The organism is Leisingera sp. ABD4_442 (genome assembly GCF_056160905.1).
This window is the reverse complement of record NZ_JBSWYB010000007.1, coordinates 1-112,861: the sequence shown is the minus strand read 5'-3', so window position 1 is coordinate 112,861 and position 112,861 is coordinate 1. Positions and strand designations below refer to the sequence as shown.

Annotated in this window: 103 protein-coding genes (1 of these 103 cut by a window edge); 49 read left to right on the top strand and 54 right to left on the bottom strand. The window is 63.4% G+C overall.

The features are described from left to right. The 3 genes in view from proX to ACXAHG_RS08255 are tightly spaced (at most 53 nt apart) and all read right to left on the bottom strand, a layout consistent with a single transcriptional unit that may run on beyond the window. Positions 1-804, bottom strand: the 5' portion of a protein-coding gene (gene proX, locus ACXAHG_RS08265) for a glycine betaine/L-proline ABC transporter substrate-binding protein ProX (protein WP_475056771.1). Its footprint begins 186 nt before the window's first position; 804 of the gene's 990 nt are visible here — the first part of the coding sequence; it begins with the start codon at positions 802-804; the stop codon falls past the left edge of the window. 53 nt (positions 805-857) lie between these two features. Beyond that, complete coding sequence (locus ACXAHG_RS08260; protein ID WP_475056770.1) at positions 858-1,793, bottom strand: ABC transporter permease; 936 nt, start codon at positions 1,791-1,793, stop codon at positions 858-860. 12 nt (positions 1,794-1,805) lie between these two features. Then, positions 1,806-2,888, bottom strand: a complete 1,083-nt coding sequence (locus ACXAHG_RS08255; RefSeq protein ID WP_475056769.1) for a quaternary amine ABC transporter ATP-binding protein — start codon at positions 2,886-2,888, stop codon at positions 1,806-1,808. A 159-nt stretch (positions 2,889-3,047) separates the two neighbouring features. Between ACXAHG_RS08255 and ACXAHG_RS08250 the strand changes: the two genes are divergently transcribed. The 4 genes from ACXAHG_RS08250 to ACXAHG_RS08235 are packed head-to-tail and all read left to right on the top strand — an operon-like array spanning position 3,048 to position 7,515. Next, positions 3,048-3,758 carry a GntR family transcriptional regulator gene (locus ACXAHG_RS08250; protein ID WP_475039051.1) on the top strand — a complete coding sequence of 237 codons (711 nt, stop codon included), beginning with the start codon at positions 3,048-3,050 and terminating at the stop codon, positions 3,756-3,758. 8 nt (positions 3,759-3,766) lie between these two features. Continuing rightward, positions 3,767-4,678 (top strand): dihydrodipicolinate synthase family protein, encoded by a 912-nt coding sequence (locus ACXAHG_RS08245; RefSeq protein WP_475056768.1) that lies wholly within the window; start codon positions 3,767-3,769, stop codon positions 4,676-4,678. A 3-nt stretch (positions 4,679-4,681) separates the two neighbouring features. Beyond that, positions 4,682-6,178 (top strand): aldehyde dehydrogenase, encoded by a 1,497-nt coding sequence (locus ACXAHG_RS08240; protein WP_475056766.1) that lies wholly within the window; start codon positions 4,682-4,684, stop codon positions 6,176-6,178. Further along, a complete protein-coding gene (locus tag ACXAHG_RS08235) occupies positions 6,175-7,515 on the top strand; it encodes an NAD(P)/FAD-dependent oxidoreductase (protein WP_475056765.1) in 1,341 nt (446 codons plus the stop codon). The genes ACXAHG_RS08240 and ACXAHG_RS08235 overlap by 4 nt, the downstream gene beginning before the upstream one ends. 97 nt (positions 7,516-7,612) lie before the next feature. Here ACXAHG_RS08235 and ACXAHG_RS08230 read toward each other — a convergent pair whose 3' ends face one another. The 5 genes from ACXAHG_RS08230 to ACXAHG_RS08210 form a co-directional block, all read right to left on the bottom strand. Next, positions 7,613-8,347: an SDR family NAD(P)-dependent oxidoreductase gene (locus tag ACXAHG_RS08230; protein WP_475039056.1), complete on the bottom strand. Its 735-nt coding sequence runs from the start codon at positions 8,345-8,347 to the stop codon at positions 7,613-7,615. Then, complete coding sequence (locus tag ACXAHG_RS08225; RefSeq protein ID WP_475039057.1) at positions 8,344-9,078, bottom strand: SDR family NAD(P)-dependent oxidoreductase; 735 nt, start codon at positions 9,076-9,078, stop codon at positions 8,344-8,346. Before ACXAHG_RS08225 ends, ACXAHG_RS08230 begins: the two co-directional genes overlap by 4 nt. A gap of 14 nt (positions 9,079-9,092) precedes the next feature. Further along, positions 9,093-10,196: a mandelate racemase/muconate lactonizing enzyme family protein gene (locus ACXAHG_RS08220; protein WP_475056764.1), complete on the bottom strand. Its 1,104-nt coding sequence runs from the start codon at positions 10,194-10,196 to the stop codon at positions 9,093-9,095. Positions 10,197-10,233: 37 nt separating this feature from the next. Further along, on the bottom strand, positions 10,234-10,785 hold the full coding sequence (locus ACXAHG_RS08215; protein ID WP_475056762.1) for a TetR/AcrR family transcriptional regulator: 552 nt from the start codon (positions 10,783-10,785) through the stop codon (positions 10,234-10,236). A gap of 123 nt (positions 10,786-10,908) precedes the next feature. Continuing rightward, positions 10,909-12,465 (bottom strand): trimethylamine methyltransferase family protein, encoded by a 1,557-nt coding sequence (locus ACXAHG_RS08210; protein WP_475056761.1) that lies wholly within the window; start codon positions 12,463-12,465, stop codon positions 10,909-10,911. 480 nt (positions 12,466-12,945) lie between these two features. Here ACXAHG_RS08210 and repA point away from each other — a divergent pair, with 480 nt between their 5' ends. The 3 genes from repA to repC all read left to right on the top strand — a co-directional run bounded on the left by repA (position 12,946) and on the right by repC (position 16,419). Further along, positions 12,946-14,121, top strand: coding sequence for a plasmid partitioning protein RepA (gene repA / locus ACXAHG_RS08205; protein WP_475039063.1), 1,176 nt, complete (start codon positions 12,946-12,948; stop codon positions 14,119-14,121). Beyond that, positions 14,121-15,095 (top strand): plasmid partitioning protein RepB, encoded by a 975-nt coding sequence (gene repB, locus ACXAHG_RS08200; RefSeq protein ID WP_475039064.1) that lies wholly within the window; start codon positions 14,121-14,123, stop codon positions 15,093-15,095. The genes repA and repB overlap by 1 nt, the downstream gene beginning before the upstream one ends. A gap of 181 nt (positions 15,096-15,276) precedes the next feature. Further along, positions 15,277-16,419 (top strand): plasmid replication protein RepC, encoded by a 1,143-nt coding sequence (gene repC / locus ACXAHG_RS08195; protein ID WP_475056760.1) that lies wholly within the window; start codon positions 15,277-15,279, stop codon positions 16,417-16,419. A gap of 31 nt (positions 16,420-16,450) precedes the next feature. Here the strand turns inward: repC and ACXAHG_RS08190 are convergent, their stop codons facing one another. Then, complete coding sequence (locus ACXAHG_RS08190) at positions 16,451-16,744, bottom strand: hypothetical protein (protein WP_475039067.1); 294 nt, start codon at positions 16,742-16,744, stop codon at positions 16,451-16,453. Positions 16,745-17,529: 785 nt separating this feature from the next. On the opposite strand from ACXAHG_RS08190, the gene hutI reads away from it, so the two are divergent. Genes hutI through hutU form a run of 4 tightly spaced genes read left to right on the top strand, consistent with a single transcriptional unit; the run spans position 17,530 to position 22,677 of the window. Continuing rightward, complete coding sequence (gene hutI / locus ACXAHG_RS08185) at positions 17,530-18,696, top strand: imidazolonepropionase (protein WP_475039290.1); 1,167 nt, start codon at positions 17,530-17,532, stop codon at positions 18,694-18,696. Next, positions 18,693-20,216: a histidine ammonia-lyase gene (gene hutH / locus ACXAHG_RS08180; protein WP_475056759.1), complete on the top strand. Its 1,524-nt coding sequence runs from the start codon at positions 18,693-18,695 to the stop codon at positions 20,214-20,216. Before hutI ends, hutH begins: the two co-directional genes overlap by 4 nt. After that, positions 20,213-20,998 carry an N-formylglutamate deformylase gene (gene hutG, locus ACXAHG_RS08175; RefSeq protein ID WP_475056757.1) on the top strand — a complete coding sequence of 262 codons (786 nt, stop codon included), beginning with the start codon at positions 20,213-20,215 and terminating at the stop codon, positions 20,996-20,998. Before hutH ends, hutG begins: the two co-directional genes overlap by 4 nt. Next, positions 20,995-22,677, top strand: coding sequence for a urocanate hydratase (hutU, locus tag ACXAHG_RS08170; protein WP_475056756.1), 1,683 nt, complete (start codon positions 20,995-20,997; stop codon positions 22,675-22,677). Before hutG ends, hutU begins: the two co-directional genes overlap by 4 nt. 57 nt (positions 22,678-22,734) lie before the next feature. On the opposite strand, the gene ACXAHG_RS08165 is transcribed toward hutU, so the two are convergent. The 6 genes from ACXAHG_RS08165 to ugpB all read right to left on the bottom strand — a co-directional run bounded on the left by ACXAHG_RS08165 (position 22,735) and on the right by ugpB (position 28,733). Then, on the bottom strand, positions 22,735-23,604 hold the full coding sequence (locus ACXAHG_RS08165; RefSeq protein ID WP_475056755.1) for an HAD-IIA family hydrolase: 870 nt from the start codon (positions 23,602-23,604) through the stop codon (positions 22,735-22,737). A gap of 1 nt (position 23,605) precedes the next feature. Further along, positions 23,606-24,556 carry a glycerophosphodiester phosphodiesterase family protein gene (locus tag ACXAHG_RS08160; protein ID WP_475056753.1) on the bottom strand — a complete coding sequence of 317 codons (951 nt, stop codon included), beginning with the start codon at positions 24,554-24,556 and terminating at the stop codon, positions 23,606-23,608. Then, positions 24,556-25,611: a sn-glycerol-3-phosphate import ATP-binding protein UgpC gene (locus ACXAHG_RS08155; RefSeq protein WP_475056752.1), complete on the bottom strand. Its 1,056-nt coding sequence runs from the start codon at positions 25,609-25,611 to the stop codon at positions 24,556-24,558. Before ACXAHG_RS08155 ends, ACXAHG_RS08160 begins: the two co-directional genes overlap by 1 nt. 11 nt (positions 25,612-25,622) lie before the next feature. Further along, complete coding sequence (ugpE, locus tag ACXAHG_RS08150) at positions 25,623-26,474, bottom strand: sn-glycerol-3-phosphate ABC transporter permease UgpE (protein ID WP_475056751.1); 852 nt, start codon at positions 26,472-26,474, stop codon at positions 25,623-25,625. After that, complete coding sequence (gene ugpA / locus ACXAHG_RS08145) at positions 26,474-27,355, bottom strand: sn-glycerol-3-phosphate ABC transporter permease UgpA (protein WP_475056749.1); 882 nt, start codon at positions 27,353-27,355, stop codon at positions 26,474-26,476. The genes ugpE and ugpA overlap by 1 nt, the downstream gene beginning before the upstream one ends. A 70-nt stretch (positions 27,356-27,425) precedes the next feature. Then, positions 27,426-28,733 (bottom strand): sn-glycerol-3-phosphate ABC transporter substrate-binding protein UgpB, encoded by a 1,308-nt coding sequence (gene ugpB, locus ACXAHG_RS08140; protein ID WP_475056747.1) that lies wholly within the window; start codon positions 28,731-28,733, stop codon positions 27,426-27,428. A 139-nt stretch (positions 28,734-28,872) separates the two neighbouring features. On the opposite strand from ugpB, the gene ACXAHG_RS08135 reads away from it, so the two are divergent. Then, on the top strand, positions 28,873-29,772 hold the full coding sequence (locus ACXAHG_RS08135; protein WP_475056745.1) for a LysR substrate-binding domain-containing protein: 900 nt from the start codon (positions 28,873-28,875) through the stop codon (positions 29,770-29,772). A 9-nt stretch (positions 29,773-29,781) separates the two neighbouring features. Here the strand turns inward: ACXAHG_RS08135 and ACXAHG_RS08130 are convergent, their stop codons facing one another. Continuing rightward, on the bottom strand, positions 29,782-30,363 hold the full coding sequence (locus ACXAHG_RS08130) for a carboxymuconolactone decarboxylase family protein (protein ID WP_475056743.1): 582 nt from the start codon (positions 30,361-30,363) through the stop codon (positions 29,782-29,784). A 120-nt stretch (positions 30,364-30,483) separates the two neighbouring features. Between ACXAHG_RS08130 and ACXAHG_RS08125 the strand changes: the two genes are divergently transcribed. Next, complete coding sequence (locus ACXAHG_RS08125; protein WP_475056742.1) at positions 30,484-31,614, top strand: hypothetical protein; 1,131 nt, start codon at positions 30,484-30,486, stop codon at positions 31,612-31,614. 74 nt (positions 31,615-31,688) lie between these two features. Here the strand turns inward: ACXAHG_RS08125 and ACXAHG_RS08120 are convergent, their stop codons facing one another. Genes ACXAHG_RS08120 through ACXAHG_RS08105 form a run of 4 tightly spaced genes read right to left on the bottom strand, consistent with a single transcriptional unit; the run spans position 31,689 to position 34,641 of the window. Next, positions 31,689-32,738, bottom strand: a complete 1,050-nt coding sequence (locus tag ACXAHG_RS08120) for an aromatic ring-hydroxylating dioxygenase subunit alpha (protein WP_475056741.1) — start codon at positions 32,736-32,738, stop codon at positions 31,689-31,691. Further along, positions 32,735-33,079 (bottom strand): carboxymuconolactone decarboxylase family protein, encoded by a 345-nt coding sequence (locus tag ACXAHG_RS08115; RefSeq protein ID WP_475039082.1) that lies wholly within the window; start codon positions 33,077-33,079, stop codon positions 32,735-32,737. Before ACXAHG_RS08115 ends, ACXAHG_RS08120 begins: the two co-directional genes overlap by 4 nt. 10 nt (positions 33,080-33,089) lie before the next feature. Beyond that, complete coding sequence (locus ACXAHG_RS08110) at positions 33,090-33,851, bottom strand: amino acid ABC transporter permease (RefSeq protein ID WP_475036135.1); 762 nt, start codon at positions 33,849-33,851, stop codon at positions 33,090-33,092. 16 nt (positions 33,852-33,867) lie between these two features. Then, positions 33,868-34,641, bottom strand: coding sequence for an amino acid ABC transporter ATP-binding protein (locus tag ACXAHG_RS08105; protein ID WP_475056739.1), 774 nt, complete (start codon positions 34,639-34,641; stop codon positions 33,868-33,870). Between the two features lie 115 nt (positions 34,642-34,756). On the opposite strand from ACXAHG_RS08105, the gene ACXAHG_RS08100 reads away from it, so the two are divergent. Next, complete coding sequence (locus tag ACXAHG_RS08100; RefSeq protein ID WP_475039085.1) at positions 34,757-35,527, top strand: transporter substrate-binding domain-containing protein; 771 nt, start codon at positions 34,757-34,759, stop codon at positions 35,525-35,527. 30 nt (positions 35,528-35,557) lie between these two features. Here ACXAHG_RS08100 and ACXAHG_RS08095 read toward each other — a convergent pair whose 3' ends face one another. Then, a complete protein-coding gene (locus ACXAHG_RS08095) occupies positions 35,558-36,166 on the bottom strand; it encodes a helix-turn-helix domain-containing protein (protein ID WP_475039086.1) in 609 nt (202 codons plus the stop codon). A 66-nt stretch (positions 36,167-36,232) separates the two neighbouring features. Between ACXAHG_RS08095 and ACXAHG_RS08090 the strand changes: the two genes are divergently transcribed. Beyond that, positions 36,233-36,976 carry a creatininase family protein gene (locus tag ACXAHG_RS08090; RefSeq protein WP_475056737.1) on the top strand — a complete coding sequence of 248 codons (744 nt, stop codon included), beginning with the start codon at positions 36,233-36,235 and terminating at the stop codon, positions 36,974-36,976. A 65-nt stretch (positions 36,977-37,041) separates the two neighbouring features. Here the strand turns inward: ACXAHG_RS08090 and ACXAHG_RS08085 are convergent, their stop codons facing one another. Further along, positions 37,042-37,728, bottom strand: coding sequence for a GntR family transcriptional regulator (locus ACXAHG_RS08085; RefSeq protein ID WP_475039089.1), 687 nt, complete (start codon positions 37,726-37,728; stop codon positions 37,042-37,044). Between the two features lie 108 nt (positions 37,729-37,836). Here ACXAHG_RS08085 and ACXAHG_RS08080 point away from each other — a divergent pair, with 108 nt between their 5' ends. The 16 genes from ACXAHG_RS08080 to ACXAHG_RS08005 all read left to right on the top strand — a co-directional run bounded on the left by ACXAHG_RS08080 (position 37,837) and on the right by ACXAHG_RS08005 (position 55,484). Then, entirely contained in the window at positions 37,837-38,439 is a 603-nt protein-coding gene (locus tag ACXAHG_RS08080; protein ID WP_475039090.1) for an amino acid synthesis family protein, read from the top strand. Then, positions 38,411-39,214 (top strand): alpha/beta fold hydrolase, encoded by an 804-nt coding sequence (locus tag ACXAHG_RS08075; RefSeq protein WP_475039091.1) that lies wholly within the window; start codon positions 38,411-38,413, stop codon positions 39,212-39,214. The genes ACXAHG_RS08080 and ACXAHG_RS08075 overlap by 29 nt, the downstream gene beginning before the upstream one ends. Beyond that, entirely contained in the window at positions 39,211-40,137 is a 927-nt protein-coding gene (locus ACXAHG_RS08070) for a flavin reductase (RefSeq protein ID WP_475039093.1), read from the top strand. The genes ACXAHG_RS08075 and ACXAHG_RS08070 overlap by 4 nt, the downstream gene beginning before the upstream one ends. After that, complete coding sequence (locus ACXAHG_RS08065) at positions 40,134-41,171, top strand: LLM class flavin-dependent oxidoreductase (protein ID WP_475056736.1); 1,038 nt, start codon at positions 40,134-40,136, stop codon at positions 41,169-41,171. Before ACXAHG_RS08070 ends, ACXAHG_RS08065 begins: the two co-directional genes overlap by 4 nt. Before the next feature lie 12 nt (positions 41,172-41,183). Then, the gene (locus ACXAHG_RS08060; RefSeq protein ID WP_475056734.1) at positions 41,184-42,647 is read left to right on the top strand and encodes an aldehyde dehydrogenase; all 1,464 of its coding nucleotides are present in this window, start codon (positions 41,184-41,186) and stop codon (positions 42,645-42,647) included. Positions 42,648-42,896: 249 nt separating this feature from the next. Continuing rightward, positions 42,897-44,171, top strand: a complete 1,275-nt coding sequence (locus tag ACXAHG_RS08055; protein WP_475056732.1) for a flavin-containing monooxygenase — start codon at positions 42,897-42,899, stop codon at positions 44,169-44,171. A gap of 135 nt (positions 44,172-44,306) precedes the next feature. Beyond that, positions 44,307-44,723, top strand: a complete 417-nt coding sequence (locus ACXAHG_RS08050; RefSeq protein WP_475039098.1) for a RidA family protein — start codon at positions 44,307-44,309, stop codon at positions 44,721-44,723. Between the two features lie 107 nt (positions 44,724-44,830). Beyond that, a complete protein-coding gene (locus ACXAHG_RS08045) occupies positions 44,831-45,505 on the top strand; it encodes a DUF1028 domain-containing protein (protein WP_475056730.1) in 675 nt (224 codons plus the stop codon). Between the two features lie 14 nt (positions 45,506-45,519). Beyond that, positions 45,520-47,016 carry an aldehyde dehydrogenase gene (locus tag ACXAHG_RS08040; protein ID WP_475056729.1) on the top strand — a complete coding sequence of 499 codons (1,497 nt, stop codon included), beginning with the start codon at positions 45,520-45,522 and terminating at the stop codon, positions 47,014-47,016. 33 nt (positions 47,017-47,049) lie between these two features. Next, on the top strand, positions 47,050-47,985 hold the full coding sequence (locus ACXAHG_RS08035) for a LysR family transcriptional regulator (RefSeq protein ID WP_475056727.1): 936 nt from the start codon (positions 47,050-47,052) through the stop codon (positions 47,983-47,985). Between the two features lie 92 nt (positions 47,986-48,077). After that, positions 48,078-50,147 (top strand): oxidoreductase, encoded by a 2,070-nt coding sequence (locus ACXAHG_RS08030; protein ID WP_475056725.1) that lies wholly within the window; start codon positions 48,078-48,080, stop codon positions 50,145-50,147. A gap of 2 nt (positions 50,148-50,149) precedes the next feature. Then, positions 50,150-51,289, top strand: a complete 1,140-nt coding sequence (argE, locus tag ACXAHG_RS08025; protein WP_475056723.1) for an acetylornithine deacetylase — start codon at positions 50,150-50,152, stop codon at positions 51,287-51,289. A gap of 264 nt (positions 51,290-51,553) precedes the next feature. Continuing rightward, on the top strand, positions 51,554-52,684 hold the full coding sequence (locus tag ACXAHG_RS08020) for an ABC transporter ATP-binding protein (RefSeq protein WP_475056722.1): 1,131 nt from the start codon (positions 51,554-51,556) through the stop codon (positions 52,682-52,684). Then, entirely contained in the window at positions 52,684-53,613 is a 930-nt protein-coding gene (locus ACXAHG_RS08015; protein ID WP_475056721.1) for an ABC transporter permease, read from the top strand. Before ACXAHG_RS08020 ends, ACXAHG_RS08015 begins: the two co-directional genes overlap by 1 nt. A gap of 3 nt (positions 53,614-53,616) precedes the next feature. Further along, a complete protein-coding gene (locus ACXAHG_RS08010; RefSeq protein WP_475056719.1) occupies positions 53,617-54,426 on the top strand; it encodes an ABC transporter permease in 810 nt (269 codons plus the stop codon). A 20-nt stretch (positions 54,427-54,446) separates the two neighbouring features. Beyond that, on the top strand, positions 54,447-55,484 hold the full coding sequence (locus ACXAHG_RS08005; RefSeq protein ID WP_475039111.1) for an extracellular solute-binding protein: 1,038 nt from the start codon (positions 54,447-54,449) through the stop codon (positions 55,482-55,484). Between the two features lie 90 nt (positions 55,485-55,574). Here the strand turns inward: ACXAHG_RS08005 and ACXAHG_RS08000 are convergent, their stop codons facing one another. The 3 genes from ACXAHG_RS08000 to ACXAHG_RS07990 form a co-directional block, all read right to left on the bottom strand. After that, a complete protein-coding gene (locus ACXAHG_RS08000) occupies positions 55,575-56,888 on the bottom strand; it encodes an aspartate aminotransferase family protein (protein WP_475056717.1) in 1,314 nt (437 codons plus the stop codon). After that, entirely contained in the window at positions 56,885-58,417 is a 1,533-nt protein-coding gene (locus ACXAHG_RS07995) for a trimethylamine methyltransferase family protein (RefSeq protein WP_475056715.1), read from the bottom strand. Before ACXAHG_RS07995 ends, ACXAHG_RS08000 begins: the two co-directional genes overlap by 4 nt. 101 nt (positions 58,418-58,518) lie before the next feature. Then, on the bottom strand, positions 58,519-59,484 hold the full coding sequence (locus ACXAHG_RS07990) for a LysR family transcriptional regulator (protein ID WP_475056714.1): 966 nt from the start codon (positions 59,482-59,484) through the stop codon (positions 58,519-58,521). A 100-nt stretch (positions 59,485-59,584) separates the two neighbouring features. On the opposite strand from ACXAHG_RS07990, the gene ACXAHG_RS07985 reads away from it, so the two are divergent. The 3 genes from ACXAHG_RS07985 to ACXAHG_RS07975 all read left to right on the top strand — a co-directional run bounded on the left by ACXAHG_RS07985 (position 59,585) and on the right by ACXAHG_RS07975 (position 65,409). Continuing rightward, positions 59,585-61,972: a GcvT family protein gene (locus ACXAHG_RS07985; protein WP_475056712.1), complete on the top strand. Its 2,388-nt coding sequence runs from the start codon at positions 59,585-59,587 to the stop codon at positions 61,970-61,972. After that, a complete protein-coding gene (locus ACXAHG_RS07980; protein ID WP_475056710.1) occupies positions 61,969-64,383 on the top strand; it encodes a GcvT family protein in 2,415 nt (804 codons plus the stop codon). The genes ACXAHG_RS07985 and ACXAHG_RS07980 overlap by 4 nt, the downstream gene beginning before the upstream one ends. A gap of 126 nt (positions 64,384-64,509) precedes the next feature. Then, the gene (locus ACXAHG_RS07975; protein ID WP_475056709.1) at positions 64,510-65,409 is read left to right on the top strand and encodes a complex I NDUFA9 subunit family protein; all 900 of its coding nucleotides are present in this window, start codon (positions 64,510-64,512) and stop codon (positions 65,407-65,409) included. Between the two features lie 45 nt (positions 65,410-65,454). Here ACXAHG_RS07975 and ACXAHG_RS07970 read toward each other — a convergent pair whose 3' ends face one another. From ACXAHG_RS07970 to ACXAHG_RS07955, 4 genes are read right to left on the bottom strand one after another with little or no spacing between them, the layout of a single operon-like run. Beyond that, positions 65,455-67,632 carry a xanthine dehydrogenase family protein molybdopterin-binding subunit gene (locus ACXAHG_RS07970; protein ID WP_475056707.1) on the bottom strand — a complete coding sequence of 726 codons (2,178 nt, stop codon included), beginning with the start codon at positions 67,630-67,632 and terminating at the stop codon, positions 65,455-65,457. A gap of 1 nt (position 67,633) precedes the next feature. Further along, positions 67,634-68,095, bottom strand: a complete 462-nt coding sequence (locus ACXAHG_RS07965) for a (2Fe-2S)-binding protein (RefSeq protein ID WP_475056705.1) — start codon at positions 68,093-68,095, stop codon at positions 67,634-67,636. Between the two features lie 35 nt (positions 68,096-68,130). Further along, the gene (locus tag ACXAHG_RS07960) at positions 68,131-68,970 is read right to left on the bottom strand and encodes an SDR family NAD(P)-dependent oxidoreductase (RefSeq protein WP_475056703.1); all 840 of its coding nucleotides are present in this window, start codon (positions 68,968-68,970) and stop codon (positions 68,131-68,133) included. A 38-nt stretch (positions 68,971-69,008) separates the two neighbouring features. After that, on the bottom strand, positions 69,009-69,824 hold the full coding sequence (locus ACXAHG_RS07955) for an SDR family oxidoreductase (protein ID WP_475056701.1): 816 nt from the start codon (positions 69,822-69,824) through the stop codon (positions 69,009-69,011). Positions 69,825-69,987: 163 nt separating this feature from the next. Between ACXAHG_RS07955 and ACXAHG_RS07950 the strand changes: the two genes are divergently transcribed. Beyond that, positions 69,988-70,884: an AraC family transcriptional regulator gene (locus ACXAHG_RS07950; protein WP_475056699.1), complete on the top strand. Its 897-nt coding sequence runs from the start codon at positions 69,988-69,990 to the stop codon at positions 70,882-70,884. 193 nt (positions 70,885-71,077) lie between these two features. Here the strand turns inward: ACXAHG_RS07950 and ACXAHG_RS07945 are convergent, their stop codons facing one another. The 7 genes from ACXAHG_RS07945 to ACXAHG_RS07915 form a co-directional block, all read right to left on the bottom strand. Beyond that, positions 71,078-71,422 (bottom strand): RidA family protein, encoded by a 345-nt coding sequence (locus tag ACXAHG_RS07945; protein ID WP_475039130.1) that lies wholly within the window; start codon positions 71,420-71,422, stop codon positions 71,078-71,080. Between the two features lie 17 nt (positions 71,423-71,439). Continuing rightward, a complete protein-coding gene (locus ACXAHG_RS07940; RefSeq protein WP_475056698.1) occupies positions 71,440-72,555 on the bottom strand; it encodes an NAD(P)/FAD-dependent oxidoreductase in 1,116 nt (371 codons plus the stop codon). Then, positions 72,552-73,961, bottom strand: a complete 1,410-nt coding sequence (locus ACXAHG_RS07935; protein WP_475056696.1) for an FAD/NAD(P)-dependent oxidoreductase — start codon at positions 73,959-73,961, stop codon at positions 72,552-72,554. Before ACXAHG_RS07935 ends, ACXAHG_RS07940 begins: the two co-directional genes overlap by 4 nt. Next, positions 73,948-74,259 carry a (2Fe-2S)-binding protein gene (locus ACXAHG_RS07930; RefSeq protein ID WP_475056694.1) on the bottom strand — a complete coding sequence of 104 codons (312 nt, stop codon included), beginning with the start codon at positions 74,257-74,259 and terminating at the stop codon, positions 73,948-73,950. Before ACXAHG_RS07930 ends, ACXAHG_RS07935 begins: the two co-directional genes overlap by 14 nt. A gap of 75 nt (positions 74,260-74,334) precedes the next feature. Continuing rightward, positions 74,335-75,327: a TRAP transporter substrate-binding protein DctP gene (gene dctP, locus ACXAHG_RS07925; RefSeq protein WP_475056692.1), complete on the bottom strand. Its 993-nt coding sequence runs from the start codon at positions 75,325-75,327 to the stop codon at positions 74,335-74,337. 49 nt (positions 75,328-75,376) lie between these two features. Next, entirely contained in the window at positions 75,377-76,675 is a 1,299-nt protein-coding gene (locus tag ACXAHG_RS07920) for a TRAP transporter large permease (RefSeq protein WP_475056691.1), read from the bottom strand. Position 76,676: 1 nt separating this feature from the next. Beyond that, positions 76,677-77,159: a TRAP transporter small permease gene (locus ACXAHG_RS07915; RefSeq protein WP_475056689.1), complete on the bottom strand. Its 483-nt coding sequence runs from the start codon at positions 77,157-77,159 to the stop codon at positions 76,677-76,679. Between the two features lie 146 nt (positions 77,160-77,305). Between ACXAHG_RS07915 and ACXAHG_RS07910 the strand changes: the two genes are divergently transcribed. Beyond that, positions 77,306-78,232 carry a LysR substrate-binding domain-containing protein gene (locus ACXAHG_RS07910; protein ID WP_475056687.1) on the top strand — a complete coding sequence of 309 codons (927 nt, stop codon included), beginning with the start codon at positions 77,306-77,308 and terminating at the stop codon, positions 78,230-78,232. Between the two features lie 20 nt (positions 78,233-78,252). Here ACXAHG_RS07910 and ACXAHG_RS07905 read toward each other — a convergent pair whose 3' ends face one another. The 6 genes from ACXAHG_RS07905 to ACXAHG_RS07880 all read right to left on the bottom strand — a co-directional run bounded on the left by ACXAHG_RS07905 (position 78,253) and on the right by ACXAHG_RS07880 (position 85,566). After that, the gene (locus ACXAHG_RS07905) at positions 78,253-79,638 is read right to left on the bottom strand and encodes an aldehyde dehydrogenase family protein (protein ID WP_475056685.1); all 1,386 of its coding nucleotides are present in this window, start codon (positions 79,636-79,638) and stop codon (positions 78,253-78,255) included. Further along, positions 79,635-81,305 (bottom strand): acetolactate synthase large subunit, encoded by a 1,671-nt coding sequence (locus ACXAHG_RS07900; RefSeq protein ID WP_475056684.1) that lies wholly within the window; start codon positions 81,303-81,305, stop codon positions 79,635-79,637. The genes ACXAHG_RS07905 and ACXAHG_RS07900 overlap by 4 nt, the downstream gene beginning before the upstream one ends. 47 nt (positions 81,306-81,352) lie before the next feature. Further along, a complete protein-coding gene (locus ACXAHG_RS07895; RefSeq protein WP_475056683.1) occupies positions 81,353-82,861 on the bottom strand; it encodes an FMN-binding glutamate synthase family protein in 1,509 nt (502 codons plus the stop codon). Positions 82,862-82,969: 108 nt separating this feature from the next. Next, complete coding sequence (locus ACXAHG_RS07890) at positions 82,970-83,509, bottom strand: hypothetical protein (protein ID WP_475056681.1); 540 nt, start codon at positions 83,507-83,509, stop codon at positions 82,970-82,972. A 147-nt stretch (positions 83,510-83,656) separates the two neighbouring features. Next, a complete protein-coding gene (locus ACXAHG_RS07885) occupies positions 83,657-84,697 on the bottom strand; it encodes a sterol desaturase family protein (RefSeq protein WP_475056679.1) in 1,041 nt (346 codons plus the stop codon). Between the two features lie 32 nt (positions 84,698-84,729). Then, a complete protein-coding gene (locus ACXAHG_RS07880; RefSeq protein WP_475039153.1) occupies positions 84,730-85,566 on the bottom strand; it encodes a 3-methyl-2-oxobutanoate hydroxymethyltransferase in 837 nt (278 codons plus the stop codon). Between the two features lie 113 nt (positions 85,567-85,679). Between ACXAHG_RS07880 and ACXAHG_RS07875 the strand changes: the two genes are divergently transcribed. Beyond that, positions 85,680-86,549 (top strand): LysR family transcriptional regulator, encoded by an 870-nt coding sequence (locus ACXAHG_RS07875; RefSeq protein ID WP_475039155.1) that lies wholly within the window; start codon positions 85,680-85,682, stop codon positions 86,547-86,549. Between the two features lie 75 nt (positions 86,550-86,624). Here the strand turns inward: ACXAHG_RS07875 and ACXAHG_RS07870 are convergent, their stop codons facing one another. The 5 genes from ACXAHG_RS07870 to ACXAHG_RS07850 form a co-directional block, all read right to left on the bottom strand. After that, a complete protein-coding gene (locus ACXAHG_RS07870) occupies positions 86,625-87,296 on the bottom strand; it encodes a TetR/AcrR family transcriptional regulator (RefSeq protein ID WP_475056677.1) in 672 nt (223 codons plus the stop codon). Position 87,297: 1 nt separating this feature from the next. Next, positions 87,298-88,854: a trimethylamine methyltransferase family protein gene (locus ACXAHG_RS07865; protein ID WP_475056675.1), complete on the bottom strand. Its 1,557-nt coding sequence runs from the start codon at positions 88,852-88,854 to the stop codon at positions 87,298-87,300. Positions 88,855-88,858: 4 nt separating this feature from the next. Then, positions 88,859-91,264 carry a GcvT family protein gene (locus ACXAHG_RS07860; RefSeq protein WP_475056673.1) on the bottom strand — a complete coding sequence of 802 codons (2,406 nt, stop codon included), beginning with the start codon at positions 91,262-91,264 and terminating at the stop codon, positions 88,859-88,861. A 137-nt stretch (positions 91,265-91,401) separates the two neighbouring features. Then, the gene (locus tag ACXAHG_RS07855; protein ID WP_475056672.1) at positions 91,402-92,388 is read right to left on the bottom strand and encodes a pyridoxamine 5'-phosphate oxidase family protein; all 987 of its coding nucleotides are present in this window, start codon (positions 92,386-92,388) and stop codon (positions 91,402-91,404) included. Positions 92,389-92,447: 59 nt separating this feature from the next. Continuing rightward, the gene (locus ACXAHG_RS07850) at positions 92,448-93,068 is read right to left on the bottom strand and encodes a glutathione S-transferase family protein (protein WP_475039164.1); all 621 of its coding nucleotides are present in this window, start codon (positions 93,066-93,068) and stop codon (positions 92,448-92,450) included. 141 nt (positions 93,069-93,209) lie between these two features. Here ACXAHG_RS07850 and ACXAHG_RS07845 point away from each other — a divergent pair, with 141 nt between their 5' ends. The 7 genes from ACXAHG_RS07845 (at position 93,210) to ACXAHG_RS07815 (ending at position 100,071) form a co-directional block, all read left to right on the top strand. Continuing rightward, entirely contained in the window at positions 93,210-94,106 is an 897-nt protein-coding gene (locus ACXAHG_RS07845) for a LysR family transcriptional regulator (protein ID WP_475056671.1), read from the top strand. Positions 94,107-94,411: 305 nt separating this feature from the next. After that, complete coding sequence (locus ACXAHG_RS07840; protein ID WP_475039168.1) at positions 94,412-95,548, top strand: ABC transporter substrate-binding protein; 1,137 nt, start codon at positions 94,412-94,414, stop codon at positions 95,546-95,548. 68 nt (positions 95,549-95,616) lie between these two features. Next, positions 95,617-96,537 carry a branched-chain amino acid ABC transporter permease gene (locus ACXAHG_RS07835; RefSeq protein WP_475039170.1) on the top strand — a complete coding sequence of 307 codons (921 nt, stop codon included), beginning with the start codon at positions 95,617-95,619 and terminating at the stop codon, positions 96,535-96,537. After that, the gene (locus ACXAHG_RS07830; protein WP_475056669.1) at positions 96,534-97,523 is read left to right on the top strand and encodes a branched-chain amino acid ABC transporter permease; all 990 of its coding nucleotides are present in this window, start codon (positions 96,534-96,536) and stop codon (positions 97,521-97,523) included. Before ACXAHG_RS07835 ends, ACXAHG_RS07830 begins: the two co-directional genes overlap by 4 nt. Further along, the gene (locus ACXAHG_RS07825; protein ID WP_475039173.1) at positions 97,516-98,271 is read left to right on the top strand and encodes an ABC transporter ATP-binding protein; all 756 of its coding nucleotides are present in this window, start codon (positions 97,516-97,518) and stop codon (positions 98,269-98,271) included. Before ACXAHG_RS07830 ends, ACXAHG_RS07825 begins: the two co-directional genes overlap by 8 nt. Next, entirely contained in the window at positions 98,268-98,957 is a 690-nt protein-coding gene (locus ACXAHG_RS07820) for an ABC transporter ATP-binding protein (RefSeq protein ID WP_475056667.1), read from the top strand. Before ACXAHG_RS07825 ends, ACXAHG_RS07820 begins: the two co-directional genes overlap by 4 nt. 130 nt (positions 98,958-99,087) lie before the next feature. Beyond that, positions 99,088-100,071 (top strand): GlxA family transcriptional regulator, encoded by a 984-nt coding sequence (locus ACXAHG_RS07815; RefSeq protein ID WP_475056666.1) that lies wholly within the window; start codon positions 99,088-99,090, stop codon positions 100,069-100,071. A 3-nt stretch (positions 100,072-100,074) separates the two neighbouring features. On the opposite strand, the gene betI is transcribed toward ACXAHG_RS07815, so the two are convergent. The 7 genes from betI to ACXAHG_RS07780 form a co-directional block, all read right to left on the bottom strand. Then, positions 100,075-100,662: a choline-binding transcriptional repressor BetI gene (gene betI / locus ACXAHG_RS07810; protein ID WP_475039177.1), complete on the bottom strand. Its 588-nt coding sequence runs from the start codon at positions 100,660-100,662 to the stop codon at positions 100,075-100,077. Positions 100,663-100,853: 191 nt separating this feature from the next. Beyond that, positions 100,854-102,362, bottom strand: coding sequence for a choline-sulfatase (betC, locus tag ACXAHG_RS07805; RefSeq protein WP_475056664.1), 1,509 nt, complete (start codon positions 102,360-102,362; stop codon positions 100,854-100,856). Positions 102,363-102,887: 525 nt separating this feature from the next. Then, positions 102,888-104,015 carry an aminotransferase gene (locus tag ACXAHG_RS07800; RefSeq protein WP_475056663.1) on the bottom strand — a complete coding sequence of 376 codons (1,128 nt, stop codon included), beginning with the start codon at positions 104,013-104,015 and terminating at the stop codon, positions 102,888-102,890. 23 nt (positions 104,016-104,038) lie between these two features. Beyond that, a complete protein-coding gene (locus ACXAHG_RS07795; RefSeq protein WP_475056662.1) occupies positions 104,039-105,004 on the bottom strand; it encodes an ornithine cyclodeaminase family protein in 966 nt (321 codons plus the stop codon). Positions 105,005-105,113: 109 nt separating this feature from the next. Then, the gene (locus ACXAHG_RS07790; RefSeq protein WP_475056660.1) at positions 105,114-106,070 is read right to left on the bottom strand and encodes a LysR family transcriptional regulator; all 957 of its coding nucleotides are present in this window, start codon (positions 106,068-106,070) and stop codon (positions 105,114-105,116) included. Positions 106,071-106,185: 115 nt separating this feature from the next. Continuing rightward, positions 106,186-106,764, bottom strand: a complete 579-nt coding sequence (locus ACXAHG_RS07785; protein ID WP_475056658.1) for a UbiX family flavin prenyltransferase — start codon at positions 106,762-106,764, stop codon at positions 106,186-106,188. Then, positions 106,761-108,302: a UbiD family decarboxylase gene (locus tag ACXAHG_RS07780; RefSeq protein WP_475056656.1), complete on the bottom strand. Its 1,542-nt coding sequence runs from the start codon at positions 108,300-108,302 to the stop codon at positions 106,761-106,763. Before ACXAHG_RS07780 ends, ACXAHG_RS07785 begins: the two co-directional genes overlap by 4 nt. Positions 108,303-108,408: 106 nt before the next feature. Here ACXAHG_RS07780 and ubiT point away from each other — a divergent pair, with 106 nt between their 5' ends. The 5 genes from ubiT to ACXAHG_RS07755 are packed head-to-tail and all read left to right on the top strand — an operon-like array spanning position 108,409 to position 112,593. Further along, positions 108,409-108,951, top strand: coding sequence for a ubiquinone anaerobic biosynthesis accessory factor UbiT (ubiT, locus tag ACXAHG_RS07775; RefSeq protein WP_475056654.1), 543 nt, complete (start codon positions 108,409-108,411; stop codon positions 108,949-108,951). Continuing rightward, a complete protein-coding gene (gene ubiU, locus ACXAHG_RS07770; RefSeq protein ID WP_475039292.1) occupies positions 108,951-109,928 on the top strand; it encodes a ubiquinone anaerobic biosynthesis protein UbiU in 978 nt (325 codons plus the stop codon). Before ubiT ends, ubiU begins: the two co-directional genes overlap by 1 nt. 4 nt (positions 109,929-109,932) lie before the next feature. Beyond that, positions 109,933-110,838 (top strand): ubiquinone anaerobic biosynthesis protein UbiV, encoded by a 906-nt coding sequence (ubiV, locus tag ACXAHG_RS07765; RefSeq protein ID WP_475056652.1) that lies wholly within the window; start codon positions 109,933-109,935, stop codon positions 110,836-110,838. Then, positions 110,835-112,136: an NnrS family protein gene (locus ACXAHG_RS07760; protein ID WP_475056651.1), complete on the top strand. Its 1,302-nt coding sequence runs from the start codon at positions 110,835-110,837 to the stop codon at positions 112,134-112,136. Before ubiV ends, ACXAHG_RS07760 begins: the two co-directional genes overlap by 4 nt. Then, positions 112,069-112,593 carry a DUF2478 domain-containing protein gene (locus tag ACXAHG_RS07755; RefSeq protein ID WP_475056649.1) on the top strand — a complete coding sequence of 175 codons (525 nt, stop codon included), beginning with the start codon at positions 112,069-112,071 and terminating at the stop codon, positions 112,591-112,593. Before ACXAHG_RS07760 ends, ACXAHG_RS07755 begins: the two co-directional genes overlap by 68 nt. The last annotated feature ends 268 nt before the right edge of the window (positions 112,594-112,861 follow it).

Sequence of the window (112,861 nt, the reverse complement as noted above, 5' to 3'; positions counted from 1 at the left end):
GTTGGCGTCCAGAAACTCATCGGTGGCGACGATGCGGATGCTGTCCACCGCAAAACCCAGGTCCTTGCCGTTGAAGGTGGTCTCCGCGGTGGCGCCATCGGGCAGCGAGGAATAGGGCACGGCCAGGAATTCCACGTCCTCACCCGGCACCAGTGCGCCGGAGACCCAGTAAGGCGTCCAGGTGTAGTACAGAACGTTTTCGCCGCCTGCGTTGCGGGCGATGGTGTCGGCGATGATGGCGTTATATTCACCCTGGTTGTGATTCACGGTGTCGCGCAGGCCGAACTCGGTCAGCTGATGTTCGATCACGCGCTCGCAGCCCCAGCCGGGCACGCAGCCGGCCAGATCGGCCTTGCCGTCGCCATCGGCGTCGAACATGGCGGCCTTTGCCGGGTCCTTGAGGTCGCCCAGGTTCTGCACGCCGGCATCATAGGCTGCCTTGTTCACCAGATAGCCCTGCAGTGCGCCGTCGATCAGGTGGCCCACCTTCTCCAGCACGTCGTCGCCGCCGGATTCCTGAAAGAAGTTGTCATGCAGCTTGTTCCAGGAGGCGGTGGTGAAATCCGCGTCGCCGGTGCCGAGGGCCAGGTGCATGGTCTGGGCCAGCACTTCTTCCGGCTCTGCCACGTCATAGCCGAGGTCGCGAAGCGCCTGGAACACGATGCGCGCCTGGAAGAACTCCTCGACGGTCGGCTGGATCACCGGGCGCACGGTGACGCCTTCGCCGGGGTTGTCTGCAGCAAACGCCGCGCCTGCCAGCATAGTCGAGGCTGCCAGCGCAGCCAGTGCGGTTTTTCTGAACATATATGTGTCCTCCCTTAGGTGTTCAGATGAAATTGAAAGTCCGGTCTTGCCCGTCAGGCCTTGCCCGCCAGGCGCAGCACTGCGCCGACGGGGCCGCCCTGCCACCAGTGGCGGTGGCCGCGTTCGCGGCCCGATTGGCCCATGCCCTGGGTAATGCGGTCCAGCACGATAGCCAGGATCACGATGCCAAGGCCGCCGACCAGCGCCTTGCCCGCATCCAGCCGGCCCATGGCGCGCAGCACCTCGTTGCCCAGCCCCTTGACCGAGATCATCGAGGCAATCACCACCATCGACAGCGACAGCATGATGGTCTGGTTGACGCCGGCCAGGATGGTGGGGGTCGCCAGCGGCAGCTCGACCTTGAACAGGATCTGGCGGGGGTTGGCGCCGAATGCACGGGCGGCCTCGACGACTGAAGGGTTCACGCCGCGGATGCCCAGCGAGGTCAGGCGGATCAGCGGCGGCAGCGCGAAGATGATCGTCACAATGACGCCAGAGACATTGCCGATGCCAATCAGCATCACCACCGGCACAAGGTAAACAAAGGCTGGGATGGTTTGCATGGTGTCGAGCACCGGCCGCATGGCGGTCTCAAACCGGTCGTTCTTGCCCGCCAGGATCCCCAGCGGCAGACCGATGATAAAACAGAGGATCACCGCCGAAACCACAATCGCCAGCGTGGTCATCGCCAGCCCCCAGGCGTTGGGCGACAGGAAGCCAAGCGCAAACATCGCCACGCCGACCAGGATCGCCACCCGGCGGCCCGCGGCCTGCCAGGCGATCAGGATCAGGATCGCCAGCATGATCATCGGCGGCACTGCATTGAGCGCAGTGTCGATGCCGACGATCATCTCGTTAAAGAACTTCTTGATCGGCTGGATGATGCCGCGGTTGGCAATCGCCCATTGCTTCACGCCGTCCGCCGATTCCGCCAGCCCAAGATCAATCGAGGAAAACGGGTCCAGGATGCTGAATTCTTTGTCTGCCATGGGTCCCGCTCCTTAGTGCTTGAGGCTGGCTGCGTCTTCGACATCGCCCTGGATGCCGCGCAGCAAGGCGTTCTTGGTGACGATGCCGATGGGTTTGCCGTCGGCCTTGACCACCACCGGGTGCTGGGTGGCGATGGAGAGGTTCACCAGATCGTCCAGCGAATGGTCCGGATGCGCCTCGGGCCAGCTGTCCACATTTGCCGGGCCGTTGCTCTGCTCATACTGCTCGACAGGTGTCATGATCTTGGCCGCCGAGATCAGCTCTAGCTTGGAGATGCCGGCGACAAAGTCGGCGACATAATCGTCTGCGGGGTTGGTCACGATGTCCTCTGGCGTGCCAACCTGCACCAGGGCGCCATCCTTCATGATGGCGATGCGGTCACCGATGCGGATCGCCTCGTCCAGGTCGTGGGTGATGAACAGGGTGGTCTTCTTCATCTCTGCCGACAGCGACATGAACTTGTCCTGCAACTGGCGGCGGATCAGCGGATCAAGCGCCGAGAAGGGTTCGTCCATCAGCAGGATCGAGGGATCGGCGGCAATGGCACGGGCCAGGCCGACGCGCTGCTGCATTCCGCCCGACAGTTCATCCGGGTATTTCTGGTCCCAGCCGTTGAGGTCCACGGCATCAATGGCGCGCATCGCGTTTTCGCGGCGTTCCTTGGGATCGTGGCCGCGCACCTCCTGGCTGAAGGAGACGTTATCCAGCACAGTGCGGTGCGGCATCAGCGCCATGTTCTGGAACACCATGCCGATTTTCTCGGCCCGCACTTCGCGCAAATCCTTCGCGGACAGCTTGTTGACGTCCTGGCCTTCGATGAACAACTGGCCGGAGGTCGGCTCGATCAGCCGGTTCACATGGCGAATCAAGGTCGATTTGCCGGAGCCGGACAGGCCCATGATGCAGAAGATCTCGCCGCGGCCGACGGTGAAACTCGCGTCCTGCACCCCAACGACGCAGTCGAAGCGGTCGCGCACTTCCAGCTTTCCAAGCCCCTGTTCCTTAACGGCTTTCATTGCCTCATCTGCGCGGCGGCCAAAGATCTTCCACAAATTGCGGCAGTCGATCACGGCGTCTTCCGTATGGGTCGTCACCTGTTCCCCTCCTCCGAAAACATTTCGTGCATACTGCATATTTTTTCTCTGTACACAAATTGTATTTTCTCCTAACACAAAATGAGCAATGTGGTTGCCGAAGCTGAACAGCCGGGTCATCCTGCCCGGACAGGTTCAAACGCAACGATGGAGACTGGAATGAAGGACGCGTCCAAACGCAGAAAGGCAGAGCTTTATGGCCATCTGAAAACGGCCATCATGACGCTTGCCTTGCGGCCGGGCGCCGATCTCGACGAATCAAAGCTGTCGGAAGAGTTCGAGTTGTCCCGCACGCCGCTGCGCGAAGTGCTGCGGCAATTGGCGGGCGAGGGCTATGTCGATCTGCGGGAAAACCGCGGGGCGCGGGTCAGCGAGATGTCGCATATGACTTTGCGGGACTTCTTCCTGGCGGCGCCGATGATGTACGGCGCGGTGCTGCAGCTGGCGGCCAAAAACGCGACCGAGGCGCAGATTGCCGAGCTGAAGGAGGCGCAGGAGGCCTTCAAGGCGGCGCTGCGCACCGGCTCGGGCGCCGACCGGGCGATGGCCAACAACCGTTTTCACGAGATCACCGGCGAGATGGCCGACAACATCTATCTCGCCCCGTCCTTTCAGCGCCTGCTGATCGATCATGCCCGCATCGGCATGACCTTCTACCGCCCCCAGGACCGCCAGATGGCGGAGAACCTGGGCGAGGCCAGCTCCCAGCACGACGCCATCATCGCCGCCATCGAGGCCGGCGACGAGGCGGCGGCGGGGCAGCTGGCGATCGACCATTGGAACCTGTCGCGCGATCAGATCGAGCTGTTTGTCATGCCCGCCGGGCTTGACCTGCCGCTTGGGACGGTGGCGCGTAAAACCCCTGCATGAGGACGCAGATGACCCCTATTTTCAAGTTTGAAGGGATCTACACCCCCGTGGTGACGCCCTATCACGAGGACGGCAGCGTCAACTGGGACGCCCTGGCCCAAGTGATCGACTATCTGATCGAGAGCGGCGTGCACGGCCTGATCTCCGGCGGCTCGACCGGCGAGAACTATGCCCAGACCGTTGAGGAACGGCTGGAGCTGGCGCGGTTCACCCGCGAGCACAGCAAGCTGCCGCTGGTTGTCGGCACCGGCGCCATGCGCACGCCCGATTCCATCGCGCTGGCCGAAGGCGCCGCCAAGCTGGGCGCAGAAAGCATCCTGCTTGCGAGCCCCGCCTATTCGGTTCCGACCGACCGCGAAAACGCGCTGAATGCGCTGGCCATCGACAAGGCGGCCGATCTGCCGGTGATGCTGTATAACTACCCGCACCGCACCGGCACCATGATGGGCGAGGAGTTCCTGGACCGCGTTTGCCGCTCGCGCAACTTCTGCGGCATCAAGGAAAGCTCCGGCGATATCAACCGGGTGCATCTGCTGGCGCGGGATTATCCGCACATCCAGCTGGGCTGCGGCATGGACGACCAGGCGCTGGAGTTCTTTGCCTGGGGCGCGCCCTTCTGGGTCTGCGGCGGCTCCAACTTCCTGCCGAAGGAACATGTGGCGCTGTACAACGCCTGCGTGATCGAAGGCAACTTCTCCAAGGGCCGCCGGATCATGTCGGCGATGCTGCCCTTGATGCGGGTCTTGGAACAGGGCGGCAAGTTCATCCAGACCATCAAGCACGGCGTCACCATGAACGGCTTTGACGCGGGCGCCATGCGGGCGCCGCTGACCGGCCTGAACAAGGACGACAAACGTGCGCTGGAACAGGTCGTGCGCGTGCTGAAACAGAAAATTGCAGACATCGAGGCGGAGGGCTGATCCATGACTTTGCTTACTCATGACGAATATAAATCCATCGCATCCGGCCTGGACCTGCCGACAGCGGCCTTCATCGACGGCAAATTCTGCCCCGCGGCCTCGGGCAAGACGTTTGAGACCCTGAACCCGGCCACCGGTGAGAAGCTGGCGGATATTGCGGCCTGCGGTGCCGAGGACGTCGATTTTGCGGTCGAAAAGGCGCGCGAGTCCTTTGACGACGGCCGCTGGTCGAAATTGCACCCGTCCGAGCGCAAGGACGTGCTGATCCGCCTGTGCAAGCTGATGACCCGCAACGCCCGCGAGTTGGCGGTGATGGAGAGCCTCGACAGCGGCAAGACCATCTATGACTGCGAAACCGTCGATGTGCCGGAGACCATCCACTGCCTGAAATGGCACGCAGAGGCCATCGACAAGATCTATGACCAGGTAGCGCCGGCGTCTGACGATCACATCGCCATGGTGGTGCGCGAGCCCATCGGCGTGGTTGGCCTGGTGCTACCCTGGAACTTCCCGCTGCTGATGCTGGCCTGGAAGATCGGCCCGGCGCTGGCGGCGGGCTGCTCCTTGGTGGTGAAACCCGCCAAGGAAACCACCCTGACCGCCCTGCGGGTTGCGGAACTGGCGGCTGAGGCAGGCGTCCCGGCAGGCGTGCTGAACATCCTGCCCGGCGGCGGCGGCGAGGTGGGAGAGCCGATTGGCCGCCACATGGATATCGACATGGTCTCCTTCACCGGCTCCACCGTGACCGGCAAGAAGTTCCTGACCTATTCGGCGGAAAGCAACGCCAAGGAAGTGGTGCTGGAGATGGGCGGCAAGAATCCCGCCATCGTGATGGACGACGCCGAGAACCTGGACCGCGTGGCCCAGCATCTGGTCAATGGCGCGTTTTGGAACATGGGCGAGAACTGCTCGGCTTCGTCCCGCCTGATCGTGCATAAGGACGTCAAGGCGGAACTGCTGGAGCGTATCGCTCACCACGCCAAGCAGTGGAACATCGGCGACCCGCTGCACCCGGAAACCCGCATGGGCGCGCTGGTCAGCGAAGGCCATTACACCAAAGTCTGCTCTTATCTGGAGAAGGCCGAAAACGTGGTGATCGGCGGCAAGGCCGAGGCGGGATTTGTCGAGGCCACCGTGGTTGAGGTCGAAGACAACAACGCGCTGCTGGCGCGTGAAGAGATCTTTGGCCCGGTGCTGTCGGTGATCGAGGTCTCCGGCTTTGACGAGGCAATCCAGGTCGGCAACGACACCGAATACGGGCTCTGCGCCTCCATCTTCACCGCCAATGCCAAACGCGCCATCCGCGGGGCACGCCAACTGCGGGCCGGCACGGTGACCGTGAACAGCTTCGGTGAGGGCGACATTTCGACCCCGTTCGGCGGTTTCAAGCAGTCGGGCTTTGGCGGCCGTGACAACTCTGTCCATGCCCACGACCAGTACACCCAGCTTAAAACCATCTGGATCGACCTGGCCGATGACGCAGACGAGGCCGTGGATTGACCGCCTACACTGCCAGACGCCTGCCCCGGCAGACCGGCGCGGCGGGATGGAATGCCATCCTGCCGCCGCAGGACGCGCTGCCGGTGCTGGACCAAGATCTGACCGCTGATGTGACCATCATCGGCGGCGGATTTGCGGGCTTGTCGGCAGCCCGCCGCCTGCACCAGCTGGACCCTTCGTTGAAGATCGCATTGCTGGAGGCAGGACCCTTTGCCGAAAGCTCTGCCGGGCGCAATTCCGGCTTCATGATCGACCTGCCGCATGATCTGGCCTCAGACAATTACGCAGGCACAGGGCTGGAGGCAGACAAGGCAGCGATTGCCTTGAACCGGCAGGCAATCCGTTTTGCCGCCAGTATCGCCGAAGACTGCGCCCTGCCGCAGGAGATGTTCGATCCCGCAGGCAAGATCAACGCCGCCGCCACCCGCGCGGGCGACAAGCACAACCGCGATTTCGCCGCCCATCTGGAGCGGCTGGGAGAGCCGCATACGCTCTATTCGCAGGCCGAAATGCAAGAGCTGACCGGCAGCCCGCACTACACTTCCGGCCTTTATGCACCGGGCACGGTGATGATTCAGCCCGCCGCCTATATCCGGACCCTGTCGGCGCATCTGGCGGGCCGGATCAGCGTGTTTGAAAACTCCCCGGTTATTGGGTTTGAAAAACAGGGTAACGGATGGCTGGTGAAAAGCCTTAAGGGGCGCGTCACCACCGGTTCGATCATCCTGGCCAACAACGGCCATTTGGAAAGTTTCGGCTTCTACCAGCGCCGCCTGATGCACATCTGCCTCTATGCCTCGATGACCGAACGGCTGACACCGGAACAGGTCCAGCGCCTGGGTGGCGAGGCCCGCTGGTCAGTTACTCCCGCGGACCCGATGGGCACCTCTGTGCGGCGGATTTCAGGCTCTTACGGCGACCGGATCCTGGTGCGCACCTGTTCCAGCTTCCACCCCACCATCGAGACCAGCGAAATGCGCCTGCGCAACGCGGGCTGGGTGCATGACCGCAAGTTCAGGGAACGGTTTCCGCATCTGGAAGGCGTGCAGATGGAGCACCGCTGGGCCGGGATGCTGTGCCTCAGCCGCAACGGCTCGGCAGCTTTCGGTGAGCTGGACCAGGGCGTCTATTCCGCCTGCTGCCAGAACGGCCTCGGCATTGCCCGCGGCACCTTGCAGGGCATGGGCATTGCGGAACTGGTTCTGCAAGGGGGATCGGAGATTGCCAGCCATTTCCTGGCCCAGCCCGAACCGCCCAGGCTGCCGCTGGAACCTTTTGCCTCATTGGGCGCAAATACCTATCTGATGTGGAAGGAATGGCGGTCCGGCAAGGAATAGAGGGCAGTGGGGGCTCTGCCCCCGGCCTGCGGCCTCCCCCGGGATATTTTCAGCCAGATGAACAGGGGATCCGGGCCTTTGAGGCCCGTTTCTTTGTTCAAGGCAGGCTCAGCTTGGCCATGCGGCCGCCGTCCACCGTGTAGACTTGGCCAGTGATGAAACCGGCATCCTCAGAGGCCAGGAAAGCAACCAAAGCTGCCACTTCCTCCGGCTTGCCGGTGCGGGCAACCGGGTGGATGCGGCCTATTTCGCGGCGGAAGGCCTCCGGGTTGGGCATACTTTCGATGAAATCCATGTTCAGCTCGGTGTCGATCCAGCCCGGCGCCACCGCGTTGCAGCGGATGCCCTCATGGCCGTGGTCCACCGCCACCGCGCGGGAGAGGCCATGCAGGCCCGCCTTGGAAGCGCAATAGGCGGCATGGCCGGGGTTGCTGCCCAGGCCTTCGATGGAGCCGGTGTTGACGATGCTGCCCTTGGTCTTGCGAAGGTGCGGCAGCGCCGCCTGGATCATCAGGAAAGGTGCCGTCAGGTTCACCGTCAGATTGCGCTGCCAGTCGGCGAGGGACATCTCCTCGACACCGGCCTCCTGCATCATGCCGGCATTGTTGACCAGCACATCCAGGCGCCCTGCCCGGCTGACGGCCTCTGCCACCACCTGCGCCGGGCTGTCCGGATCGGTGAAATCGGCGGCGATTGCCTCGAACTCGGCATCCTCTCCGCGCTGCGCAGTGAAAACCCGTGCCCCTTCGCCGCGCAGACGGCGGGCAATGGCCTGGCCGATGCCGCTGCGGCCGCCGGTGACAAGTGCCACCTTGCCGTCAAACCGGTTCATGACACCGGTTTCCCGCCGTTCACCTCCACCAGCGCGCCGCACATATAGCGGGCGGCGTCCGAGGCCAGGAACATGACCACATCAGCGATGTCTTCCGGCTGGGCAATGCGGCCCAGGGGCACGGTCTTGCCCAGCTCCGCAACCGCGCTGTCCGGGTCAAAGCCGCGTTTGGCGAACCCTGTGCGCAGCATCGGCGTGTTCACCTCATTCGGGCAGACCGCGTTGATGCGGATGCCCTGATGGGCGTGGTCCATCCCCATGCATTGGGTCAGCGAGGCAATCGCCGCCTTGGTCATGCAGTAAAGCGCGTGGTTCGGCCCCGGCGCCTTGCCGCCCCAGCACGACGCGGTGTTGACGATGGCACCGCCGCCGGTTTCAGCCATCAGCGGGATCGCGGCGCGGCAGATGCGGAAGGGAGCCTGAACATTCACCCCCATCGACAGGTCCCAGTCGGCGTCCGAGGTGTCTGTCACCGGGCCGCGGGTGATGACACCGGCGTTATTGATGACAATATCCAGCCCGCCAAGCGCCTCGGCAGCTGCTTGCGGCAGCATGTTGGCATAATCCGCGTCCAGCAGGTCGCCGGGCAGATGCGCCTCGGCCTCTATGCCGCTGGTGTCGCGGTCAGCGACCGCCACCTTGGCACCGGCGGCGCGCAGACGCTGGACAATGGAGGCGCCGATGCCACCCGCCGCGCCGGTGACCAGCGCGCATTTTTCTTGGAATTCCATGGATCTCTTCTCCCTCAGAAGGATGCAACCGGGGTGCCGAACAGGCTTTCGTCCGGGGTGATGCCCAGGCCCGGGCCCTGCGGCAACGCGATGTGGCCGCCTTCGATGCGGATACCGTTTTCGGCGTCATAGTTGCCCTCGATGTAAGGGGCAGCCAGCCAGACGCCCTCCAGATTGCCAGGCTTCACGGTGGCGCCCATATGGGTGCAGGCGGCGGCGATGATGTCACCGCCCCAGCTGTCGTCGCAGGTGTGGGGCAGGTTGCGGGCTTCGCAGATGTCGCGGAAGGCGCGCATGGGCTGCAGCCCGCCGATGCGGGTGACTTTCATGCCGAAACCGTCGACCAGCCCGGTGCCCGCCGCGGTGATCACCGTGTTCAGGCTGGTGCTGTTTTCATCCATGTAGAGGCCATGGCTGATCTGCGGGCGGATTTTCTGCAAGTCTTCCAGCGTGTTGCAGGGCTGTTCCATGATGAACGGAATGTCCGGGCATTCGCGGCTGACGCGCAGGGCATCGCGGGTGGTCCAGCCGCGGTTGCCGTCCACCGCCAGCTTCATGCCGGAGCCGCGGACCTTCTCCCAGACCTTGCGGATGGTCTCGATGTCCAGCTCCACCGGACGGCCGCCGACCTTAACCTGCAGGCGGGGATAGCCCTCGGCCAGTTTCTCGGCGGCGAGGCGCGCAATGTCGTCGGGGGCGCCAACGCCGGTGGCGTAGTAGGATGGCACCCGGTCCGTGGCGGCGGCGCCCAAAAGGGTTGAGACGCTGACGCCCAGATGCTTGCCCAGAAGGTCATGGGCGGCGATGTCGATGGCGGCCTTGGCGTAGTTGTGGCCGGTAAGCAGCCCATCCATGCGCCGGTGCAGGGTCACCGGGGCCACCTCGGTGCCGATCAGCCCTTCGGCCATCGCGATCAGCGCCGCACGGGCGCCTCCGGCGTGGGATTCCGCGTAGGTCGGGCCGACAGGGCAGGTTTCACCCCAGCCGACCTGGCCGTTGTCCGCCACCAGTTTCACCAGCGTGGTATCAAGCGCCCAGACCTCAGCGTTGGCCATCGTGTAGGGGCCGTTCTTGACCGGCAGATCATGCTGATAGATGTGGATTTCTGCGATTTTCATGGTTGTTTCCCGTGTTGGAGTGAGGGGGCTGGCTGTGTCAGTCGATCCCTGCCGCCAGCAGAATAGTTTTGCCGCTGCTGAGGGCAGTAGCAGCGGCGGCGTGCGGTCCGTGGAACCGGGCCGCCTCGGTCAGCCCTTCGTGCAGCAGGAACAGCGCGGCCGAGAGACCCTCGGCATCGCAACCCGGCGCCGCGTCCAGCAGACGGGTGCGGAATTGTGCCTGAAGCCGGGTCTTGTGGTCCTCGACCGCCTGGCGGATCGCGTCACTGTCCGGATAGGCGGCAAGCGCATTCAGAAACAGGCAGCCGGTGCTGGACACCTGCTCCAGCCATTCACCAAGGCGCTTGAGCGGATAAAGCACATGTTCAGCCCCCTGCCCCGGTCCGCCTGCGATCCAGTCGCCATAGGCCTGGTCGCGGTAGGCCAGTGCACCGACCACCATCGCTTCGCGGCTGGGAAAGTACTTGTAGAGCGTTCTGAGCGAGACATCGGCGCCCGCGCGCAGGGCCTCAACGCCCTGGGTAGCAAACCCCATCTCGGCAAACTGGCGGTCCAGGCTCTCGGCAATTCTGTGCTGTGTTTCAGTCATGGGGATACGGTAGAGCGATCGCTCTACACCGGACTTGCAGGAATCCGACCCCTGCCCTGGCCCCAACCGACATAAAAAAACCCGCCCTTTGCAGGGCGGGTCAGTCAGGGGAGGAGGGTGGGATCAGTAATCCTGGTTCAGCTCGTCCGCGGCGGGAATTTCACGCTCACGGCGGGCGATATAGTCCAGCAGTTCTTCGTTCTTGGCCTCGTCCAGCTTGGGCTCCTGATACTCGGCCAGCAGTTTCTTGGCGTGTTTCAGGGCGCGCTCGGTGATTTCGACACCTCCTTCGGCCTGCCACTGCTCGATTGAGTTGTTGTCGAACATGTCCGGCATGAAGAACGCCTGCTGGAAGTTCTCCTGGGTGTGCGGGTGGCCCAGGTAGTGGCCGCCGGGGCCAACGTCCGGCACCGCGGCAAGGGCCTGATCGAAATCGTCCCATTTCGGGCCTTCCGCCATCCGGTAGGCCATCGCGCATTGCTCGGCGTCGACGATGAATTTCGCGACCGAGCAGTGCATACCCGCCTCGTTCCAGCCCGCCGAGTGCCAGATATAGTTGGCGCCCGCGTGCATGACGGCCGACAGGGTGGTTGCGGATTCGTACCCCGCCTGCGCGTCGAACGTCTTAGCACCGCCCAGGGTGTTGGAGGTCCGCCACGGCACATCGTAATAGCGCGCCATCTGGCCGATCATGAAGTTCATCAGGCTGATCTCAGGCGTGCCCGCCATCGGGGCGCCGGATTTCATGCTGACGGTCGACAGGTAGTGGCCGTAAATCGCCGGGGTGCCCGGGTTGCAAACCTGGGTATAGGCCAGAGCCGACAATGCCTCAGCATTCAGCTGCGCAACCGACGCGGCAACCGAGGCCGGCGTGTTGGCGCCGCCCAGAACAAAGGGTGAGCACAGCACCGGCTGCCGGCGCTTGCCGAAAGCGCGCATGGCGCCGAGCATGGTCTCATCCCAGACCAGCGGCGAGTTGCCGTTGCAGTTGCCGGTGGTGACGGGGTTGTTCATGATGAAGTCTTCACCGAACAGGATGGCGCACATGTCCATCACGTCCTCGGCGTTCTTGGGGCTGGTGGTCATGCCCATGAACGTCTTGTCCGAGTATTTCATCGACGAGTAGGTGATCCGCAGGTGCCGCTGGCTGATCGGATGGTCGTAAGGTTCGACGATATGGTGCGCCGAGGAATGCAGGGCCGGCATCATATGCGCCAGCTTGTGGAACATCGCCAGATCTTCCAGCATCGGGTTGCGGCGCACGTCCTCCAGGTCGCGCAGGAAGGGCGCGCCGGTCATCGGCACAAAGATCGAATGCTTGCCACCCAGGCGCACGTTCTTTTTCGGGTCCCGCGCGTGGTAGGTGAAATCGCTGGGGATGGTCTTGATCAGCTCGCGCACCAGCCCGCGGTCCAGATAGACCAACTCGCCAACAACCTTGGCGCCCGCGCGTTTCCAGTCTTCCAGCGCAATGGGGTCGCGGAACTGGACGCCGACGTTCTCCAAAATGTCCATCGAGGCATTGTCGATCTTTTCGACTTGGGCACCGTCCATCACCTCGCACAGCGGGATATTGCGGGTGAGGCCGGGCAGCATGTCAAACTTCGGCGCAGTGCGCAGGGCGCGGCGGGCGTGGCGGCCGCCGGAACGCGAGCGGGTCGCGGTGGCTTGCTCAGTCATGGCAGTGTTCTCCTTTGGCGGAGAGTTTGACGGCGATGGCGCGGTTTGACGTGCAGGATTCCGAAATCCGCTTGCAGAAACCGACACTCCGTTTGCTGGAACCGTCTTGGGGGACGGTGATACTGCGAACGCTGGATCCGGCTGGGAACAGCGAAACCGCGGAACAGAGCCTAAACAGGCGAATTTCCCGGAAAACTCTGACCCTGTGCGACTCGCTGCGCGGCTGCTGCTTTCGCATCCTGCACACTGGCAGAAAAATTATCCACAGATGCGGCATCCAATGCCGCAGCCAGGATTTTTGTTTATTTCCAGATGATTAAGATGAATTTGAAGCCTTTTACCGGAACATGGCGCCAATCTGGACACCGGGCTTGCAACCTGTAACTGAAGGAATCTATTGCACAACTGCGTTCGCATTGCGTATAGAAACGATAAATAAAGCGCTGACGCAAAACAGCGTTACTATCGAGAGGGCAGCAGTTGGCAGTAGCACTCCACATCAATCAGCGAATCCGCGAGAATGCGGAGAACCTCAGTGCGGCCCTAGAAAGCCACATGCTGGCAAATTTTGCGCCGGACGCAAGGAAGGAATTGCGTCTGTTCAGCGCCGGCGAAGCGGCAGAAATGCTGGGGATCTCGCCCAGCTTCCTGCGCAAGCTGCATTTTGACGGTAAATTCCCCGAGGTGCACACCACGCCGGGCGGCCGGCGCCACTATTCCGCGGCTGATCTGCTGGAAATGCGCAAGATCCTGGATGCCTCAGCCAAAACGCCCGGCACTTACCTGCGCGGCCGCCGCGAGGGCGACAAGGTGCAGGTGCTGTCCTTCCTGAACTTCAAGGGCGGATCGGGCAAGACCACCTCGTCCATTCACACCGCGCAGCGGCTGGCCCTGAAGGGCTACCGGGTGCTGGCTGTGGATATTGACCCGCAGGCATCGCTGACGACGCTTTTCGGCTACCGTCCAGAGGTCGATTTCCTCGAAACAGGGACGATTTATGACGCAATCCGCTATGACGACCCCCTGCCCCTGCGCCAGATCATCCAACAGACTTATTTCACCGGCCTGGACCTGGCGCCGGGCGGGCTGATCCTGCAGGAATTCGAGCATGAAACCCCGCAGGCGCTGATCAACAACGTGCAGCCCGCCTTCTTTGCCCGCATGGCCGCCGCGCTGGAGGAGGTCGAGAAGGATTACGACGTGATCATCTTCGACTGCCCGCCGCAGCTGGGCTATCTGACGATGTCGGCGCTCTGCGCCTCGACCGGTGTGATCATCACCGTGGTGCCAAACATGCTCGACATCGCGTCGATGTCGCAGTTCCTGCAGATGTCAGCCGAACTGCTGGATGTCGTGTCCAACGCGGGCGCCGCGCTGGAGTTCGATTTCCTGCGCTTTCTGATCAACCGGTACGAGCCGAACGACGGTCCACAGCAACAGGTGGTTGCATTCATGCGGCAGTTGTTCGGCGAGGAAGTCATGGTTGCCCCGATGCTGAAATCCACTGCGATTTCCGACGCCGGGCTGACTCAGCAAACGGTCTATGAGGTCGAAAGATCCCAGTTTCACAGGTCAACCTACGACCGTGCGGTGGATTCACTGAATCAAGTTAACGATGAAATAGAATCCCTCCTGCAACAATCATGGAGGCGTTGATGGCACGCAAAGGTATTCTCAGCACAGCCCTGAACAGCCCCGCAGCAGCCGCTCCGGGGCCGAAACCCAAGATGATGCCGCGCGGTGCGGTCGGGGCGCTGCAATCCTCGCTCAGCAAGCTGCAGGAAAGCGCGGTGCAGGAAATCGACACCGCGCTGATCGACGACGCGGGCTATGAGGACCGCCTGGGCATGGACGGGGTAGCGTTCAACCAGCTGAAGGACAGCCTGCAGACCTACGGCCAGCAGGTTCCGGTGCTGCTGCGGCCGCACCCCAAGACGCCAGGACGGTTCGAAATCGTCTACGGCCGCCGCCGCCTGAAGGCGCTGCGCGAACTGGGGCTGCCGGTCAAGGCGATGGTGCGGCAGCTGGACGACCACGCGCTGGTGATGGCCCAGGGCCAGGAAAACACCTCGCGCCAGGATCTCAGCTTTATCGAAAAGGCGGCCTTTGCGGCGCAGCTGCAGGCGGATGGCTATGGACGGCAGACAATTGCCGCCGCGCTGTCGATCGACCTGCCGATGGTGTCGCGGATGCTCAAGGTCGGCACCGCCTTTGATTTGCCCTTCCTGCGGACGATCGGTTCAGCCCCCGGCATTGGCCGCGACCGCTGGATGATGCTGGTCAAGCTGTTCGACGATCCCGCCGCACGGTCCCGGGCGGTCATCAGGACAAACCGGCCTGACTTTACGATGTTTAACTCCGACGGGCGGTTCGAGGCGGTTTTGAAACATGCCCAAGGCGTGCCGCAAGACCCCAAACCCGCCCCTGCCCCGGCGGCAACCCGCGCCCTGCCCGGCAGCAACGGTGCTGAGGTGGCCGGGATCAAAACCACCGCAAAGGGCATCACCCTCACGATCTCCGCCAAGGACGCGCCCGGTTTCGACACCTGGTTCGATGCCAACGCAGAGGAGATCATGGCAGAGCTTCACGGCCGCTGGCAGCAAGACCAGCCTGAGCAGCCGGAAGAGTAAGAAGAAGAGCAGAAATAAGGACAGGAGGCACGTAAACAGGCAAAAGAAAAGCCCCCCAGGACATTACATCCCAGAAGGCCGTTCTCAGATTTAGCACCTTTGGAATAGCCTCTCAGACTCGTCACTGTCAACTCTGTGCGCTGCACAGGGGCGGGTATTTTTTGTCTTTCGTGAAAAAAAGATGGAACATGCGTCCCAAATTACCGTTGGGCGGATGGATCAGTGCGGCCAGCTGGCAGGTACCCATGACAAGTGGGACCTTCTGGCTGCGCTCACCCATGCCGCAGAGGAATTCGACCTGAGCCACCGCACCCTTGGCGTGCTCAAGGCCTTGCTGACATTCTACCCCCAGCGCGCGCTGCCGGCAGAGCCGGACAGCGCCATTGTGTTTCCCTCGAACCGCAAACTGATGGAACGGCTCAATGGAATGCCCGAAAGCACCCTGCGCCGCCATCTGGCCGCCCTCGCCCGGACCGGGATTGTCAGCCGGAAAAACAGCCCCAACGGCAAACGCTATGCCCGCCGCTGCGGCTCGGACATGCCGCTGGCCTTTGGTTTCGACCTGTCCCCCCTCGCCCGCCATGCCGGTCAGGTTTTCGACGCAGCCCTGACCGCCCGCACCCGTGCGGAACAACTGGCAGTTCTGCGCGACAAGGTTGCCGTTCTGCGCCAGCAGCTGCTGGGCTGCGCTCAGGGCCAGGCGGATGATCTGCTGGAAACCGCCCGCAAACTGCTGCGCCGCAAGCCCTGCGAGGCCGGTCTGACCCAGATGGCCCGCACGCTGCAGCATGAAATTGCCAGCCGTGCGCCGTCAGAAACCGCACAGGAAACCACACTCGCCGCACGCAAAATGAGCGGCAGCGGCGGCGAAAATGAGCGGCACATACAGGATTCAGTAAAAAAAGATTCTGACTCTGAAGCGGCGCAACCCGATTGGGGATCTGAACAGCTCCAGCCCCTCCCGATAGAGGCCGGCATCGCTGAGAAGACACATGAGTTGTCCACCCTGCTGCGGGCCTGCCCGGAGGTTCAGGCCTATTATCCAGGAAAGCTGCGCAGCTGGCAGGACGCAGACAGGATTGCAGACGCCCTTTCCCCGATGATCGGCATTGAAATGCCGGTTCTGAGCGACGCACGGGCTGCCATGGGCCGCAAGGACGCGGCAGCAGCCGTGATGTGCATCCTGGAGAAGCTGGAAACCATCCGCAGCCCAGGGGCCTATTTGCGGCGTCTGGCGCAGAAGGCCCGTGCAGGCCAGTTTTCCATCGGTCCGATGCTCAATGCGTTGCTTCAGATATCCCGGCCTGCAGAAATTGTCAGCTGACAATTTTGCAGGATGCGACCAGCCGCGCCTATCAATCCGGGACCGCATTGGTGTGAATTCGCTTGCCCGCAGCATCCAAACCTGCCGCAAAAGGACGCAGCACTACTCGGGCACTTTCTTCTTGTTCAAAGGCAGAGCAGACAGAATTGTCAGCTGACAATTTCTTCTGTTCGCTTGGAAACATTGGTGTAGCAGCGCGTGACCGGCTGACCGGACGGCGGCAGGTATTTGCGGCAACCTCCAGCCCGGAAGCATATTTTCGGGCCAGGCGGAAATGCGCTGCGGTGAAGTTGTCAGCTGGCAATTTTTGAAACGAACTGCACATTGATCTGGCTTCCCTTTCTATGCAGGTTTTCGCCGCTGGCGCAGGTTGAAACATGCTTGCAAGGGATGAGAACGTAAAAATTGTCAGCTGACAATTTTCCGGAAGGCCGCCTCCATCCGGCGCATCAGGTTCAATTTCCCGCAGCCTCTCCGGTATTTGGTTCTCCACTTAAAGGACGGCCGCGCCTCCCCAGGCACACCGCTATCCCTTGCTGCTAATAACATTACGCAGCAAGGATAAGAGCCGAACAAACTGCAAAGGATAATCTCAACGACCGGGCATGAAACACCCTGCCTGCGCATCACGCTGCGGCCGCGGGCCGCGCCATCTCCAACGCCAAGCCGGAGCTGGTCCTTAACCAAATCAGCCTCTGTCTGCTGCCTGGGAACTGCGATGATCGGGCTGCGGTTACGCCTTTATCCTTAGAAGCAATCGGCAGGTGACTGTAGAGCCGCCGCCCGTTTCCGGTCTTGAGCCCCGTTGCGATTGCTGCTCGGCCGGGCTTTGGACGGCTGGCAATCAGCCAGATGATGACAGACCTGAGTCTTCTGACGAGCTGATATCTCCGAAGGCTTGCAGATGCGGTCAGCCGTTCAGAAGAACGGCACCCGTCAATCAGCACCTGCAATTTCCGCACATCACAGGCGGTTTTAGCAGGGCTGTTCGTTTCATTTTATGACTAGACATAATGCTCTAAATCCGTAGTTTAATCCAAAAGCGGCAGTAAGGGGATTTGAGATTCTGTGGCAGAGGATTTTGTTCTGACAGGGGCGCGGCTGGCCACGATGGCCGGCACGGATGCGCCCTATGGCCTGATCGAGGACGGCGCGGTTGCGGTTTCTGGCGGCAGGATTGTCTGGGCCGGGCCGCGGGAAAAATTGTCAGCTGACAATTTTTCGTGGGAGCAGCGCGATCTGGGCGGACGGCTGGTCACGCCGGGCCTGATCGACTGCCACACGCACATCGTTTTTGGCGGCAACCGGGCGATGGAGTTCGAGATGCGCCTGAACGGGGCCTCTTATGAAGAGGTCGCCAGGGCAGGGGGCGGCATCGTCTCCACCGTTTCGGCCACCCGCACAGCCTCGCTGGAGGCTCTGGTGCAGGACGCGCTGCCGCGGCTGGATGCGCTGATTGCCGAAGGGGCCACGGTGGTGGAAGTGAAATCCGGCTACGGGCTGGACCGGGAGACCGAGCTGAACATGCTGCGCGCCGCCCGCCGGCTGGGGGAACTGCGCCCGGTGACGGTGAAAACCACCTTCCTTGGCGCCCATGCCACACCCGGCGAATACAAGGGCCGCGACGATGAATATATCGACGGGGTCTGCATTCCCGCCCTGCGCGCCGCCCATGCAGAAGGGCTGGTGGATGCGGTCGACGGGTTCTGCGAAAACATCGCGTTTTCGCCGGCGCAAATCGAACGGGTCTTCAAGGTGGCGCAGGAGCTGGCCCTGCCGGTGAAACTGCACGCCGAACAGCTGAGCCATCAGGGCGGCACGGCCTTGGCCGCGAAATACGGCGCGTTGTCAGTCGATCACGTGGAATACGCGACCGAGGAGGATGCCAAGGCGATGGCCGCAGCGGGCTCTGTCGCCGTTATCCTGCCCGGCGCCTTTTACACCATCCGCGAAACCCAGGCGCCGCCGATCGAACATTTCCGCACCCATGGCGTGCCGATGGCGCTGGCGACCGATTGCAACCCCGGGTCCTCGCCGCTGACGTCTTTGCTGCTGACCATGAACATGGGCTGCACCCTGTTCCGGATGACGCCGGAGGAGGCGCTGGCAGGCGTCACACGCAACGCAGCCCGCGCGCTGGGGGTGACGGACCGCGGAGAGATTTCCGCCGGTATGCGCGCCGATCTGGCGGTCTGGGATGTGGAAACGCCCGGCGAGCTCGCCTACCGCATCGGCTTCAACCCCCTTCACACCCGTATCTATGAGGGCAAACAATGATCGAGATGATCCCCGGCACGGTGACGCTGTCCACGCTGGAAGATATCTACCGCAATCTGACACCGGCCAGGCTCGATGCCTCGGCGCGTGAGCCGGTGGAGGCCGCGGCGCAGATGGTGGCCGAGGCCGCTGCGGGCGAGGCGGCCGTCTATGGCATCAACACCGGTTTCGGCAAGCTGGCCTCGACCAAGATCGCGCCGGAAGACACTGCCACCCTGCAGCGCAATCTGATCCTCAGCCACTGCTGCGGGGTAGGGGAGCCGCTGCCGGAAGACAAGACCCGGCTGATGATGACGCTGAAACTGCTGTCGATGGGCCGCGGTGCGTCGGGCGTGCGCTGGCTGGTGATCGACCAGATCGAGAAGATGCTGGCCCATGGTGTGATCCCGGTGATTCCGTCGCAGGGCTCGGTTGGCGCATCCGGCGACCTGGCGCCGCTGGCGCATATGGCGGCGGCGATGATCGGGGCAGGGGAGGCGACATTCGACGGCACCCGCATGTCCAGCGCGGAAGCGCTGAAAAAGGCCGGATTAGAGCCGATTTTGCTGGGCCCCAAGGAAGGCCTGGGGCTGATCAACGGCACTCAGTTTTCGACCGCCTGCGCTCTGGCCGGGCTGTTTGACGCCTGGCGCATGGCCGAGGCCTCGATGACCATCGCGGCGCTCACCACCGACGCCATCATGGGTTCTACCGCGCCGCTGGTTGCCGACATCCACACCCTGCGCGGCCATGCCGGGCAGATCGATGTGGCGCAACAGATGCGCGGGATCATGGACGGTTCCGAGATCCGCGAGAGCCACCGCGAGGGCGACACAAGGGTGCAGGACCCCTATTGCATCCGCTGCCAGCCGCAGGTGGTGGGCGCAGCGCTGGACGTGCTGCGGATGGCCGCGAAAACGCTGGAGATTGAGGCCAACGCCGTTACCGACAACCCGCTGGTGCTGGTGGGTGAGGGGCGCATTGTCTCAGGCGGCAACTTCCATGCGGAATACGTGGGCTTTGCCGCGGATCAGATCGCGCTGGCGGTGGCAGAGATTGGCGCCATCGCGCAGCGCCGGGTGGCGCTGATGGTCGATCCCACGCTCAGCCACGACCTGCCGCCGTTCCTGACACCTGATCCCGGTTTGAACTCCGGCTTCATGATTGCCGAGGTGACCACCGCGGCGCTGATGAGTGAAAACAAGCATTTGGCGAACCCTTGCGTTACCGACTCAACTCCAACGTCAGCAAATCAGGAGGACCACGTGTCAATGGCCGCCCATGGCGCGCTGCGGCTGACCAAGATGAACGCCAACCTGTCGGTGATCCTCGGCGTCGAGATGCTTTGTGCCGCGCAAGGGGTGGAGGCGCGCGCGCCGCTGCAAACCTCGGCCCGGCTGCAGGACGTGCTGGCGATGCTGCGCGGGGACATCCCCGCGCTGGCGGAGGACCGCTATCTGGCGCCTGATATCGAGGCTGCCAGCGCCATGGTCCGCGCGGGCCACGTGGCGGCGGCTGCGGGCGTGGAGGTCAAGGCATGATCGAAGTGATCCAGGGCAACTCGCCGCTGGTGCTCGGGCTGCCCCACACCGGCACCGATGTGCCGCCGGACATCTGGGAGAGCCTGAACGGGACGGGCAGGGCGCTGGCGGACACCGACTGGCATATCCATGAGCTCTATGCCGGGCTGGTGGAGGACATCACAACTGTCCGCACCCCGGTCCACCGCTATGTGATCGACGTGAACCGCGACCCTAGCGGAATCAGTCTCTATCCCGGACAAAACACCACAACTTTGGTGCCTTTGACCGATTTCGACGGGCTGCCGATCTGGCAGGACAGCAAGGAGCCGGACGAGGCCGAAATCACCCTCCGCCGGGACGCCTACCACGCGCCGTATCACGCGGCGCTGGCGGCGGAACTGGAGCGGGTGAAGGCGATCCATGGCTTTGCCATTCTGTATGATTGCCACTCGATCCGCGGTGATATCCCATTCCTTTTCGAGGGGCGCCTGCCGGATTTCAACACCGGCACCAATCTGGGCACAACCTGCGACCCCGCAATCGAGGCGCTGACCGTGGCCCATTGCGAGGCGGCGGAGGGTTATACCTCCACCCTCAACGGGCGTTTTAAGGGCGGCTGGACCACCCGCCACTATGGCCGCCCCGCAGACGGCCTGCACGCCATCCAGATGGAGCTGGCACAGGCGACCTACTGCCAGGAAAGCCCCCCCTGGACCTATCTGCCGGAGCGCGCGGAACAGCTGCGCACCCATCTCACCAAAATTCTGACTGAACTCAAAAACTGGAGGCCCTCGGCATGAGCGATCCCCGCAAGAACACCCGCGACATCTTTCCGCCCACAGGCCCGGAAATCACCGCCAAGCATTGGGTGACCGAGGCGCCGATGCGGATGATGATGAACAACCTGCATCCCGACGTCGCCGAAAACCCGCATGAGCTGGTGGTGTATGGCGGCATCGGCCGGGCGGCGCGGACCTGGAAGGATTTCGACCTGATCGTCGAGAACCTGAAGAACCTGGACGACGACCAGACCCTGCTGGTGCAGTCGGGCAAGCCGGTCGGCGTGTTCCAGACCCACAAGGACGCACCGCGGGTGCTGATCGCAAACTCCAACCTGGTGCCGCATTGGGCCAATTGGGACCACTTCAACGAGCTCGATAAGAAGGGCCTGATGATGTACGGCCAGATGACCGCTGGCTCGTGGATCTATATCGGCACCCAGGGCATCGTTCAGGGCACCTATGAGACCTTCGCCGAGGCGGGCCGCCAGCATTACGGCGGCGACCTGACCGGCAAGTGGATCCTGACCGGCGGCCTTGGCGGCATGGGCGGCGCGCAGCCGCTGGCAGCTGTGTTCGCGGGCGCCTGCTGCCTGGCAGTGGAGTGCAACCCCGACAGCATCGACTTCCGCCTGCGCACCAAATACCTGGATGAGAAGGCCGAAACCCTGGACGAGGCGCTGGAGATGATCGAGCGCTGGACCGCTGCGGGCGAGGCGAAATCCGTGGGCCTTCTGGGCAACGCGGCGGATGTGTTCGCGGAACTGGTGGAGCGTGCCAGGGCAGGCGGCGTGAAGCCTGATATCGTGACCGACCAGACCTCGGCGCATGACCCGGTCAACGGCTACCTGCCGCAGGGCTGGACCATGGCGCAGTGGAAAGAAAAGCGCGAAACAGACCCTAAAGCAGTGGAAAAAGCCGCCCGTGCCTCGATGAAGGTGCAGGTCGCGGCGATGTGCGAGTTCCACGCTATGGGCATTCCAACTGTCGACTACGGCAACAACATCCGTCAGATGGCGCTGGAGGAGGGGCTGGAGAACGCCTTTGACTTCCCCGGTTTTGTGCCTGCCTATATCCGCCCGCTGTTCTGCAAAGGCATCGGCCCGTTCCGTTGGTGTGCGCTGTCGGGCGATCCGGAGGATATCCGCAAGACCGACGCCAAAATGAAAGAGCTGTTCCCCGAAAACGAGCACCTGCACCGCTGGCTGGACATGGCGCAGGAACGGATTGCTTTCCAGGGCCTGCCCGCGCGGATTTGCTGGATCGGTCTGGGCGACCGCCACAAGGCGGGCCTCGCCTTCAACGAGATGGTCCGCAATGGCGAATTGTCGGCGCCGGTCGTGATTGGCCGCGACCACCTGGACTCGGGGTCCGTGGCCTCGCCCAACCGCGAGACTGAGGCGATGCAAGACGGTTCCGATGCGGTCTCCGACTGGCCGCTGTTGAATGCGTTGTTGAACACCGCGTCGGGCGCGACCTGGGTGTCGCTGCACCACGGCGGCGGCGTTGGCATGGGCTTTTCGCAGCACTCCGGCGTGGTGATCTGCTGCGACGGCACCGAAGACGCCGACCGCCGCATTGGCCGGGTGCTGTGGAACGACCCGGCAACCGGGGTGATGCGCCACGCCGATGCGGGCTATGTTATCGCCAAGGATTGCGCGCGGGAACACGGGCTGAACCTGCCCGGTATTCTGGGCTAAGAACCTAGGATAACTCAAACAGGCCGGAGAGTGTTGCAGTCTCCGGCCTGTTTCTCTTCAGATCCGCTCCAGGCGATAGTCTGGATGGATACCTGACGCGGTGATGAATTCTTCCGGATCCTGGCCAGCAAGCACCCCGTCCCGGGTGACCAGCACCGTTCTCCATCCCTGCGCCGCGGCGCCCAGGATGTCGGTGTGCAGCGTGTCGCCGCACATCACGATGCGCTCTGGCGGGATGCCTGCCAGTGCGTAAACATCCGCGTAGGGTTTGCCGAAGAACTGCACGTCCGTCTGCCCCTGATCCGCCAATTGATGACCGAAGTAACCGGGCTCCAGCGACAATCCATCGCTGCGGGGGGCGACCAGATCGGCGTTGGCGATCACCACCCTGCGCGGCACTTGGGCCAGGCTGGCGGCCAGCATCGCCTGTTTGCCCGCATCCCATTCGGCGCTCGAGAGGAACAGAAACCCCTCGGCACGGGCATAGGCAGCAGCATCCCGGTCCAGACGCAGGGCAGGGGAGGGGATGTCCTCCAGCCCGTCGTCCTGGGCGGCGATCACCCCCCACAGGCGGTTGTCCAGCGCCTGCAGGGCGGCGTCGCGGCTGGTGATGATCTCTTCGGGCGCGACCTGCATCCCCAGGGCGCGGAATTTCTCCAGCGTCTGCGCTCTGCCGTTGCTGGCGGCGTTGGAGAGTATGCGGATCGCCTTGCCCGCGGCCCGCAACTGGTCCAGCCGCCTGGCGGCGCCGGGGATTGGCTCGGTGCCGACATTCAGCACCCCGAAGGCATCAAAGACAAAAGCGTCTGCCTGGTCCTGCAGGTCCAGCAGCGATGCGATGGGCCGGGTGCCCGGCCGGGTCCGGTTTTCCGGCAGACGGGGCCGCAATTCCTCGTAGCGGGCAAAAACGCTGTGGACCGTCTGCATGTCAGCGCCCGGCTGCGGGCAGCCAGTGGAGGCCGTGTTTCAGCAGCAGGCGCTGCACCCGCCCGGGGTAGTCTGAGCAGATCACATCGACGCCGAGGGAAATCATGTGTTCGATGTCCTCGGGCCCGTTGACCGTCCAGACCATGGTGATGAGGCCCAGATCGCGGGCCAATGCCAGCGCCTCGGAAGTGACATCCAGGTAATAGGGGCACCAGAACTGGCCATTGGCTGCTGCAACGCGGGCCGGCAGGTCGAGTGCGGTGCAGCCGGCCACCGGGTTCACCTCCTTGGAGGAGTCCTCCCCCACATCCGCGGCATTCTCTGGCAGTTGGGTGAGGAAGGAGGCAGGCATTTCCGGTGCGAGACGCTGACAGTCGGCAAGCAGCTCCCAGTCGAAACTGTGCAGCACGGTGCGCGGCTGCATGTCGGCCGCGCGGACCTCGGCCACGACGGCCTCGACCAGCGATTGGCGCGCGGCAGTGTCGGCCAGCAGGTCCGGGTCGGACTTGATCTCGAGGAACAGGTGGACATCCCGGTGGGCGGGCTGCTGCAGCAGCGCCAGCAGCTCCGCCAGCCGCGGGATGCGCACGCCGCTGAGGAAGGCCTGATCGGGGAACCGCTGGCCATATGCGCTGGAGCTATCCAGCCCGCCGGCGTCGTATTGCTGCAGCTCGCCGTAGGTGAGGGCGGAGACCTTGGGTTCTTCGCCTTGCAGCCAGTTGCCGTCCGCATCGCGCACCATTGAGCGGGTCAGGTGGTGGTTGTGGGTGATCACCACCACGCCGTCCTGGGTGGCGGTGACATCCAGCTCCAGCAGTTTCACCCCGGCGTTCACGGTGAACTCGAAGCCTTCCATGGTGTTTTCCGGCAGAATGCCGCGGGCGCCGCGGTGGCCGGCCAGGCGGATGACGCCTGGTTCGCCTGCAAAGGCAGCTATCTGGGGGTAATGCATCAGTCTTCCAGACGTTTGCCGGACGCAGTGTCGAACAGGTGGGTCAGCTCTGCCGCCACCGAGAAGCGGCGGATGCTGCCGATGCCGTCACTGGCGTGGCCCGGGACGCTGGCGGTGATGCTGTGATCCGTGCCGTGCAGGCGGCCGTGGATCAGGGTGTTGGCACCCAGCTGTTCCAGCATGTCGGCCTCGATGGCGATGGGGCCGTTATCATCCGCGGTCAGGTGTTCCGGGCGCAGGCCCAGGGTGGCTGTGCCCGCATGGGCCGAGGCAACCGGAACCGCAGCACCGCCCGGCAGGGCGGCGCTGCCGCCGCTGACCTCAACCGGCAGGAAATTCATCGCCGGGCTGCCGATGAAGCCCGCCACAAACATGGACGCCGGGCGGTCATAAAGCTCAATCGGGGTGCCGAACTGCTCCACATAGCCGCCGTTCAGCACCATCAGCCGGTCGCCCAGGGTCATCGCCTCGACCTGATCATGGGTCACATAGATCGAGGTCACCCCCAGCCGCTGCTGCAGCTTGCGGATCTCCAGGCGCATTTGCACCCGGAGCTTGGCGTCGAGGTTGGAGAGCGGCTCGTCAAACAGGAACACCTGCGGATCGCGCACGATGGCGCGGCCCATGGCCACCCGCTGGCGCTGGCCGCCGGACAGCTGGCGCGGCTTGCGGTCGAGGTACTGCTTGATCTCCAGGATCTCGGCGGCTTCCTCAACCCGGCGGTTGATCTCGTCCTTCGGCAGTTTGCGGATCTTCAGGCCGTACGCCATGTTCTGGCGCACCGACATATGCGGATAGAGCGCGTAGTTCTGGAACACCATGGCAATATCGCGTGCCGAAGGCTCCAGCTCGTTCACCCGGCGCCCGCCGATGGCTATCTCGCCGGAGGTGACGGTTTCCAGCCCCGCCACCATCCGCAGCAGGGTGGATTTGCCGCAGCCGGAGGGGCCGACGATGACGATGAATTCGCCATCCTTGATGCCGCCCTCGATATGGTGGAGCACCTCGGTCGGCCCGTAGGATTTCACCAGGTCTGTGAGTTGAATGTCTGCCATTTCGGGGCGCCTTACTTATCGGTTTCCGTCAAGCCCTGCACAAAGAGCTTTTGCATTGCAATGACCACAAACACCGGCGGGATCATCGCCAGAAGGGCCGTGGTCATGATGATGTTCCATTGCGGGCTCTGCTCCGCCGCTTCCAGCATCTGCTTGATCGACATCACGATGGTGGTCATCGAGGTGTCGGTGGTGATCAGCAGCGGCCAGAGGTACTGGTTCCAGCCGAAGATAAACAGGATCACAAACAGCGCCGCGATATTGGTGCGCGACAGGGGCAGCAGGATATCGAAGAAGAACCTCAGCGGCCCGGCGCCGTCGATACGGGCACTTTCCAGCAGCTCATCCGGCACCGTCAGGAAGACCTGACGGAACATGAAGGTTGCGGTGGCCGAGGCGATCAGCGGGATCGACAAGCCCCAGTAGCTGTTCAGCATTCCCAGGTTGGCGACGACCTCGAACGTGGGCAGGATCCGCACTTCGACCGGCAGCATCAGGGTGATGAAGATCATCCAGAAGAACCCCATGCGGAATGGGAACTTGAAGTAGACGATGGCAAAGGCCGACAAGAGCGAAATGGCGATCTTGCCGGTGGAGATCATCAGCGCCATTGCCAGGGAATTCAGCAGCATCAGCCATACCGGCGCCTGCTCGGTGCCGCTGAGGCCGGAGCCGAACAGGGTCTGTTTCATGTTGGCCAGGAAATAGTCGCCGGGCCAGAGCGGCAGCGGCGCCTGGTTCATGCGCAACTCGTCATGGGTGGAGGCGACAAAGGTGATCCACACCGGCAGGGCGATGGCTAGAACGCCAAGCACCAGCACCAGATGGGTGAGGAACGCGGTGAGGGGGCGGTGTTCGACCATCAGTAAGCCACCTTTCTTTCAACAAAGCGGAACTGGACCACGGTCATGGCGATGACCAGCACCATCAGCACCACCGACTGCGCCGCTGAGCCGCCAAGGTCGAGGCCGACAAAGCCGTCGTTGAACACCTTGTAGACCAAAATGGTGGTGGAGGTGCCGGGGCCGCCCTGGGTGACGGCGTGGATGATGCCGAAGGTCTCGAAGAAGGCGTAGACCATGTTGATGACCAGCAGGAAAAACGTGGTGGGCGAAATCAGCGGGAAGATGATGGTCCAGAAGCGGCGCGCCGGGCCTGCGCCGTCGATGGCGGCGGCCTCGATCACGGAATTGGGGATCGACTGCATGGCGGCAAGGTAGAACAGGAAGTTATAGGCGACCTGTTTCCACGCGGCGGCGAGGATCACCAGTGCCATCGCCTGGGTTCCGTTCAAGTAGTGGTTCCAGGTGATGCCTGCAAACTCCAGAAAATAGGGGAAGATGCCCAGGGTCGGGTTGAACATGAAAACCCACAGCGCACCGGCCAGAACCGGGGCAACCGCATAGGGCCAGATCAGCAGGGTGCGGTAGAACATGGCGCCGCGCACCACCCGCTGGGCAAAGCCTGCGAGGATCAGGGCAAAGCCCATCGACAGCGCCGCAACCAGCAGCGAGAACACCGCGGTGCGCTGGAAACTGGCCAGATAGTGGTGATCGCTGGCCAGAACCTCGAAATTCTCGAACCAGACGAATTCTGTGCCAAGGCCAAAGGCGTCTTCGATCAGGAAGGACTGATACATCGCCTGGCTGGCGGGCCAGATGAAAAACACCAGCGTGATGATGATCTGCGGCGCGACCAGCAGATAGGGCAGCGCCGAGGTTGGGAAATGCACCCGTTTGAGCATGAAAGGCCCCAGTCAGAAAAGCGGCCCCGCCGCCCTGGAAAGGGCGGCAGGGCCAGGTCGTCAGGATCGGTTAGGAGGGGTTGGCGGTGCGCTCGAACTTGCGCAGCAGGTCGTTGCCGCGCTCAACCGCAGCGTCCAGTGCTTCCTGTGCGGATTTCTCGCCGCCCCAGAGGGCTTCCAGCTCCTCGTTGATCACGTCACGCACCTGAACGAAGTTGCCATAGCGCAGCCCGCGGCTGTTGGCGGTCGGGGTGTTCAGGCTCAGCTGCTTGATCGCGGTGTCGGTGCCCGGGTTGCTCTCGTAGAAACCCTGTTCCTTGGACAGCTCATAGGCGGCGGTGGTGATCGGCACATAGCCGGTCTCCTGGTGCCACCAGGACTGAACCTCGGGCGAGGACAGATAGGTCAGGAACTTGGCGGTGCCTTTGTATTCCGCCTCGTCATGGCCTGCGAGCACCCACAGGGTGGCGCCGCCGATGATCGAGTTTTGCGGTGCGTCGGCCACCTTGGTGTCCAGGGGCAGCATAGACTGGCCGAATTCGAATTCCGCCTGCGAGGAGATCGAGCCGTAATAGGCCGAAGAGTTCATCCACATGCCGCATTCGCCGTTGGTGAACATCGGCAGGCTGTCGCCGCGGCGGCCGCCGTAGACGAACAACCCGTCCTTGCCCATGGAGGCGACGTCATCCAGCCGTGCCGCCACGCTGGCGTTGTTGAAGGTCAGTTCGGTGTCGAACCCGGCAAAGCCGTTTTCCTTGGTGCCGGTGGGCAGGTTGTGCCAGGCCGAGAAGTTCTCGATCATCACCCAGGACTGCCAGCCAAAGGAAACGCCGCATTTCATGCCGTTATCGACCAGCTTCTGCGAGGCGGTTTTGACCTCGTCCCAAGTGGTGGGCACCGCTGCGCCTGCCGCGTCCAGCGCGTCCTTGTTGTACCACAGGACGGGGGTGGAGCTGTTGAAGGGCATCGACAGCAGTTCGCCTTCTGGCGTCTCATAATAGGACACCACCGCCGGCAGGAAGGCGTCGCCGTCAAACGGTTCGCCTGCGTCCTTCATCAGTTTCTCCACCGGGTAGATGGCGCCCTTGGCGGACATCATGGTGGCGGTGCCGACCTCGAAGACCTGCACAATCTGCGGGTGTTCCTTGGCGCGGAAGGCGGCAATCGCCGCGGTCATGGTTTCGGTGTAGTTGCCCTTGTAGACGGGCACGATTTTGTACTCGTCCTGGGTCGCGTTGAAGTCTTCGGCGATCTTGTTGACGCGTTCGCCGTTGGTGCCGCCCATGGCGTGCCACCATTGAATTTCGGTTTCTGCAAATGCGGTGCTGCCAGCAACGGCCAGAACAGCCGAGGCGCAGAGCAAGGATTTAACGGACATGAGCTTCTCTCCCAAAGTTGGCTCTGCGGATACCTTTTGTCTGCCGGAAAAGATAATTCAAGCAAAAGTTTTTTGACAAATTTCATAACATGATGTTATGCCATGCCGTAATTGAACTCTTCCAGGAACGGCTAACCCCTTGAAATTTAAACTTCGCCAGCTTGAGGCCTTTCAGGCTGTTGCCCGCACAGGTTCTGTCACCCGGGCCGCCGAAAGCCTGGGGATTTCCCAGCCCGCGGCCAGCCGGCTGTTGTCCGATTTTTCAAAAACGGTGGCGGTGGAGCTGTTTACCCGCAAGGACGGGCTGCTGATTCCCACCAGCGAGGCGCGGTATCTCTTGTCTGAGGTGGGGCGGGTGTTTGACAGTCTGAACCACCTGGAAGAGCTCAACCGGGACTTGACCGAACGCACCGCCGGCCACCTGCGCATCGCCTGTCTGCCGGGGTTTGCAACGGCGCTGCTGCCCAAGCTCTTGGCTGGGTTTCTGGAGCATCGCCCCGGTGTGCGGCTGACGCTGGAGCCGGACCGGCCGGAGCGGATCTTGGAGTGGATCATCGGCGAGCAGTATGACTGTGGCATCACCGACGGTTTCGCCTCGCATCCGGCGGTGGAGAATATCGACATACCCGTCCGCAGTGTTTGTGTGCTGCCGCAAGATGACCCGCTGGCAGAACAGGATGTTATCACGCCGCACGATTTGCGGTATCGCAAGATCATCCACACCCGCCGCGACAGCCCGTTTTTCCGCCGGTTGCACAAGGCGTTTTCCGAATCCGGGGTGGAATTGAACAGCTGGATAGAGGTGCGGCAGTTCTCCACCGCCTGCATTATCATCAGCCAGGGGCAGGGCGCCTCAGTCGTCAGCGCCCTGGACGCAGAGCAGTTCCGCGGCCAGAACATTGCGATTGTGCCGTTTGAGCCGGCTATCCACCACCGGCTGTCGATCCTGCGCCCGGTATCGGGCAGCCGGTCGTTGCTGGCGCTGGATTTCCTGGATGCCTTTGTAGAGAGCCTGGCGCCGTTCCGCGCTGATTTGTGACCCTAGCGTCTACTCATCGCCCTTGTAGTATCCGATCACGTCATTCTCGGTGGTGGCGCCAAGGCCGTTCAGCAGCCGGTTGGAATAGTTGAAATAGGCGCAGACCTGGTTCACCTCCAAGATCTCACCATCCTCGCAACCGGCGATTTTCAGCGCCTCGAAATCGGATTTCACCATCTTGCCCACATCGGTGGTCAGCTTGCCCGCATAGCGCAGCAGCGCCAGTTCCTTGCCCTGGAACTCATCCTCAGGCCGGTGCGCCTTGAGCGCAGTGAAGATCCGGTCGCTGCGCGGCTGGTCCTTCAGCAGGTTGCGCACGTTCATGAAATGATGGGTCAGCGAGTAGGTGCAGTCGTTCAGGATCGAGGTGTAGCTGGCGATCACCTCCAGGAACCAGAACGGCAGTTTGTTGTCCTCGGAGTGCAAAACCGAGCGGTACAGCGTCACATGGCCGTTCATGGTCTCGGGCCGCAGCGAATGCACCCGCATCACCGTGTCGACGGTGCCATGCGGTGTGCGCGCCTTGTCCAGAAGCTCTTTGAGCCGGCCCTCGGCCTTTTCATCCGGGATCATTTCAATCCATGCGCTCATCATCTTCCTCCGCGGTTTGCGGTGGCAGGATAGGGGAAGGTGCGGCCTGAATGACAGTAGAAAATTCTACTGTTGTGAAATTTTTCTGGATCGGTAGGGGCCGCTGCGGATAACATCCGCGTGAAGATCAGGAGAGAGGATTGCGGGATGCTGGATGCGGATTTGCGCGCAGGTGCGGAAAACCTGCTAGTGGCCTGCGCCGGGCTGGCGGCCGGCAATCAGCTGCTGATCCTGCGGGAGGATCCTGCGAACGGTTATTATGATGCCGCCATTGCGGAGGCGGTGCAGGACACGGCCCAGGCGCTGGGGATCGGGGTTGCATCCGAGGTTTTGCCATTTGATCCGATGGGGGCGGCCCTGCCGGCCGGTTTGGTGGCGCGGATGAAGGCCGCGGACCGGGTGCTGTTCCTGTCGCGCAGCGGCGATCAGATCCGGTTCAGCGCGGATATGCAGGGGATTCGCCCGATCATGTCTTATGCGCTGGATGCGGGGATGCTGGCCTCCGGCTTTGGCCGCGCGAATTACCAGGGGTTTGTGGCGCTGAAGGATGCGGTTAATGCGCTGATGGCATCAGCGCAGCATATCCGGGTGACCTGTCCGCTGGGTACCGATTTCAGCGGGCCGGGGGCGGGTTATCCCAAATCCGGCGCCGCAGATGTTTCGGTAACGCGGTTTCCGATGTCGGTCTTTGCACCGGTGCCGGCACAGGGGTTTTCCGGTGTGGTGATGCAGGACGGGTTCCTGGTCGGGACGGGATCGAAATTTTATGAGCCCTATGGCTGCGATCTGCGCGAACCGCTGGCGGTGCATTTCGAGGGCAGTGGGCTGCAACGGTTCGAGGGCGATGCGATGGATGTGCATTGCGCCCGGATGCACTACGCCAAGGTGGGGCAGCAATTCGGGTTGGACCCGATGACGATGCACTCCTGGCATGCGGGCATTCATCCGGGCTGTGCCTATGGCATGGCAGCGGCAGAGAATTACGAACGCTGGAGCGGCGGCGCTTTTGGCAACCCGCGGTTGATGCATTTCCACACCTGCGGGCACTATGCACCGGGGGAAATTTCGCTGAACGTGCTGGACCCGACGATTGAGGTGGACGGCACGGCGGTTTGGAAAGACGGGGTGTTCGACCCGCATCTGGTGCCCGGCGGGGCAGAGATCCTGGCGCAGCACGATTGCATCCGGGCGGTGTTCGACAGCCCGGCACAGGCGGTGGGGCAGGGACCTGGCGGGCGGCTCGCCAGCTGAAATCCGGCGCGGATTTCAGCCATGAAAAATCGATTTTTCATGGCCGTTTCCCTTGCAGGGAAACGGCGACGCTGTCAGCCGGCCTCAGCCTTGATCTGCCGGGCAACCCGGGTGCGGAAGCGCATCGCGCCTGCGTCCAGCCCGAGATTGATATAGGGGGTCTTGCGTTTCGCCATGCCGGTCTGGACGTATTCCAGCACGTCCTTGTCCTCGGTAAAGGCCATGATGGCGCCTTCGAACATGCGCTGGGACATCGCCTCGTCGTCTGCGTGCATGTTGCGGTGCTGGAACCAGAAATAGCGCGAGTGTCCTGCGTCCACCGGGGTAATGAAGTTATAAGAGATGTTCACGAAGGCATTCGGCGACAGGGGCTTGTCCTTGCCGCCTTCGCCCTGGGGCGCATAAACCGACATATTGATGGCGGTGGCGGGCAGGCGGCATTCGTAATGCTGCTTGCGGTCGCAATTGGGGCCGAAGGGCAGCATCGGTTTGTAATAGGGCGGCGGCGCCTCATCCAGCACCCAGCGGGAGACGATGACGCCGTCCTCCGTTTCTTCCAGATCCAGCGGGCGGTTGTCGGTGCCTGCCCCGGCGAATGAGGTCAGATGCACCCAGGCGACATGGCTGGGGTCCAGCAAGTTGTCGGTGATGTAGAGATAGTGGCAGGCCATCTCCATCGCACCCTTTTGGGTCTTGCCCCAGGACGGGTTGTCGAAATTGGGAATGTCGATGATCTGGCCGCGGTCGGCCTGTTGCGGATCGCCCATCCACAGCCACAGGAATCCCCAGCGGTCCTCTGCCGGGTAGGAATGCACCGCTGCCCGGCGCGGCGGGTTGTCGAGCTGGGTCGGGGCAATCACGCATTCGCCGCTGCAGTCAAAGGTCAGCCCGTGATAGCCGCAGACCACATGGTCGCCCTCGATGGTGCCGCGCGACAGGGGCAGCTTGCGGTGCGGGCAGGCGTCCTCCAGCGCAACCGCGGCGCCTTTGGTGTCGCGGTAGATCACGATCTGCTCTTCCAGCATGGTGAGCGCGGTCAGCTCACGCCCGAAATCCTCGCTGCGGCCTGCCACATACCAGCAGTTCTGCACATAGCCTTCGGCGCCGATCAGATCCGGTCTCATGGCTGCCCCTCTGAGAACACGTCAAAGGCTTTCAGCGCCTTGGCGCTGTAGGCATAAGACGGCCCGCCGCCCATGTAGGTGGCCATGGCGAGCGCTTCGCACAGCTCCTCGCGGGTGGCACCCAGGCGCACCAGGGAGCGCACATGAAAGCCGATGCAGCTGTCGCAGCGGGTGGCGATGGCGATGCCGAGCGCCATGAATTCCTTGGTCTTCTCGCTCAGCGCGCCGTCCTTTTTGGCGGCCTGGCCCATGATGCCAAAGCCGCGCACGGTGTCGGGGACTTCCTTGGAAAAGGTGCCGATATTGGCCTCAGTCTCGGCCATGAAAGTTTTCCAGTCCATATCTCTCTCCTCAGCCTCTTTCGTCCGATCCCATGCGGCGTTCCAGCCAGCGCACGCCGGCACTGATGATCAGAACCAGCACCAGGTATTCGAGGATCAGCAGGGTGTAGATTTCCAGCGGGCGGTATTCGCTGACCACCAGCTCATTGGCGCGGCGGGTCAGTTCCTGCATGCCGATGACGGAGGCAAAGGCGCTCATCTTGACGATGTAGATGAACTGGTTTGCCAGCGGCGGCAGGATGCGCCGGATCGCCTGCGGCAGGATCACATAGCGCATCGTTTGCAGGTAGTTGAGGCCGATGGTCTGCGCCGCCTCAGTCTGGCCCTTGGCAATCGACTGGATACCGGCGCGGTAAATCTCGGCGGTAAAGGCGCTGTCGGAGAGCGCCAGGGTGATGATCGCGCCCCAGAACGGGTCGATCGGCACGTTCATCCCCATCTCGCGGAAGATGATCGGCAGGCCGTAGAAGACCCAGAACAGCATCGGCAGCAGCGGGATCGAGCGGATGAACTCCACATAGATTCGGTTCACCATCCGCCAGCCGCGGCTTTTGGCGAGGCCGGGCAGGGCGACGATCAGGCCAAGGCCAATGGAGATCGCGGCGGCGATCACCGAGATCAGGATGGTGTCGCCCATGCCGGAAATCAGGAATTTCACATTCACCCAGCCGCTGGGGGTCATCGGGTTGATGACATACCAACCCCAGGTCGAGGAACTGGAACAGCCGGCCAGCGCCAGCAGCGGCAGCAAAAGGATCAGGGTCTTTTTCATTTCGGGATCCTTCCGGTCAGTGCTGCAGGATCTGCGACAGGAATTTCTGGCAGCGCGGCGAGCGGGGGGAGCCGAAGAATTCCTCTGGCGGGCCCTGTTCGACGATTTCGCCTGCGTCCATGAACACCATCTGGTCGGCCACTTTGCGGGCAAAGCCCATTTCGTGAGTGACCACCACCATGGTCATGCCTTCCTCGGCCAGTTCCACCATCACATCCAGCACTTCGGAGATCATCTCGGGATCCAGAGCGGAGGTTGGCTCGTCAAACAGCAGGACCTTGGGCTCCATGCAAAGCGAACGCGCAATCGCTACCCGCTGCTGCTGGCCGCCGGACAGCTGGCCGGGGCGCTTGCGCGCCTGATCCGGGATGTGGACACGCTCCAGATAGTGCATCGCCTTTGCCTCGGCCTCCGCCTTGGACATGCCGCGGGCCTTGATGGGCCCCAGCGTCAGGTTCTCCAGCACTGTCAGATGCGGGAACAGGTTGAACTGCTGGAACACCATGCCGACCTCGGACCGGATCGCGGCCACGGATTGCGGATCGTTGGTCAGCTCGATCCCGTCGACACGGATGATGCCCTTTTGATGTTCCTCCAGCCGGTTGATGCAACGGACCACAGTGGACTTGCCGGAGCCGGACGGCCCGCAGATCACAACCTTTTCACCGGAGCGGATCGACAGGTTGATGTCCTTCAGCACATGAAACGTGCCATACCACTTGTTGACACCGCTCAATTCGATTGCGGTTTCCGGCGCGGTATCCGTATTTGGCTGGGCGTTCCCTGGCATATTTTTCTTCCCAAGAAAAATTTTTCTTGAGGTTAACTGCCTGCTTGCCGTTAAATCAAGCATCAAATCTGCTACTTTTCCTAGGCAACCAGAAACGCACCAACGGGAGATATCAATGAAACGCTTTATCAAGGCCGTGGCAGCTGCGGCTGTGACTGTGGCGCTGGCGGGGGCTGTGCAGGCGCAGTCTGCCCTGAACGAGATTCTGGATACCGGCGTGCTGAAGGTCGGCACCACTGGCGACTGGAACCCAATGACGCTGCGCGATCCGGCGACCAACAGCTACAAGGGCTATGACATTGATATCATGGCCGAGCTTGCCAAGGATCTGGGCGTCGAGGTTGAATTTGTGCCCACCGATTGGAAAACCCTGGTGAACGGCGTGGTTGCAGGCAAGTATCATCTCACCGGCTCGGCCTCGATCTCGCCGCCGCGTATGAAGGTTGCAGGCTTCTCCGACAGCTATATCGCGGTGGAGATCTTTCCGTTCACCACCAAGGACAAGGCGGGGAATTTCTCGGGCTACGACTCGATCAACCAGCCGGGGGTGAAGGTTGCCACCACGCTGGGCACCACCTTTGAAAAGCTGGCACGCGAGTGGTTCCCGGATGCGGACATCAAGGTTGTCGAGGCGCCTGCGCGGGGCTTCCAGGAAGTGCTGGCAGGCCGTGCCGATGTGTTCATCACCTCCAACATCGAAGGCTCCACCCTGGAGGCGAAATTCCCGGTGACCCGCGTTCCGGACACAGGCCCGCGCGCACCGTCGCCGATTGCGATGCTGCTGCCGCAGGATGATCAGGTCTGGATCAACTACGTGAACAACTGGGTCAAGGTGAAGAAAGCCACCGGCTTCTTTGAGGCCAACCGCGAGAAATGGGGGCTGTGAGCCTGCCGCGCAGCCGCTCCGGCGGCTGCGTCAAACCTCGCTGGATTCGGGCTTGGTGACCATGGTGATGAAACTCACCTTGTCCGTTTTCAGCTCCACTGGCCCGTGGGCGTTGCTGGAATCAAAGCTGATGCTGTCGCCGGGCTTCATCTCATAGGTGGCATCGCCGCATTGAAACACCATCTCGCCGCTGGTGATATGCATGAACTCCAGCCCGCGGTGACGGTACAGCGGGCGCGGTTTCAGCGGCCGTTCCAGGGTCACGGAAAAGCTTTCAAAGCTGACGTGGCTTCCCTCGGCCCGGCCGATCATCTTGTAGGTATGGCCAAAGCCGCTGCCGAGCCGCTGCACGGTCATGCCTTCGCCCGCGGCAACAAAGGACACGTCGGAATGCTCTACAGTGCCGGCAAAGAAGTTGATCAGCGGCGCGCCGATGGCAGCGGCCAAGGCCTCCAGCGTGGAGAGCGAGGCCGAAACCTGGCCGCGCTCGATCTTGGAGATCATCGCGGTGGAGACGCCCGCGCGTTCCGACAGGCCGGCCAGCGTCAGCCCGGCCAGCATCCGGTGGGTTTTGACCGCGGCGCCGACCATCTGGTCCAGCGCGGGTTTTTCGATTTCTGTCGGCGATGAATCTTCCATGGCCTCAGACTATGCCGCGCGCGCGCAAAGGAAAAGCAGCGCGTGGGCAAAAGACAGGAGACTGACATGCAGCTTGCCCATATGACCTGGCAGCAGGTGGAGGCGCATCTGGAACGCGGTGCGGCGGTGATGGTGCCGGTGGGGTCGACCGAACAGCACGGGCCGATGGGAATGATCGGCACCGATACGATCTGCGCCGAGGCGGTGGCGCTGCGGGCGGCGGAGTTGTGCGACGCGATCGTAGCGCCACCGCTGGCCTATACGCCGACCCCCTTCAACACCGCCTTTCCCGGCACAGTTTCGATGCCGGAGGACCTGTTTCAGGCCCATGCTGCCACGGTGTTCCGCGGGCTGCTGGCACAGGGGTTCGCTGGCGTCTTTGTTGTAAACGGCCACGGTGCGAATGTGGCGCCCTTGCAGCGGGTGTCGCAGGAATTGGCGCCGGGACGGGTGGAAATCCGCAGCTGGTGGGAGCCGGCGGAGGTCAACGCCATGCGCAAGGATCTGTACGGCGGTTGGGAAGGGATGCACGCCACCCCGTCCGAGGTCGCGATCACCCAGGCGTTGCTGGGCGCGCTGCCTGCAGGCGGGGCAGCAGACCCGCCGCGCAGGCTGACCCCGGAGTTCATCAAGGCCCATGCCGGCGATAAGCACGGCCCGCCGGAGGAGCACAGGGCAGACTTCCCGGATGGCCGGGTCGGCTCCCACTCCGCCCTGGCTGATCCGGCGGACGGGGCGCGGCTGCTGGAAGCGGCATCGCGGGGGATTTGCGAAGATTTCCGCGCGTTCTCGACGGGTGCGGATGTCTGAAGCAACCGGTTGATCAGCCGTTCGGGCGCAGGGGTCAGGGCAGGCTGCCCATGCGGGAAACGCAGTCAGCTGGCCGGGATTTCTTCGGCCAAAAGCCGCTGCGCGGTGCGTTTGGCATCGCTGAGATGCTGTTCAATCGCCGCCCGCGCCGCCGCTTCATCACCCGAGACGATGGCTTCGCAAATGTCCTGCATATGCGCCGGGCCGGGTTTTTCGCGGTCACCGGTCGACAGCGTGACCGCCCGCAGCCGGCTGATGCGCCCGTTCAAGCGCTGAGCGACTTCCCAGGCGACGCTGTGGCCGGCGCCTTCAAAGATGATCCGGTAGAAATCCGTCGTGGCCCGCAGCATCGGGCCGGGCACGCCTGACACCACGGCCTCTTGCAGCTGGTGCAGCGCGTCTCTCAGCTGTGCTGCCAGATCCGGGGTCATGTTGCGTGCGCAGGCGGTGGCGGCGGCGGTCTCCAGCATCTGGCGGATGTCGTAGATCTGCCGTGCGTCGGCCCAGGTGAGCTGCGCCACGATCGGCCCCTTGCCGGGCAGGATCTCCACCAGCCCCTCCGCCTCCAAATACCGGATCGTCTCGCGCACCACGGTGCGGCTGACGCCAAGCTGGTCGCACAGCGGCCGCTCCACCAGCCGTTCGCCGGGGGCAAACTGACCGGAGATGATCGCCTCGCGCATCCGCTCCTGCACGATATCGCGCAGGGTCTGCGGCGGTTGTTCAATTTTGCGCATTACGGGGCTGGTCATGACTATCTCCGATAGCAGCCCAGTCAGAAGGGAACAAGTGTGCATTGACATACGGTCAGATGGTATACCATATTACGGCAACTGGAATCAGACAGGAAAGACCCGCCTATGCCCGCCGAAATCCGCAAGACGCTGCTGCATGTCGAAGAAACCCTGATCGAGGGCGGCAAGGCAGCGGAACAGCCGCTCAAGATGATTGCCGCGGTGGCGGTGATCAAAAACCCCTGGGCCGGGCAGGGCTTTGTCGAGGATCTGCGCCCGGCGATCCATGACTGCGCGCCGGGTCTGGGCGAAAAGCTGACCGCGATGATCCTGGAAGCCGCAGGCGGCGGCGATAAGGTCGAGGGCTACGGCAAGTCCGCCATCGTCGGCGTCAATGGCGAGGTGGAGCATGCCTCTGCCCTCATTCACACGCTGCGCTTCGGCAACCACTTCCGCGAGGCCGTGGGCGCGAAATCCTACCTCGCCTTTACCAACACCCGCGGGCCGGCCAATGCCGCGCTACAGATCCCGCTGATGGACAAGAACGACGGCGGCAGGCGCAGCCATTATCTGACCATCCAGCTGTCGGTCGCGGATGCGCCGGCCCCGGACGAGATCGTGATCGCGCTTGGCGCCTCTATCGGCGGGCGGCCGCATCACCGCATCGGTGACCGTTATCAGGACCTGAAGGAACTGGGCCATGACGCCGACAACCCTGCCGCTGTCTGAGCCTTTTGGGCCTGTCACCTGCCAGCGGGCAGGAACAGGCGCACCGCTGGTGCTGATCCACGGGGTCGGCATGCAGTCGGCAGCCTGGGGGCCGCAGATTGAGGCCTTTGCGCCGACCCATGAAGTAATTGCGCTGGACATGCCCGGCCATGGCGGCAGCGCACCGCTGCCTGCAGGCGCGGAGCTGCCGGAATACGTGGCCTGGCTGCACGCCGTGCTGCAAGTGCTGGGCTTGGGGCCTGTTTCATTGGCAGGCCACTCCATGGGCGCGCTGATCGCCGGCGGTTATGCGGTGTCCCATCCCGAGGCTGTTGCGCGTGTTGGATTGCTGAACGGCGTTTACCGCCGCTCCTCCAAAGCGCGGGAGGCAGTCGTGGCCCGCGCAAAGCAGATCCGCGACGGCAGCTTTGATCTGGAAACCCCGCTGGCCCGCTGGTTCGGGGAGAGCGAGTCAGACCAGCAGGCCCGGAAGCTGGTGGCGGAATGGCTGTCCTGCGTGGACCTCAAGGGGTACGCGACAGCGTATTCCGCATTTGCCTGGGGTGACAGCACCTATGCGGACGGATTTTCTGGTATCGCTTGCCCGCTGCTGGCGCTGACCGGCGATGGCGATCCGAACTCGACGCCCGATATGGCGCATGCGATGGCCGCTGCCGCGCCGCAGGGCAGGGCGGTTGTCATCGAAGGCCACCGGCATATGGTCAACCTGACAGCCCCCGCCGAGGTCAACGCCGCCCTGCGGGACTGGCTGAACACCGAAGGAGCGACGTCATGAGCGATATCGACCCGCGCGCCCTGCGCAATGCATTCGGCACCTTCATGACCGGCGTCACCGTGGTGACAACCCATGACCCGGACGGAAGCCCCATTGGCTTTACCGCCAACTCCTTCACCTCCGTGTCGCTGGACCCGCCGTTGGTGTTGGTGTGCATTGCAAACTCCTCCAGCAACTACGCTGCCTTCGATCAGGCCGCGGGATTTGCCGTCAACGTGCTGGCGGAGGACCAGAAGGACGTCTCCAACACCTTCGCCCGGCCGGTTGAGGACCGCTTTGCCGCCGTCAGCTGGCAGAAAGGGCCGCAAGGCAGCCCGGTCTTTGAGGGCGTCTCTGCCTGGTTCGACTGCTCCATGCACAACCGGGTTGAGGCCGGTGATCACCTGATCCTGATCGGCCGGGTCGAGGCGTTCGAGACCTCACCCGCGCCGGGGCTGGGTTATGCCCGCGGCGCCTATGTGACCGCCGCCGCAGAGGCTGAGGCACTGAGCCAGGGTGCCAAGCTCATCGTCTCGGCATTGATCGAGCATGAGGGCAAGGTGCTGCTCATGGGCAATGAGCAGGGCAAGCTGACGCTGCCGGAAATCCGGGTTGGCAAGGAGGGCGCCTCTGCCGCCCTGGCCAAGCTGATCGCGGACACTGGCGTCGAGGCTGAGCCGGGGTTCATCTATTCCGTCTACGAAGACAAAGCGCGCGAACATCAGCACATCTCGTTTCTGTGCCAATCGGCTGGCGGCACACCGGCCAAGGGTGTTTTCACTGCCCTGACCCAATCCACGCTGATGGACATTGCCGACGCGGCGATGTGCACCATGCTGGAGCGGTTCGCCAGTGAGGCCCGGATGGGCAATTTCGGGGTGTATTATGGCAATCAGACCACCGGGCAGGTCCGCCCCGTGGCGACAGGGAGCAAGGGCGCATGAAATTTTCCCTCTTTGCGCATATGGAGCGGATTTCCGCGGCAGACGATCAAAAGCGGCTTTATGACGAGTTCATCCAGCTGTGCAAAATTGCCGATGACGGCGGTATGCATGCGGTCTGGACGGGTGAGCATCACGGGATGAACTTCACCATTTCGCCGAACCCGTTCCTGAACCTCATCGACGTGGCGCGGCACACCAAGAACGTGCGGCTGGGCACGGGGACGGTGATTGCGCCGTTCTGGCATCCGATCCGGCTGGCGGGCGAGGCGGCGATGACCGATATCATCACCGAGGGCCGCCTCGACCTGGGCATCGCGCGCGGGGCCTATTCGTATGAATACGAACGCATGATGCCCGGCATGGATGCCTGGGAGGCCGGCCAGCGGATGCGGGAGCTGATCCCTGCAGTGCAGGGCCTGTGGCAGGGCGACTACGCGCAGGAGGGGGAGTTTCATTCCTTCCCGGAAACCACATCCTCGCCGAAGCCGCTGCAGCAGGACGGTCCGCCGATCTGGGTGGCGGCGCGCGACCCGAACAGCCATGAATTCGCGGTGGCCAATGGCTGCAACGTGCAGGTGACGCCGCTGTGGAAGGGCGACGAGGAAATCGCCGATCTGATGGGCAAGTTCAACGATGCCTGCGCTAAGCACAGTGATGTGCCGCGGCCCAAGATCATGCTGCTGCAGCACACCTATGTCGCGGACAGCGCCGAGGATGTGAAACGCGGAGCGGAAGAGCTGAACCGGTTTTACAACTACTTCGGGGCCTGGTTCATGAACAAGCGCGACGTCAGCCATGGCTTGATTGATCCGCTGAGCGACGAGGAGATCGCCGCGCATCCGTTCTACTCGCCCGAGGCGATGGAGCGCGATCTGGTGATCGGCGAACCCGCAGCGGTGATCGAGCGGCTGAAAAACTATGAGGCGCTGGGGTATGATGAATACTCGTTCTGGATCGACAGCAGCATGAGCTTCGAGCGCAAGAAAGCCTCGCTTGAGCGGTTCATCACCGAAGTCATGCCCGCGTTTCAGTAAGGGAGCCTGAGAATGCAGACCTTCCAGCAGTACATTGGCGGCGCGTTTGAGGACGCAGGGGAAACTTTCGAGAGCCTCGATCCGGCCACCGGCAAACCCTGGGCGCAGATGCCTGCCGCTTCGGTGTCTGATGTGGACAGGGCGGTGCGGGCTGCGGAGGCTGCGTTCTTCTCGCCAGAATGGGCCGGGATGACGGCCACCCAGCGTGGCAAGCTGCTGATGCGGCTGGCCGATCTGGTGGCGGAGAACGCCCCCCGGCTGGCCGAGCTGGAAACCCGCGACACAGGCAAGATCATCCGCGAGACCTCGGCCCAGATTGCCTATGTGGCGGAATACTACCGCTACTACGCAGGGCTGGCGGACAAGATCGAGGGCGCGCATCTGCCGATTGATAAACCGGACATGGAGGTCTGGCTGCGGCGCGAGCCGGTGGGGGTGGTGGCCGCCATCGTGCCGTGGAACTCGCAGCTGTTTCTGTCCGCTGTCAAAATCGGTCCGGCGCTGGCGGCGGGCTGCACGGTGGTCTTGAAGGCGTCGGAGGAAGGCCCGGCGCCGATGCTGGAATTTGCCCGGATTTTTGATCAGGCAGGCTTCCCGCCTGGTGTCTTCAACGTCATCACCGGCGGGCCGGAGGCGGGCGCGGCGCTCACCAGCCATGGCAAGGTCGCCCATGTGGCCTTTACCGGTGGGCCGGAAACCGCGCGCCATATCGTGCGCAATTCGGCAGAAAACCTCGCCTCGACCTCGCTGGAGCTGGGTGGCAAATCGCCCTTCATCGTGTTTGATGACGCCGATTTGGAAAGCGCGGTGAACGCGCAGGTGTCGGGGATATTTGCCGCCACCGGGCAAAGCTGCGTCGCGGGATCGCGGCTGGTGATCCAGAAGAGGATCAAGGATGCCTTCCTGGCCCGGCTGAAGGAGAAAGCCGAAGCTGTGGTGATCGGTGCGCCGGATGATATGGCGACCGAAGTCGGGCCGCTCTGCACCCTGAAACAGCGCGACCATGCGCTGCGGCTGATCGGGGCCTCGGTTGAGGCCGGGGCCAGGCTGATCACCGGCGGCACCGTTCCGGAAGGGGAGGGGTTCTATTTCCCGCCGACGGTGCTGGACTGTTCGGATGCGCCAGAGGCGCCCTGCCTGTCGAATGAGTTCTTTGGTCCCGTCCTGTCGGTGGTCGGCTTCGAGACCGAGGCAGAGGCGATGGAGATCGCCAACAGCACCGCCTTTGGCCTGGCTTCGGGTGTGTTCACCCAGAGCCTCACCCGCGCGCACCGGATGATCCGGGGCATCCGCGCGGGCATCGTCTGGGTCAACACCTATCGCGCCGTCAGCCCGATTGCGCCTTTTGGGGGCCACGGCCTGTCCGGCCACGGGCGCGAGGGCGGGCTGCAGGCGGCGCTGGACTACACCAAGGTCAAGGCGGTCTGGCTGCGCACCAGCGACGATCCGATTCCGGATCCCTTTGTGATGCGCTAACCCTCTTCCCGCCGGACGCAAGCAGCGGATCCGCTCTTCATCTGGCTGAAAATATCCTCGGGGGAGCGCGAGGGGGCAGACAGCCCCCTCGTTAACGCGCTGAAACCAAACGGAACCACCCTGCTTAGCTCCACGCGAACCAGAGGTAAGCCATAGATTTCTTTTTCCTGACCCGGGGCTGTGGAATTCCTGTTGAGGAAGACCGGCGGGGATGCCGCCCGCGCTGAAGTGTCAGGAGAGGGTTTGGAGATGGCGATTGAAAAGACAGACACGCTGGTTGTCGGTGCAGGCCAGGCCGGTGTGGCTATGAGCGAGCATCTGACAAGCTACGGCGTGCCGCATCTGGTGCTGGAAAAGAACCGCATTGCCGAGGCCTGGCGGACGGGCCGCTGGGATTCGCTAGTGGCCAACGGTCCGGCCTGGCATGACCGGTTTCCGAACTTGGAGTTTACCGGCACCGATCCCGAAGCCTTTGCCGGAAAGGAGCGGATCGCAGATTACTTTGTGGAATACGCCGAACGCTTCAACGCGCCGATCCGCACCGGGGTTGAGGTGAAACGGGCTGAACGTATCGAAGGCGCTGGCGGTTTCCGGGTTGAAACCTCTGACGGGGTGATTGAGGCGCAGCGGATCGTGGCGGCCACCGGCGCCTTTCAGCAGCCGGTGATCCCGCCGCTGGTGCCGGAAGGGGCAGCGGTGCACCAGCTGCACTCCTTCCACTATCGCAACCCGGATCAGCTGCCTGCGGGTGCGGTGCTGGTTGTTGGCGCAGGGTCCTCCGGTGCGCAAATCGCTGATGAGCTGAACCGGGCGGGCCGCAAGGTCTATCTCTCGGTTGGCCCGCACGACCGCCCGCCGCGCATGTACCGCGGCCGCGATTTTGTCTGGTGGCTGGGGGTGCTGGGCCTGTGGGACCAGGCGGCGCTGGAGCCGGGCAAGGAGCATGTGACGATTTCTGTCAGCGGCGCCTATGGCGGCCAGACCATGGATTTCCGCCGGCTGGCAGGCGAGGGCGTGACACTGCTGGGCCTGACAGAGGCCTATGAGGGCGGCACCATGCGCTTTGCAGGCGACCTGCAGGAGAACATCGCGGCGGGGGATGCCGATTACCTGAAGATGCTGGATCTGGCCGACGCCTATGTGGCGCGCACCGGGATTGATCTGCCGGAGGAGCCGCAAGCGCGCAAGGCCTTCCCGGATCCGGACAGCCTGACCCATCCGCTCCGCACGCTGGATCTGGCAAAGGAAGGCATCACGACGATCCTTTGGGCCACCGGTTTCCGCCAGGACTTCACCTGGATGCAGGTGGATGCCTTTGACGCCCGGGGCCGCCCGCAGCATCAGCGCGGGGTGTCGGCAGAGCCGGGGATCTATTTTCTGGGCCTGCCCTGGCAGTCGCGGCGCGGTTCGACCTTTATCTGGGGCGTCTGGCATGATGCCAAATATGTGGCTGACCAGATTGCCATCCAGCGCCACTACGAAGCCTACCGCGGTCCCGGTGCGGCCCGTGCGGACGCACTGTGAGCGCTGGCTTAGCCGCAGCCGAAGCAAGGGATAGCCAGACGGTGCTTTGGCAGCCCTGCCGGGCATGGCAGTTTTGCCGCCAAAGTCCCGGTCCGGCCCGCCAGCCCCGCCATCCCGTCACATCAGGAGGATTTCATGGCCCATACCCGCATCCGCAAGTTCAACACGTCAGACACCTACCCGGAACAGAACCTGGACAACGACCTGTGCCAGGCGGTGGTGACCACCGGCGGCAAGACCGTTTACCTGCGCGGCCAATGCCCGCAGAACCTGGACGATGCCAAGAACATCGACAGCCATGATCCGGTCGAGCAGACCCATAAGGTGATGCAGAACATCAAGCAGCTGATTGAGGAAGCGGGCGGTTCGATGGAGCATCTGGTCAAGGTAGTGGTCTATATCACCGATGTGCGCCACCGCGAGGCGGTCTACCGCACCATGGGCGAGTACATCAAAGGGGTGCATCCGGTGTCCACCGGGCTGGTGGTGCAGGCGCTGGCGCGGCCGGAGTGGCTGGTGGAGATCGACGGCACGGCGGTTATTCCGGACTAACAGCAGATTGCGTCCGGGATTGAGGGCGGGAACGAGGGGGCTGCCTGCCCCCTCGCGCTCCCCCGGGGAGTATTTTTGACCAGAAAGAAGCAGCAGGGGGCTGGATCATGACCTTTTCGCTTGTGGCGCGGTGCGCGGAGACCGGGATGTTCGGGATTGCGATATCCTCGTCTTCGCCTGCGGTGGCGGCGCGCTGTTCTTTTGCGCGGGCCGGCGTTGGCGCGGTGGCGAGCCAGAATGTGACCGACCCCAGCCTGGGGCCGCTGGCTTTGGACTTGATGGAGCAGGGCATGACCGCCGCCGCGGCAGTGGCCAAGGTGCGCGAGATCGGCCGGTTTATCGAATACCGCCAGGTGCTGGCGGTGGACAGCATTGGCGGCACGGCCATTCATTCGGGGCCGAATTCCTTGGGCATCTGGACCCAGGCGGAAGGCAAGGATGTGGCCTCGGGCGGCAACCTGCTGGCCAATGACGGTGTCTGCCAGGCCATCGTGGACGGGTTTGCGGCGTCTTCGGGGCATCTGGGCGACCGGCTGATTGCCGCGATGCGGGCCGGGCTGGCGGCGGGCGGCGAGGCTGGGCCGGTGCATTCGGCCGGCATGAAGATTGTCGACAAGGTGAGCTGGCCGGTGGCGGATCTGCGCTGTGATTGGACCGAAGACTGCCCGATTGAGAACATCGCAACCGCCTGGGACATCTACAAGCCGCAGCTGGACGCCTATGTCCAGCGCGCGCTCGACCCGCGCGAGGCACCGTCTTACGGCGTGCCCGGGGACGAATGAACAGGAGAGAGACGATGCAGGACTATACATTGGACGACTGGAAATCCCGGGCGGCAGCTCTCTCGTTCCGGGGGCAGGCCTTCATTGACGGCAAGTTCACGGATGCGGCCTCGGGCAAGACTTTTACCAGCGTCAACCCGGCGACGGGTGAGGTGCTGGCACAGGTTGCAAAATGTGATGAAGAGGATGTGAACCGCGCCGTGGCGGCAGGCCGCCGGGCCTTTGAGGAGGGGCGCTGGTCGCGGATGGCGCCGGGGGACCGCAAGGCGGTGATGCTGAAACTGGCGGATCTGATCCGCGCCAATCTGGAGGAGATGGCGCTGCTGGACAGCCTGGACATGGGCAAGCTGGTGACCGATGCCGCCACGGTGGACGCTCCGGGGTCCGCGCATTTCTTCCAGTGGTACGCGGAAGCGATCGACAAGGTTTATGACGAAGTGGCGCCGACCGGGCCGGGCGATCTGGCGCTGGTCAGGCGCGTGCCTTTGGGGGTTGTGGGCGCGGTGACGCCCTGGAATTTCCCGCTGGACATGGCGACCTGGAAGGCCGCGGCGGCGCTCGCGGCGGGCAATTCGGTGGTGCTGAAGCCAGCGGAGCAGTCGCCCTTGTCGGCGCTGCGCCTGGCGGAACTGGCGGCAGAGGCCGGGGTGCCGGACGGGGTCTTCAACGTGGTGCCGGGATACGGCGCCACCGCGGGCAGGGCGCTGGGGCTGCATATGGACGTGGACTGCCTCGCCTTCACCGGCTCCACCGCCATCGGCAAGATGTTCATGCAGTACTCGGGCCAGTCGAACCTGAAACAGGTATGGCCGGAAACCGGCGGCAAGAGCCCTAACCTGGTCTTTGCCGACTGCGAGGATCTGGATGCGGCTGCGGACATGGCGGCGTTCGGGATCTTCTTCAACCAGGGCGAGGTCTGTTCGGCCAACTCGCGGCTTTATGTCGAACGCTCGATCAAGGATGCCTTTGTCGAAAAGCTGATTGCCCGGGCCGAGGCCACCCAGCCGGGTGATCCGCTGGATCCGGCCTCGAAAATGGGGGCCATCGTGGATGAGAAGCAGACCGAGGGCATCATGCGCTTTGTCGAGGCGGGTAAGACTTCTGCCAATCTGGTGGCGGGCGGCGAACGCGTGACCGTCGGCGGCAAGGGCTGTTTCGTGCAACCGACAATCTTTGACGAGGTGAGCCACGGTGATCCGCTGGCGCGGGATGAGATTTTTGGCCCCGTCCTGTCGGTGATCCCGTTTGACAGCGAGGAGGAGGCCGTCGCCATGGCCAATGACTCGATCTACGGGCTGGCGGGGTCGGTCTGGACCGATAACCTGAGCCGCGCTTGCCGGGTGGCGGACAAGCTGCAAGTGGGCACCGTTTCGGTGAACACAGTGGACGCGCTGTCGGCGCAGACGCCCTTTGGCGGCATGAAACAGTCGGGCTTCGGGCGCGACCTGTCGCTGCACAGCTTGGAAAAATATACCGCGCTGAAAACCACTTGGATCAAATACCGGGCTTGATGGGCATGGGACGTCTCGGTCATAGTCGCTGACATGCCTTTGCGTTTCACCCTGCGCCAGCTGGAATATTTCGTCGCCGTCGGCGAGGCCGGGTCCATTGCCCTGGCCTCGGAGAAGGTGAATGTGTCCTCGCCGTCGATTTCGGCGGCGGTGTCGCAGCTGGAGAATGAGTTCGGCCTGCAGCTGTTCGTGCGCAAGCACGCGCAGGGCCTGTCGCTGACCCAGGCGGGCCATCAGTTCATGGATCAGGCGCGCGCAGTTCTCTATGAGGCGGGTGCGCTCAGCCGTTTGGCGGATAATATCTCGGGCTTTGTGCAGGGGCCCTTGTCGGTCGGCTGCCTGCTGACATTTGCCCAGCTGATTGTGCCGGGCCTGCGCCGCCAGTTCGAGGCGCTGTATCCGGCGGTGACTATAAGCCAGCTGGAGCGGGATCAGGCCGGGCTGATCGATTTGATCCGCCAGGCCCGGATTGATGTGGCGCTGACATATGACCTGAATATTCCGGCGGATCTGCAATTCAACGCGCTGGCTGAATTGCCGCCCTATGCGCTGCTGAGCGGGGACCACCCGCTGGCGGACCGCGGCAGCGTCACTGTGGCAGAGCTGGCCTCGCATCCGATGGTGCTGCTGGACCTGCCGCTGAGCGCCGAATATTTCCTGTCGTTCTTTGAGGATGCCGGCGTAACCCCGCAAATTGCCGAACGCACCCGTGATATGGCGGTGATGCGCGGGCTGGTGGCGAACGGGTTCGGCTATTCCATCGCCAATATCCGCCCGGTGACCGACATGGCGCCGGACGGGCGCAAACTGAAATTCGTGCCGATCGAGGGCAAGCTGCGCCCGATGCGGATGGGGCTGCTGACCGCTGAGGGCGCGGAGAATGTGCTGACGGTCAAGACCTTTATCAGCTACTGCCAGGAACGGATTACGGACGGCACTGTTCCCGGCATCCGCATCGGCAGCGGTTAGGCGGCGGCTAATCAATGGTTCCGCAAGCGCAACTTTCGCCTTTGGCGCGGTCCTGTACCCTTTGAGGGCTCTTGCACCGAAGGAGAGGAAAATTGCGCGATCCCCGCTATGACATTCTGTTCGAGCCAATGCAGATTGGCCCGCTCACAGCCAAGAACCGCTTTTATCAGGTGCCCCATTGCAATGGCGGCGGCTATCGCGACCCCTCGGCCGCGGCAGCGATGCGTGGCATCAAGGCCGAAGGCGGCTGGGGCGTGATCTTCACCGAACAGTGCGAGATGCATCACACCTCTGAAATCACCCCCTTCATCGAACTGCGCCTGTGGGAGGACAAGGACATCCCGCAGCTCAGGAAGATGTCGGAGCGGATGAAGACCCACGGCGCGCTGGCCGGCATCCAGCTGGCCTATTCCGGTATCAATGGCCCGAATCTCTATACCAAGGAGGTGCCGCTGGCGCCCTCGGCGCTGCCAATCCGTACCTTTACCAACGACCCCGTGCAGGCCCGGGCGCTGGACAAGCAGGACATCAAGGACCTGCGCCGCTGGTTCGTGAATGCGGCGAAACGGTCCAAGGATGCGGGCTTTGACCTGATCTGCCTTTATGGCGCGCATGGGTTCGGCATCTTCCAGCACTTCCTGAGCCGCGCGACCAATCAGCGCTCGGATGAATACGGCGGCTCCTTGGAGAACCGTGCGCGGTTCAGTCAGGAAGTTATCGCGGATATGCGCGATGCCGTGGGCGACACCATGGCAATCACCCTGCGGGTTTCGCTGGACGAAACCATCGGCGAGCTGGGTTTTTCCAATGCAGAAGTGCGCGACTATATCGAGATGAACAAGGACCTGCCGGACCTTTGGGATCTGGCGCAGGGGACGTGGGAGGATTGCTCCGGCCCTTCGCGTTTCAAGGAAGAAGCCGCACAGGAGCAGCTCGTGCGCGGCATTCATGAGCTGACGGACAAGCCCATCGTCGGTGTCGGCCGTTTCACCAGCCCGGACGTGATGGCGAAGATGGTGAAATCCGGCACGCTGGACTTCATCGGCTGCGCGCGGCCCTCGATTGCCGACCCCTTCCTGCCCAAGAAGATCGAGGAAGGCCGGATCGAGGACATCCGCGAATGCATCGGCTGCAACATCTGCATCACCGGCGACATGACCATGTCGATCAGCCGCTGCACCCAGAACCCGACATTCATGGAGGAATGGCGCAAGGGCTGGCATCCGGAGACGATGAACACCAAGGGCGATAGTTCCAATGTGCTGGTGGTGGGCTCCGGCCCCGCGGGCCTGGAGGCTGCCTGGGCGCTCTGCCGCCGCGGTTACGATGTGGCAGTGGCTGAGGCGAAGGACGTGATCGGCGGGCGGGTGACCCGCGAGCGCCAGTTGCCAGGCCTGAATGCCTGGGGCCGGGTGGTCGATTACCGCGACTACCAGTTGAGCCAGCGTCCGAATGTGGAGATCTACCGCGAAAGCCCGCTGGATGCGGACAGCATCCTCGAATTCGGCTTTGAAAACATCTGCATCGCCACCGGCTCTGCCTGGCGCCGCGACGGGGTCTCGCGCCAGCATGTAGTGCCGATGCCGATTGCCGCGGGCGCCAAGGTCTACACCCCCGACGATTTGATGGATGGCACCCTCCCCGAGGGCCGTGTGGTGGTCTATGACGACGACCACTATTACATGGGCGGGGTGTTGGCCGAACTGCTGGCTTCCAAGGGCGCTCAGGTCACTTTGGTGACCCCCTCGGCCTTTGTCAGCGACTGGACCAACAACACGCTGGAACAGGTGGCGATCCATCCACGCCTGGTCGAGGCCGGGGTGGAGATTGTTCTAAATCAAGGCATTACAGAAATTCATGCCGGTCACGTGGTCAGCAACTGCACCTACACAGACCGCACCTGGAATATCGAGGCGGATGCCGTTGTCATGGTTGCCTCGCGCATTGGCAATGACAGCCTCTACGAAGACCTGCGCACCCGGGCGGCGGATTGGGGAGATGCCGGCATCAAGTCGATCAAGATCATCGGCGACGCCAGTGCGCCGGGGCCGATTGCCTGGGCGACCTATGCGGGCCACCGTTATGCCCGCGAGTTGGACGGGCCGGACATCGGCGATGCGCTGCCTTTCCGCCGCGAGATTACCGAGCTGTCCGTGGACTGACGATGACAGCAACGCTGGACATACTGGAGCGGCTGATCGCCTTCGACACGGTAAGCCGCAATTCGAACCTGGCGCTGGCTTCCTATGTCGAGGGCTTCCTGACCGAACGCGGTTTTGCCGTGACCCGGCTGCCCTCGCCGGATGGTCGCAAGGCCGGGCTTTACGCCGAAAAAGGTCCTGCGGGGCAGGGGATACTATTGTCCGCCCATACCGACGTGGTGCCGGTGGATGGGCAGGACTGGACCCGCGATTCCTTCCGGCTGACCCGGGACGGAGACCGTGTCTATGGCCGCGGCACAACCGATATGAAGGGTTACGTCGCCAGTGCCTTGGCTTTGGCGGACCGGGCGGCGACGGCGGATCTGAAGGAGCCGCTGAAAATCGCGCTGTCTTATGACGAGGAAATCGGCTGCGTCGGCATCCAGGAGATGCTGGAGCGTCTGGCACCGCTGATCGGCCAGCCGCGTGCCTGTTTCGTCGGGGAGCCGACCGAAATGCAGGTTGCCATCGGCCACAAGGGCAAGGCCGCCTTGCGCGCGGTCTGCCATGGCGAAGCCGGCCATTCGGCCCTGGCGCCGAATTTCACCAACGCCTTGCACTTGGCCGGGGATTTCCTGGGCGAACTGCGCGCACTGCAGGCGGATTTCGCTGCCAATGGCGCCCGGGATGCGGCCTATGCGGTGCCCTATTCCACCGTGCATGCGGGCAAGATGAGCGGCGGCACTGCGCTCAACATCGTGCCGGACCGGGCAGAGCTGACATTCGAATACCGCCACCTGGCCGCCGACCGCGGTGCGGATATCCTGGCCCGCATTCAGGCCGCTGCAGAGCGGGTCAGCAACCGCTACCCGGAGCAGGCCTATGTCGAGGTGGAGCAATACAACGCCTATCCTGGTCTCGACGTGGCCGCCGACCGCGCGGTTGTCCCCTTTGCCCAGAAACTCGCCCAAAGCAATGGAACCACCAAGGTCGCCTTTGGCACCGAGGCCGGGTTCTTTGACCAGCTGGGGGTGCCCACCGTGGTCTGCGGCCCGGGCTCGATGGAAGGGCAGGGGCATAAGCCCGACGAATACCTGGAGCTGAGCCAGCTTGCAGCTTGCGACGCAATGATGGGCCGGATCCTGCAGCAGCTGACGGCCTGACGGCATCCCTGGTCTTATCGCCGCGGCCTGGCTGGCGCATTATTTAGAATTTTACCGGAATTGCCAGCTGACAATTTTTCTGCCCCGCCCGCTGCTGTCTGTTGCAGGCTTTCCCGTTCTATCCTGCCCGGTGGCAATTCAATGGGCTTGGCGCTGCCCATTGAGCAGCTGGTAAGGCGTTGCTTTAGCAAGGGTTTCAAAGCTTAGGCAAAGACTAACATTTGCTGAGGGAGTCAATTCTTAAAGCAGACCCCTGGCCTTCTTATGCTGGATCAAACGACACGCGGCAGAGGGGAGGCGCAAGTGCCCGGTACCAACACAGATGCGATTGATGTGCGCAACGCGGTCAAACGCTATGGGGATTTCACCGCCCTCAAGCGGATTTCTCTGACCATTGAGGACAACGAATTTTTCACCCTGCTTGGCCCGTCGGGCTGCGGCAAGACCACGCTGTTGCGGATGATCGCCGGGTTCGAGGATGTGACCGAGGGCGAAATCCTGCTGTTCGGTGACGAAATCGAAAGCCTGCCGCCGCATCAGCGGCCGGTGAACACGGTGTTCCAGAACTACGCGCTGTTTCCGCATATGACCATTCTGGACAACGTGGCCTTTGGCCTGGAAATGCGCGGCAAATCCAAGGATGCCGCCCGCAAACGTGCGGGCGAGATGCTGGAGCTGGTGCAATTGTCGCAATTCGCTGCCCGCAAGCCGTCCCAGCTCTCAGGCGGCCAGCAGCAGCGTGTGGCGCTGGCGCGTGCGCTGGCGCCACAGCCTAAAGTGCTGCTGCTGGATGAACCGCTGTCGGCGCTGGACCTGAAGCTGCGCAAACAGATGCAGCTGGAGCTGAAGCATCTGCAGCGGGAAACCGGGATCACCTTTATCTTTGTGACCCACGACCAGGAGGAAGCGCTGACCATGTCCGACCGCATCGCGGTGATGTCGGCGGGCGAGCTGCAGCAACTGGGCACACCGACCGAGATTTATGAGCAGCCGCGCAACATGTTCGTGGCGGATTTCATCGGTGAGACCAACTTGCTGGAAGTGTCCGTCGATGAGGTGCGCAACGGCCGTGCGACCTGCCATCTGGGCGGCGGCCACGCGCTGACTTGCAACTCGGTTGACGGTATTGGCGCGGGCGCCAAGGTGCATATGTCGGTGCGGCCTGAACGCCTGTTCATGTCCGACGCGCCGGTCGAGGCCGAGAGCCTGAAGGGCCGGGTTGCTGAAAACATATTCGTGGGCACCGACATCAGCACGCTGGTCGATTTGGCCGAGGGCCCGCAGTTCATCGTGCGCACCTCCAATTCCGACCGCGGCAATAAACGGATCTTTGAGCCGGGCAGCGAGATTTTCGTCAACATGGAGCTGGGGGCCGGGCGCCTCCTGATGGACTGATGGCAGCAGGCGCAGCAAGCGGCGGCTCAGCCCGCGCAGATACATACAAGGACGCCCGCGGCTGGCTGCTGCTGCCGTCCTGGGCGGTGCTCGGCATCTTTGTGCTGGGACCCGTCTGCATGATGCTGATCTATTCCTTCCTGACCAAGGAATTCCGCGGCGGGGTGATCTGGGAGCCTTCCCTGGCCGCCTACGATCAATTCTTCTTTGACCGCGGGCTGTTCGGCGATGAACCGGCCAAGCTAGAATGGACCTATATCACCATCTTCTGGCGTTCGATCTGGCAGGCGGGGGCGGCGACGCTGCTCAGCCTTCTGATCGGCTTCCCGACCGCCTATTTCATTGCCACCCGGCCAGAAAACGTGCGGCCTGTCTGGGTGTTCCTGATCACCATTCCCTATTGGGTGAACCTGCTGATCCGCACCGTTTCGATGAAGTTCCTGCTGCGCGACCAGGGGCCGCTGAACGATTTCCTGACCGGCACCGGGCTGATCGACAGCCCCATTCACATCGTCAACACCAACTTTGCGGTGCAGCTGGGGCTGTTCTACTCCTACCTGCCGTTCATGGTGCTGCCGGTCTATGCCGCGGTGGAGCGCTACAACTTTTCACTGTCTGAGGCCGCGGCGGATCTCTACGCCAGCAAATGGACCACCCTGCGCCGCATTGTGCTGCCGGCGGTGAAACCGGGCGTGGTGGCGGGTTGCATCCTGGTGTTCGTTCCCTCGATGGGTTCTTTTCTGGCGCCGGATCTTCTGGGCGGGGCCAAGAACTTCATGATCGGTTCGCTGATTGAGGAGCAGTTCAAGGGCAACGCCGGCAATTGGCCGTTCGGTGCCGCAGCCTCTATGGTGCTGCTGACAATGGTGCTGATCATCCTGATGTTCTCTGCCCGCCAGCAGGCCAAAGCAGACAAGGCGGGGGGCTGAACCATGGCGCATGTGAATGAAAACATCAAAGCCTACAAAGGCTTCCGCGCGATCACCCTGTTGTGCCTGGTAGTGCTTTATGCGCCATTGGTGATCGTCACCATCTACAGCTTCAATGCGTCCCAATCCATCACCAACTGGGAAGGGCTGTCGTTGCGCTGGTACGCCGATGTGTTCACCGGGCCGGAAAGCGACAAGTTCAAGGCAGCGGCCTTCAACAGCTTTACCATCGCCATCATGGCGGCCACTGCCAGCACCGCAATTGCCACCTTGGCGGCAACCGCAATGGTGCGCGGCGGCAACTTCAAACTGCGCACCGTGTCCTTTGGCCTGATCAGCCTGCCGCTGATGGTGCCGGAAATCGTGACCGCCGTTGCCACGCTGATCTTCTTCAACGCGATCGGCTTCACCCGCGGCTACATGACCATTCTGGTGGCCCATATCGCATTTTGCATCCCCTTCGCCTACCTGCCGATTTCGGCCCGGATGCAGGGGATTGAGGACAGTTTTGAACAGGCGGCGATGGACCTTTATGCGACCCGCAGGCAGGCCTTCACCAAGATCCTGATGCCGCTGATGGCGCCGGGCATCATCTCCGGCTTCCTGTTGGCCTTCATCGTCAGCCTGGATGACTTCATCATCACCAATTTCGTCAAGGGCGCCGGTGTGGAAACCCTGCCGACGGCGATCTTCGGCTCCGTCAAGCAGGGCATCAAACCCAACATCATGGCGATCTCGACCATGCTGCTGAGCGTTTCCATCGTGATGGTCACCATCAGCTACTTCGTCAGCAAATCCGACAATACAAAATGATCCAACACGGGAGAAACAACATGAAAAACCTGCTGAAATCCAGCGCTGCGGCCCTTGCGCTGAGTGCCGTTGCCACTGCCGCCACCGCCGAGGGCAAGCTGGTCCTTTATCACTGGTTTGAATACATGCCGCAGGAGGTGCTGGAGAAGTTCACCGCCGAAACCGGCATCGAGGTGACCATGGACACCTATGATTCCAATGAATCCATGCTGGCGACGCTGAAGGCCGGCGGCATGGGCACCTATGACCTGGCGGTGCCGGGCGATTACATGGTCAGTATCATGGCAGGCGAGGGGCTGCTGGACACCATTGCCGAGGGGGAGCTGGCGAACAAAGGCAATATCGCCCCGGAATGGGCCGACCCCAGTTTCGATCCAGGCCGCGCGTCCTCGATCCCTTATCAGTGGGGCTCCACGTCTTTTGCAGTGAACCGGGATGCTTATGGCGGCGATATTCAGACCACCGCCATCCTGTTTGAGCCGCCGGCGGAACTCTCTGGCAAAATCAACATGCTGGACAGCCAGGGCGAGGTGATCGCAATGGCCTCCTTGCATATGGGCATCCCGCAGTGTTCCACCGACCGGGAACAGCTGAAGGCGCTGAACGCAATGCTGCAGGCGGCCAAGCAGCATTGGGCATCCTTCAATTCGGACACCGCCAAGGAGGTTCTGGTGTCGGGTGATGCGGCTGTCGGGCAGATCTATGACGGCTTTGCCGCCAAGGCGCGTGAGGAAGGCGCCAATGTGGAATACGCTTATCCCACCCAGGGCTATGTCGCCTGGATGGACAATGTGGTGCTGCTGAAGGACGCGCCGAACCGGGCGAACGCGCTGAAATTCATGGACTTCCTGCTGGAGCCGGAAAACATCGCGGCGGTTACCAACTATGCGCAGTATAATGCGGGGGTAAGCGGGGTTGCAGAGTATCTGGACCCGGCGCTGGCAGCGCAGCCGGAGAAGAACCCCCATGCCGGCGCTGGCGATGGGGTGTTCATCGAGGTTTGCGATCAGCAGACCCAGGCGGTCTATGACCAGATCTGGACCAACCTCAAGAAGTGATCGTGGATACGAGGGGGCTGTCTGCCCCCTCGCGCTCCCCCGAGGATATTTTTGGCCAGATGAAGACCGGATCCTGTGCTTGCGGAGAGGTCAGAGGCTGGCAAAGGCGCGGTCGAGGCCGTCGTGGACATGATCCACATCCGCCAGCGACAGGCACATCGGCGGCACCATGCGCAGGCAGGACTGGTAGGCGCCTGATTTTGAGAGGATAATGCCGCTTTCACGCGTGGCCTCAAACACCGCGGCGGTGGTTTGCGGGTCGGGTTCCTTGGTCTTGCGGTCCTTGACCATCTCGATTGCCAGCATCAGCCCGCGGCCGCGAACGTCGCCGATGGCCGGGTATTTCTCCTTGAGCGCGTGCAGCCGTTCCAAGAGCGCGGCGCCCACGGTGCGGGCGTTCTCCTGCACCTTGTCCTCTTTCAGAACCTGCAGCACCGCGCGGCCTGCGGCGCAGGAGGTTGGGTTGGCGCCGTAGGTGTGGAACATGAACTTTTCTGCCATCGGCGCGGCGATTTTTTTGCGCGCCACCACTGCGCCCAAGGGGAAACCGTTGCCGATGCCCTTAGCCATCACCACGATGTCGGGAATGACGCCATCGGCCTCGAACCCCCACATGTGATCGCCGGTGCGCCCGAAACCGGCCTGCACCTCATCCGCGATCAGCAGCCCGCCCGCTGCGCGCACCCGCTCGGCGGCGCCGGTCATGTAGCCCTTGGGCATCTCGACGATACCGCCGTAGCCCTGAACGCTTTCGATGAACATGCCCGCAACCCGGCCGGAGGTGGCGGTGTGGATGGTGCGCTCAATCTCGTCGAGGTAGGGCTGGACGCCGGCGTTTTCGCCAAAGATGCCGCGGTACTGGTGCGGTTCGGCGACAAAGGCCACATTGCCGGGCGTGCCGGGATGGCGCCAGCCGGAGATGCCGGTGATCGACTGCGCCGCCGCCGTGGGTCCGTGGTAGGCGGAGCGCAGTGCCAGCAGATCCAGGTTGCCGGTATAGCTGCGCGCCATTGTCATGGCGAGGTCCACAGCCTCGGAGCCGGAGTTGGTGAAATGCACCACCCATTCGATATCGCCATTGGGATTCGGCATGGTGGCCGCCAGTTCCTCCGCAAAATGCGCAGGGACGGGATGGTAGAACATGGTGGTGCAATGGGTCAGCTCCTGCGCCTGCTCCATCGCGGCGGCGACCACCTTGGGGTGGCTGTGGCCGACCGAGATGCAGACGTTCATGCCCAGAAGGTCGGTGTATTTGCGGCCCTCGACGTCCCACAGGTACTGCATCGATCCCTTCTTGAAGACCATCGGGTTCTTGAAGGGGATGAATTTACGCTGGCTGGCGGCGTAGTAATTGTCGCGCCGTTCGGCGGTCTCTGTCAGGGTCCAATCCGTGTGCAGGGTCATGTCTTTCCTCCCTCGATCTCCTTGGTGCGGCGGGCGACAAAATCGTCCAGCGCCGCGCGTGTTCCGCTGTCCATTGATGGTTGTTCGTAGTCGGTGAGCAGCTGCTTCACCCGGGCGCTGGCACGCTCGTGCTGCCATTCGGCGCCTTCGGCGGCCCATTGCTCGTAAGTGCCGTTGTCGGACATCTCGCCCATCCAGAAGGCGGTCTGATAGTTGTCCTGGGTATGCTGGGCGCCGAGGAAATGGCCCCCCGGCTCCACTTCGAAAAATGCATCCATCGCCTGCGCTGCTTCGGAGAAATCAACACCCTTGATAAAGCGCTGCATGGCCGAGCAACGGTCGGCGTCCATCACGATTTTCTCGTAGCCGGTTGTCAACAGCCCCTCCAGGCAGCCGGTCGCATGGATGATGAAGTTGACGCCGGCCAGCGCTGCGCCCATCAGCTGGGACTGGCTTTCATAGCCTGCCTGCGCGTCCGGCACCTTGGCCGCGGTCAGCCCGCCGACCGAGTGGAAGGGCAGGCCGAGCCGGTCGGCCAGGGTCTTGGCGCACATCTGGAACTGGGTGCCTTCGGGGGTGCCGAATGTGGGTGCGCCGGTTTTCAGGCTGATGGGGGAAAAGAAGGTGCCAAAGGCGGCAGGCGCGCCGGGGCGGATCAGCTGGATCAAGGCCACGCTTGCCATCACCTCGGCCAGCACCTGCGCCAGGGTTGCGGCGACTGAGACCGGCGACATCGCGCCGCCCAGCACGAAAGGCGAGACGACGGTGCATTGTCCGGCCTGCGCGTATTCTTTCAGCGCCCACAGCATGGTTTCGTCCATCACCAAGGGCGCATTGGTGTTGACGACGGAATAGAGCACGCAGTTGTTGTCGACGAACTCGCGCCCCATGGCGATGCGGCACATCTCGATGGTGTCGCGGGCGCGTTCCGGGGCGGTGACGGCGCCCATGAAAGGCTTGTCGTTCATGGTCAGATGCGTGTGCGCCATATGCAGGTGGCGCAAATCGACCGGCACATCGACCGGCTCCACCACCACCCCGCCGGAATGGTTCACCGCGCCCAGGCTGTGGTGCAGCTTGGTGATGTTTTTGAAGTCCTCCAGCGTGGCATAGCGGCGGCCGTTCTCCATGTCATGCACGAAAGGCGGGCCGAAACTGGGGGCATAGACCTGCGCGTCGCCGCCGATCTGCACTGAACGGGCCGGGTTGCGGGCGTGCTGGGTGAAGACGCGGGGCGCGGTCTTGATCTTGTCGCGGCACCAGCCGGGGTCGAACCGCACACGCTCGCCGTCGACCCGGGCGCCATGTTTGCGGAACAGCTCCAGCGTTTCCGGTTCGCCGCGGAAGTCCATGCCGATCTCGTCCAGGATGCGGTCGGCGTTGCGTTCGATGATCGCCACGGCCTCGCCGCTGATCAGGCTGACCAGGCCGGTTTTTCGGATCGTATAAGGCGCCGCCAGCGTGTTTTGCGCGGCGCGGGCGGCCATGCGCTCTTGCCGTCCGGCGCGGCGGGTGGTTGTGCGGGCCATTGAGGGGCCTCCGTTGCGGTCGTGTCTGGCATTAGACATGGCAAGGAAGCCGTGGCCTGCACAGCAAAACCACGCAGCATTAGTTTCATTAATGATGCGGATTAGGCGGGGTAGATAACACGGTCCGCAGCGCGGGGCAGCAGCCGGTCGAAACTGTGCTGCAGCAGGCGGCGGCTTTCCTGCGCGACCTGGGTTGGAATATCGCCCAGCTCGCCGGTGCGGTGGATTGCCACGATAGAGCGTTTGAAGCCGGCAAAGGGCAGGGGTTCGATCCGCAGTGCCATGCCCTCTGCGATTGCGTCGATCAGAAGCGAGGGCGTCAGGATGGCAAAGCATTTGCCGGTGATCACCCCCGCCACCACCATCGAAGCGCGGTCTGCCTCCATCGAGCGGGGCAGGTCCAGGCGGCAGCGCTGCAGGTGCTGGTCGGTGCGCCGCCCGACCGGGGCATCGGCGCTGAAACGGACCAGGGACAGGCGTTCCGACAGCGCGTGAATGTCATCCGTGGGGCCATCGTAATCCGTTGGCAGAACGAGAAAAAACGGTTCTTCCAGCACGGGTGTACAGGTGTAGTCCGTCAGGTCGAACTGCGGGTCGGAGGTGATGGCAATGTCAATGCTGCGGGCGTTCAGCGCGGCCTGGTGATCGGTGGCCAACCCCGCCGACAGGCTGAGCTCGGGGATGCCCAGCCCGCCCCGCACCATGTCCAGCAGGCCGGGGGTGAGCGTGGTGGCAATTGAGGCCAGTAAGGCCACCCGCAGGATCGGGATCGAGCTGGATTGCACGTGACGCAGCTCTGAGCGCAGGTCTTCTACCTCGCTGAGGATCCGGAAGGCGCGGCGGCGCAGGATGTCGCCTGCGTGGGTCAGCTCCAGCGGGCGGCGGGCGCGATTGAACAGTGGCGCATCCAGCGCCCATTCCAGTTTCTTCAACTGCTGGGAAACCGCGGACTGGGTCATGCCCAGGGTCGCTGCGGCTGCCGTCACATGGCGGGAATCGGCCACGGCCATAAAGACCTCCAGCGCGCGTAGCAGGTTAACGTCCGATTCCGCCTGCGTTTTCTTCATTATTTCTGGCTTTCATTAGTCTTTCTAATTGTCGGAGCAAATTCTTGTGCTGCGCCCGCGGCCAAGTCAATCCTGCGTCAAACATCAGGGAGTGCCGGTTATGGCGCGGATCATCATCATTGGCGGCGGCGCGATCGGGCTGGGGTTGGCCTATCACCTGGCCGGGCGGGCCGAGGTCACCGTGCTGGAGCGCAACCAGCTGACCAGCGGTACCAGCTGGCATGCGGCGGGCATCGTCGGGCCGTTGCGCGCGACACCGAACATGACCAGGCTGGCGATGTATGCGGGTGAATTGTTCCCCAAGCTGGAGGAGGAAGCGGGGCTCTCCACGGGCTACCGCCAGACCGGCGGCTACTGGATTGCCCGCGAAGAGGCGCGGATGGATGAGCTGCACCGGATCGCCGCGCTGGGGCGGCATTTCGGATTGACGCCCTCTATCGTCGGGGCGGGCGGGATCGATGTGCCGGGGCTGGATTTGCAGGGAGTCGTCGGCGCCTTGCGGGTGGAGGAAGACGCCAATGTGAACCCGGTCGACCTGTGCATGGCCTACGCCAAGGCAGCGCGCGCTAAGGGCGCGGTGATCCGCGAGGGCGTGCAGGTGGAGGCGCTGCTGGTGGAGAACGGCACCTGCAAGGGGGTGCGCCTTGGCGATGGTGCGGAATTGCTGGCCGATCAGGTCGCGCTCTGTGCCGGGGCCTGGTCGAAACGGCTGGCCGATGCCGCCGGGGTGGCGCTGCCCTTGCAGGCGGTCGAGCACATGTATGTGGTGACGGAACCGATGGCGGGCCTGCCCAATCCCTACCCGGTGCTGCGCGACCTGGACTGCGGAATTTACGTGAAGGGCGACGCGGGCAAGCTGGTCTTTGGCGGCTTTGAGCCGCGGGCCAAGGTTTGGGATGCCTTCGGGCCGGAGGGCGACCGCCCGTTCCTGGAGATGCCTGAGGATTGGGATCAGTTCATGCCCTTTATGGAGGCGGCGCTGGCCTTGGTTCCGGGGCTGCAAAGCGCGGGCATTCAGCATTTCATGAACGGGCCGGAAAGCTTCACCGCCGACACCCGTCCGCTGATCGGCCAGACTCCGGAGGTGGACGGGCTTTATGTGGCGGCGGGGATGAACTCGGTTGGGGTGATGTCCTCGGCCGGGGTGGGCCGGGTGCTGGCGGACTGGATGCTGGCAGGCGAGCCGCCGATGGATCTGTGGGAAGTGGACATTGCCCGTGTTGATCCGTTAGCCGCCGGGCAGGCGCATATCGAGACCCGGATGGAAGAGGCGGTCAGCGATGCCTTTGCCCTGCATTGGCCGTTCAAGCAGCCAAAGGCGGGACGAGGCCTGCGCAAGTCCCCTCTGCATGACCGCTGGGCTGCGGCGGGGGCGCATTTCGGCCTGACTGCGGGCTGGGAGCGCGGGCTTTGGTACGCGCGGGACGATAGCGAGCGCAACCTGCCCTACTCGGTAGGCGATCAGCCCTGGTATCCGATTGCAGCCCGCGAGGCGGCGGCGATGCGCGAAGGCGCGGTGATGCTGGACCTCTCCCCCTTTGGCAAGTTTGACGTGCTAGGGGCGGAGGCGCTGGCGCTGATGCAGTATTTGGCGGCGGGCAACGTGGATGTGGAACCTGGCCGCGCGGTCTATACGCCGATGCCGAATGCAAAGGGCGGGATCGAGGCGGATGTCACTGTTACCCGTCTGGCGGTAGATCATTTCCGGATGACCTCCGGCGCGGCCACCCGGCGCAAAGACCTGGCCTGGCTGCGCCGCCATGCCGCTGGCCGGGATGTGCAAGTCACGGATGTGACGGAACAGGAATGTGTGATCGGCGTCATGGGCGCCGGCGCGCGGGCGGTGATGGAGGGCTTGGGCCGTGATGATTGGTCGGCCTTTCCCTTCTCCACCGCCCGCGACGTAACAGTAGCGGGGCAGGCGGTTCGGGCCACAAGGGTGAGCTTTGTTGGCGAATTGGGCTGGGAGCTGTCGGTCCCTGTTGCTGGGGCCGGTGCGGTGTTTGATGCACTGCGCGAGGCTGGAGTACGGCCGATGGGCCATTTCGCGTTGGAAGCTTGCCGGATCGAGAAAGGGTTCCGCGCGTGGGGCCATGATCTGGGGCCGGAGATCACGCCGCTGGAGACCGGACTGGGCTTCACCATCGACTGGTCCAAGGACTTTCTCGGCAAACCTGTTCTGGCTGCGCAGCGGGAAACGGGCCTCAGCCGCCGGATGGTTCTGTTCAGTCTGCCCGGCCACCCGCTGGTGCTGCATGACGAGCCGGTTCTGGAAAATGGCCGCGTCGTGGGTTTCACCACCTCGGGCGGGCGCGGGGCACGCACCGGCCTCACCCTGGCGCTGGCGCTGGTCGAGGTGCAGCCGGGCGAGACCCTGGCCCAGACCTGTGCGCGGGTCTTTGAAATAGACATCGCAGGGCAGCGCTACGCCGCAGAGGCGCTCAGGCGCCCGCCCTTTGACCCCTCAGGCGAACGGATGAAAGCATGACCACCACAAACGCAAATGTCCTGATCATCGGCGGCGGCGCCATGGGGGTGTCGCTGATGTACCACCTGGCCAAGGCAGGCTGGACCGATGTGGTGCTGACCGAGAAGAACGACCTGACCCACGGCTCCACCTGGCACGCGGCGGGGCTGTGCACCCATTTTGCCCATAACCCCACCATTCAGGAGCTACGGGCAACTTCGGTGCGGCTTTATCGCGACATCCTGCCGGAAGAGACCGGCGACACTTGCGGTTTCCACCGTTCCGGCGCGATGCGGATCACCTCGAACCCGGACAGGATGGATGAATTTGCCCATGTCGCGGGCCTCAGCCGTTTTACCGGCTATGACCTGCAGATGCTGACACCGGATGACGTGGAGCGTCTGCACCCGCTGGCCCGTACCGAAGGCATCCTTGGCGGCATTTATGAACCGGATGACGGCCATGTGGACCCCTCGCTGGCGACCAATGCGATGGCCAAGGCGGCACGGGCCAATGGTGCCACCATCCTGCGCTATAACCCGGTGTCTTCGATCTGGCGCGAAGATGGCGTCTGGGTGGTGGAGACGGAGAAAACCACTATCCGCGCCAGGCACTTGGTCAATGCAGCCGGCACTTGGGGCTGGGAAGTGGGGCATATGATGGGGCTGAACATCCCTTCTGTCCCGGTGCTGCACCAGTATCTGGTGACGGATACGGTGCCCGCGGTAGCTGAGCGCATTGCCAAGGGCCTGCCCGAGCTGCCGATGATCCGCGATCCGGAAGAAAGCTGGTACGTGCGGCAGGAGCGCGACGGGCTGATCCTTGGTCCTTATGAAAAAGACGCCCAGCCCTGGTCGATCGACGGCTGCCCGCCGGACTTTGGCGCCGACCTGATGCCACCGGATCTGGACCGGGTCGAGCACATCATCATGGCGGCGATGGACCGCATCCCAGCGTTGGAAACGGGCGGGGTGAAATCGGTGGTGAACGGCCCGATTACATTCACCCCCGATGCCAACCCCTTGATCGGCCCGGCGCATGGGCTGGAAAACGCCTGGCTGCTGACCGGCTCCTCCATGGGCGTGATGGAAGGCGGCGGCGCGGGCTGGTTCCTGGCTCATTGGATGACCCACGGCGCGCCGCCGATGGATGCGCTGGCGGTGGACAGCCGCCGGTTCGGCAGCTGGGCGGACCGGGATTACCGGGTGGAAAAGGCCATCGAGTGCTTTGGTCTGCAGTTCGGCGTGCATTATCCGCATGAGGAACGCCCCGCCGCCCGCGGCAAGCGGCTGTCGCCGATCCACGGTCTGATGGTTGAACGAGGCGCAGTTATGGGCGCGGCCTATGGCTGGGAACGCCCCAACTGGTTCTCGGATAAGGCTGGGGATGAAGCGGTGCCCAGTTTCCGCCGTTCCAACTGGTTCGAGCCGGTGGCGCAGGAATGCCGGACGGTGACAGAGGCCGTCGGTCTGGCGGATCTGTCGGTGTTCTCGAAATTCGACGTCACAGGCCCGGACGCGCGCGCCTTTGTCGACTTTATCGGCGCCAACCGCGCGCCCAAGGCCGGGCGCATCGGACTGACTCACGCGCTGACCCCTGCAGGGGGTACCCAGTCCGAGTTCACTGTTTCAGTGCTGTCGGAGGACCATATCTACCTGACCTGCGCAGCGGCCGCTGAAGAGATGGACGCGGATCTGCTGCAGGCGCGCTCAGAAGGGTTTGAGGTCTCTATTGCCAACGTCACCGAAGATTTCGGCGTGCTGGGCCTGATGGGGCCGAAATCGCGCGATGTGCTGGCCGGTCTGACAGAGGCGGATCTTGGCGCTGGTTTTCCCTGGCTGTCGGTGCGCGAGATCACCGTGGCAGGCATTCCGGTGCGGGCGCTTCGTGTCTCTTACGTGGGGGAACTGGGCTGGGAACTGCATGTGGCGGCTGACCGGATGCCGGAATTGTTTCTGGCGCTGGAGGCTGCTGGCCAGCCGTACGGGCTGTGCTTGTTCGGCGCCTATGCGATGAACTCCATGCGGCTGGAGAAGGGCTATCGCGCCTGGGGCGCTGACTTCACCACCGAACGCACGCCTGCGGAAACCGGTGCGGGTGTCATGATCAAGATGGACCATGAATTCACCGGCAAGGACGCCCTGGCGCAGCGGATGGAAGCAGACGGCCGCTGGGACATGGTGCTGCTGGAGGTTGAGACCGGGGCGGTCGATCCCTTCTATGCCCATGGCGTGCTGCAGGGGGATCGGGTGGTGGGCATCGTCACCTCTGCTGCCCATGGCCACCGGACCGGCAAAACGCTGGCGCTGGCGTATTTGCGGGACCGGTCGGCGCGCGGCGGGCTGTCGGTGGAGGTGCTGGGCAAGCAGCTGACGGCCCGGGTGCTGGAAGACGCGCCATTTGATCCGGGCAATCTGCGGCTGAAAGGATAGCGCACCTGGTGGCCTGGCTTGGCTGGCGCGCTATGTGGTGGCGCAGCTGCGGGTTGTTTCAGCCCGGTCCGCGCACTGTGCGGAACCGGGCAGCCTGCGGTTCCTTGCAGCGGAGCGTCTTTCTTGTTGACCAACGCCCGGACCGTGATTGTGCTTGGCAGCACCGGATTTCTGGGGCGGCGGCTGGTCCGCCGTCTGAGACAGCGCGGCTGCACCGTCCGGGCCGGGACCCGCAGCCCCGGCAAAGCCGCTGCCTGCAGTGGGTTTCAGGACAGCGGCATCCGCCCGGTGCAGACAGACCTCAGCAGCCAGGATGCGCTGGCGCAGGCCGTGGCGGGATGCAGCGCGGTGGTCAATTGCATCGGGTATTACAGCGAAACCGGCGGTGAGAGCTTTCAGGATATCCACACTGAGGCAGCCCGCAGAATTGCCCGGCTGGTCAGGCAGAACAGCGGGCAGCGGCTGATCCACATCTCCGGCATCGGGGCCAGCCTGAGATCGCCTTCGGCTTATGTCCGGGCCCGCGCAGAGGGCGAGGCAGCAGTACGCAGCGCCTGCCCCGGCGCGGTCATTCTGCGCCCCAGCGTCATGTTCAGCCGCAGCGGCGCGTTTTTCGGGGACTTGCAAAGGATCGTTGAGCGGCTGCCTGTCATTCCGATGTTCGCCGCCGGGCGCACCCGGCTGCAGCCGGTTTGGGCCGGGGATGTTGCCGAAGCGGTCTGCCGCATTGCCGAAGGCGGCCGGGCCGGGCGGAATGTGCTGGAGCTGGGCGGACCCGACATCTTTGCCTACCGCGAGATCCTGCAGCGGCTGATTGCGCGCAGCGGGCGCCGCCGCTTGCTGCTGCCGGTGCCCTTTGCACTATGGCGGATCGGGGCGGCCTTGCTTTCCCCGCTGCCGCATCCGCCGGTGACGCAGGCGCAGATTGCGCTGATGCAGCAGGACAATATCCCCCATGCCAATGTCGCCGGGTTTGCGGAACTTGGGATCGAGCCGAAATCGGGGGGGGGGGGGGGGTTGGTGTGACCCGAAGTCCCACACAAGAAACTCCTGCCTGGCGCGGGCTGCGGGTCAGGCGAAGCTGACGCCGTTCAGGTTCATCGGCAGTTCCGTAACCCGCAGGCCTGTGGCCGCAATCGCGTTGGCCAGGGCCGGGGCCGAGGGCGGTGTGCCGGGCTCGCCCACGCCGGAAGGCGCCTCGGCGGAGGGCACGATGTGGACCTCGATTGCGTTGATGTCGCCAATCCGCAGCGGTTCATAGTCCGGGAAATTGGACTGGTCTACCATGCCTTCGGTCAGGGTGATCTCGTCCCGCATCACATGGCCGATGCCATAGCCGATGCCGCCTTCCATCTGCGCCTTGACCACATCCGGGTTGACGGCCAGGCCGCAGTCCACCGCGCATGTGACCTTTTCGATCTGCACCCCGTCATCGGCGGTGCCGGAGATTTCCACCACCTCTGCCACATAGCTGCCAAAGCTCTTGTGGACTGCGATGCCCTGGCTGCGGCCCTCAGGCGCCTGGCCCCAGTTGCCCTTTTCAGCGGCCAGCTTCAGCACGCCTGCCAGACGCTGCTGATCCGCGCCGCCACCTTGCAGCAGCGCCAGGCGGAATTCCACCGGATCGCGGCCGGCAGCCCGGGCGGCCTCGTCCATCATGGTTTCCATCACATAGGCCGTGTGAGTATGGCCGACAGAACGCCACCACAGAACCGAGGTCGCCTTGGCCACATCGCTGAGGCCGATGAACTGGCCGGGGATCTGATAAGGGTTCTGGGTCACGCCCTCGACCGAGCTGTGATCGACGCCGTTGTGCACGATCATGCTTTCAAAGGCGGTGCCTTTCATGATCGACTGCGCTGCGATGCGGTGGTCCCAGCCGGCGATATTGCCATCCGGGTCCAGTCCCACGCGCACCTTATGCGCCACTGCCGGGCGGTAATAGCCGCCGGTGATGTCATCCTCTCGCGACCAGACCAGTTTCACGGGGCGGCTGCGGTCGGTCAGGGCAAAGGCCAGTGCCGCCTCCACCTGGTAATCCGCGGTCGGCGTGGCGCGGCGGCCAAAGGAGCCGCCGGCCAGCATCGTGTTGATGCGGATCTTTTCCATTGGCAGCTGGAAGATCTCGGCCATTGCGAAATGCGGGCCGGTTGGCATTTGGGCACCGTCATGCAGAGTGATGCCGCCATCCTCATCGGCCTCGATGGTGCAGGTGAGCGGCTCCATCGGCGCATGTGCCAGCAGCGGGAAGTAGAAGGTTTGTTCGACCACCTTGTCCGCGCCGTCGATCAGGGCGGCGGTTGCGGCCTGGTCGGCACCATTGACGTTGTATTCCGGGTCTGCGTTCACCGCGGCCAGCAGTTGCTCGCGGATCTGGTCCGAGCTGCGATTTTCAGCGGCAGAGAAATCCCAGTCCACGCTGATCGCCTCGCGCGCCTGGAACGCGGCCCAGGTGTTTTCGGCATAGACCGCAACGCCCGCCTTGTTGGGCAGCACGGCGGCGCGGATGTAGCCTTTGACCTCCTTAGCGTCCGCATCTTCAAACCCGGTCGCCAGCCCGCCCATACTGGGGCTGCGGGCAATGACTGCCACCATCTGGCCCGGCAGGTGCAGGTCCATGGCGTATTGTGCGGTGCCGTTGGTTTTTGCAGGCGAGTCCTTGCGCTTGACCTTGGCGTTGCCGATCAGCCGGAATTCGCTGGGGTCCTTCAGCCGCGGCTCTGCCGGGGCCTCCATCTGTGCAGCGGCCCCTACGAAGTCCGCAATTGGCGCCTGCTGGCCCGCCCCCTTGATGATGCCGTCCTCGATGGACAGTGCAGAGGTGTCCGCACCCCAGGTCTCTGCCGCGGCCTTGATCAGCATCTCGCGGGCGGCGGCGCCGGCCTGGCGGTACTGCAGATAGGAGTTGGCCATCGCGGTGGAGCCACCGGTGCCCTGGAACTGCCCAAACGCCAGGTTGGCATAGCGCGACGGGTCGGAGGGGGCGAATTCGTACTGGATGTCCTCCATCGAGACACCCAATTCCTCGGCGATCAGGGTGGTGAGGCCGGTGGCCGGGCCCTGGCCCTTCTCGAAGTGTTTGACGATGGCGGTGACGGTGCCGCCGGCGTCGATCTTCACAAAGGGGTTCAGCTGCGCCGGTGCGGAACCCGCGGCCAAAGCGCCATCCGGACGGGCGCCGACATAGAGAACGGCAGCGGCGGCGGCAGCGGTTTTCAGGAAACCGCGGCGGGAGGTGTTCAGGGTCATATCAGGCCTCCATCATGTCGGATGCACGCAGGATCGCGGCACGGATGCGCTGGTAGGTGGCGCAGCGGCAGGCATTGCCGTTCATGTAATCGTCGATTTCTTCAACGGTTGGCTTGGGATTTTCGCTGAGCAGCCCCACGGCGGACATGATCTGGCCCGACTGGCAGTAGCCGCATTGCACCACGTCCAGCTCGACCCAGGCTGCTTGCACCGCCTGCGCGGCCTTGGAGTTCAGCCCTTCGATTGTGGTAACCTCGGCGCCTTCCACATCCTCGACATAGGTCTGGCAGGAGCGTACAGGCTCGCCGTCCAGATGCACGGTGCAGGCGCCGCAAGCGGCGACGCCGCAGCCGAACTTGGTGCCGGTGAGTTTCAGTTCATCCCGGATCACCCACAACAGCGGGGTTCCGGGTTCGGCCTCGACCTTATGCGTCTGGCCGTTGAGTTTCAGTGAAATTGCCATGGCTGTGGGGCCTCCCCTTGGCTGGAAGTTCTGGTTCAGGATTGTTCGAATTTGGCGAAGGCATCGGCGTAGTCGGGATGCCAGCGCGACAGGGCCGGGCGGTTTTCCAGGATGTCGCCCAGGGCCCAGGCCACCCGGCGCCTGTCGCGTTCGGGTGTCACGTCGTTGTCCGGGCAAAGAATATAGAAATCGCCGGCCTCCATCCAGGTGAGCAGGTGATCGACGGTCTGATCTGAGGTCCAGGCCGAGGCGGGTTTTTCAGGCATGAAGCGCGCGATCATGCCGGTATAGGTAAAGCCGGGCACAAACAGATGCGCAGAGATTGGCACCTCTGCCTGTCGCAAGTCATGTGCCAGCATCTCGGTCAGAACCTTCACGCCGGCCTTGGAGACATTATAACCCGGGTTGCCCGGCGGTGTGGTGATGCCTTGCTTGGAACCGGTGTTGACCACCACCGCAGGGCGCGCAGCAGCGATCATGCGCGGCAGGAAGGCCTGCACGCCGTTCAGAACGCCAAACAGGTTCACCTCGATCATTGCACGCCAGGCGTCTGGCTCCTCCCAGCTGCCGGAAGGACGGGCGATGCCTGCGTTGTTCATCAGCACCGCCACCTCGCCGGCATCAAAGGCCGCATCTGCTAGAGCTTGAACCGCCTTTGCGTCGCTGACATCGGTGGGAACCGCCATAACCTGCGTGCCTGGCTGAACCTGGCCGCGCAGCTTCTCCGCGGCCTGATCCAGCGCCTCGCCCGGCAGATCGGCCAGAACCACACCCAGCCCGGCCTTGGCAAAGCGTTCTGCCGCCGCCAGTCCAACGCCGCTGGCGCCGCCCGTGACAACCGCCAGTCCGCCTGCTGCAAGTGCTTGTCCGTACATGGCTTTTCCTCCCTGTTGTTGTGCGGGAACGAGCTGCCTTACAGCCCCATGCCCGCCTTGATGCCGCCGATGAATGCCTCGTCATCCTGCGCCTTGCGGGCGCTCAGCAGTGCCTCAGCATCCGCCCCGGCGCGGTAGCGCAGCCGGGATGTGCCGTCCGTCACGGCGGTTTTGATTACCTCTGCCACCAGCTCCGGCTCAGACGCCTGCGCGCCGAAAGCACCCATGGCGGCCTGCATGCCTGCCACGACGGGCATGTATTCGGGCATGCCCTCATCCACTGCAAAGTCGAACGACCGGCCGCCGAAATCGGTGTTGATCATGCCCGGCTCGACGATCTTGACCTGAATACCGCAGGCTTCCAGCTCGTAATGCAGGGCTTCGGACAGGCCTTCGACGGCAAACTTGGTGCCATGGTACAGCGTGCCCAGCGGGAATGTCATCTGGCCGCCGATTGAGGAGATATTGACGATGGTCCCGGACTTTTGCGCCCGCATGTGAGGCAGCACTGCCTTGGTGACGGCCAGCAATCCGATGACATTGGTGTCGAACTGGCGTTCAACCCGCTCCATTGGGAAGGCTTCCAGCGGGCCATAGGCGCCGTAGCCTGCATTGTTCAGCAGCACGTCGATCCGGCCAAAGGTGCTGAGCGCATGGTCCACGGCCTGAGCGATAGTCCCGGACTTGGTCACATCCAGCGCCGCAATCAGGATATTACCGTGATCCGCCAGGTCCCCTGCATCAGCCGGGTTGCGCATGGTCGCAACAACGTTCCAGCCTTCCCCGGCGAACAGGCGGGCGGCGGCCTTGCCGATCCCTGAGGAAGCACCGGTGATCAGAATGGTTTGCGGCATAGTCCTGGCTCCTGCAATCTTGATGGCACCAAGGTAGAGCCTGCCAGGCCGATCCCCTTGCCCGATCCTCCGGATGATCTGCCTGATCCTCCGGGATGGTGGGTTTCGCGGTTCTTTACCAAACCGCGCGCGCCTATAGTCTGACAGAACAGGAGGACTGCCGATGGTGCCGCAGACGCTGATTTCCGATGTCTCTGCCTTTGTCCGCGAGCGGGGCGCGCTTGAGACCGGTTGCGAAACCGGAGTGAGCGGGCTGTTTGCATTCTGCAGCGAGACACGGACAGAATTCCAAGCGATGATCTATGAGCCGGTCATGTGCCTGGTCCTGCAGGGCGCCAAGGAGGCGCATCTGGAGGACCGCACTGTCCGCTATGGCGCGGGGAAGTCGCTGATTGTCAGCCACGCGCTGCCGGTGACGGCCGGAGTGATCGACGCCGCTCCCGAACGGCCCTATGTCTCGCTGGCCTTGCAGCTGGACCTGGCCATGGTGCGCAGCCTGTATGAGGAGACCGGCACCCTGCAGGATCAGGATCTGGAGCGGGCGTCCCATTCCATGAGCGTGGCAGATGGCGATGCGGCATTGTTTGATGCCATGGCACGTCTGTTCCGGCTGGCGCAGGATCCGGTGGAGGTGCAGGCGCTGGCGCCGCTGGTGCTGAAGGAGATCCATTTCCGGCTGCTGCGCGCCCGGCACGGCGGGATGCTGCGCCAGCTGCTGCTGCACGAAAGTCCGGCCAGCCGGATTTCCAAGGCGATTGCCTTGATCCGCGAGGGATTCAGGTCTGCCTTGCCGGTGGCGGATCTAGCGGCGGCGGCCGGGATGAGCCAATCGACTTTCCATGAGCATTTCAAGGCCCTGACCTCGACCACGCCGCTGCAATACCAAAAGGAGCTGCGGCTGATGGAAGCGCGTCGCCTGCTGATGGGAGGCGGCAAATCGGTGGCCTCTGCGGCCTATGACGTCGGATATGAAAGCCCGACCCAGTTCAGCCGGGAATATGCGCGCAAATTTGGCATTCCGCCCCGGGATGAAAAGCCAGCCGCGGCGGCGGTGTCTTAATCGGCACTGGTGCTGTGTTCGCACCCTCCTGAAGAGCGTGCCGGCTGACCAGGGGGCAAAATTTTTCCCTTGCCAGGAACGGGAATGGGCTGATCCTCTGTGCCGCGGCCGGCCGGGGCGGCGGAGGACGCCTTGAAAAGTGCCGGGCCTTGGGCAGGTCCGGCACACGCATAAATTGTCAGCTGACAATTTTTCAGTCGCAGGCGGCAGTAACGATGATCTCAACCTTCAGGATTTCGCGCGCCAGTTTGGCTTCGCCGCAGGCACGCGCCGGGGCGTGGCCTTCTGGAACCCAGGCGTTCCAGACCTCGTTCAATTCTGCGAAATAGGACATATCGGACAGCCAGATCACGGTCTGCAGCAGGCGGGTCTTGTCGCTGCCGGCCTCTGCCAGCAGGGCGTCGACCTTGGCGAGGATTTCGCGGGTCTGCTCAGCCGCGGTTTCGGCCTCGGAGACCTGGCCGCTGAGATAGACAACACCGTTGTGCTTGACGATTTTGCTGGCGCGGGCGGTGGTGCCGATACGGGTGATGGTCATTGGGAAGTTTCCTCTGGTCAAAGAACCTTGCGGTCATAGCGGTTGATGCGGAAGGGGGAAAGGTTGAAACGGCTTTGGCCGCTCAGCACCAGATCGGCCATCACCTGGCCGATGATGGGTCCCATCTGGAAACCATGAGCGGAAAAGCCGAAGGCGTGGAAGGCACGGTCTGCGTTTGCAGCCGGGCCGATCACCGGCAGGTTGTCGGGCATATAGGCCTCGAGCCCCGCCCACATGCGGTTGATGGCGGCGCGACGCATGATCGGAAAGAACTCTGCCGTGGTGCGGGCGGCAGAGGCGAGTTTCGCGTAATCCAGCCGTGTGCGGTTATTTGCGCGGTCGGCAAAGCCCTTGGCGCCGCCGCCAATGAGGACGGTGCCGTTTTCGAATTGCTTGAAGCTGAGCTGGCGGCTGACGGCGCCGACCACGGGGGTGGCAAAATGCGGCATCCTTGCGGTGATCATCAGCATTGGCGCGGCATGGCTGAGCGGCACGTTGTCGCCGATCATCAGCGCGATGCGGTCGGCCCAGGCGCCGGCGCAGTTGACGACGGTCTCTGCCTCAAAGCGGTTCTTGGCCCCTTGGGCGAGCCAGGCGGGGCCGATCCGGCGCAGGCTGAGAAGCTCTTCGCCTTCTATAATTTGCGCGCCGTGGCGTTCGGCGGCAATGCGGAAGGCGCTGGTGGCCTTGTAGGGGATGGCGTAGCCGTCGGTTTCCGAGACCGCGCCGCCCGTGCAGCCCGGGTTCACATGCGGCAGGCGGTCGCGCAGTTCGGCGCGGCTGAGGATGCGTTCGTGGGTGTAGCCTGCGGCGCGCATCTTCTCCTCGCGGGTGCGCAGGGTGGACATGTCGTTTGCATCCACGGCGATGTTGATGACGCCCTGGCGGCGGAAGCCGGTGTCCTGGCCCAGCTCTTCGTCCAGGGTCTGCCACATCTCCATCGAGGCCTTGGACAGCGGCACCTCGGCCATGTCGCGGCCCAGGAGGCGCACGCCGCCCGCGTTGACACCGGAGGCATGGCGCCCGGCGTAGTCTTTTTCCAGCAGGATTACCGAAGCGCCCTTGCGGGAGAGGTGGTAGGCGGTGGCGCAGCCCTGAATGCCGCCACCGATGATCAGGACGTCTGCCTTCATTCCGCGGCCTCCGCTTGTGCAGGGGCGGGCACGGCCTGAAAGCGGCTCAGCTCGTCCAGCGTCAGCAGCCGTTGCGGGCTGCGCAGGCGGTAATAGCCGACAGCTCCGGGCGGTTCCTTGCGCCACTGGCTGAGGAGGCCCGCCACCACATGGCCGCATTGGCGGCCCTGGCAGGGGCCCATGCCGCAACGGGTCAGGGATTTCAGAGCATTGGGGTCGCGGGCACCTTGGTTGAAGCCTTCGCGGAGGTCCGCGAGCGTCTGCTCCTCGCAGCGGCAGACCAACGTGTCCGGGTGCTGCGGCAGGCGCAGCGCGTCAGCCGGGCGGTACAGGCGGTCGACGAAGGCGCGGAACGGCGCCATGGCGGCGAGTTTCGCAAGGCCGGGGGCGGCCTGGCGGTTGCGCTCTGCCTCGCTCAAGGAACCAAGGCGGCGCAAGATGTTGAGCGCGGCAAGATGGCCTGCGATGCGGGCGCCGTCCGCGCCGATGATCCCGGCGCCGTCGCCTGCGGCAGAGACATGGGGCACGGAGGTCTGGCCGTATTCGCTGGTCTCGACCTGCCAGCAGAGCTGCTGCGGGTTCCAGCGGTGGGCCAGATCCATGGCCCGCGTCATGTTGAGATTGGGCTGGACGCCATGGTGCAGGAAGACGGTTTCTGCGGCGATCTCATGAGTTTGGCCGCCTGATGTGAAACGCAGGCCCTCTGTATTGTCCTGCCCCAGCACTTCGAGGTTTTCGGCAAAACGGTACTGCCGAACGCCCGAGGCGCGGATCTCACGCAGGAGGGCGAGGCCTTTCTTCAGCTGACCGGCCTGCCGCAGGGCGCGGGGCAGCAGCGGGGCGGCGTCCAGGTAGTTCTGCCGCGGGGTGGTGTCGACCAGGGCGGCGACTGGCACGCCAAGGCGCAGGTATTGTGCCACGATCAGATAGAGCAGCGGGCCGGAGCCGGCAAAGATGGCGCCTTCGGCCACCGTGGTATCGGATTTGAGCATCACTTGGGCCGCGCCGGCGGTCATCACCCCGGGCAGGGTCCAGCCGGGGATCGGCATCGGGCGCTCCATCGCACCGGGGCAGAGCAGCATCTCTCGGCAGTGCAGCTGATGGGTGTCGCCAAGGTGCGAGAACAGGACGCGGCCGTCGTCGCCCAGATGCCAGGCATCAGCGCCGGCGAAATGGGTCACGTCTGCGTTTTCAAAGGCCGCGATCAGGTCAGCCCCCGATGTGTAGTCCGGCCCCAGCACGCTGGCGTCCGGCAGCGGGCTGGCAGCGGCGGCGCGGTAGATCTGGCCGCCGGCCCGGGCTGCGCGGTCCAGCACTGCGACATTGGCACCGCCCTTGGCCAGCGCGATGGCGGCGGCCATGCCGGCCGGCCCGGCGCCGATGATGGCGCAGTCAAAGGCCTGCATCGGGTGCCTCGCTGTCTTCGGTGATGGTCTGGGTGGCAACGGTCATGCCCTCGGCCACCCGGCGCAGGCAGGCCTGCTGGTTGGGGAGGCCGTCAATGTCCACCATGCATTCGAAACAGACGCCCATGGCGCAATAGGCGCTGCGGTCCTTGCCGGACAGGGCGGCGCGGCGGGTCACATGCTGACCGCAAAGCGCCATGGCCGCCCAGACCGTTTGCCCGGCGGCAGCGGTGATCTGCCGGCCGTTGATTTTCAGCGTGACCTGGGGGGCGTTGTCTGCGCGCAGGGATCGGAACATCGGCGGGTCTCCGTCGGGAAGGCAAAAGGGGAAAGGCGGCGGGGAGGGCGCGCCTTTCCCAAGTGCGGGACTGGCTTACTCGGCGATCTTGTCGAGGATGGCCTGGCCCCAATCGGCGCCCACGTCCTCCAGCACCTGCGGCCAGACCTGGGCGCGCACGTGTTCGGCAGTTGCGGAAAGCTCTGCGTCAGTCAGGGAGACGATCTTGGCGCCATTGTCCGCGAGCTTCTGCTCGAATGCGCCCTGGTCGGCCTCGGCGGTTTCCCAGCGTTTGGCTTCGAATTCCACGGCGGCATGCTCTAGGGCGGCGCGGTCCTCATCGTTCAGCTCTGCCAAGGTGCCGGAGTTGATGATCATGTACCAGACTTCGAAGTGGGTGTTCACCGGCACATAGGTGGAGGTCACATCACGGAAGGAAGCATAATAGCCTTCCGCGCCGGAACCCACGACGCCGTCAACCACGCCGGTTTGCACCGCGGTGAAGGCTTCGGAGAAGGGGATCGGCGAGGAGATGTAGCCAAGCGCGTCGGCGGTCAGCTGGAAGCTTTTGATGCCGGGGACGCGGACCTTGATGCCTTTGGCCGCGGAAGGATTGCCGGGGTCAACCGCATCAGTGTTCAGCGCCACGCCGCCGAAATAAACCGGATAGGCGGCCAGCATGGTGATGTCCTGCTTGGCGTAAAGCTCTTTCATCGCGTCATAGATGGCGCCGCCGGGGCCGTAGATTTTCTTGGCCTCGGCCCAGTTGGAGGCGACATAGGGGAAGGCCGAGATCTGCATCCGGCGGTCGACGGCGGTGGCGGCGGGCTGCACGGCCATGTCGATTGCGCCGACGGAAATGCGTTCCTGCACCGAAGTGTAGTCACCGAGCGCCGAAGCCGGGAACAGGTTCAGCTCCAGCGATCCGCTGGTGGCGCCGGACAGGCCTTGGGCAAAGGCGCGCAGCTCGTTGTCGATGGTGGCGCCTTGCGGGCGGATGTGGCTGAGCTTCAGCGTGTCCGCGGCGGCCATGCCGGCGGTGGCGGCCAGGGCGGCGGCCATGCAGGTGGATTTCAGGAATGTCATCATGGGTTTTCTCCTCCGTGAGTGATGATGAAATTTTTTTGGGGGGGCCGGGTCAGTAGCCGAAGACGCGGGGCAGCCAGAGCGACAGGTCCGGCCAGAAGCTGGTCAGGAACACCACCGGCAGGTAGCCGAGCAGGATCAGGGTCATGGCCGGGCGGATCACGCGGGTGACCGGCACCTGGCCGACGCGGGCGCCGAGGTAGAGGATCGAGGCATAGGGCGGGGTGACGCCGCCCATCGCGGTGTTGACGCCCATGATCGCAGCGAACTGGATCGGGCTGACGCCGATGGCCTGCATCAGGGGCAGCAGCAGCGGCGCAATCAGGATGATGGCGGTTACGTCGTTGACCACCATGCCGACCAGGAACAACAGGATGTTGATCAGGACCAAGAGCAGCGCTTTGTTCTCGGTGATCGAGAAGATGCCCTCGACAATTGCTTGCGGCACGCTTTCCAGCACGAACATCTGGCTGAGGATCATCGAGAACAGGATCATCAGCATGATCGCCCCGACAGAGGTTGCCGCCTCGCGCCCGGCGCCGAGGAAGGTGCGGATGTCGAGGCCCTTGTAGATCAGGAAGCCGACCGGCACTGCGTAGATCACGGCAACGGCGGCGGCCTCGGTCGGGGTCATGATGCCGCCGTAGATGCCGCCGAGGATGATCACCGGCATCAGCAGCGCCGGGGTGGCCTTGAGCCCGCGGGTGGCGGCCTCGGAGACGAAGGCGGCACCTTTGGGCGGCTCGGCAAGCTGCAGCGGGAACTTGCGGGCCATGCGGATGTTCACCACCGAGAAGGAGGACATGATCAGCAGACCCGGGCCGAGGGTGGCCAGGAAACAGGCCAGGATCGAGGTGTCGGTGACCCAGCCGTAGACGATCATGGTGACCGAGGGTGGGATCAGCAGACCCAGCAGCGAGGCATTGGCGATGAGGGCTGTAGCGTATTCGCGGGGGTAGCCTTGTTTCTCCATCTCGGGGATCAGGAGCGGGCCGATGGCGGCCACGCCTGTCAGGCCAGAGCCGGAAATCGCCCCGATCAGCGCGCAGGAGACGGTGGCGACCACGCCCAGGCCGCCGCGCAGATGGCCGATGAAGATGTTGACGAAGTTCAGGAGCGATGCGGCGATGCCGGAGACGCTCATGATCGTGCCGGCCAGCACAAACAGCGGGATCGCCAGCAGCACCGGGTTGCCGAGCTGCTGGAAACCCCAGAGCATGTTGCCCTTCATCACCACATCGCCGGCGAAATACATCACCATCAGACCGGCGCCAAAGCAGTAGGGGAGCGGTACGCCCAGGGTCAGCAGCAGGACCAGGACCAGAACGGCAAGGAGGGCAATCTCGATCATCTCAGGCTTCCTTCTGGGCCGGAACAGGAGAGAACAGGGCGCGGAGGTGCAAGACGAGGTGCCAGGCGGTGAAGACCATCATCAGCACCATGCCGGAGAACAGCGCCGCATCGACGTAAAAGGTCGGCAGGTAGAGCGTCGGGCTTTCGCGCCAGACCCGCTGGGAGTATTTCCAGAAGTCCCAGGCCCAGGAGGTGAGCCAGAGGCCGACGGCAAGGCTGATCACCTCGCCGATGATGGCGAGCACCTGGTGCTGGCGTTCGGTCGACAGGAAGATTTCCAGCACATTGGCGCGGATATGGGTGTTCTCGCGCGAGGCGTTCACGGCGCCCAGCATGTAGAGCCAGAGCGTCGGGTAAAGCAGGCTCTCCTCCAGCCCCATCACCGGGATTTCCAGCACGTAGCGGGTGATCACCTGGACGAACTGGCCCAAGGCCACCAGGCAGATCAGCACGGTCAGCAGCACACTGAAGGCGCGTGTCATGTTCCCCTCCCTTTTGGGCGGATACAGGCGGTGCATCCGTGGCAGGGAAACTTGCGGGCGGGGGGTATTAAGTCAAAGCGATTAAATTGATTGAGGAATAGGGTTGCTTTATGGGTTAGCGAAAAGGGAAAGGAAGTCAAGGCACCATGAACCTCAGCTTTCGCCAGTTGCAGGCCTTTCGCGAGGTTATGCGAACCGGTTCCGTGTCAGATGCGGCGCGGATTCTGGGGCGGACTCAGCCCGCAGTGTCGGCTCTGATCGCCAATCTCGAGTCGGAATTGGGCATCGCCCTGTTCCGTCGTCAGCGCGGGAAAATGGCCCCCACGCCCGAGGCGCAGTACTTCCTGGGCGAGGCGGAGGCAATCCTGGACCGGCTGGCGCTGTCGACCCGCACCATGCGCGAGATCGGGGCACTGGCTAAGGGGCGGCTGAACATCGCCTGTATGCCTGCGGCGGCAAGCCTGCTGATGCCTCAACTGCTGGGAGAGTTCCTGCAGGACAAGCCGGAGGTGCGGGCCTCCCTGATGATGCGGGCCTCGCCGGTGATCGAGGAATGGGTGGCCTCGCAGCAGTATGACATCGGCTTGGGCGAGACGCCGAAGCCGTCAGCAGCCATCGAGACGGTGGATTTCCAGATGGACTGCGTCTGCGCGATCCCTGCGGGCGATCCGCTGGCAGAGCTGGAGGCGGTGGAAGCACGGCATCTGTCGGGCAAGCCGATGGCGGCGTTGCAGGAGGGGCATCCGAACCTGATTGCTACCCTGCGTGCGTTTGAGGCGCAGAAAGCGCGGTTTGAGCACCGGTTTGAGCTGAGGACCTTTCACCCGGCGCTGACGCTGGTGGAGAAGGGGCTGTGCTATTGTGTCTGCGATCCGATCACAGCGGCCGGTTATGTAAATATGCGCCCCGATCCGCGTCCGGTGGTGTTCCGCCCGTTCCGGCCGGGCGTGGCGCTGGAGGTCTCGGTAATGCAGCCTGCGCACCGGCCGCCCTCGGCATTGGCAAATGAGTTTGCCAAGCTCTTGGGGTCGGCCCTGGAAGGGATCAACGGGATGTTTCGCGCCGGGGCATGAGGCGCCCCGGCGCGGCAGGATCAGAGCTTGATCACCGCCATCTTGTCTTGGGTCATGTCATGCATGGTGTAGCCGATGCCACCGGTGTTGTAGCCGGACTGGCGGCGGCCGGCGAAGGGCATCCAGTCGACGCGGAAGGCGGTGTGGTCGTTGACCATCACAGCGGTGGCATCAAGCTGGCGCACGGCCTGCATGGCGGTGTCCAGGCTTTGGGTGAAGACCGAGGCCTGAAAGGCGAAGGGCAGATTGTTTGCGGTTTCAAAGGCTTCTGCGATGCTGGCGGTGCTGTAGACGCAGATTACCGGGCCGAAGATCTCAAGCTTCGAGACGCGGGCGTCCGCGGGCGGGTCCAGCAGCACGGTGGGGGCATAGGTGGTTTCGCCCAGGCGTTTGCCGCCTGCCAGCAGCTTGGCGCCGCCGCTGACGGCCTCGTTCACCCATTGCTCGACCCGGTCAACCTCGCCAGGGCGAATCAGCGGACCGCAGTCGATTGCAGGATCAGTGGCGTCGCCGACCTTCAGCGCTTGTGCCGCTTGGCCCAGTTTTTGCGCGATCTCGTCGGCCTTGGCGGCGGGGGCAAAGACCCGCTGGACCGAGACGCAGACCTGGCCGGAGTGGTAGAAACCGCCCTTGGCGAGCGCCGGGATCATGGCGTCAATGTCGGCATCCTCGCCAACGATAACCGGGGCTGCACCGCCGTGTTCCAGCGCGCAGCGGGTGCCGGGGGCGAGTTTGGACCGCAGCATCCAGCCGACGCGGGCCGAGCCGATGAAGGAGAAGAAGCCGACGCGGGCGTCGGTGATCATCTGCTCGGCCACTTCATTGCTGCAGACCACCGGGCGGCACCAGTCCTGCGGCAGGCCGGCCTCATGCAGCATGGCAACAAAGGCTTGGCACGACAGCGGCGTATCCATTGCGGGCTTCACAATCACCGGGCAGCCAGTGGCCACCGCGGGCGCCACCTGATGCACAATCAGGTTCAGCGGGTGGTTGAAGGCGCTGGCGGCCACCACCACGCCGATCGGCTCGCGCTGGGTAAAGGCGATGCGGCCCGATCCGGCCTCGGTCAGGTCCATCGGGATTTCCTTGCCCGCCATCTGGCCGATCTCATGCACGCAAAGGCCGACCCCGTCGATGGCGCGTTTGACCTCGACGCGGGCGTCCACCAAAGGCTTGCCGCCCTCGCTGGCGATCAGCAAGGCAAGCTCGTCAAAGCGGGTCTCCATCAGGCGGGCGGTTTTCTTGAGGATATCAATGCGCTGATAGGCAGGCAGCCAGCTGCCGCGCTGGCGGTAGAGCCTATGTGCGGTGTCCAGCATTGCGTCGATCTGGTCCCAGCTGCTGGTTTCGACAGTGCCGATGCGTTCCAGGCTGTAGGGATTCACGACGTCCACGGTTCCGGTCATATCAGGCACACCTTTGCTGCCAGTTCATCAATCAGGACGCGCTGATTTTCGCTGTAATCGACGGGGACATCAATCAGATGCACACCGCCTGCGGCAAAGGCTTTCTCGAAGGTTGGGGCGAGGTCTTCTGTCCGCTCGATCCGATGCCCCGTGGCACCATAGCTATTGGCATACTGCACGAAATCAGGGTTATTGAACTCCAACCCCCAGTCGCCAAAGCCTGCGTGCGACTGCTTCCAGCGGATCATGCCGTAAGAGCTGTCATTCAGCACCGTGACCACCAGGTTGAGGCCGAGGCGCACTGCGGTTTCCAGCTCCTGGCTGTTCATCATAAAGCCGCCGTCGCCGCAGATCGCCATCACCCGGCGGTTGGGGTTCAGCTGCGCCGCCATCATCGCCGAGGGCAGTCCGGCACCCATGGTCGCCAGCGCATTGTCCAGAAGGACGGTGTTTGGCTGGTAAGCCTTGTAATTGCGGGCGTACCAGATCTTGTAGATGCCATTGTCGAGCGCGATGATATCGCAGTCGCCCATCACCTTGCGGGTATCTGCCACCAGCCGCTGCGGGATCACCGGGAAGCGCGGATCATCGGCGCCTTCTGCGATGTGATGGTCTGTTTCCGCCTTGATGCGCTGGAAATAGCCGCGGTCGAACTCCAGCGGCCCGCCGAGGATTTCCCCCAGGCGGGTGATCGATTGGGCCAGATCGCCGACCACCTCGACTTGCGGGAAGTAGACCTGATCAACCTGAGCGGCCTTGTAGTTCACATGGATCACCTTGGTGCCGCCTTCGGCCATGAAGAAGGGCGGTTTTTCGACCACGTCGTGGCCGACGTTAATGATCAGGTCGGCGCGTTCAATGGCGCAGTGCAGATAATCGCCGTCCGACAGGGCGGCGGTGCCTAGGAACAAGTCCGAGCGTTCGTCAATGACGCCCTTGCCCATCTGGGTGTTGAAGAAGGGGATTTGCGTCAGATCGGCGAAATCGCACAGTGCGGAGCGTGCCTTGCGCCGGTTGGCCCCGGCGCCCAAGAGCAGCAAGGGCATTTTGGCCGCCCGGATCATATCCGCCGCTTCGTTCAGCACTGTGCCGCCGGCCACCGCGTAGTGGCGCGGGTGGGGCTGCAGGACTGATGTATCGGTGTCCTCTGCGGCGATATCTTCTGGCAGTTCCAAGAGGACTGCGCCGGGGCGTTCCTCCTCTGCGGTGCGGAAGGCCTCCCGGATCAGGGCAGGAATGGTGTTGCCGTGAACGATCTGCTTGGACATCTTGCAGATCGGATCGAACAGCCCCACCACGTCGATGATCTGGAACTGGCCCTGTTTCGATTTCTTGATCGGCTTTTGCCCGGTGATCATGATCAGGGGCATGCCGCCCAGATGGGCATAGGCCGCAGGCGTGGCAAAGTTGGTGGCACCGGGTCCGAGCGTGGCCATGCAGACCCCGGCCTTGCCGGTGAGGCGGCCATAGGTGGCCGCCATGAAGGCCGCTCCCTGTTCGTGGCGGGTCAGCACCAGTTCGATGCTAGAGGTGCGCAGGGATTCCAGCACGTCGAGGTTCTCCTCGCCGGGCACGGCAAAAATGTACTCGACGCCTTCGGCCTCCAGTGCGGCGACGAGAAGGTCCGAGGCTTTGGTGGCGGCAGGCACGGAATGAGAGTCAGGCATGGGGGCTCCTGTTCTTTGATAATCGGTCAGGGAAGAGGTCCGGCGGGCTATTCAGCCGCCTGCTTTTGCGCGGGCACCGGATAGAGCTCCTCCATCGAGACGGAGCGCCCGTTATCCAGCACGATCCGTGCGTGGTAGCGTTTCAGCAGCCGGGGTTCAGGCACGCCGCAGCTGTGAGCGAGAATGCCGACTTCCTTCTTCATGTTCTTGGCGTAATAGGCCACCCGCTCAGCCTTGCTGGCCGGGTCAAGGCCGAACTGCAGCTTGGGGTTATGGGTGGTGATCCCGGTGGGGCAGGTGTTCTTGTTGCATTGCAGGGCCTGGATGCAGCCCAGGGCGAACATGAAGCCGCGGGCGGAGTTGACAAAATCCGCGCCGGCGCAGAACGCCCAGGCGACTTCCGAGGGGTTGATCAGCTTGCCGCTGGCGCAGACCTTAATCCGGTCCCGCAGGCCATAGCGGGTGAGAATGTCGACGGTCAGCGGCAGGCTTTCGCGCAGGGGCATTCCCATGTTGTCGATCAAGCTCATCGGGGCGGCGCCGGTGCCGCCGTCGGCGCTGTCGATGGTGACGAAATCCGGGGCGCTTTCCGGCCCGCGGGACAGAATTTCCTGGCACAGGCTTTCGATGAAACCATAGGCGCCGATCACTGCCTTGAAGCCCACCGGCTTGCCGGTCACCTCGCGGACATAGGCGATCATGTCCAAGAGGTCGCCGGTGCTGTTGATTTCCGGATGCCGGTTGGGGCTGATGGCGTCCTCGCCCGGGGTCAAGCCGCGGATTTCGGCGATCTCCTCTGTCACCTTGGCGCCGGGCAGGATGCCGCCCTTGCCGGGTTTGGCGCCCTGGCTGAGCTTCAGTTCGAACATGCGGACGCTTTCATAGGCCGCGACCTTGCGCAGCTTGTCCTCGTCAAAGCCGCCCTCGGGCTTGCGCACGCCGAATTTTCCGGTGCCGATCTGAAACACGATGTCGGCACCGCTTTCCAGGTGATAGGGCGACAGGCCGCCCTCGCCGGTATTGATCCAGATGCCCGCAGCCTTGGCCCCTTGCGACAGCGCGCGCACGGCCGGCACCGAGATTGCGCCGTAGCTCATGCCGGAAATGTTGAAGATCGAGTCGGTGGTGTAAGGATGGCGCGCGAAGGGGCCGATGGTGACGGCAGACGGATCCTTGGCGTCCTGTTCCAGCGTCGGAAAGGGGCAGTTGGCAAAATAGACCGTGCCGGCCGGACGCAAGTCGCGGGTGGAGCCGAAGGCAACGGTGGAGTCCACATTCTTGGCCGCCCGGTAGACCCAAGAGCGTTCGGCGCGGTTGAACGGCATTTCTTCGCGGTCCAGCGCAAAGAAATACTGGCGGAAGAATTCGCCCATATGTTCAAAGAAATAACGGAAACGGGCCACTACAGGATAGTTGCGGCGCAGGGTGCTTTCGGTTTGGGTTTTGTCGCGGATGTACAGCACGGCCAGCCACAAAACACCGGCGCCGGCGGCAAAGATAAACGTGTAGGACAGGAATTCGAGCAGCGCCAGGACGGTGCTGGATATCTGGGACATGTTTCCATCGCTCCTTTGGGGGCTTGGCGGTGCGGTTGTGTCCGCAGGCCTGGTTTTTTGTCACTTAGAGAATGCGTCTTTGCACCGCAGAATGCATTCACGCATAGATCACATCCTGCGGAGCCGCGCGCGGCGCGCCGCGCAGCATGTTTGATTGAGCGGCCATGCCAGGCCTGCGCCAATGACGCCCGGCACGTATTTCACGAACAGGTTGCCGCGCAGGTATTGTACGCCGGCAATGGGGGCCAGCGTGCCGGCGTGGTAGCGGAACACCTGATCCGCATTGCGATAATGCGCGACCCCGGCAAACAAAGTCCAGTTCGGGTTTACCCGCCAGCCGGCCGTGGCCGAAACCGACAGATCCCCATAGCTGTTGCGGAAGGCGCCCAGGGTCAGGTCGCGGCCGGGTGTCAGCCAGGACAGAAAAATCCCCGGATTGAACTCCTCGAACTCCTCGTCCGAGAAATGCTGCGAGCCGAGCAGTAGCAGGAGCCGGTCCGGGCCGGCCATTGCGGCGGTCGCCGGCAGCAGGCCAAGCCCAAGGATGGCTGCGGTCATCAGGCCGCCGCGTATCACGGAGCGGCTGCGGAAAAGCCAGGGCCGCGGCGAGCATAGGGCGGCTGCCGGCAGGGCATTGGTCTGGCGCATAGGGTAACTCCTTGGCTGCCGGACTGCAAAGGCGCGCCGTGTCCAGCGGCGCGCCCTGCAGGGTGTTCTTTTCTGTTGCCAAGGAAGCTAGGGGAGTTCCCCATGCCAAAGGGCTATGGAATGTATAACCGTGTGGCCAGAGCGGCGTCAGCCCTTGCCCTGTGCGTGCATCTGCCGTTTGCGGTCGCGGGTGCGGCGGGTCGCCTCCTCTGATCCGTCGTGGTAGGTGCCGAACCATTTGTCCCAGGGCATTTCCGCATTGCCGTAGTTGCACTCGTAGTAGCGGTGGTGCAGCTGGTGGAAGAAGGCGCCGATCAGCAGGGCCTGGCGGTCGCGGGCCCAGATCGCCTCGTATCCGGAGTGCGAGGAGGCGGCGCCCAGCATCAGCCAGTAGCCGAGGAAGACCATATGGACGGGGTGGCTGGGCAGCACCAGCACGATCAGGATGGCGCTGAGGTATCCGAACGCCTCGACCGGGTGCATCGACATGCCGGACCAGGGGCCGGTGTTCACATTGCGGTGATGCACTGCGTGCACATGGCGGTAGATGAAGGGCTGATGCAGGAACAGATGCACCACGTAGAAGTGAAAGCTCTGCCAGAGGGCCAGCACCGGGAACAGGGCGATGAACCACACCGGGTGTGCTGTGAAGCTGAGGGTGCCGGTAAAGCCGTTGGCGTAGGTCCAGCGCAGGGCGCATTCGAGCAGCGACAGGAAGGTCGCGCCAAAGACCATGGAGTAATAGATGTTATCCCAGGTCTGGTAGCCGAATTTGTAAAGCGCGTTCTTGCGCTTGGCATAGGGGCGCGGGTCGTATTTCAGCAGCTTGCCCTGGCCGTCGATGCCGTAGAACCACAGGTGCAGCCCGCCGGCCACGATCAGCAGCAGCATCCAGTTGCGCATGAAAACCCAGGCCATCCAGCTCAGGGCGAATTCCGCTTGCGCCGCGGTGACCGGCTGCAGCCAGTAGGCCACCGCAAAAGCCAGCGCCAGGTAGATCGAGCGGTCGGAGACCTGCAGCCAGTTCTGCCACAGCCATTTGGCCAGCGTGCGGGGCCTGGGCGGCCAGTGCCAGTAGGGCGCGTGTTTGACCGGCAGTTCGGGGTGCCAGTGCCATTCGCGGCTCATCGGGCCGGGTTCGCTGTTTCCGGCTTGCGGGGCGGCAGTATTGACATCAGTGGTGGTCATGTCGGCGGTCCTGTTCTGAAGGCGCTGCGGGGTCAGCGGTGGAAGGGTGTGCGCTTGTCCAGCGCCTCGCGCAGTTTTTCGTGTTCACCAGGGTTCATCGCGATACTGGTTGCGGCATCGGGATAAGAGCCGTCCAGTACCGCGGCGCGGTAGGCTTGCAGGCCCTTCAGCCGCTCAGCCTCCAGCCGGCTGCGGAGGCTGGCCATATCCGCAAAGGCCTTGGCATGGCGCGGCGGGTTCGGGGTGTCGCCGCAGGCGTCCTCTTGAAACAGGAAGATCACATCTGCGGCCCCGCCGGAGCCGATCGAATGGGTGATCAGCCCGGTGCGGGGGCTGATCTCGGCGATGGCCTCGTCCGCAACGCATTCCAGTTCCACCGCGTAGGCGCCGGCGTCTTCCAGGCGGCGCAGGTCCTCGGCCAGTTTCATCGCCTCTTCGGCGGTGCGGCCATAGGCGCGCAGGCCGCCGATCCGGGTCGACAGCCGCGGCACCAGGCCAAGGTGGCCCTGCACGGCCAGACCCTCATCCGCAAGTTTCTCCACCGCTTTGAAACTGCGCAGGGTATAAACGGCGTCCGCCCCTGCGGCGGCCGCATTTATGCCTGCGCGCAGGATTTCGTCGTGGCAGGCATAGTCGCTGGCCATCAGCGCGGCGGTGGTAAAGGTATTGGGGGCGCCTGCGCGGACTTCGGCAATGTCGTGGTCGACGATGGACAGATGGTCGATGCCAGCGGCCTCTGCCGCGGCGGCCTCGATCCGGTTGGTGGCGGTGGTCTGGACGAATTTGCGCTTGCCTTTGCCGGCCGCAATTTCGGCGACAGTCAGATTGCGCAACGCCGGAAAGCCGCCAAATGTGTAGATGCGTTTCATGGCTCAGCGGCCTCCCTGCCGCAGCGATCGTTCATGCAAAGAGATAAGAGTGTGGTATGCGCAAAGTAAAACGAGTAATACGAAGCAAAATCACAAAGAAAATTTGGTGATAAATGCGGAAACTCCCCAATCTGGCCTGGCTGCGCTCCTTTGAAAGTGCGGCTCAGCATCTGAGTTTCACCGAGGCAGCGCAGGAACTGGGTCTGACCCAGACCGCGGTCAGCCTGCATGTGCGCTCACTGGAGGCAGAGCTGGGCTGTAAGCTGTTCAATCGGGCGGCACGCAGGCTGACGCTGACGGAAATGGGCAAAGCCTATGCTTATTCGCTGCGCCAGGCTTTGGGGGATATGGCGTTTTCCACTGCCAGCCTGTTTGGGGCCGGGGCAGAGCAGATGCTGACGGTGCGGGTGCAGATGTCCACCGCCGGGTTGTGGCTGGCGCAGCGGCTGCCGGAGTTCGCGTCGCGGCACCCGGGCATTTCGGTGCGGCTCGTGTCCAATATCTGGGCCAAGTCGGAGGTGCCTGAGAATGTCGATGTGGAACTGCGGTTCGGCACCGGCGGCTGGGACGGTGTGGCGACCCGCAAGATCTCCAGCGAGCGCCTGGTGCCGGTCCGGGCGGCGGGCGGCGGCTGGCTGAGCCCGGAGCAGTTGCGGCAGGGGCCGCTGGTGCAGATTCTGGGGTTTGAGGACATGCTGCTGCGCTACTTGAACGCGCATGGCCTGACCCCGCCCCGCGAAACGGCACGGTATGCGGTGGATACCACCGTGGCTGCACTGGAAATCGTGGCCGCCGGGGGCGGTTATGCGGTGGTTCTGGAACGCTTTGCGCAGACGGCAATCGAAACCGGCAAGCGGGTTGAAATTGCCGGCGGCCCGGTACCGGTCGATCAAGCCCATTATTTGCTGGGGGTGGCCGCTCCGGCTGAGCATGAGGCCGCCAAACAGCTGTTTGAGGCGTGGCTGGAAGAGATCTTTCAATAGACCGCCCCGGCGTGTTTGCCTCTGTGCCGGGCCATTCTTTTGCCGCAGCCTGCCGCCCCCGCAATCGGGAAGGGTTCAGGCGGGCATTTTGCCTTCGGCAAAGATCCGGGCGGCGGCCACGGCCTCAGGGTCGGGCTCAACCCCGGTGAAGCCCAGCAGGTAACCTTCCAGCCGGGCTGTGCGGGCCTGCATCGGCTCGCGCACTTCCAGTGCGTGATAGCCGCATTGCATGAAATAGAGTATCCGGGCGCGGGCCTCTGCTTCATAGGCGGAGTAGCCGTGGCGTTCGAACATCGCTGTCACCGCGGCCAGCCGCTGCGCGTCCGCCGCGTCGATCCGGTTGCGCACCTTGCCGTCGCGGCGCGACCATTCGCGGACCGCGAAGTCGAGGCTGGCGTCGAACAGGCCCGGGTCGACAAAACAACGGAAGAAATTGCAGACCGCCCAGGAGATATTGGCGGCGGGCAGTTCGCAGTGGTCGAGGATGGGCGCGGTGTTGCGCGCCTCCCAGTCGTCCAGCAGCGCCTCCAGAAGGTGTTTGCGGCTTTTGAAGTACCAGTAGAAGCTGGAGCGCGAGACCCCCAGCCGCTCGCCGATCGCCAGCACTTTGACCCCTGCCACCCCCTCGCTGACCAGCAGGTCGCGGGCCACGTTCAGCCAGTCCTCCGGCGTAACCTTTACATGGCCGCTGAGAGGCTCCTTGTCCGGGTTGTCCCGGTGCAGCACGGGGGCGGCGCGTTTGGCCATGTTAGCTCTCCGGCGGGGCGCCGCCCTCTGCGGTGCGTTTGGCAATGAAGCTTTGCAGCGCTTCAACGCGGGTTTCGTCGGTTGCGGGGCGGTTATCATGGGCGAGGATGTCCTTCCAGACCTGTGTGGCGCGCTGGTTTGCATCCAGGCCCCCGCGTTCGGTCCAGGTGCCGAAATTGGCATAGTCATGCACCACCGGCTCGTAGAACTCGGTGTTATAGCGCGCCATGGTTTGGCTGGAGGCAAAGAAATGGCCGCTGGGTTCGACTTCCTTCAGGGCGGTTTCATAGCCGATCTCGTCAGGTCCGGCCTGGGTGCCCGCGCAAAGTTCGGCAATCATGTTCAGCACTTCGGCGTCGGTAATCAGTTTCTCATAGGACACTGACAATCCGCCTTCCAGCCAGCCGGCGGAGTGAATGACCACCGTTGCCCCGGCCATCAGGCAGCCCCAAAGACCCATCTGGTTTTCATTGGCCGCCTGCACGTCGTTGCTGTTGGACGCCGAACCCGCTGCAGACCGCCACGGCAGGCCAAGGAAACGGGCCAGTTGGCCAGCTGCCAGCGAAGCCTGGAAATGCGCAGGCGTGCCGAACGCAGGCGCGCCGGATTTCATGTCGACGTTGGAGGTGAAGGTGCCGTAGCAAACCGGCGCGCCGGGCCTGGTGAGCTGGGTGAGGGTCAGCGCCGCCAGCACTTCGGCATGGCTGAGGGTGATGGCGCCCGCAACGGTGATCGGTGCCATTGCGCCCATCAGGGTGAAGGGAGTGATAATCGAGGCCTGGCCGTGGCGGGCAAAATCGATCAGCCCTTGCGCCATCGGGATGTCCAGGGTGCGCGGGCTGTTGGTGTTGATGATGGTGTAGCAATGCGGTGCGGCCTGGAACTCTGCGTCGGAGACCCCGCGGAAATCGCGGATCATCTCAAAGCAGTCCATCACCTGCGGCGTCCCGCGCGAGAAGATGAAGGGGAACTTGTCCGTTTGGGTCATCTGGGCCTCAGTCGTGAAGTAATGGCGCAGATGGGTGGGGACGTCCTGCGGCTCCACCTGGGGGGAGATCATGTGGAAGACGTCGAAGTGGTGGGTGAGCTTGAGGTATTCCAGGTAATCCTGGGCCGAGCCGGGGCGGCGGCCCCGTTCCAGATCGGTGGCATTGGGTGCGCCGGCGCCGGCCTGAAAGACAAGGCTGCCCAGCTCCAAGGTGATATCGCGGTGCCGGGCACCTGCCCGGCAGGTGATCGAGCGGGGGGCGGTGGCCAGCGCCGCCTCCACCATGTCACGGCCGATGTAGACCATTTCGCTGTCTTCATCGACACGGGCGCCGCCCTTGGCATAGATCCGGCGTGCTTCGGGCAGCAGTACTTTCATGCCCAGCTCTTCCAGCATTTTCAGCGCGGTTTCATGCATGTCCGCGATCTGATGCGCCGGGAAGACCTCCATCAGCGGGAAGGGGTTTTTCAGCTGGCGGTAGTTCACGTTGCGCTGAGGGGCAGGGGCGGCGTCGCCTCCGCGCCCCCGCCGCCTGCGTCCGCGGGCAGCGCTGGTGTTCTCGATCGTCATAGCCTTAGCCTCTCATCGCTTTGCCGGCAGGGTCGTAGGGTGAAGGTGCGATCACGCGGGCGGAGCGTTTCTGACCCACGATATGCAGGCTCAGGTCCGTGCCTTCCACAGCTGCCGCCCGGTCCACCATCGCCATCGCCAGCGATTTGCCCGTGGTGTGGCCATAGCCGCCGGAGGTGACAAAGCCGACGCGGGTTTCGCCCTGCCAGACGGGTTCGTAGCCGCTGGCGTCGGCGTCTGTTGCGTCCACTTCCAAGGTTACAACAACCTGCGCCGGGCCGCCCGCATCGCGTTCCTTCAGGGCAGCTTCGCGGCCGATGAAGTCCTTATCCCAGTCGATCCAGCGGTCCATGCCGGTTTGCGCCGCTGTATACCCTTGGGTGAATTCGGCGCTCCAGATGCCAAAGCTTTTTTCCAGCCGCAGGCTCAGCAGCGCGTTGAAGCCTGTTTCGCGGATGCCAAGGTCTGCGCCGGCCTCCAGCAGGGTTTCGCGCAGGGTGATGTGTTCGGCGGCGGAGCAATGGAGTTCGTACCCCAGTTCGCCGGCGACCGAGAGACGGCCCACCTTGAGGCGCAGCATGCCGATGTCGAAGGTGCCGCAGCCCATAAACGGCAGGTCTGCGATGGGGCCATCCGTCAGCTTTTCCAGCACCTTGCGGCTGTCCGGGCCGGAGAGGCTGAAGCCGGTGATCGCATCTGTCACATCGCGGACATCAACCCCTTCGCCCATGTGGTCCTGGAACCAGCGCATGTGCCATTCGCGCAGGTAGTAGCTGCCCATGATCCACCAAGTTCCGTCGCCCCAGTTGAAAACTGTGAGATCACCCTTGAGGCGCCCCTCGGGCGACAGCATCGGGGCCAGTTTGGCGCGGCCCGGTTTGGGCAGTTTCGACGCCATGATGCGGTCAAGCCAAGCCTCGGCGCCGGGGCCCGAAACCTCAAACCGGGAGAAGGCGGAGATGTCGAGGAGGCCTACGGCCTCGCGCACGGCCTTGCATTCCTCGGCGACGATTTCGAAGGCGTTGGAGCGTTTCAGGGTCGGGGTTTCGGTGAAGTCTTCCGACGGAGCGAAATAAAGCGGGATCTCCAGCCCGTAGCTGGCGCCCCAGCGGCAGCCTGCGGCACTCATGCCGTCATAGGCAGGGGCCTTTTTCAGCGGACGGCCTGCAGGCAGCTGCTCGTTCGGGTAAGTCATCACGAAGCGGCGGGTGTAGAACTGGCCGGTGGTTTCCTTGATGAAGCGCTTGTTCTGGGCGTAGTCGCCGAAACGCGCCACATCCATTCCAAAGACATCCGCCTCCGGCTCGCCGTGGATCATCCATTCGGCCAGCGACTTGCCGACGCCGCCGCCCTGCAGGAAACCGGCCATCACACCGCAGGCGCACCAGTATCCAGGCTTGCCGCGCACCGGGCCGACCAGCGGGTTGCCATCGGGGGCAAAAGTGAAAGCACCGTTGACCCAAGTCTTGACGCCGGTGGTTTGCAGCGCCGGGTAGCGTTCGAAACCGAGGGTCAGTTCACGCTCGATCCGGTCCGGGTCTTCCTGCTGCAGCTCGAACCCGTATTCCCAAGGAGCTCCGTCCATCATCCAGTGCTCATGGTCGATCTCGTAGATGCCCAGCAGGATGCCCTTCTGATCCTGGCGCATGTAGGTGAAACCTTCGAGGTCGACGGTCATCGGAACCTCGAAGTCGAGCTGTTCCAGCTCCGGGATGGTGTCGGAAATCAGATAGTGGTGGTTGAGCGGTGAGACCGGCAGCTCGATCCCCGCCATGCGGCCCACCTGCTTGGCCCAGAGGCCGGCGGCGTTGACCACATGTTCAGCGTGGATGGTACCCTTTTCGGTCACCACCTGCCAGCCGCCCTCCACCTGGTGCAGTTCCAGTACCCGGTTGTGCTCGATCACCTCGGCGCCGCGTTTCTTGGCGGCGCCGGCATAGGCGTGGACGGTGCCGGTGGTGTCGACATAACCCTCGCGGTCGGCCCACATGCCGCCGAGGATGCCCTCGGTGGACATGATCGGACACAGCTCGCCAGCTTCTTGCGGGGAAATCAGGCGGCAATCGTCGATTCCGATGGACTGGAAGGTGCGGTAGGCCGACTGCAGCCATTCCCAGCGGTCCGGGGTGCCTGCCAGCGTCATGCCGCCGGTCATATGCATGCCGACGGATTGGCCGGATTCCTGTTCGATCTCGGACAGGAGGTCGATGGTATAGGCCTGCAAGCTGGCGATGTTGGGGTCTGCGTTCAGTGCGTGAAAGCCCCCGGCTGCGTGCCAGCTGGAGCCAGCCGTCAGCACCGAGCGTTCGATCAGGCAGACGTCGGTCCAGCCGAATTTCGCCAGGTGATAGAGGACGGAGGCGCCGACAACGCCGCCCCCGATGACAACAGCACGATAGTGCGACTTCATGGCCTTGCTCCCTGTCAGCTGCCTCGGGGCTTTGGGGGAGTCTCCCCGAATCCACCCTTTGGACATTTCTGTCCAATTCATCGGCGATCCTGGACAGTCTTGTCCAGAAAAAACTTAGGGGCAGTGCATAAGCCGTGTTAGTCACCCGGTTCAGCGGTGCGGGCTTTGGCTTCTGTCCAGGTGCCTGTGCGCAGGGTTTGCGGCGCAAAACTGCCCGGTCCGGCACGCCAGGGCAGGGCGGCTTCCAGCCACTGACCTTTGTGCAAAGTGAAGCGCCAGCCGCGCTGTGCCCGTTCAAAGGCGGTCACGTCCGGGTGGTCTTCCGCCAGCAGCTCTACCGTGCCGGTCAGCAGCAGCAGGCTGCCGGTCGCAAAATCCGGAAAGACCAGGCCTGCGCGCGGGTTCAGCAGGAAATTCCCCAGCGTGTTGAAATGGTTGTTGCCGCGGAAGTCCGGGATGGTGAGGGTGTTGCGGTCCACCCGGACAAAGCCGGGCCGCCCGCCGCGGTGGGAGACATCCACGCCCTCGCGTTCCGGGTTTGCGGCGGCGGGGATGTGGCTGGCGACAAAGAAGGTGTCGGCCTGTGCGATCCGCGCGCTGTGCTCCTGCGTCAGCCCGGAAAAGGCCTGCGGGGGCGCGGGAGGCAAGTCACCGGCGGGGATCAGATCGCGCTCCTGAATATACTGCGGGCAATTGCCAAAGGACTGGTCCACCCGCAGGGTGAAACCTTCCTGGCCTGCTGAAATGATCCGCCCGTTCAGCCGGTTGCGGCGGCGGCTGTGCAGCTCAATCCCCAACAGCCCCAGTGGAGCGTCCTCGCGGATGGCGGCGTGGACCGGATCCCCCGCAGTTCCGTTCAGCGTTACTTGCAGGTGTTCCGGGTCGGGCGAGACGGCAAATCCGGGCGCACCGCTGAGCAAGCTGGCCCAGGGCCAGCCGTCCGCGTCCACGGCACCGGCGGCCAGGAACGGCAGCTGGGCGAAGAACTCCCGGTGCTCGTCGGGCATGAAGGGGCGGATCATCCGGCGGCCCAGGGTTTCTGCCATGTCGCGCTTGCCCGCGCGGCGCTGCATTTCCTGTTCGCCCGCGTGGAAAGGCGAGGGGCTGTCTGCGTCATGGGGCATGGGAACCTCCTATGGCTGGAGAAATGCTGCGGCGGCCCGGTGGACCGCCGCCAGCGGGATCAGGCTGCGAGGCCGGCCTTGGTGGCAGGCATAGGCTTGAAGCCTTTCAAAGCTTCAATGTTGGCCAGCAAGGCACGGACATTGGGGTAGGGATCCAGCGAAATGCCACCCTCCGGCGCGTGGGCGATATAGGAATAGACAGCTACGTCCGCGATTGTGGGCGCGTCGCCGACCAGGAAGCGGCGGCCCTCCATATGGGCGTCGATCTTGCCCAGCACGCGGGCCGCGACGGTGGCGCAGAACTCTGCATCCAGCGGCGCATTGAAGACGTTGATCAGCCGCGCCGCTGCCGGGCCGAAGGCTATTTCGCCCGCCGCAAGGGTCAGGAACTTCTGCACCTCGGCCTCTTGCACCGGATCGGAGGGCAGCCACGCCGGCGCGTATTTGCGGGCGAGGTAGACCAGGATCGCGTTGGAATCGCTGATGACGGTGCCGCCGTCCTCGATCACCGGCACCTGGCCTGCCGGGTTCAACGCCAGGAAAGGCGGCCGTTTGTGCTCGCCACCGGCGAGATCAACGTTCACCACCTCATGGGCGATGCCGGTGAGGCTGGCAAACAGTTCCACCCGGTGGGCGTGGCCGGAGAGGGGGAAGCTGTGGATGCGGATCTGATGTGCCATGTCTGGGGTCCTTTGCTGCGGCATCGGCCGCTGGTTTGAGAAGACACCCGGAAGATACGCCGCGTTGCGGATGGCGATAATATTCCAAGTTATGGAAATATTATGTACGTTTCGTTCACAACTGATGCTGGAGGCTCTGGGATGGACAAGCTGGACTGCATGCGCGCCTTTGCTGCCGTGGCGGCGCAAAGCTCCTTTACCTCCGGTGCGCGGCAGCTGGGGATCAGCACCAAGCTGGCCAGCAAATATGTCGCTCGGCTGGAGGAACAGCTGGGGGCGCAGCTCTTGAACCGCACCACCCGCAAGGTGGCGCTGACCGATACCGGCCGCGCCTATCTGGAGCGCTGCCTGCCGCTCTTGGACCAGTTCGACGAGCTGGAGGACGTGGTGCAGTTGCGCCAGCAGGAGCTGGCTGGCCCCATCCGCATCACCGCGCCTACTGGTTTCGGCAGCCGTGAGCTGGTGGAGGCACTGCAGCCGTTCCAGCAGGCGCATCCCAAGGTGTCGGTCGAGCTGGTGCTGTCCGACCGCCACTTGCCGATGCTGGAGGAGGGTGTGGATCTGGCGGTGCGCTTCGGCGCCCTGAAGGATTCGACGCTGGTGGCGCGCAAGCTCTGCGACATGCGGCTGGTGGTGGTGGCCGCGCCCGGTTATCTGGCCACGCACGGCGAACCGGCCGAGCCGGAGGCGCTGGCCACTCACAATTGCCTGCTGCAGATGACCTCGCCGCAGCCCGACGCCTGGGTCTTTGGCAAGGGCGCGGCGCAACGGACCGTCACCGTCGGCGGCAGCTTCCGCGCCAACTCTCCCCGGGCGGTGGCGCATATGGCTGCCAGCGGTCTGGGCATTGCCCGCTGCCCGCATTACACCGCGCTGCCGTTTCTGCGCGACAGCAGGCTGCAAGTGCTTTTCGAACAACAGGAAACTGACCCGGCGACGCTTTATGCTGTCTACCCGTCCAGCCGCCATCTGACGGCCCGGATCCGCGCCTTGATTGATCACTTGGCGGACTGTTTCGGACTAGGCTTTCCAGCCTGAAAACCTGCTGCTTCTTTCTGGTGACCAATACCCCGGGGAGCGCGAGGGGTTGGCCCCTCGCATCGGTTGCAGGGCCATTGCCATGCAGTTGCAGCAATTCGGGCAACAATATTGCCCTATATATTTTATGCTTGAAATATATATACTAGCCTGCGTAGGCTGATCCCGAGGGCTGGCGCAAGACCAGCCGAAACGGTGCCGGCTGCGGCAGGTCTTGGCTTCTGCCGGGGCGGCGTTAAAGTCGCAAGCATTTGATCAAGAACCCAGGCCCCAAGGGCCGGTCACATTCTGGGAGGAAAGACGTAATGAAGACCATTCGGATGCTTGCAATGGCGGCTGCGATTCCGGCGCTGGCTGTTGCAGCCCAGGCGGATACCAAGATCGGTATGATCACCACCTTGTCCGGCGGCGGCGCGGGGCTGGGCGTGGATGTGCGCGACGGCTTCATGCTGGCGATCGAACAGGACGGCCGCGAGGGTGTCGAAGTGGTGATCGAGGACGATCAACGCAAGCCCGACGTGGCGGTGCAGATCGCCGACCGGATGATCCAGTCCGAGAAGGTGGACATCATGACCGGAATTATCTGGTCGAACCTGGCGATGGCGGTGGTGCCTGCGGCAACCGCGCAGAACGTATTCTATCTGTCTCCGAACGCCGGCCCCTCGGCGCTGGCGGGCAAGCGCTGCCATCCGAATTACTTCAACGTCGCCTGGCAGAACGACAACCTGCACGAGGCCGCGGGCGCCTATGCCAATGAGGCGGGGCTGAAGAACAGCTTTATCCTGGCGCCCAACTACCCGGCGGGCAAGGACGCGCTGACGGGCTACAAACGGATGTACGGCGGCGAACTGGCCGGTGAGATCTACACCAAGCTGGGCCAGACTGACTATGCCGCCGAAATCGCGCAGATCCGCGCGTCCGGCGCCGACTCGGTCTATTTCTTCCTGCCCGGTGGCATGGGGATTTCCTTCCTCAAGCAATATGCGGGCAGCGGTGTGGACCTGCCGGTGGTCGGACCGGCGTTCTCATTCGATCAGGGCATCCTGCAGGCGGTGGGTGACGCCGCGCTGGGGGTGAAGAACACCTCGCAGTGGAACAAGGACATTGAAAATGAGGCTAACGCCGAATTTGTCGCGTCCTTTCAGCAGAAGTACGGCCGCCTGCCGTCGCTGTATGCAAGCCAGGGGTTCGACACCGCCAACCTGATCCTGAGCGCGCTGGACAAGGCGGAGGCTTCGGACGCGGATGCCTTCCGGGCGGCGCTGAAGGCGGCTGAATTCGACTCGGTCCGCGGCGATTTCAAGTTCGGCGACAATCACCATCCGGTGCAGGACATTTATGTGCGTGAGGTGATCAAGGAAGGCGATGTCTTTACCAACAAGATCATCGCCACTGGGCTGAGCGACCACGCCGACGCCTATGCCGGCGAGTGCAAGATGTAAGACCTGACTCGGACGGGGGCGCCTGAGGTGCCCCCGCACACGGCAAGACTTCCCCTTCGGAAAATCAAATGACGTATATTCTAGTTCTGGAGCAGATCCTGAACGGGCTGCAGCTTGGCATCATGCTGTTCCTGATGGCGGCTGGCCTGACGCTGGTGTTTGGGGTGATGGGGCTGATTAACTTGGCCCATGGCTCGCTCTATATGGTTGGCGCCTTTGCCGCCGCGGCGGTGGCGGGCTGGACCGGATCCTTCCTGCTGGCGCTGATCGCAAGCCTAGGCGCCGCTGCCGCCGCGGGCGCGCTGATGGAGCTGGTCGTGATCCGGCGGCTGTACCGGCGCGACCATCTGGACCAGGTGCTGGCAACCTTTGCGCTGATCCTGATCTTTTCCGAAGGCACCCGCTGGCTGTTCGGCTCCTTCCCGCTGTTCCTGGACGTGCCGTCCTACCTGTCGGGGCCGGTCAGCCTGCCGGGGGGCATTCAGTACCCGCTGTACCGGCTGACGATCATCCTGATTGGCTTGGCCATCGCTGCCGGGCTGTTCCTGCTGATTGCACGCACGCGCATCGGTATTCAGATCCGGGCGGGCGAGGCCGACCGGGAGATGATTGCCGCGCTTGGCGTTGATATTTCCAAGCTCTACACGCTGGTATTTGCCCTGGGCGCGGCGCTGGCCGGGCTGGCAGGCGCGCTGGTGGGCGCGATCCAGTCGGTGCAGGTCGGCATGGGCGAGCCGGTGCTGATCCTGGCCTTTGTGGTGATCGTCATCGGCGGCATCGGCTCCATCAAGGGTGCTTTGGCCGGGGCGCTTCTGGTGGGGATAACCGACACGCTGGGCGGTGTGTTCCTGCCGCAGCTGTTTGCGGTCTTCATGGACCCGGCCAGCGCGGCCTCTGCCGGGGCGTCGCTGGCCTCGATGCTGATCTACATTCTGATGGCGGCGATCCTTTTGGTGCGCCCCTCTGGTCTTTATGGAGGGAGCGCATGATGCTGACGCGCGAATGCCTGCTCAACTGGGCGATGATTGCGGCGCTGCTGATCGTGCCACTGGCGGCCTGGAGCCTGGACGAGCCGTTTATCATTACCTTGGCGACCAAAGCCGCGATCCTGGCGCTGGCCGGGGTGGGGCTGAACATTGCCCTGGGCCTTGGCGGGCTGATCAGCCTGGGCCATGCGACGTTTTTCGGGATCGGCGGCTATGCCATGGGCATCCTTGCGGCCCATGCCCAGAACTATGAGCCGCTGTTTGAATGGCCGTTCCTATTTGAGGGCAGCAACCAGATGCCGCTGATCTGGCTGGTGGCGGTTGTTTTCAGTGCGCTTGCGGCGCTGGTGATCGGCGCGCTGTCCTTGCGCACCTCCGGCGTCTATTTCATCATGATCACCCTCGCTTTCGGCCAGATGCTCTATTACTTCGCGATCAGCTGGAGCGCCTATGGCGGCGAGGACGGGCTGTCGATCTGGGTGCGCAATGAATTTCCCGGCCTCAACACGCTGGACCCGATCCAGTTCTTTGCCGTCGCCTATGTGATTCTCTGCCTGGCGCTGGTTTTCGCGGCGCGGCTGGCGCGCTCACCCTTCGGGCTGGCACTGGCGGCGGCGCGGCAGAATGAGGACCGGGTGCAGGCTGTGGGCCTTACGCCGTTCACCCTGCGGCTGACGGCCTTTGTAATATCCGGCGCCATCACCGGGCTGGCGGGGGCGCTGTTTGCGGACCTCAACCGCTTTGTCAGCCCGACCATGCTCAGCTGGCACACCAGTGGCGAGATCATGATCTTTGTGATCCTGGGCGGGGTGGGGCGGCTTTACGGGCCGGTTGCGGGTGCTGCTTTGTACATCATGCTGGAGCATCTGCTGGGCGGCATCAGTGATTACTGGCAGATCTTCCTGGGCGTGCTGCTGCTGCTGATCGTGCTGTTTGCACGCGGCGGGCTGATCGGGGCGATTGCGGGACGGGAGAAGGCGCATGGCTGATGTCGTCTTGAAAACACAAGCCCTGAACAAGAGTTTTGGCGCATTGCAGGCAAGCCGCGACGTCTCGCTGGATTTGCGGTCCGGTGAAATCCACGCGCTGATCGGGCCCAATGGCGCGGGCAAATCGACCCTGATCAAGCAGATCGCGGGCAACCTGGCGCCCGACAGCGGCACGGTCGAGCTTCTGGGGCGGGATGTGACCGCGCAGGACACGGTGGCACGGGCCCGGATGGGGCTGGGGCGGACGTTCCAGATTTCCGCACTGGCGATGGAATACACTGTGCTGCAGAACGCGGTGCTGGGCGCGCTTGGCGGGCGGGGCCGTGTGTTCCATTTCTTCCGCAACGTGATGAAGGACGCGGAACTGCTGGAGCGGGCGCGCGACGCGCTGGAGCGGGTTGGACTGATGCAGGATGCCAACCGCCGCACCGCGGATCTTTCGCACGGCCAAAGACGCCAGCTGGAAGTGGCGGTGGCGCTGACGCTGAAACCTAAGCTATTCCTGATGGATGAGCCGATGGCAGGCCTCGGCACCGCCGGGTCCAAGGCGCTGACCGGGTTCCTTGATGGGTTGCGGCAAGAGGCGCCGATCCTGCTGGTGGAGCATGACATGGATGCGGTTTTTGCCCTGGCGGACCGGATCAGCGTGCTGGTCTACGGCCAGATCATTGCCACCGGCACCGCGGATGAGATCCGCGCCAACGCCGAGGTGCGCCGCGCCTATCTGGGAGAGGAGGACGCCGCATGAGCCTGCTGTCTTTACAAAGTGTTGAGGCGTCATACGGACCAGCGCAAGCGCTGTTCGGCGTCGATCTTGATATTGCCGAGGGCGAGGTGGTGGCACTGATGGGCCGCAACGGCATGGGCAAATCCACCACCATCAAGACGATCTGCGGGATGCTGGCGGCCTCCGAAGGGGAGCTGCAGTTCGATGGCCACGACCTGCGCCAGCTGCCGTCGCACAAAATCGCCCGTTTAGGAGTTGGACTGGTGCCGGAAGGCCGGCGATGCTTTGCGCCGCTGACGGTGGAGGAAAACCTGACCGCCGCCGCCCGCTCAGGCCCTTGGGACATGGCCAAGGTGGCAGAGTTGTTTCCGCGGCTGGAGGAGCGCCGGACCCAGGCCGCCGGATCGCTGTCGGGCGGTGAGCAGCAGATGCTGACGATTGGGCGCGCCCTGATGACCAATCCGCGGCTTCTGATCCTGGACGAGGCGACCGAAGGCTTGGCGCCTGTGGTGCGGCAGGAAATCTGGGCCGCGATTGCCCGGCTGAAACGCGAGGCGGGCCTGTCGATCCTGGTGGTGGACAAATCGCTGAAGGAGCTGTCGGCCATCGCTGACCGGGCGGTGATCTTGAACAAGGGCAGCAACGCCTGGGAGGGCCGGATCGCGGAGCTGTCGCCGGAAATTGCGGACCGGTTCCTGGGGGTGTGATGCAAAGGCATGGCACAGTTCATGCGGCAAATCGTGCGCGCGTCTGACAGGTGTATTGCACGGCTGCCTGTGGTAGCTGAAAGACTGCGCTTTGCCGCAGTCCCGAATTTGCCAGCCTGGAAACCAAGACGTGCGAATCCGCCCCGCAACAAACTCTACACCGCCGGACCAGTTCAGAAAAACCCTGAGCTTTGAAGTCTATGTGCGGCCGGGTTTTTCCCATTTCGAGCTGGCCTCTGTTATTGCAGTGCTGCAGGCCGCCAACGGGCTGGAAGCGGGTGTGCTGTTTAACTGGCAGGTCACCTCTGATCTGCCGGGGCTTGTGTCCAGCAGTTCAGAGGTTCTGGTTCGCGCAGAACCTGCAATCGGGGTGCAATACCTGAAGGACTATCTGTTTGTGACCGGCGGCCGCAATTGTTCCGGCGGCAATTGGCAACAGCGCGCCCGGGCCATGCAGCAGCTGCGCCGCCCGGTGTTCCTGCTGTCAGAGGCGGCAACGGCCTATATCAGATCCTCAGCGCCTTCCGGGCCGGTCACAACCCACTGGAAGGATGCAGCAGCCCTGGCTGAAACGGGAGACTTTCCAATGGTTTCCAGTCAATTGGTTGAAAATAACGCCGGGATCTTCACCTGTGCGGGGCGCGCGCATACTGCAGAAATCGTTATCCGGCTGCTGTCTGAAGTCCTGACGCCGCAGGACAGTGCGGAGCTGGCCAGCATGATGATGATCGAAACCGCGCGCGGGCTTTCCGGTGAACAGCCGAAAGGCGCGAGCGGCAACGTGAATTTCCTGGGCGACCGCCTGGCCAAGGCGATTGCGCTGATGGAGGAAGCGGTGGAAAACCCGTTTCCGACCGCGGTGATTGCCGAGCGCGCAGGCATCTCCGTCCGGCATCTGGAGCGGCTGTTTCTGACCCATCTCGATACAACACCGGCCAAGTATTACCGGCGGGTGCGGTTGAAGATGGCGGGTAAGCTGATTACCGACACCAGCCTGCCGGTGGTCGAAATTGCCCTGGCCTGCGGTTTCCCGTCTTCCGCCTCCCTGGCCAAGGCCTACCGGCATGAATTCGGCGTGACACCGCATCAGCTGCGCCGGGAACAAAAACGGTGAAACCTATTCTGGCCCTCTGGCATCGGTTTCCAGCAGGGCGTCCAAAGTTTCCTGCACCAGGCGCGCCGCTTCGGGGTCCGTGCCCCTGCCGCTGAGGGCAGCGCGCAAGTAAACCCCGTCGATCAGCGAAGAAAGCGCGCGTTCGATCATGGCGGGGTTGCGGGCCAGCTTGCGCAGGTCATGCATCAGGTTGGCGCGCAGCCGGGCCTGGTAGATCTGCATCAGCCTGGCGGCATCCTGGTTGCTGTGGGCAAGGGCATAAAACGACAGCCAGGCCGAGGTTTTGCGGTGGTCGAAAACATGGTCTTCGAAATTGGCGAGAATGATTGCGTCCAGGCGGCCCCGCGGGCTGCCGGCCTGGGCCTGGCCCTGCGCCACCCGGCGGGAGAACACGCTGAGAATGTGCCGCATGGCGGCGATCAGCATCTGGTCCTTGCTTCCGAAATAGTGATGCGCCAATCCGCTGCTCATGCCTGCGCGTTTGGCAATCTTTGACACTGTCACGTCCAGCGACCGGGCTTCGCCAATCTCGTCGATGACGGCCGAAACAAGATCGGCCCGGCGTTTCGGCTCCATTCCAAGTTTCGGCACGAAAATCCCCTTTGTTGCAGGCGTTTCTATACGGGCCGCGGGCAGAGCGTCAATTTGCCCGGGCGGTGCATGGGCAGGCGGAGACGGGGCCCCCTGCACGCGGAAATGGGAAGACACGTGCAGGGGAAGCCCGGTGCCGGCCATACGTTGACCGGCACCGGGTTTCAGTCAGCAATTCGGAGGCCGCCCACCTATTCCCCTCTGGGGAAACGCGCGTTCTCTTCCACCACGTTCAAGTCCATGTGATTGCGCATGTAGCGTTCGCTGGCCTTTTGCAGGGGCTGGTAATCCCAGGGGAAGTAACCGCCTTCGCGCAGGGCCTCATAGACGACCCAGCGGCGGGCCTGGCTTTCCCGGACTTCGGCATCAAAACGGTCCAGATCCCAGCGCGCGGCGGCCTCAGCCTTGAGGCTTTCCAGCGTCTCCGTGTGGGCCGGATCCTCTGCCAGGTTGGTCAGCTCATGGGGGTCGGCATCCAGATTGAACAGCTGGTCCGGGTCCAGGCTGCACAGGTTCAGCTTCCACTGGCCCTGCCGCAGGGAGACCATCGGAGCATAAGACGCCTCTGCCGCGTATTCCATCGCCACCGGCGTCGTCCGGCTGCCGCCCTGGCCCAGCGGCACCAGTGTTTCGCCGGACGTCCAAGGCATCACCTCGGCCATGCTGACCCCGGCCAGGTCGCATAGTGTCGGGCAGACATCGATGTTGGACACGGGCGTCTCTATCAGCCCAGGCGTCATTTGCGGCGCGCTCACCATGAGCGGCACGCGGGAGGAGCCCTCGTAGAAGCTCATCTTGAACCACAGGCCGCGCTCACCCAGCATGTCGCCATGGTCGGAGACGAACAGGATGATCGCCTCCTGCCGGGTGTTTTCCAGCGCCTCCATCACCTCTCCGATCTTGTCGTCCAGATAGGAAATATTGGCGAAATACGCCCTGCGGGAGCGGCGGATGTCCTCCTCGGTGATATCGAAGCTGCGCCAGTCGTTGGCGTCAAAAATCCGTTTGGCGTGGGGGTCCTGGTTGTCATAGCCAAGATCCGCCACCTCTGGCAGCAAATGCGCGCAATCCTTATAGAGATCCCAGTATTTCTTGCGCGCCACATAGGGATCGTGGGGGTGGGTAAAGGAAACGGTCAGGGCCCAGGGGCGATCGTCCTTGCCGCGGGCCAGGTCATAGATCTTCTGGGTGGCGTGAAAGGCCACCTCGTCGTCGAATTCCATCTGGTTGGAAATTTCCGCAACTCCCGCCCCGGTGACAGAGCCCATGTTGTGATACCACCAGTCGATGCGCTCCCCGGGTTTGCGATAGTCCGGGGTCCAGCCGAAGTCCGGCGGATAGATGTCGGTGGTCAGCCGGTCCTCGAACCCATGCAGCTGATCGGGACCGACGAAATGCATCTTGCCGGACAGGCATGTGTAATAGCCTGCCCGCCGCAGATGGTGCGCGTAGGTCGGGATAGAGGACGCAAACTCCGCGGCATTGTCATAGACCCGGGTCGCTGATGGCAGCTGGCCAGACATGAAGCTGGCCCGCCCCGGCGCACAAAGCGGCGACGCGGTATAGGCGTTGCGAAACCGGGTGGAGCGTTCGGCGAGTTTCTTCAGATTCGGGGCATGAAGCCATTCCGCAGGACCATCCGGGAACAATGTGCCGTTCAGCTGATCCACCATGAAAATCAGGATGTTGGGTCGGGTCATCTTCATCTTTCCAGAAAGACGTTGGTTTCGGGCCGCACAGCCCGGCTGGCCGTGGCCTGGCAGAGAGGTTGCCGGTTATTGATTGAACAGTCAATTAAAAATACTTCGAAGTACTGTCACTCAAGTCTTCTAAGGGCAGCTGGGCTGGCGTTTCTGTTCAAAGTGTTGATCCTGCTTTTGTTGGGTGAGAAACAGCGGAGCGTGCCCAAGATTCTCGACGGGGTGCTGAATTGGGAATTCCCGCTGATCATGCATATGGCCGGATTCTGATCGGTGGCCTGCCGGTATGCGTGCCTGGTCTGCTGGAAGACGTGACCCGCCATCCTGGTGCTGCTGCAATCATGGCCGCCTGTTCCGATGAAACCGGCGGGGATGCGCTGCGCTGCTCCTCAGCGGCCCCGGCGACAGGCACCATCGGCGAGGCCGCTCTCACGCAGCCGCCAGGACCGGCCCGGGGGTCAGCGCGATCACCACATTCTCCAAATCGCTTTCCAGGCCGGAAGCAACCTGCTGCGGCCGCCCAGTTCAGGACCGGGCGCAGCGGGCGAGAAAAGCTGAGAACCGGCCAAGCCCTTCCCTCAGGTCGGACGCCGGGTTGGCATAGCCCAGCCGCAGCCAGCCCTCCATGTCCATGGTGCTGCCGGGTGTCAGCATTACGCCTTCCTCCTGCAGCAGCGTCACGCAAAGATCCCGGGAGGGCAGCGGCAGGTCATATTTCAGCAAAGCTGTGGTGCCCGATTGCGGCGGTACCCAGGTGATCAGCGGTTCGCTCTGCACCCATTCGTTCAGGGTCCGCAGGTTCGCGCGGGTGATCTGGCGTGCGCGCTGCAGAATCTTTTCTCTGTTTTCCAATGCGATGGCTGCCAGCAGCTCATCCACGGCACCAACGGATATCGTGTTGTAGTCGCGGTGGAGCATGACCTGATGCAGCATGTCCTGCGGTCCGGCAATCCAGCCGACCCGCAGCCCAGCCAGCGAATAGGCCTTGGACATGCCCGCGGTGCTGATGCCCTTTTCATAGAGGTCCGCCACCGAGGCGGTGAAGCCGTCCCCCTGCTGATCGGTGCCGCGATAGACCTCGTCACACAGCAGCCAGGCATCTGCGCTGCGGGCGATATCTGCGATCTGCTCCAGCAGCGCGCGGTCCATCAGGGCACCGGTGGGGTTGTTGGGGTTATTGATTGCAATCAACCTGGTGCCGGGCCGCACCATGTCGCGCAATTCCTGCAGGTCGGGTAGAAAGCCGTTTTCAGGCCGCAGGTGCAGCAGCTCAATGCCGGCGCCGATGCTCTCCGGGATCGAGTAGTGCTGCTGGTAGGTCGGAATAACCGAAATCACATGGTCGCCGCGTGATACCAGGGCCTGATGCACCAGCGCGTTTGCCCCGATGGTGCCGTGGGTGGTCAGAATATTGCTGGGTTCCTGTTTTTGATAGAGGCCGGCAACCGCATTGCGCAGCCGGGCGGAGCCTTCAATGGCGCCATAGGTCATCTTCATCGCCGACAGTTCGTCCAGGATGCTGCCGCGCAGACCGGCCATGGCGAACAGCTCACCCAGCGTGATCGACTCCACGCAGGTTTCCGCCAGGTTGAGCTCGCATTTGGTCTCGAACTCATTCATCCAGATTTCAACACCGAAGGGTTTGATATCCATTGGTTTCACTCCGTTTTTCTGTGTCAGCGCTGTGCGGCGTCATAGATGGCGCGGGCCATGAAGATGTCCTCCAGCCCCAGGCCGATGGAGCGGAAAAAGACCGGCTTGCTGCCAGAAGGGGTTTCGCAGCCGTGGTTCTGCAGCTGCGCCAGGTCGCCGCGAATGGCGTCAGCTGTCCAGCCTGCGGCAGCAGCAAGTTTCATTTCCCCTGCCGAGGACGGCGTGGTCCTGCAGTCGTCGCAATAAACCTCTGCTTGCGATAGGAACGCGGGATCAACCTCATGCGCATTTGCAGCGTTGGTGCTGATGGATGTGACAAGGGTTCCTGCGGCTATGCTGGCTGTATCAATAACCGGCACCCCGGAAGACGTGCAGAGCATCACGGCATCTGCTTCTGCACAGGCTTCGCTGGGCGAGGCGGCAATACTGACGCGGCTGTCCAGGCTGCGCCACAGGTCCGCCAGCCAGGGAGTGCGCGCAAGGCTTGGAGAATAGACTCGGATCCCTGTCCAGTTGCGCAACGGCAATACATGCCGCAGATGCGCCTGCGCCACCTTGCCCGACCCGATAATGGCCAGTTCGCGTGCCTCTGGCCGGACTAGGTGATCAACCGCCAGCGCAGTGGTCGCGGCAGTGCGTTCAGTCGTCAATGCACCGGAATCGCACAGCATCAGCGGCTGCCCGCTCTCCATCGACATGAGCAGGGTCCAGGCGGTGACTACCGGCTTGCCGGGCCGCGGCAGATAGGGCGACAATTTGGCGCCAAACAGGCCAGCTCCGCTGCTGGCACCCAAATAGGTGATGAAATCACCCTGGTCTCCGGGGAACAAGGTCAGGGTTTGCTTTGGCTGCACAGCCTGGCCGCGGCCAAGTTCGGAAAATAGCTCCCGCATTGCCCCCAGGCTGTCCACCCGCGGCAGCAGTGCCTCTACCGCGGCGGCGTCCAGAACCAGTGGTGCTTTCGGGGCCGTTTGGCATGTCTCGTTCATTTCTTCTCTCCTTCAAGCTTTGGATAAGCCGGTGCGCAGAGAAGGTAACGCCGCTATGTGCTCCGAAAAATACGGACCATGACGGCAATACATCGAACTTGCCGATGCTTTAGCTTTCCAGGGGTATCACGGCGCCGGACCGCAGCAGGGCGCCATCGGCCAGCTCCTGTTCTTTTACCCGGCTGATGAAGGCCCGCAGAATGATGTTTTGATCTGCAGTCTTGCGGTAAGCCAGATAAATCGGCGACAGGTACTGCAGGGTGCTGCCGGTTTTCAGTGCCTCCATGCCGGACAGGGATCCGCCATAGTAATCCGGCAAGAAGCCCACGTAACGCCCGCTGCGGATCAAAATGGCATGTGTCTCCATCTGGTCGACCGTGGCGGCGGGGCAGGTGTTTTCCTCCCCCTCCGCAATCCGGCGGCGGCGGATAAACGGGAACCGCCGCAACTCGCCAGCAGTGACAATCAGCGCGTGGGCGCTCAGATCCTCGAATGTGACGCCGGACATGCGGGTCAGCGGGTGCTGTGAAGCCGCATAGAGGGAGTGCCGTTCCTGAAACAGCGGGACATACTCCAGCCCGACGCGCTTGACCGGAAATGGGCCGATCACCGCATCCCGCTGGCCGTCCAGGACCAGGTTCTCCATCGCCGCCGGAGAAACCAGCGACAGATCTACATAGGTGTCCGCTGCGCGCTCGGAAAAACGGCCAAGCACCTCCGGCAGCGGCCAGGCCGTGTTGGCGAGCATTGCATCCATGATGCCGATGCGCAGCACACCTCTCAGGTCGCCGGAAATTGTGGCGGCTGCATTCTGGAACCGGTCGGCAGCGGCAAAGAGATCCTCCAGCGCTGCCAGCAGCTTCTTTCCTTCGGGGGTCAAGGAAAATCCCGCGCGCCCCCGGCTGCACAGCCGGAACCCCAGACGGGTTTCCAGGTCAGCCAGCTGCGTGGACAGCGTGGATTGCGAGCAATTGAGCGCCGCCTGCGCGCCGGCGAGCCCTCCTGCTCTGGCAATTGCCTGGAAGCTGCGAAGAAGCCTAAGGTCAATGTCTTGCAGCCGTTTCATCCGGAGTGTCCGCTGTTTATTTCGGTATTGCCGATGTTATAGCCGGTATCTCATATTTCCCGGAATGAACATAGCAGGTCATTGGGCAGGCGGCCTGGCTGCAGCCAGGTCTGCCTCACTCTGCGACCCTGGGTGACCAGGATTGTGCGCATGGAGCCGAAATCCCCAATAAGTCGACGGCACGGGCTGCAATCTGATTTGCGGCGTCCGTCACTGTCGCATGCGGCAGATAGAACGCGGGGACGGGCGGCAGCACGATTGCCCCCATTTCCGTCACGGCAGTCATGTTCCGCAGATGCGCCAGCGTCAATGGCGCCTCACGTGTGAGCAGAATCAGGCGCCGCCGTTCCTTGAGCTGCACAGCCGCAGCCCGTGTCAGCAGGTTGTCGTCGAGCCCATGGGCAATTGCGGCCAGAGACCGCATCGAACACGGCGCGGCAATCATCCCTGACACCGGAACAGAGCCCGATGCAATGACGGCACCGATATCGTCAATCGCATGGCTGCGTGCGGCCAGTGCCTCAAGGGCCTGTAAGGCTCCGGGGCCGCATTCCTCTGCCAGGGTGCGTTTGGCGGCGGTGCTGGCCACCAGGTCAATCTCCACGCCCATGGCGGCCAGATGCCGTGCCGCGGCCAGGCTGAGCATGGCGCCGGACGCGCCCGTCACCCCCAGCACAACCCGCCGCGCAGTCACGCGCCCAGCTCCGGCATCAAGCGTGAAATCAGGTCAGCGGCAAAGGCCTGATCCTTGGCATACCCCTGCATGACCTGGCCCCATTCCCGGGTCGTTTCACTGCCAATCTTTGTTGTGGCGTCGATACCGATCTTGCCCGCAAGCCCGGGTTGCGGCGACGCGAAATCAAGGTAATCCATAGGTGTGCCTTCCAAAATCATCACATCCCGGGACGGGTCCATGCGGGTGGCCAGCACCCAGGCGATGTCGTCCCAGTTCCGGGGATCGGTCTCTGCGTCCACTGCGATGATCATCTTTGTGTAGCTGAACTGGGGCAGCATCCCCCACAGTGCCATCATCACCCGGCGCGCCTGGCCCGGGTAACGCTTATCGATGCTGACGACGGCAATCCGGTAGGAGCAGGCTGCGGGCGGCAGCCACAAATCGCGGATTTCCGGGATCTGGGCCTGAATTGCCGGCAGCGCAATCCGGTTGAACACTTCGCCGATGATGGCGGGCTCATCGGGCGGGCGGCCGGTATAGGTGGACAGGTACAGCGGGCTTTCCCGGTGCGTTACAGCGCTAAGCTGCATAACCGGAAAGGGCTCTGCGGGGTTGTAATAGCCGGTGTGATCGCCAAACGGCCCTTCGGGTGCGGTTTCTTCAGCTGACACCCACCCCTCCAGAACGATCTCGGCATTTGCGGGAACCATCAGCGGCACGCTTTTGCAGGGAACCATGCGCGGCCGTGCGCCGCCAAGCGCCCCGGCAAAGGTGAGCTCTGACACTGTCTCGGGCAAGGGCAGCGCCGCCGACAGCAGTGCCGCCGGATCAGCGCCCAGAACCACAGCCACCGGCATTTTTTCGCCCCGGCGTGCCCAGCTGCGGTGATGTGCTGCCCCGCCGCGGTGCGGCAGCCAGCGCATGATCAGCCGGCTGCGGTCCAGGACCTGGGTCCGGTAAACGCCGGCATTGCAGCTGTTGATGCTGTCCGGCCGGCTCCCGTGCGGTCGGGTGATCACCACTGGCCAGGTGATCAGCGGGGCTGCGTCCCCGGGCCAATGGGTCTGGACCGGAAGGGTTTCCAAACTGGCGCTGCGCCCCTCGCGCACGACAGCCTGTACCGGCGCCGATTTGACGATCTTTGGCCGCGCCGCCAGCGCGGCCTTGAGCATCGGCCAGCGGGACAAAGCATCCCGCAGCCCGTCCGGTGGCGGCGGCGAGCGGAGCGCCGCGAGAAAAGCCCCCAAGCTGTCCAGTTGATCCAAGCCAACTCCTAGACCCGCGGCCACGCGGCTGGCGGTTCCAAACAGGTTTACGGCCACCGGAATACCCGAAGTTTGCCCGTTTGCCAAAACCGGGCGGTCAAACTGCAGCACTGGCCCCCGTGCTTCCAGAACGGCGCGATGCACTGCAGTCATCTGATGGCGCACCTGGACCGGCTCAGCAATCCTCAGGAACTGGCCGGTTGCCGAACACCAGTCAAGGAAATGGCGCAGGCTGGGGTATGGCGGAAGGGTACGGACGGGACTTCTCCTCGGCTGAGTGCAGTGGCTCATTAGCAAGTTTTCACTGGGTGAATTTGCGCGCCGTCAAACTCCGGCGGCGATGGCTTGCCTAAACCTGTGCCAAGAGAAGCCTTTGGCCGGAAAGGAACACTGTCAATTGCCCCAGCCCCAGACCTCAATTCCCAATTGCCCGGCGGCCCTGGCAAATGTTTTGCGGGTGGTGCCTCTGGCGCCGCTGTCCGTCTCTCTGACGGCCTGCAGCCGCCGGATCGCCAGGCGCCACCCCGGCCTGTTCCGCCGCCTGGGGGAGCACAGCCGGACAAGGTTCATCCTGGATCCGGTTGATCTGCCGATTGTCTTGTGCCTGAATCCGAATGACGGCGCGCCCTCGGTCCATGCTGCCCGCAACAGCTGCAGCGGGGCGGTCCGGATTTCCGGCCCGATCGCTGCGCTGCTGGGTCTGGTTCATGGCGCCTATGACGGGGACGCGCTGTTTTTCTCGCGCGATCTGGTGATTGAGGGGGACACCGGGGCGGCTTTGGCGTTGCGCAATGCCGTGGATGACGCCGAATTGGACCTGTCACAGGAAATCGCCGCCCTGTCCGGCCCGTTTTCCCGGTTCCTGCTGCAGGCTGCTGCTTTTGCAGAACGCTGCACGGGGGTCTGCCTGACACGGCCAGAGGAGGCCGCAGCATGGTGATGGAAATTGTCTGTCCCGCAGGCACGCCTGCTGCGCTGCGCGCGGCTGTTAAGGCCGGGGCCCATACGGTCTATTGCGGCTTCAATGACGAGACCAATGCCCGCAACTTTCCCGGCCTGAATTTTGACCGCGCGGAAATGCGCGAGGGTGTGGAATATGCACATGCTCATGGCGCCAAGGTGCTGGTGGCGATCAACACGTTTCCCCGTGCAGGTGATCAAGCCATCTGGCACCGCGCCGTCGATGATGCACAGCGCTCCGGTGCCGATGCCGTGATCCTGGCGGACCCAGGCTTGCTGGACTACGCCGCACGCACTCATCCGGATCTGCGGCTGCACCTGTCGGTGCAGGCTGCTGCGGCCAATGCCAGTATCATCAATTTCTACGCTTCCACCTTTGGGGTGAAACGCGTGGTGCTGCCGCGTGTTCTTTCGGTGCCTGAAATTGCTGCCATCAACGGTGAAACGGAAGTGGAGACTGAAGTCTTTGTCTTTGGCGGGCTGTGCGTCATGGCCGAGGGGCGCTGCTCACTCTCCTCTTATGCAACCGGGCTTTCACCCAACATGAACGGTGTCTGTTCGCCAGCGAGCCACGTGGAATACCGCGACGACAACGGCGCACTGGATGCCAGGCTGGGCGGGTTCACGATCCACCGCGTGGAAAGGGATGAACCGGCGCCCTATCCGACGCTTTGCAAGGGGTGCTTTTCTGCGGACGGGCAGACAGGGCATCTGTTTGAGGACCCGGTCAGCCTCAATGCTGAACAGCTGATCCCGCAGCTGCAGAAGGCTGGTGTCACCGCATTGAAGATCGAGGGCCGCCAGCGCTCCAAGTCCTATGTGGCGCAGGTGGTGCGCAACTTCCGTGCTGCAGTTGATGCGCTGGAGGCAGGCAGGCCGATGCCGGAAGGGATGCTGGCGCGGCTGTCGGAAGGCCAGGCCATGACCACCGGCGCCTACAAGAAAACCTGGAGATAACCGCATGGAACTGACTGTCGGGCCAAACCAATTCTTCTGGCCGGCTGATACCTGGAGCGGCTTTTACACAGCGCTGGCCGAAGCGCCGGTTGACCGCGTTGTTCTGGGCGAGCTGGTGTGCTCCAAGCGCCTGCCGTTCTACCAGGACCGCATACCAGAGGCTCTGGCTGCCCTGTCCGGTGCAGGCAAAGAAGTGGTTTTGACCAGCCTTGCCCTGGTCACGCTCAAGCGGGAGCGCAAGCTGACCGCCGGGCTGGCAGATATGGGGGTAACGGTAGAGATCAACGACCTGACTGCTTTGGCTTACCTGCCCAAGGGGATGGGTTTCCACGTGGGTCCGCTGATCAATGTTTATAATGAGGGCACCCTGGCCTGGCTGGCCGCGCGAGGGGCCAAACGCATCTGCCTGCCGCCCGAACTGCCGCTCGGGTCCGTCCAAGTACTGTCCCGCGCCGGGGCGGATCTCGGTGTCGCAGTGGAGGTTTGGGGGCATGGCCGCCTGCCTCTGGCAATATCCGGACGCTGCTATCACGCCCGGCTGCACAAGCGGACCAAGGACAACTGCCAGTACGCCTGCGAAAACGACCCTGACGGGTTGGAGGTGCTGACCTTGGAGGATCAGCCCTTTATGGCGATGAACGGGGTGCAGACTTTGTCAGACAGCTTTGCCTGCGCCGATCTTCAGATCGAAACCCTTGCCCGTGCCGGAGTGTCAGCCTTGCGCCTGTCGCCGCAGTCGCAAGGATTCATCCGGCTTTGCCAGCTGTACCGGCAGCGGCTTAGCGGTGACCTCGCTTCCGGTGCAGTTGCAGATGAAATCCGCCGGTCTTCACCTTCAACCAGGCTGAGCGATGGTTTCCTGCAGGGGCCAAGCGGGGCGTCCTGGTCCGCCCGGCCGGCCGCCTCGTGACCTGGCGGCGGGATCTGGGCGCGTTCTGGGATGCGCCGTACCGTCCGCTGTTTCTGCTGTCGTTTCTTTGCGCGCTGCTGAGCGTGGCCTGGTGGCTTTTGGGGGCTGATTGGGGTTTGCCTGCGCCGCGGTTCAGCCCTGCCGTCCTGTGGCACGTCCATGAACTGATCTTTGGCTTCGGGGGCGCTGCCATTGGCGGCTATCTGCTGACCGCACTGCCAGGATGGACCGGGCGTCCTGCCGTGCGCGGTACCGCCTTGCAGGCCCTGACGCTGTCCTGGCTCCTTGCACGGGGTGCTGCCGCCAGCTTCGACATGCTTCCGCTTGCAGTGTCGATTTTCCTCAGTGCGTTGTTTTTTTTGGGGCTTTCAGGTTTTCTCATTTGCCAGCTGGTTGCCGCCAATGCATTCAGCAAGCTGGGGTTTGCTGCAGCTGTGGCGGCGCTTGGCCTGGGTGACGCCGTGTTTCTGTTCGAAGCCGCTGCAGGCAGCATCTGGAACAGCCTGGCAGTGGCCGAAGCCATTTTGACCGGCCTGCTGTTGCTGATGTTCAGCATTGCCGCGCGGGCAGTTCCTGCCTTCACCCGCAATTGGTTCGCTCAACACGGTGACGCCCGCTGGCCGGTGCAGGAGCGGCCGGGCCTGCGCGTCCTGTCTCAATCCCTGCTGGCATTTGCACTGGTGCTGAAGCTGGCGGAGTATTCTGCTGCAGCCCATACCGCCTTGGCCGCAGCAGCCGCTGCGATGCTCTGGGGCATGAAGGGCTGGCAAACAGGCATCGCGTTCCGCAATCCGCTGCTGGCAGCACTGCATGCGGCCTTTCTCTGGCTGTCGCTGGGGGCTTTGACCATGGGGATCAGCGGGCTGGGCCTGGGGGATTATCCAATGGCTGGCGCTGTTCACATCATAACCATTGGTGCCATGGCCGGGCTGATCATGGCAGTTGCCGGACGGGCGGCCTGCCATTGCCCGGATGGCATAATGCGTGCGGGCTGGGGGTTCGTGGCCGGCACCGTATTGATTTGGTTTACGGTTTGGCTCCGCTTGGCCGCCGTGCTGTTTCCCGGACAGGCCGGACCTCTGATTGCCGCGGCGGCCTTAATATGGTGCATCGGCTGGCTGGCCTTTGTTTCCGGCTTCCTGCCCGCGCTTTTGGGTCCAGTGCGCCGGCCCGTTTTCAGCGGCCGGAGTGCAGGCCATGAACAAGTATTCAGTAGATTTGGAGGACTGAATGAAGATCGCATATGTCACCTCGCCAAAGCGCGGCGAAACCGACCGTCTGCTGTCAGAACTCGCTGACACGCTGCAGGCCAGCGGCGTGCAGCTGTCGGGGATCGTGAAAGACCAGAGCTATTCCAGCGGCCACACAAACGGCTGCGATATGAGAGTGCGTGTGCTGCATGAGGGCAGCATTTTCAAGATTACGCAGGATCTTGGCGGCGGATCGGGGGCCTGCCGGCTGGATCCCGCCGCCATTGCCGAAGCGGTGGCGCGGGTCGAAGCGGACCCGATGGCGAACACCAGCCTGTTTCTGCTCAACAAGTTCGGCCCGGAAGAATGCGCAGGCCGCGGCTTTTGCAGTGTTATCGCCGCCGCGCTGGACCGCGAAATACCGGTCCTGGTTGGAGTTGGGGTTGGCGGTTTGGCGGCCTTCCAGGAATTTTCAGGCGGGCTGGCTGAGCCGCTTTCTGACAATGCACCGGCGCTTAGGGCGTGGTGTGACAGCGTGTTGCCAGGCCGGCAGCCTGTTTCGTAAGAATTTCTGTGCCTCAGGCACACTGTTATTCACGGTGGCGGCCGTCTGCGACCGCCGCCTTTGAGACGGCTGTTCTGGCGCGGGCTTCCGCTGGTTTGCCCGGGCATCAGGGCCTAGCGCTGGTGGTATTTGCATAGTTTAACATAATCCAAGTTATTGGCCGCTGAACGTGCCCAGGGGTGGATTCACAAACGAAGTGCAAATTCTGTACGAATACAGAGAGTTGCATGGAGTATGAAGAATGGGAAGCCACTACTGTCACCTGAAG

Bases quoted from the DNA above. Each gene is read 5' to 3' on its own strand.
- ACXAHG_RS08260 (WP_475056770.1), bottom strand. From the start codon at position 1,793: ATGGCAGACAAAGAATTCAGCATCCTGGACCCGTTTTCCTCGATTGAT.
- ACXAHG_RS08250 (WP_475039051.1), top strand. From the start codon at position 3,048: ATGAAGGACGCGTCCAAACGCAGAAAGGCAGAGCTTTATGGCCATCTG.
- ACXAHG_RS08245 (WP_475056768.1), top strand. From the start codon at position 3,767: ATGACCCCTATTTTCAAGTTTGAAGGGATCTACACCCCCGTGGTGACG.
- ACXAHG_RS08240 (WP_475056766.1), top strand. From the start codon at position 4,682: ATGACTTTGCTTACTCATGACGAATATAAATCCATCGCATCCGGCCTG.
- ACXAHG_RS08230 (WP_475039056.1), bottom strand. From the start codon at position 8,347: ATGAACCGGTTTGACGGCAAGGTGGCACTTGTCACCGGCGGCCGCAGC.
- ACXAHG_RS08225 (WP_475039057.1), bottom strand. From the start codon at position 9,078: ATGGAATTCCAAGAAAAATGCGCGCTGGTCACCGGCGCGGCGGGTGGC.
- ACXAHG_RS08220 (WP_475056764.1), bottom strand. From the start codon at position 10,196: ATGAAAATCGCAGAAATCCACATCTATCAGCATGATCTGCCGGTCAAG.
- ACXAHG_RS08215 (WP_475056762.1), bottom strand. From the start codon at position 10,785: ATGACTGAAACACAGCACAGAATTGCCGAGAGCCTGGACCGCCAGTTT.
- ACXAHG_RS08210 (WP_475056761.1), bottom strand. From the start codon at position 12,465: ATGACTGAGCAAGCCACCGCGACCCGCTCGCGTTCCGGCGGCCGCCAC.
- repB (WP_475039064.1), top strand. From the start codon at position 14,121: ATGGCACGCAAAGGTATTCTCAGCACAGCCCTGAACAGCCCCGCAGCA.
- repC (WP_475056760.1), top strand. From the start codon at position 15,277: ATGGAACATGCGTCCCAAATTACCGTTGGGCGGATGGATCAGTGCGGC.
- ACXAHG_RS08190 (WP_475039067.1), bottom strand. From the start codon at position 16,744: ATGTGCAGTTCGTTTCAAAAATTGCCAGCTGACAACTTCACCGCAGCG.
- hutI (WP_475039290.1), top strand. From the start codon at position 17,530: ATGGCCGGCACGGATGCGCCCTATGGCCTGATCGAGGACGGCGCGGTT.
- hutH (WP_475056759.1), top strand. From the start codon at position 18,693: ATGATCGAGATGATCCCCGGCACGGTGACGCTGTCCACGCTGGAAGAT.
- hutG (WP_475056757.1), top strand. From the start codon at position 20,213: ATGATCGAAGTGATCCAGGGCAACTCGCCGCTGGTGCTCGGGCTGCCC.
- hutU (WP_475056756.1), top strand. From the start codon at position 20,995: ATGAGCGATCCCCGCAAGAACACCCGCGACATCTTTCCGCCCACAGGC.
- ACXAHG_RS08165 (WP_475056755.1), bottom strand. From the start codon at position 23,604: ATGCAGACGGTCCACAGCGTTTTTGCCCGCTACGAGGAATTGCGGCCC.
- ACXAHG_RS08160 (WP_475056753.1), bottom strand. From the start codon at position 24,556: ATGCATTACCCCCAGATAGCTGCCTTTGCAGGCGAACCAGGCGTCATC.
- ACXAHG_RS08155 (WP_475056752.1), bottom strand. From the start codon at position 25,611: ATGGCAGACATTCAACTCACAGACCTGGTGAAATCCTACGGGCCGACC.
- ugpE (WP_475056751.1), bottom strand. From the start codon at position 26,474: ATGGTCGAACACCGCCCCCTCACCGCGTTCCTCACCCATCTGGTGCTG.
- ugpA (WP_475056749.1), bottom strand. From the start codon at position 27,355: ATGCTCAAACGGGTGCATTTCCCAACCTCGGCGCTGCCCTATCTGCTG.
- ugpB (WP_475056747.1), bottom strand. From the start codon at position 28,733: ATGTCCGTTAAATCCTTGCTCTGCGCCTCGGCTGTTCTGGCCGTTGCT.
- ACXAHG_RS08130 (WP_475056743.1), bottom strand. From the start codon at position 30,363: ATGAGCGCATGGATTGAAATGATCCCGGATGAAAAGGCCGAGGGCCGG.
- ACXAHG_RS08120 (WP_475056741.1), bottom strand. From the start codon at position 32,738: ATGAGACCGGATCTGATCGGCGCCGAAGGCTATGTGCAGAACTGCTGG.
- ACXAHG_RS08115 (WP_475039082.1), bottom strand. From the start codon at position 33,079: ATGGACTGGAAAACTTTCATGGCCGAGACTGAGGCCAATATCGGCACC.
- ACXAHG_RS08110 (WP_475036135.1), bottom strand. From the start codon at position 33,851: ATGAAAAAGACCCTGATCCTTTTGCTGCCGCTGCTGGCGCTGGCCGGC.
- ACXAHG_RS08105 (WP_475056739.1), bottom strand. From the start codon at position 34,641: ATGCCAGGGAACGCCCAGCCAAATACGGATACCGCGCCGGAAACCGCA.
- ACXAHG_RS08100 (WP_475039085.1), top strand. From the start codon at position 34,757: ATGAAACGCTTTATCAAGGCCGTGGCAGCTGCGGCTGTGACTGTGGCG.
- ACXAHG_RS08095 (WP_475039086.1), bottom strand. From the start codon at position 36,166: ATGGAAGATTCATCGCCGACAGAAATCGAAAAACCCGCGCTGGACCAG.
- ACXAHG_RS08090 (WP_475056737.1), top strand. From the start codon at position 36,233: ATGCAGCTTGCCCATATGACCTGGCAGCAGGTGGAGGCGCATCTGGAA.
- ACXAHG_RS08085 (WP_475039089.1), bottom strand. From the start codon at position 37,728: ATGACCAGCCCCGTAATGCGCAAAATTGAACAACCGCCGCAGACCCTG.
- ACXAHG_RS08080 (WP_475039090.1), top strand. From the start codon at position 37,837: ATGCCCGCCGAAATCCGCAAGACGCTGCTGCATGTCGAAGAAACCCTG.
- ACXAHG_RS08075 (WP_475039091.1), top strand. From the start codon at position 38,411: ATGACGCCGACAACCCTGCCGCTGTCTGAGCCTTTTGGGCCTGTCACC.
- ACXAHG_RS08070 (WP_475039093.1), top strand. From the start codon at position 39,211: ATGAGCGATATCGACCCGCGCGCCCTGCGCAATGCATTCGGCACCTTC.
- ACXAHG_RS08065 (WP_475056736.1), top strand. From the start codon at position 40,134: ATGAAATTTTCCCTCTTTGCGCATATGGAGCGGATTTCCGCGGCAGAC.
- ACXAHG_RS08060 (WP_475056734.1), top strand. From the start codon at position 41,184: ATGCAGACCTTCCAGCAGTACATTGGCGGCGCGTTTGAGGACGCAGGG.
- ACXAHG_RS08055 (WP_475056732.1), top strand. From the start codon at position 42,897: ATGGCGATTGAAAAGACAGACACGCTGGTTGTCGGTGCAGGCCAGGCC.
- ACXAHG_RS08050 (WP_475039098.1), top strand. From the start codon at position 44,307: ATGGCCCATACCCGCATCCGCAAGTTCAACACGTCAGACACCTACCCG.
- ACXAHG_RS08045 (WP_475056730.1), top strand. From the start codon at position 44,831: ATGACCTTTTCGCTTGTGGCGCGGTGCGCGGAGACCGGGATGTTCGGG.
- ACXAHG_RS08040 (WP_475056729.1), top strand. From the start codon at position 45,520: ATGCAGGACTATACATTGGACGACTGGAAATCCCGGGCGGCAGCTCTC.
- ACXAHG_RS08035 (WP_475056727.1), top strand. From the start codon at position 47,050: ATGCCTTTGCGTTTCACCCTGCGCCAGCTGGAATATTTCGTCGCCGTC.
- argE (WP_475056723.1), top strand. From the start codon at position 50,150: ATGACAGCAACGCTGGACATACTGGAGCGGCTGATCGCCTTCGACACG.
- ACXAHG_RS08020 (WP_475056722.1), top strand. From the start codon at position 51,554: ATGCTGGATCAAACGACACGCGGCAGAGGGGAGGCGCAAGTGCCCGGT.
- ACXAHG_RS08015 (WP_475056721.1), top strand. From the start codon at position 52,684: ATGGCAGCAGGCGCAGCAAGCGGCGGCTCAGCCCGCGCAGATACATAC.
- ACXAHG_RS08010 (WP_475056719.1), top strand. From the start codon at position 53,617: ATGGCGCATGTGAATGAAAACATCAAAGCCTACAAAGGCTTCCGCGCG.
- ACXAHG_RS08005 (WP_475039111.1), top strand. From the start codon at position 54,447: ATGAAAAACCTGCTGAAATCCAGCGCTGCGGCCCTTGCGCTGAGTGCC.
- ACXAHG_RS08000 (WP_475056717.1), bottom strand. From the start codon at position 56,888: ATGACCCTGCACACGGATTGGACCCTGACAGAGACCGCCGAACGGCGC.
- ACXAHG_RS07995 (WP_475056715.1), bottom strand. From the start codon at position 58,417: ATGGCCCGCACAACCACCCGCCGCGCCGGACGGCAAGAGCGCATGGCC.
- ACXAHG_RS07990 (WP_475056714.1), bottom strand. From the start codon at position 59,484: ATGAAGAAAACGCAGGCGGAATCGGACGTTAACCTGCTACGCGCGCTG.
- ACXAHG_RS07985 (WP_475056712.1), top strand. From the start codon at position 59,585: ATGGCGCGGATCATCATCATTGGCGGCGGCGCGATCGGGCTGGGGTTG.
- ACXAHG_RS07980 (WP_475056710.1), top strand. From the start codon at position 61,969: ATGACCACCACAAACGCAAATGTCCTGATCATCGGCGGCGGCGCCATG.
- ACXAHG_RS07970 (WP_475056707.1), bottom strand. From the start codon at position 67,632: ATGACCCTGAACACCTCCCGCCGCGGTTTCCTGAAAACCGCTGCCGCC.
- ACXAHG_RS07965 (WP_475056705.1), bottom strand. From the start codon at position 68,095: ATGGCAATTTCACTGAAACTCAACGGCCAGACGCATAAGGTCGAGGCC.
- ACXAHG_RS07960 (WP_475056703.1), bottom strand. From the start codon at position 68,970: ATGTACGGACAAGCACTTGCAGCAGGCGGACTGGCGGTTGTCACGGGC.
- ACXAHG_RS07955 (WP_475056701.1), bottom strand. From the start codon at position 69,824: ATGCCGCAAACCATTCTGATCACCGGTGCTTCCTCAGGGATCGGCAAG.
- ACXAHG_RS07950 (WP_475056699.1), top strand. From the start codon at position 69,988: ATGGTGCCGCAGACGCTGATTTCCGATGTCTCTGCCTTTGTCCGCGAG.
- ACXAHG_RS07945 (WP_475039130.1), bottom strand. From the start codon at position 71,422: ATGACCATCACCCGTATCGGCACCACCGCCCGCGCCAGCAAAATCGTC.
- ACXAHG_RS07940 (WP_475056698.1), bottom strand. From the start codon at position 72,555: ATGAAGGCAGACGTCCTGATCATCGGTGGCGGCATTCAGGGCTGCGCC.
- ACXAHG_RS07935 (WP_475056696.1), bottom strand. From the start codon at position 73,961: ATGCAGGCCTTTGACTGCGCCATCATCGGCGCCGGGCCGGCCGGCATG.
- ACXAHG_RS07930 (WP_475056694.1), bottom strand. From the start codon at position 74,259: ATGTTCCGATCCCTGCGCGCAGACAACGCCCCCCAGGTCACGCTGAAA.
- dctP (WP_475056692.1), bottom strand. From the start codon at position 75,327: ATGATGACATTCCTGAAATCCACCTGCATGGCCGCCGCCCTGGCCGCC.
- ACXAHG_RS07920 (WP_475056691.1), bottom strand. From the start codon at position 76,675: ATGATCGAGATTGCCCTCCTTGCCGTTCTGGTCCTGGTCCTGCTGCTG.
- ACXAHG_RS07915 (WP_475056689.1), bottom strand. From the start codon at position 77,159: ATGACACGCGCCTTCAGTGTGCTGCTGACCGTGCTGATCTGCCTGGTG.
- ACXAHG_RS07910 (WP_475056687.1), top strand. From the start codon at position 77,306: ATGAACCTCAGCTTTCGCCAGTTGCAGGCCTTTCGCGAGGTTATGCGA.
- ACXAHG_RS07905 (WP_475056685.1), bottom strand. From the start codon at position 79,638: ATGACCGGAACCGTGGACGTCGTGAATCCCTACAGCCTGGAACGCATC.
- ACXAHG_RS07900 (WP_475056684.1), bottom strand. From the start codon at position 81,305: ATGCCTGACTCTCATTCCGTGCCTGCCGCCACCAAAGCCTCGGACCTT.
- ACXAHG_RS07895 (WP_475056683.1), bottom strand. From the start codon at position 82,861: ATGTCCCAGATATCCAGCACCGTCCTGGCGCTGCTCGAATTCCTGTCC.
- ACXAHG_RS07890 (WP_475056681.1), bottom strand. From the start codon at position 83,509: ATGCGCCAGACCAATGCCCTGCCGGCAGCCGCCCTATGCTCGCCGCGG.
- ACXAHG_RS07885 (WP_475056679.1), bottom strand. From the start codon at position 84,697: ATGACCACCACTGATGTCAATACTGCCGCCCCGCAAGCCGGAAACAGC.
- ACXAHG_RS07880 (WP_475039153.1), bottom strand. From the start codon at position 85,566: ATGAAACGCATCTACACATTTGGCGGCTTTCCGGCGTTGCGCAATCTG.
- ACXAHG_RS07875 (WP_475039155.1), top strand. From the start codon at position 85,680: ATGCGGAAACTCCCCAATCTGGCCTGGCTGCGCTCCTTTGAAAGTGCG.
- ACXAHG_RS07870 (WP_475056677.1), bottom strand. From the start codon at position 87,296: ATGGCCAAACGCGCCGCCCCCGTGCTGCACCGGGACAACCCGGACAAG.
- ACXAHG_RS07865 (WP_475056675.1), bottom strand. From the start codon at position 88,854: ATGACGATCGAGAACACCAGCGCTGCCCGCGGACGCAGGCGGCGGGGG.
- ACXAHG_RS07860 (WP_475056673.1), bottom strand. From the start codon at position 91,264: ATGAAGTCGCACTATCGTGCTGTTGTCATCGGGGGCGGCGTTGTCGGC.
- ACXAHG_RS07855 (WP_475056672.1), bottom strand. From the start codon at position 92,388: ATGCCCCATGACGCAGACAGCCCCTCGCCTTTCCACGCGGGCGAACAG.
- ACXAHG_RS07850 (WP_475039164.1), bottom strand. From the start codon at position 93,068: ATGGCACATCAGATCCGCATCCACAGCTTCCCCCTCTCCGGCCACGCC.
- ACXAHG_RS07845 (WP_475056671.1), top strand. From the start codon at position 93,210: ATGGACAAGCTGGACTGCATGCGCGCCTTTGCTGCCGTGGCGGCGCAA.
- ACXAHG_RS07840 (WP_475039168.1), top strand. From the start codon at position 94,412: ATGAAGACCATTCGGATGCTTGCAATGGCGGCTGCGATTCCGGCGCTG.
- ACXAHG_RS07835 (WP_475039170.1), top strand. From the start codon at position 95,617: ATGACGTATATTCTAGTTCTGGAGCAGATCCTGAACGGGCTGCAGCTT.
- ACXAHG_RS07830 (WP_475056669.1), top strand. From the start codon at position 96,534: ATGATGCTGACGCGCGAATGCCTGCTCAACTGGGCGATGATTGCGGCG.
- ACXAHG_RS07825 (WP_475039173.1), top strand. From the start codon at position 97,516: ATGGCTGATGTCGTCTTGAAAACACAAGCCCTGAACAAGAGTTTTGGC.
- ACXAHG_RS07820 (WP_475056667.1), top strand. From the start codon at position 98,268: ATGAGCCTGCTGTCTTTACAAAGTGTTGAGGCGTCATACGGACCAGCG.
- betC (WP_475056664.1), bottom strand. From the start codon at position 102,362: ATGACCCGACCCAACATCCTGATTTTCATGGTGGATCAGCTGAACGGC.
- ACXAHG_RS07800 (WP_475056663.1), bottom strand. From the start codon at position 104,015: ATGGATATCAAACCCTTCGGTGTTGAAATCTGGATGAATGAGTTCGAG.
- ACXAHG_RS07795 (WP_475056662.1), bottom strand. From the start codon at position 105,004: ATGAACGAGACATGCCAAACGGCCCCGAAAGCACCACTGGTTCTGGAC.
- ACXAHG_RS07790 (WP_475056660.1), bottom strand. From the start codon at position 106,070: ATGAAACGGCTGCAAGACATTGACCTTAGGCTTCTTCGCAGCTTCCAG.
- ACXAHG_RS07780 (WP_475056656.1), bottom strand. From the start codon at position 108,302: ATGAGCCACTGCACTCAGCCGAGGAGAAGTCCCGTCCGTACCCTTCCG.
- ubiU (WP_475039292.1), top strand. From the start codon at position 108,951: ATGGAAATTGTCTGTCCCGCAGGCACGCCTGCTGCGCTGCGCGCGGCT.
- ubiV (WP_475056652.1), top strand. From the start codon at position 109,933: ATGGAACTGACTGTCGGGCCAAACCAATTCTTCTGGCCGGCTGATACC.
- ACXAHG_RS07755 (WP_475056649.1), top strand. From the start codon at position 112,069: ATGAAGATCGCATATGTCACCTCGCCAAAGCGCGGCGAAACCGACCGT.